Source organism: Vibrio genomosp. F6, from assembly GCF_005146325.1.
GTDB lineage: Bacteria > Pseudomonadota > Gammaproteobacteria > Enterobacterales > Vibrionaceae > Vibrio > Vibrio cortegadensis.
In genome coordinates, this window is sequence record NZ_SYUT01000022.1 from 1 (window position 1) to 115,343 (window position 115,343).

The 115,343-nt window shown below is 42.5% G+C and carries 95 protein-coding genes, 3 pseudogenes and 1 riboswitch (1 of these 99 running past the window's edge); of the genes and pseudogenes, 52 read left to right on the forward strand and 46 right to left on the reverse strand.

Going from position 1 to position 115,343, the window contains the following annotated elements; genetic code table 11:
- The first annotated feature begins 68 nt into the window (after window positions 1-68).
- Together FCV43_RS07945 and FCV43_RS07950 are read left to right on the forward strand one after the other, a co-directional pair.
- Entirely contained in the window at window positions 69-500 is a 432-nt protein-coding gene (locus FCV43_RS07945) for a c-type cytochrome (RefSeq protein ID WP_136994745.1), read from the forward strand.
- A 10-nt stretch (window positions 501-510) separates the two neighbouring features.
- Window positions 511-996 (forward strand): enoyl-CoA hydratase, encoded by a 486-nt coding sequence (locus FCV43_RS07950; protein ID WP_136994747.1) that lies wholly within the window; start codon window positions 511-513, stop codon window positions 994-996.
- Between the two features lie 79 nt (window positions 997-1,075).
- Here the strand turns inward: FCV43_RS07950 and FCV43_RS07955 are convergent, their stop codons facing one another.
- On the reverse strand, window positions 1,076-2,176 hold the full coding sequence (locus FCV43_RS07955) for a hypothetical protein (RefSeq protein WP_136994749.1): 1,101 nt from the start codon (window positions 2,174-2,176) through the stop codon (window positions 1,076-1,078).
- 278 nt (window positions 2,177-2,454) lie between these two features.
- On the opposite strand from FCV43_RS07955, the gene FCV43_RS07960 reads away from it, so the two are divergent.
- Both FCV43_RS07960 and FCV43_RS07965 read left to right on the forward strand, forming a co-directional pair.
- A complete protein-coding gene (locus tag FCV43_RS07960) occupies window positions 2,455-3,558 on the forward strand; it encodes a DUF3541 domain-containing protein (RefSeq protein ID WP_136994751.1) in 1,104 nt (367 codons plus the stop codon).
- A gap of 77 nt (window positions 3,559-3,635) precedes the next feature.
- On the forward strand, window positions 3,636-4,172 hold the full coding sequence (locus FCV43_RS07965; RefSeq protein WP_136994752.1) for a GNAT family N-acetyltransferase: 537 nt from the start codon (window positions 3,636-3,638) through the stop codon (window positions 4,170-4,172).
- 27 nt (window positions 4,173-4,199) lie between these two features.
- Here FCV43_RS07965 and FCV43_RS07970 read toward each other — a convergent pair whose 3' ends face one another.
- The 8 genes and pseudogenes from FCV43_RS07970 to thiD all read right to left on the reverse strand — a co-directional run bounded on the left by FCV43_RS07970 (window position 4,200) and on the right by thiD (window position 11,621).
- A complete protein-coding gene (locus FCV43_RS07970) occupies window positions 4,200-5,639 on the reverse strand; it encodes a coniferyl aldehyde dehydrogenase (RefSeq protein WP_136994754.1) in 1,440 nt (479 codons plus the stop codon).
- Window positions 5,640-5,762: 123 nt separating this feature from the next.
- On the reverse strand, window positions 5,763-6,380 hold the full coding sequence (gene thiE / locus FCV43_RS07975) for a thiamine phosphate synthase (protein WP_136994756.1): 618 nt from the start codon (window positions 6,378-6,380) through the stop codon (window positions 5,763-5,765).
- A 103-nt stretch (window positions 6,381-6,483) separates the two neighbouring features.
- Window positions 6,484-7,269: a hydroxyethylthiazole kinase gene (thiM, locus tag FCV43_RS07980; protein WP_136994758.1), complete on the reverse strand. Its 786-nt coding sequence runs from the start codon at window positions 7,267-7,269 to the stop codon at window positions 6,484-6,486.
- A complete protein-coding gene (gene tenA, locus FCV43_RS07985) occupies window positions 7,266-7,970 on the reverse strand; it encodes a thiaminase II (protein ID WP_136994760.1) in 705 nt (234 codons plus the stop codon). Before tenA ends, thiM begins: the two co-directional genes overlap by 4 nt.
- Before the next feature lie 50 nt (window positions 7,971-8,020).
- On the reverse strand, window positions 8,021-9,007 hold the full coding sequence (locus FCV43_RS07990; RefSeq protein ID WP_431188285.1) for an ABC transporter substrate-binding protein: 987 nt from the start codon (window positions 9,005-9,007) through the stop codon (window positions 8,021-8,023).
- A gap of 122 nt (window positions 9,008-9,129) precedes the next feature.
- A pseudogene (locus tag FCV43_RS07995) lies at window positions 9,130-9,840 on the reverse strand (ABC transporter permease); the annotation flags it as partial.
- A 79-nt stretch (window positions 9,841-9,919) separates the two neighbouring features.
- On the reverse strand, window positions 9,920-10,768 hold the full coding sequence (locus FCV43_RS08000) for an ABC transporter ATP-binding protein (RefSeq protein ID WP_136994763.1): 849 nt from the start codon (window positions 10,766-10,768) through the stop codon (window positions 9,920-9,922).
- On the reverse strand, window positions 10,755-11,621 hold the full coding sequence (gene thiD / locus FCV43_RS08005; RefSeq protein WP_136994765.1) for a bifunctional hydroxymethylpyrimidine kinase/phosphomethylpyrimidine kinase: 867 nt from the start codon (window positions 11,619-11,621) through the stop codon (window positions 10,755-10,757). Before thiD ends, FCV43_RS08000 begins: the two co-directional genes overlap by 14 nt.
- Window positions 11,622-11,689: 68 nt before the next feature.
- A riboswitch (TPP riboswitch) is annotated at window positions 11,690-11,788 on the reverse strand.
- A 172-nt stretch (window positions 11,789-11,960) separates the two neighbouring features.
- On the opposite strand from thiD, the gene FCV43_RS08010 reads away from it, so the two are divergent.
- From FCV43_RS08010 to FCV43_RS08035, 6 genes are all read left to right on the forward strand, one after another.
- Window positions 11,961-12,704 carry a sulfite exporter TauE/SafE family protein gene (locus FCV43_RS08010; RefSeq protein WP_113800088.1) on the forward strand — a complete coding sequence of 248 codons (744 nt, stop codon included), beginning with the start codon at window positions 11,961-11,963 and terminating at the stop codon, window positions 12,702-12,704.
- A 135-nt stretch (window positions 12,705-12,839) separates the two neighbouring features.
- A complete protein-coding gene (locus tag FCV43_RS08015; protein WP_136994767.1) occupies window positions 12,840-13,511 on the forward strand; it encodes a DUF2057 family protein in 672 nt (223 codons plus the stop codon).
- A gap of 121 nt (window positions 13,512-13,632) precedes the next feature.
- On the forward strand, window positions 13,633-14,184 hold the full coding sequence (locus tag FCV43_RS08020) for a GNAT family N-acetyltransferase (RefSeq protein ID WP_136994769.1): 552 nt from the start codon (window positions 13,633-13,635) through the stop codon (window positions 14,182-14,184).
- A 249-nt stretch (window positions 14,185-14,433) separates the two neighbouring features.
- A complete protein-coding gene (locus FCV43_RS08025; RefSeq protein WP_136994771.1) occupies window positions 14,434-14,805 on the forward strand; it encodes a GntR family transcriptional regulator in 372 nt (123 codons plus the stop codon).
- Window positions 14,802-15,725 carry an ABC transporter ATP-binding protein gene (locus tag FCV43_RS08030; RefSeq protein WP_136994773.1) on the forward strand — a complete coding sequence of 308 codons (924 nt, stop codon included), beginning with the start codon at window positions 14,802-14,804 and terminating at the stop codon, window positions 15,723-15,725. Before FCV43_RS08025 ends, FCV43_RS08030 begins: the two co-directional genes overlap by 4 nt.
- On the forward strand, window positions 15,725-16,582 hold the full coding sequence (locus FCV43_RS08035) for a hypothetical protein (protein ID WP_136994775.1): 858 nt from the start codon (window positions 15,725-15,727) through the stop codon (window positions 16,580-16,582). The genes FCV43_RS08030 and FCV43_RS08035 overlap by 1 nt, the downstream gene beginning before the upstream one ends.
- A 105-nt stretch (window positions 16,583-16,687) precedes the next feature.
- Here FCV43_RS08035 and FCV43_RS08040 read toward each other — a convergent pair whose 3' ends face one another.
- Entirely contained in the window at window positions 16,688-17,584 is an 897-nt protein-coding gene (locus tag FCV43_RS08040) for a LysR family transcriptional regulator (protein WP_136994777.1), read from the reverse strand.
- A gap of 156 nt (window positions 17,585-17,740) precedes the next feature.
- On the opposite strand from FCV43_RS08040, the gene FCV43_RS08045 reads away from it, so the two are divergent.
- The 6 genes from FCV43_RS08045 (at window position 17,741) to FCV43_RS08070 (ending at window position 25,214) form a co-directional block, all read left to right on the forward strand.
- The gene (locus FCV43_RS08045) at window positions 17,741-18,139 is read left to right on the forward strand and encodes a RidA family protein (RefSeq protein ID WP_136994779.1); all 399 of its coding nucleotides are present in this window, start codon (window positions 17,741-17,743) and stop codon (window positions 18,137-18,139) included.
- Between the two features lie 63 nt (window positions 18,140-18,202).
- Window positions 18,203-19,663 carry an aldehyde dehydrogenase family protein gene (locus tag FCV43_RS08050; RefSeq protein WP_136994781.1) on the forward strand — a complete coding sequence of 487 codons (1,461 nt, stop codon included), beginning with the start codon at window positions 18,203-18,205 and terminating at the stop codon, window positions 19,661-19,663.
- An 87-nt stretch (window positions 19,664-19,750) separates the two neighbouring features.
- Window positions 19,751-20,749 (forward strand): membrane dipeptidase, encoded by a 999-nt coding sequence (locus FCV43_RS08055; protein WP_136994783.1) that lies wholly within the window; start codon window positions 19,751-19,753, stop codon window positions 20,747-20,749.
- Window positions 20,750-20,885: 136 nt separating this feature from the next.
- Window positions 20,886-22,520 (forward strand): BCCT family transporter, encoded by a 1,635-nt coding sequence (locus tag FCV43_RS08060; RefSeq protein ID WP_136994786.1) that lies wholly within the window; start codon window positions 20,886-20,888, stop codon window positions 22,518-22,520.
- Between the two features lie 178 nt (window positions 22,521-22,698).
- Window positions 22,699-24,486: a hypothetical protein gene (locus FCV43_RS08065; RefSeq protein WP_240697139.1), complete on the forward strand. Its 1,788-nt coding sequence runs from the start codon at window positions 22,699-22,701 to the stop codon at window positions 24,484-24,486.
- Window positions 24,483-25,214, forward strand: coding sequence for a DUF3726 domain-containing protein (locus tag FCV43_RS08070; protein ID WP_136994790.1), 732 nt, complete (start codon window positions 24,483-24,485; stop codon window positions 25,212-25,214). Before FCV43_RS08065 ends, FCV43_RS08070 begins: the two co-directional genes overlap by 4 nt.
- 117 nt (window positions 25,215-25,331) lie before the next feature.
- Here FCV43_RS08070 and FCV43_RS08075 read toward each other — a convergent pair whose 3' ends face one another.
- Window positions 25,332-27,425 carry a methyl-accepting chemotaxis protein gene (locus FCV43_RS08075; RefSeq protein WP_136994792.1) on the reverse strand — a complete coding sequence of 698 codons (2,094 nt, stop codon included), beginning with the start codon at window positions 27,423-27,425 and terminating at the stop codon, window positions 25,332-25,334.
- A 606-nt stretch (window positions 27,426-28,031) separates the two neighbouring features.
- On the opposite strand from FCV43_RS08075, the gene FCV43_RS08080 reads away from it, so the two are divergent.
- The 3 genes from FCV43_RS08080 to FCV43_RS08090 all read left to right on the forward strand — a co-directional run bounded on the left by FCV43_RS08080 (window position 28,032) and on the right by FCV43_RS08090 (window position 32,152).
- Window positions 28,032-29,918 (forward strand): methyl-accepting chemotaxis protein, encoded by a 1,887-nt coding sequence (locus tag FCV43_RS08080; protein WP_136994794.1) that lies wholly within the window; start codon window positions 28,032-28,034, stop codon window positions 29,916-29,918.
- Between the two features lie 213 nt (window positions 29,919-30,131).
- Window positions 30,132-30,632, forward strand: coding sequence for a hypothetical protein (locus FCV43_RS08085; protein ID WP_017051358.1), 501 nt, complete (start codon window positions 30,132-30,134; stop codon window positions 30,630-30,632).
- A gap of 14 nt (window positions 30,633-30,646) precedes the next feature.
- Window positions 30,647-32,152: a GGDEF domain-containing protein gene (locus FCV43_RS08090; protein ID WP_136994796.1), complete on the forward strand. Its 1,506-nt coding sequence runs from the start codon at window positions 30,647-30,649 to the stop codon at window positions 32,150-32,152.
- A 9-nt stretch (window positions 32,153-32,161) separates the two neighbouring features.
- Here the strand turns inward: FCV43_RS08090 and FCV43_RS08095 are convergent, their stop codons facing one another.
- Window positions 32,162-33,727, reverse strand: coding sequence for a DHA2 family efflux MFS transporter permease subunit (locus tag FCV43_RS08095; protein ID WP_170961628.1), 1,566 nt, complete (start codon window positions 33,725-33,727; stop codon window positions 32,162-32,164).
- A gap of 12 nt (window positions 33,728-33,739) precedes the next feature.
- Window positions 33,740-34,906: an HlyD family secretion protein gene (locus FCV43_RS08100; RefSeq protein WP_017051361.1), complete on the reverse strand. Its 1,167-nt coding sequence runs from the start codon at window positions 34,904-34,906 to the stop codon at window positions 33,740-33,742.
- Window positions 34,907-35,077: 171 nt separating this feature from the next.
- Here FCV43_RS08100 and FCV43_RS08105 point away from each other — a divergent pair, with 171 nt between their 5' ends.
- From FCV43_RS08105 to FCV43_RS08120, 4 genes are all read left to right on the forward strand, one after another.
- Window positions 35,078-35,983: a LysR family transcriptional regulator gene (locus tag FCV43_RS08105; RefSeq protein WP_017051362.1), complete on the forward strand. Its 906-nt coding sequence runs from the start codon at window positions 35,078-35,080 to the stop codon at window positions 35,981-35,983.
- Window positions 35,984-36,099: 116 nt separating this feature from the next.
- Complete coding sequence (gene norR / locus FCV43_RS08110) at window positions 36,100-37,635, forward strand: nitric oxide reductase transcriptional regulator NorR (protein ID WP_136994800.1); 1,536 nt, start codon at window positions 36,100-36,102, stop codon at window positions 37,633-37,635.
- 195 nt (window positions 37,636-37,830) lie between these two features.
- Window positions 37,831-39,495 carry a hydroxylamine reductase gene (gene hcp / locus FCV43_RS08115; RefSeq protein ID WP_017051364.1) on the forward strand — a complete coding sequence of 555 codons (1,665 nt, stop codon included), beginning with the start codon at window positions 37,831-37,833 and terminating at the stop codon, window positions 39,493-39,495.
- A 223-nt stretch (window positions 39,496-39,718) separates the two neighbouring features.
- Window positions 39,719-40,804, forward strand: coding sequence for a hybrid-cluster NAD(P)-dependent oxidoreductase (locus FCV43_RS08120; RefSeq protein WP_136994802.1), 1,086 nt, complete (start codon window positions 39,719-39,721; stop codon window positions 40,802-40,804).
- Between the two features lie 137 nt (window positions 40,805-40,941).
- Here FCV43_RS08120 and FCV43_RS08125 read toward each other — a convergent pair whose 3' ends face one another.
- Window positions 40,942-41,910, reverse strand: coding sequence for a LysR family transcriptional regulator (locus FCV43_RS08125; protein WP_017051367.1), 969 nt, complete (start codon window positions 41,908-41,910; stop codon window positions 40,942-40,944).
- A 171-nt stretch (window positions 41,911-42,081) separates the two neighbouring features.
- Here FCV43_RS08125 and FCV43_RS08130 point away from each other — a divergent pair, with 171 nt between their 5' ends.
- The 3 genes and pseudogenes from FCV43_RS08130 to FCV43_RS20615 all read left to right on the forward strand — a co-directional run bounded on the left by FCV43_RS08130 (window position 42,082) and on the right by FCV43_RS20615 (window position 44,132).
- Window positions 42,082-43,032, forward strand: a complete 951-nt coding sequence (locus FCV43_RS08130) for a universal stress protein (RefSeq protein ID WP_113800036.1) — start codon at window positions 42,082-42,084, stop codon at window positions 43,030-43,032.
- Window positions 43,033-43,046: 14 nt separating this feature from the next.
- A complete protein-coding gene (locus tag FCV43_RS08135; RefSeq protein WP_017051369.1) occupies window positions 43,047-43,490 on the forward strand; it encodes a phosphate-starvation-inducible PsiE family protein in 444 nt (147 codons plus the stop codon).
- A gap of 349 nt (window positions 43,491-43,839) precedes the next feature.
- Window positions 43,840-44,132, forward strand: a pseudogene (locus FCV43_RS20615) (regulator).
- 58 nt (window positions 44,133-44,190) lie between these two features.
- On the opposite strand, the gene FCV43_RS08145 reads toward FCV43_RS20615, so the two are convergent.
- The 5 genes from FCV43_RS08145 to FCV43_RS08165 form a co-directional block, all read right to left on the reverse strand.
- Entirely contained in the window at window positions 44,191-45,039 is an 849-nt protein-coding gene (locus tag FCV43_RS08145) for a DUF3037 domain-containing protein (protein ID WP_017054749.1), read from the reverse strand.
- The gene (locus FCV43_RS08150; RefSeq protein ID WP_240697140.1) at window positions 45,036-45,740 is read right to left on the reverse strand and encodes a HipA family kinase; all 705 of its coding nucleotides are present in this window, start codon (window positions 45,738-45,740) and stop codon (window positions 45,036-45,038) included. Before FCV43_RS08150 ends, FCV43_RS08145 begins: the two co-directional genes overlap by 4 nt.
- Window positions 45,741-46,037: 297 nt before the next feature.
- Window positions 46,038-46,403 carry a hypothetical protein gene (locus FCV43_RS08155; protein ID WP_017054751.1) on the reverse strand — a complete coding sequence of 122 codons (366 nt, stop codon included), beginning with the start codon at window positions 46,401-46,403 and terminating at the stop codon, window positions 46,038-46,040.
- 176 nt (window positions 46,404-46,579) lie between these two features.
- Complete coding sequence (locus tag FCV43_RS08160; RefSeq protein ID WP_017054752.1) at window positions 46,580-47,080, reverse strand: RDD family protein; 501 nt, start codon at window positions 47,078-47,080, stop codon at window positions 46,580-46,582.
- Between the two features lie 16 nt (window positions 47,081-47,096).
- The gene (locus FCV43_RS08165; RefSeq protein WP_017054753.1) at window positions 47,097-47,351 is read right to left on the reverse strand and encodes a hypothetical protein; all 255 of its coding nucleotides are present in this window, start codon (window positions 47,349-47,351) and stop codon (window positions 47,097-47,099) included.
- Window positions 47,352-47,566: 215 nt separating this feature from the next.
- Between FCV43_RS08165 and FCV43_RS08170 the strand changes: the two genes are divergently transcribed.
- From FCV43_RS08170 to FCV43_RS08180, 3 genes are all read left to right on the forward strand, one after another.
- Window positions 47,567-48,754 carry an alpha/beta hydrolase gene (locus FCV43_RS08170; protein ID WP_113797042.1) on the forward strand — a complete coding sequence of 396 codons (1,188 nt, stop codon included), beginning with the start codon at window positions 47,567-47,569 and terminating at the stop codon, window positions 48,752-48,754.
- Window positions 48,755-48,966: 212 nt separating this feature from the next.
- Window positions 48,967-50,316, forward strand: a complete 1,350-nt coding sequence (locus tag FCV43_RS08175) for an MFS transporter (RefSeq protein ID WP_136994804.1) — start codon at window positions 48,967-48,969, stop codon at window positions 50,314-50,316.
- Window positions 50,317-50,512: 196 nt separating this feature from the next.
- The gene (locus tag FCV43_RS08180) at window positions 50,513-51,301 is read left to right on the forward strand and encodes a phytanoyl-CoA dioxygenase family protein (RefSeq protein WP_136994806.1); all 789 of its coding nucleotides are present in this window, start codon (window positions 50,513-50,515) and stop codon (window positions 51,299-51,301) included.
- A 125-nt stretch (window positions 51,302-51,426) separates the two neighbouring features.
- On the opposite strand, the gene FCV43_RS08185 is transcribed toward FCV43_RS08180, so the two are convergent.
- The gene (locus tag FCV43_RS08185; RefSeq protein ID WP_136994808.1) at window positions 51,427-52,323 is read right to left on the reverse strand and encodes a LysR family transcriptional regulator; all 897 of its coding nucleotides are present in this window, start codon (window positions 52,321-52,323) and stop codon (window positions 51,427-51,429) included.
- Between the two features lie 103 nt (window positions 52,324-52,426).
- Between FCV43_RS08185 and FCV43_RS08190 the strand changes: the two genes are divergently transcribed.
- The 3 genes from FCV43_RS08190 to pepE all read left to right on the forward strand — a co-directional run bounded on the left by FCV43_RS08190 (window position 52,427) and on the right by pepE (window position 56,167).
- Window positions 52,427-52,795 carry a DoxX family protein gene (locus FCV43_RS08190; RefSeq protein ID WP_113797050.1) on the forward strand — a complete coding sequence of 123 codons (369 nt, stop codon included), beginning with the start codon at window positions 52,427-52,429 and terminating at the stop codon, window positions 52,793-52,795.
- Between the two features lie 425 nt (window positions 52,796-53,220).
- A complete protein-coding gene (locus FCV43_RS08195) occupies window positions 53,221-55,020 on the forward strand; it encodes a hypothetical protein (protein WP_136994810.1) in 1,800 nt (599 codons plus the stop codon).
- 415 nt (window positions 55,021-55,435) lie between these two features.
- Window positions 55,436-56,167 carry a dipeptidase PepE gene (gene pepE, locus FCV43_RS08200; protein WP_017054760.1) on the forward strand — a complete coding sequence of 244 codons (732 nt, stop codon included), beginning with the start codon at window positions 55,436-55,438 and terminating at the stop codon, window positions 56,165-56,167.
- A 71-nt stretch (window positions 56,168-56,238) separates the two neighbouring features.
- On the opposite strand, the gene FCV43_RS08205 is transcribed toward pepE, so the two are convergent.
- Entirely contained in the window at window positions 56,239-57,162 is a 924-nt protein-coding gene (locus tag FCV43_RS08205; protein ID WP_136994812.1) for a LysR family transcriptional regulator, read from the reverse strand.
- Between the two features lie 96 nt (window positions 57,163-57,258).
- Window positions 57,259-57,771, reverse strand: coding sequence for a cysteine hydrolase family protein (locus FCV43_RS08210; RefSeq protein ID WP_136994814.1), 513 nt, complete (start codon window positions 57,769-57,771; stop codon window positions 57,259-57,261).
- Between the two features lie 140 nt (window positions 57,772-57,911).
- Here FCV43_RS08210 and FCV43_RS08215 point away from each other — a divergent pair, with 140 nt between their 5' ends.
- A complete protein-coding gene (locus tag FCV43_RS08215; RefSeq protein ID WP_206380324.1) occupies window positions 57,912-58,871 on the forward strand; it encodes a GlxA family transcriptional regulator in 960 nt (319 codons plus the stop codon).
- On the opposite strand, the gene FCV43_RS08220 is transcribed toward FCV43_RS08215, so the two are convergent.
- Complete coding sequence (locus FCV43_RS08220; RefSeq protein WP_136994818.1) at window positions 58,860-60,785, reverse strand: sensor domain-containing phosphodiesterase; 1,926 nt, start codon at window positions 60,783-60,785, stop codon at window positions 58,860-58,862. The two genes, FCV43_RS08215 and FCV43_RS08220, sit on opposite strands and share 12 nt — an antisense overlap.
- Before the next feature lie 129 nt (window positions 60,786-60,914).
- Entirely contained in the window at window positions 60,915-61,475 is a 561-nt protein-coding gene (locus FCV43_RS08225; protein ID WP_136994820.1) for a DUF2301 domain-containing membrane protein, read from the reverse strand.
- Between the two features lie 455 nt (window positions 61,476-61,930).
- On the opposite strand from FCV43_RS08225, the gene pdhA reads away from it, so the two are divergent.
- From pdhA to FCV43_RS08240, 3 genes are read left to right on the forward strand one after another with little or no spacing between them, the layout of a single operon-like run.
- On the forward strand, window positions 61,931-63,040 hold the full coding sequence (pdhA, locus tag FCV43_RS08230; RefSeq protein WP_136994891.1) for a pyruvate dehydrogenase (acetyl-transferring) E1 component subunit alpha: 1,110 nt from the start codon (window positions 61,931-61,933) through the stop codon (window positions 63,038-63,040).
- Complete coding sequence (locus tag FCV43_RS08235; protein WP_136994822.1) at window positions 63,033-64,016, forward strand: alpha-ketoacid dehydrogenase subunit beta; 984 nt, start codon at window positions 63,033-63,035, stop codon at window positions 64,014-64,016. Before pdhA ends, FCV43_RS08235 begins: the two co-directional genes overlap by 8 nt.
- A complete protein-coding gene (locus FCV43_RS08240) occupies window positions 64,013-65,257 on the forward strand; it encodes a dihydrolipoamide acetyltransferase family protein (protein WP_170961626.1) in 1,245 nt (414 codons plus the stop codon). Before FCV43_RS08235 ends, FCV43_RS08240 begins: the two co-directional genes overlap by 4 nt.
- Window positions 65,258-65,372: 115 nt before the next feature.
- Here the strand turns inward: FCV43_RS08240 and FCV43_RS08245 are convergent, their stop codons facing one another.
- The gene (locus FCV43_RS08245) at window positions 65,373-66,359 is read right to left on the reverse strand and encodes an electron transfer flavoprotein subunit alpha/FixB family protein (RefSeq protein WP_136994826.1); all 987 of its coding nucleotides are present in this window, start codon (window positions 66,357-66,359) and stop codon (window positions 65,373-65,375) included.
- 50 nt (window positions 66,360-66,409) lie between these two features.
- A complete protein-coding gene (locus tag FCV43_RS08250; RefSeq protein ID WP_136994828.1) occupies window positions 66,410-67,189 on the reverse strand; it encodes an electron transfer flavoprotein subunit beta/FixA family protein in 780 nt (259 codons plus the stop codon).
- Between the two features lie 138 nt (window positions 67,190-67,327).
- Between FCV43_RS08250 and FCV43_RS08255 the strand changes: the two genes are divergently transcribed.
- The 7 genes from FCV43_RS08255 (at window position 67,328) to FCV43_RS20750 (ending at window position 74,949) form a co-directional block, all read left to right on the forward strand.
- Window positions 67,328-68,995, forward strand: coding sequence for an electron transfer flavoprotein-ubiquinone oxidoreductase (locus FCV43_RS08255; RefSeq protein ID WP_136994893.1), 1,668 nt, complete (start codon window positions 67,328-67,330; stop codon window positions 68,993-68,995).
- Window positions 68,996-69,321: 326 nt separating this feature from the next.
- Entirely contained in the window at window positions 69,322-70,122 is an 801-nt protein-coding gene (locus tag FCV43_RS08260; RefSeq protein WP_136994830.1) for a class I SAM-dependent methyltransferase, read from the forward strand.
- Between the two features lie 700 nt (window positions 70,123-70,822).
- Window positions 70,823-71,545 carry a response regulator gene (locus FCV43_RS08270; protein WP_136994834.1) on the forward strand — a complete coding sequence of 241 codons (723 nt, stop codon included), beginning with the start codon at window positions 70,823-70,825 and terminating at the stop codon, window positions 71,543-71,545.
- A complete protein-coding gene (gene creC, locus FCV43_RS08275) occupies window positions 71,545-72,987 on the forward strand; it encodes a two-component system sensor histidine kinase CreC (protein WP_136994836.1) in 1,443 nt (480 codons plus the stop codon). Before FCV43_RS08270 ends, creC begins: the two co-directional genes overlap by 1 nt.
- 75 nt (window positions 72,988-73,062) lie before the next feature.
- Entirely contained in the window at window positions 73,063-74,403 is a 1,341-nt protein-coding gene (creD, locus tag FCV43_RS08280; RefSeq protein ID WP_136994838.1) for a cell envelope integrity protein CreD, read from the forward strand.
- A complete protein-coding gene (locus FCV43_RS08285; protein WP_136994840.1) occupies window positions 74,390-74,818 on the forward strand; it encodes a DUF2809 domain-containing protein in 429 nt (142 codons plus the stop codon). The genes creD and FCV43_RS08285 overlap by 14 nt, the downstream gene beginning before the upstream one ends.
- Entirely contained in the window at window positions 74,815-74,949 is a 135-nt protein-coding gene (locus tag FCV43_RS20750; RefSeq protein WP_276607066.1) for a hypothetical protein, read from the forward strand. Before FCV43_RS08285 ends, FCV43_RS20750 begins: the two co-directional genes overlap by 4 nt.
- A 121-nt stretch (window positions 74,950-75,070) precedes the next feature.
- On the opposite strand, the gene FCV43_RS08290 is transcribed toward FCV43_RS20750, so the two are convergent.
- Complete coding sequence (locus FCV43_RS08290) at window positions 75,071-75,736, reverse strand: Crp/Fnr family transcriptional regulator (protein ID WP_136994842.1); 666 nt, start codon at window positions 75,734-75,736, stop codon at window positions 75,071-75,073.
- A gap of 120 nt (window positions 75,737-75,856) precedes the next feature.
- On the opposite strand from FCV43_RS08290, the gene deoD reads away from it, so the two are divergent.
- Window positions 75,857-76,564, forward strand: coding sequence for a purine-nucleoside phosphorylase (deoD, locus tag FCV43_RS08295; RefSeq protein ID WP_017054777.1), 708 nt, complete (start codon window positions 75,857-75,859; stop codon window positions 76,562-76,564).
- Window positions 76,565-76,570: 6 nt separating this feature from the next.
- A complete protein-coding gene (locus tag FCV43_RS08300; RefSeq protein ID WP_017054778.1) occupies window positions 76,571-76,807 on the forward strand; it encodes a YgjV family protein in 237 nt (78 codons plus the stop codon).
- A 231-nt stretch (window positions 76,808-77,038) separates the two neighbouring features.
- On the opposite strand, the gene FCV43_RS08305 is transcribed toward FCV43_RS08300, so the two are convergent.
- Genes FCV43_RS08305 through FCV43_RS08325 form a run of 5 tightly spaced genes read right to left on the reverse strand, consistent with a single transcriptional unit; the run spans window position 77,039 to window position 85,496 of the window.
- Window positions 77,039-77,611: a DUF1566 domain-containing protein gene (locus tag FCV43_RS08305; protein WP_136994846.1), complete on the reverse strand. Its 573-nt coding sequence runs from the start codon at window positions 77,609-77,611 to the stop codon at window positions 77,039-77,041.
- A 1-nt stretch (window position 77,612) separates the two neighbouring features.
- Complete coding sequence (locus FCV43_RS08310) at window positions 77,613-79,046, reverse strand: DUF1566 domain-containing protein (protein WP_136994848.1); 1,434 nt, start codon at window positions 79,044-79,046, stop codon at window positions 77,613-77,615.
- A 33-nt stretch (window positions 79,047-79,079) separates the two neighbouring features.
- Complete coding sequence (locus tag FCV43_RS08315; RefSeq protein WP_136994850.1) at window positions 79,080-81,332, reverse strand: proprotein convertase P-domain-containing protein; 2,253 nt, start codon at window positions 81,330-81,332, stop codon at window positions 79,080-79,082.
- A gap of 9 nt (window positions 81,333-81,341) precedes the next feature.
- Window positions 81,342-83,483, reverse strand: a complete 2,142-nt coding sequence (locus FCV43_RS08320) for a TonB-dependent hemoglobin/transferrin/lactoferrin family receptor (RefSeq protein WP_136994852.1) — start codon at window positions 83,481-83,483, stop codon at window positions 81,342-81,344.
- Complete coding sequence (locus FCV43_RS08325) at window positions 83,484-85,496, reverse strand: prolyl oligopeptidase family serine peptidase (RefSeq protein ID WP_136994855.1); 2,013 nt, start codon at window positions 85,494-85,496, stop codon at window positions 83,484-83,486.
- 307 nt (window positions 85,497-85,803) lie between these two features.
- On the opposite strand from FCV43_RS08325, the pseudogene FCV43_RS20475 reads away from it, so the two are divergent.
- Window positions 85,804-86,418, forward strand: a pseudogene (locus tag FCV43_RS20475) (GNAT family N-acetyltransferase); the annotation flags it as partial.
- Here FCV43_RS20475 and FCV43_RS08335 read toward each other — a convergent pair.
- Window positions 86,411-87,289 carry a LysR family transcriptional regulator gene (locus FCV43_RS08335; protein ID WP_136994857.1) on the reverse strand — a complete coding sequence of 293 codons (879 nt, stop codon included), beginning with the start codon at window positions 87,287-87,289 and terminating at the stop codon, window positions 86,411-86,413. The pseudogene FCV43_RS20475 and the gene FCV43_RS08335 overlap by 8 nt on opposite strands.
- A gap of 111 nt (window positions 87,290-87,400) precedes the next feature.
- On the opposite strand from FCV43_RS08335, the gene FCV43_RS08340 reads away from it, so the two are divergent.
- A complete protein-coding gene (locus FCV43_RS08340) occupies window positions 87,401-88,072 on the forward strand; it encodes a type 1 glutamine amidotransferase domain-containing protein (protein WP_136994859.1) in 672 nt (223 codons plus the stop codon).
- A gap of 96 nt (window positions 88,073-88,168) precedes the next feature.
- Here the strand turns inward: FCV43_RS08340 and yghU are convergent, their stop codons facing one another.
- Window positions 88,169-89,026, reverse strand: a complete 858-nt coding sequence (gene yghU / locus FCV43_RS08345; RefSeq protein WP_136994861.1) for a glutathione-dependent disulfide-bond oxidoreductase — start codon at window positions 89,024-89,026, stop codon at window positions 88,169-88,171.
- A 288-nt stretch (window positions 89,027-89,314) separates the two neighbouring features.
- Here yghU and FCV43_RS08350 point away from each other — a divergent pair, with 288 nt between their 5' ends.
- The gene (locus FCV43_RS08350; protein ID WP_136994863.1) at window positions 89,315-90,118 is read left to right on the forward strand and encodes a Cof-type HAD-IIB family hydrolase; all 804 of its coding nucleotides are present in this window, start codon (window positions 89,315-89,317) and stop codon (window positions 90,116-90,118) included.
- Between the two features lie 339 nt (window positions 90,119-90,457).
- Here the strand turns inward: FCV43_RS08350 and FCV43_RS08355 are convergent, their stop codons facing one another.
- Complete coding sequence (locus FCV43_RS08355; RefSeq protein ID WP_017054791.1) at window positions 90,458-91,753, reverse strand: carbohydrate porin; 1,296 nt, start codon at window positions 91,751-91,753, stop codon at window positions 90,458-90,460.
- 796 nt (window positions 91,754-92,549) lie between these two features.
- Between FCV43_RS08355 and FCV43_RS08360 the strand changes: the two genes are divergently transcribed.
- On the forward strand, window positions 92,550-93,452 hold the full coding sequence (locus FCV43_RS08360; RefSeq protein WP_136994865.1) for a MalM family protein: 903 nt from the start codon (window positions 92,550-92,552) through the stop codon (window positions 93,450-93,452).
- Between the two features lie 94 nt (window positions 93,453-93,546).
- Here FCV43_RS08360 and FCV43_RS08365 read toward each other — a convergent pair whose 3' ends face one another.
- The 4 genes from FCV43_RS08365 to FCV43_RS08380 form a co-directional block, all read right to left on the reverse strand.
- Complete coding sequence (locus FCV43_RS08365) at window positions 93,547-95,151, reverse strand: glycoside hydrolase family 16 protein (protein WP_136994867.1); 1,605 nt, start codon at window positions 95,149-95,151, stop codon at window positions 93,547-93,549.
- A 291-nt stretch (window positions 95,152-95,442) separates the two neighbouring features.
- Window positions 95,443-96,465, reverse strand: a complete 1,023-nt coding sequence (locus FCV43_RS08370; protein ID WP_240697141.1) for a glycoside hydrolase family 16 protein — start codon at window positions 96,463-96,465, stop codon at window positions 95,443-95,445.
- An 82-nt stretch (window positions 96,466-96,547) separates the two neighbouring features.
- Window positions 96,548-98,398, reverse strand: a complete 1,851-nt coding sequence (locus FCV43_RS08375) for a hypothetical protein (protein WP_136994871.1) — start codon at window positions 98,396-98,398, stop codon at window positions 96,548-96,550.
- A gap of 113 nt (window positions 98,399-98,511) precedes the next feature.
- A complete protein-coding gene (locus tag FCV43_RS08380) occupies window positions 98,512-100,269 on the reverse strand; it encodes a hypothetical protein (RefSeq protein ID WP_136994873.1) in 1,758 nt (585 codons plus the stop codon).
- A gap of 411 nt (window positions 100,270-100,680) precedes the next feature.
- Between FCV43_RS08380 and FCV43_RS08385 the strand changes: the two genes are divergently transcribed.
- A complete protein-coding gene (locus tag FCV43_RS08385) occupies window positions 100,681-101,676 on the forward strand; it encodes a LacI family DNA-binding transcriptional regulator (RefSeq protein ID WP_113797119.1) in 996 nt (331 codons plus the stop codon).
- Window positions 101,677-101,831: 155 nt separating this feature from the next.
- Here the strand turns inward: FCV43_RS08385 and FCV43_RS08390 are convergent, their stop codons facing one another.
- The 6 genes from FCV43_RS08390 to FCV43_RS08415 form a co-directional block, all read right to left on the reverse strand.
- Window positions 101,832-105,281 carry a hypothetical protein gene (locus FCV43_RS08390; protein WP_136994874.1) on the reverse strand — a complete coding sequence of 1,150 codons (3,450 nt, stop codon included), beginning with the start codon at window positions 105,279-105,281 and terminating at the stop codon, window positions 101,832-101,834.
- Window positions 105,282-105,424: 143 nt separating this feature from the next.
- Entirely contained in the window at window positions 105,425-106,423 is a 999-nt protein-coding gene (locus FCV43_RS08395) for an ABC transporter ATP-binding protein (protein ID WP_017052034.1), read from the reverse strand.
- Between the two features lie 10 nt (window positions 106,424-106,433).
- Window positions 106,434-107,387, reverse strand: a complete 954-nt coding sequence (locus tag FCV43_RS08400; protein WP_017052033.1) for an ABC transporter ATP-binding protein — start codon at window positions 107,385-107,387, stop codon at window positions 106,434-106,436.
- Window positions 107,384-108,331: an ABC transporter permease gene (locus tag FCV43_RS08405; RefSeq protein ID WP_431188286.1), complete on the reverse strand. Its 948-nt coding sequence runs from the start codon at window positions 108,329-108,331 to the stop codon at window positions 107,384-107,386. Before FCV43_RS08405 ends, FCV43_RS08400 begins: the two co-directional genes overlap by 4 nt.
- A gap of 53 nt (window positions 108,332-108,384) precedes the next feature.
- Window positions 108,385-109,359, reverse strand: a complete 975-nt coding sequence (locus FCV43_RS08410) for an ABC transporter permease (protein WP_017052031.1) — start codon at window positions 109,357-109,359, stop codon at window positions 108,385-108,387.
- A gap of 57 nt (window positions 109,360-109,416) precedes the next feature.
- Window positions 109,417-111,051 carry an ABC transporter substrate-binding protein gene (locus FCV43_RS08415; RefSeq protein ID WP_136994878.1) on the reverse strand — a complete coding sequence of 545 codons (1,635 nt, stop codon included), beginning with the start codon at window positions 111,049-111,051 and terminating at the stop codon, window positions 109,417-109,419.
- A 431-nt stretch (window positions 111,052-111,482) separates the two neighbouring features.
- On the opposite strand from FCV43_RS08415, the gene FCV43_RS08420 reads away from it, so the two are divergent.
- On the forward strand, window positions 111,483-112,256 hold the full coding sequence (locus FCV43_RS08420) for an amino acid ABC transporter substrate-binding protein (protein WP_136994880.1): 774 nt from the start codon (window positions 111,483-111,485) through the stop codon (window positions 112,254-112,256).
- Window positions 112,257-112,337: 81 nt separating this feature from the next.
- Here the strand turns inward: FCV43_RS08420 and FCV43_RS08425 are convergent, their stop codons facing one another.
- Complete coding sequence (locus FCV43_RS08425; protein WP_206380323.1) at window positions 112,338-113,528, reverse strand: RICIN domain-containing protein; 1,191 nt, start codon at window positions 113,526-113,528, stop codon at window positions 112,338-112,340.
- Window positions 113,529-113,944: 416 nt separating this feature from the next.
- On the opposite strand from FCV43_RS08425, the gene FCV43_RS08430 reads away from it, so the two are divergent.
- Window positions 113,945-115,343, forward strand: partial view of an ATP-binding cassette domain-containing protein gene (locus FCV43_RS08430; RefSeq protein WP_136994883.1) — the 5' portion only. The gene runs 173 nt beyond the window's last position; 1,399 of the gene's 1,572 nt are visible here — the first part of the coding sequence; its start codon is at window positions 113,945-113,947; the stop codon falls past the right edge of the window.

A 115,343-nucleotide genomic window follows, 5' to 3' on the forward strand; every position in this document is an offset into this window, starting at 1 on the left:
AACTATTGTTGTGTAAATTACTTTCGTCGACAGAGGTCATCAACGAAAAAAACATAATGGGAATACATATGAAAAAACTCACTATTGCATTACTTGTCACTCTACCTGCTTTTGCAAACGCTCAAAGTAGCCAAAATATTATTGATACGAGACAGCACTCTTTTTCTTCAATTGAAAATAAAACAGAACAACTTGAAGAAGTATTAGACAAAGACAAGCCTGATTGGACTGAAGTGGTAACCATAAGTGAAGAATTAACCCACCATAGCACTCAACTACGGGCTCTCTTTCCTGAAGGAAGCAGTGAAGGCAGCAAAGCAAAAGGGACAATTTGGGAAAAACCTGAAAAATTTAATAAGCTGATGATGGAAATGGACCAAGGATTCAAAGACTTATATCAAGCCAGCAAGAATCAAGATCTCAACTCAGCACAAAACGGGTTAGAACAAGCACAAGACACATGTAATAGCTGTCATCGTAGCTACCGTTCACGCTGGTAAGGAGTGGATCATGCAGATAACCAAACACAAAGCGATTGAACTCATATTTCTTGTTGGGATCATTATGTATGTTGGAGGCATATTGTCTCATATCGTCATAGCAAATGTTTTAGACCACAACAACTTACATGCCATCTATTATACGGCGCTTTATAAAGAGAAAAGTGCCTATATTCTTATCCTTCCGGGGCTATTGCTGAAGATTGCAGCCACCGTACTGGAATCAAAAAACTATGATCCCAAACCTCTGTGGTTAAAAGTTCAATACGGTTGCATGGCATTTTTAACCATCAATGCTATCTTTTTCCTCTTTCCTATGATGCCAACAATGACCACATTAGCGGCGCAGAATTTGGATGTTGGAAAGATAACGGCAGCATACCAAGATGAAGCGGCTAAAGAGATGATAATTGGTATTTCAAACGCCCTGCCTCTCCTTATCATGGTGGTACTCAGCGCACTCGGCAGTAAACCCTCACAAGCGTTACCGCGATAATTTTTTATGTCCTATGAATATAAAAAAGGCTAACACATATCCTGTGTTAGCCTTCGTTCAATATTTTGACATCGTTAAATCATAAAAACTCTGTCACAAATTGATAGGTATCCATCTCTTTTCGAGTCATATAATGCGCACCACTCGCTGGCGCAGAATCAAGAGTGTAAATATAGAAACTCACGCCCTTATCGCCAAGCATTTTAGTAAAATATGTCGCTTGTTTACGATGACTCACATTCGTATAAGGAAAATCCTTTGCTGTCTTCGATCCTTCTCCCCAACTGTGTACACCAATCTGTTGATTTTTTTCTAGCTGATTTGATGAGTCACGGATCTCAAGAGTTCGCTCAACACCCGCACTAAATAGATCTGTTCCACCCGAAAATACAGAGCCAATTGAACTAACTTTGGTTTTCATTTTGCTATCGCGAATCAATAAACCTGTGTACATATTAATTTCATCATCACCAGAACCACCGATATTGTTGTTAAACACAAGGGTCACAGAATCCGGAAGACCGCTATTTACAATCCCTTGTAGATTAAAATAAGTGGTAGCACCTAAAGTTGAAAACCGTTTTTCTGCGCAAACGCCACCACACACAATTTGACGAGTGTAATCTTCAAAGGCAAATGACGTTCGAATTTCCATTCCAGCAGCGGTTACCAAGGGAGTCAATACTGTCGACCCGATGCTTTCCCAATACTCTATCGATTCTGTTGCATACTCTAATTGCACTTTCTTTTTCGCGCCCGATTCAGCCATAGGAAATAGCGTCATATCGCCAGACTCTGTCTTTAAGGAGTTATCGCACTTAAATGCATCAATATCGCTACCACTCTTATAAATCACACAAATGGCATTGGGATTATCAGAATCTGCGATAAAAAGAGTCACCTTCTCGCCATCATTACTTTCCAACTGAAGTAACTTGCCACCTGAGGCTTCATCGGCATAATTGAGCTTATTATATTCACGATCATCCACACTCAGTACGACCGACTCTAATATTTCATTTCGCTCGACCAAAAGTTTCTGTTTATCTGCTGTGCTAAATACGTAATCCGCCTTGGGTAACGCGGCAGTACCAGTGTTATTACTGCTCGAGCTACTATTACAGCCATAAAGACCAAAAAGAAGAGGCAAAATAGCCACTTTTAAACAACGAGAAAACATACTGCACCATAAGATTAATGAATGATTGATGCAGCTAACTATATAGATTAGCAGATAGAATAACTGTCGCTAAAGTGTATTCAATTGTCTCGCTTTGTAAGTACAATATTGAATATTAACTAGCGGATCGCAACAAAGGGATAACTCCTTCTCCTTTGCATTTGTCATTTAAATATCTCAATTTTAGCTATAAACCTCACCTATCCTTGACCTAGTTTTTACATATATTCATCAATGAACTGATATAGTTAGCCTCCCGTAATGGCAGGACTCATCAAATGACACTTTCCAAAATCACACTCTGTATTTTACTCAGTACTTCTACTTTTTTTAGTGCCTATAGCAGCGCAGCTGAATCATCACGTATTACCGATATTGAGTTTGAACAATCCGCCCAAATTATTCGTGACACTTACGAACCTGAGCTTTTTACTCTGCCGGCCTTCAAAGAAGGACACTACGGTTTACGTATGTTTCGTCAAACCTTAGATGACAAATATTCTGCGGCGATTTGGAGTGACCTCGCGCGTGTTGCAAGCCGACTCAACCATTTTTCAACGGAAGTACATACGCCTGAACAGATCATCCTATATTCAGAAAAACGTCTTTCTGGTTACGTAGGGGATGATGATGAGCGCAGCATGCGCCGTTATACCGCAACCAAGCATATGCCTGAATATCTGTATTTAGGGGTCGACCTATTAGGTTCAATGGCTCGGGCAAATGAATATGGTTTACAGCACCGCGACGATAAAAAACTGCGCCAAGTGATTCGTCGATATGATTTCAGCCACTATGCGACCAATGAAGAGATGATTAAAGCGTGGGCTGCTCAACTGGCGAACCAAGTCTATTGGCTACGTCAACTTGGCGAACAAGATGTCGTTGAAGCATTCACGGATTCCTTTAAGAAAGCCTACCCTGATGCCAATGATAAAAAATTATCAAAACAGCAATATGGCAATAAACTGTACGGCATGACTCATATTATTTTCGGTGACTCAGAGTATTACCAGCACCAAGTAAATGAACAAGACCACCAATGGATATACGACTATTTCCGAGCGCACATTGACACTATTTTGTTGCGAGCAAAAGAAGATGTCATAGCCGAAGTGGGGATCACATTCTTACTTGCGGGATTAGAAGATGATCCAGTGGTATACAAAACCCGCAAAGCCATTCAAGCTTCAATCGATAAAGAGAAAGGTATGATTCCATCGGTCACGGGTGACTTTGATCTGAGCTATGGTGAGCACCGTAATGTTCTCGCCATTATGCTGCTCGACTGGCAAAAAACCAATGAAGCGCCAACCTTCCTCAAGCAACCCCAAGTCTTTAAACGCTTGCCTTTTGGATTAGAACAAGACATAACTCACTAATAAGCTAGAATAAATAGACGCCCTGAATGATTAAAAAACTCAGGGCGCACCAATTATCAGTCAGAGTTAGAACCATTATGAGCCAAAATCACTCACAAATTGCCCTCCGCCTTCTGGACAAACACGATGTTAAAAACTTACTGGCATTTGAGTTAGATAATAGAGATTGGTTTGAACAATTTATCGATTCCAGAGGGGACGAGTTTTATACACGAAGGGGACTCGAAGAGCATATAAGGCACTGCTTATCCCAATATGAGCAGAACTTGATGTATCCAACATTGATCATTGACCAACATGGAAAGATTTGTGGACGAGCCAACATTCACTTTATCGAACACGTCACTAAGCGTGGCGCAATAGGCTATCGCATCGGGCAGAATTTTTGTCATCAAGGTATTGCCAGTCAAGCGACTCGTTTACTCATTGAACATGCAACAAATCACCTTCAACTTAAACAGTTGGCTGCTTTTGCATCCGTTGAAAACCTTGCCTCACAACGCGTGCTGGAAAAAAACGGCTTTGTGAAAGCGGGAATCAAAGAAGAATTTACTTTAGTTCAAGACCAAGTATTAGATTGCTTTGACTACCGCCTATCACTGACAAGCTCTTAATCACCTGCCATCAAAACCGAACCTTACTTATCGCAAAAACAGGGTCTTAATTAATTTAGACAATAACTTTTTCTGAGTCAGCATCCAGTGGCTTCTCGGTAACCAAGCTGGCGTTTTCAGTACTGTTTTTGCATTTGAGAAAGCATGGAAACCTTCAATTCCGTGATAACTCCCAATACCCGACTCACCAATACCACCGAATGGAGCGTCGTCTGCCGCAACTTGTAAAATAGTATCGTTAATCGCTACGCCACCACTGTGCGTACTATTCAGCACTCGGCTTTGAAGTTCCTTATCGCTGCTCATTAGATACAGAGCAAGGGGTCGTTGATGGCTGTTAATGTATGTAATGCACTCATCCACATTTTTATAGGTCATAATTGGCAATATTGGCCCAAAAATTTCGTCTTGCATCAGTTGCATTGAATCATCGACATCCGTAACAAAGTGCGGCCACATTTGGCGAGCTTCACTCAATTCACCTTCTATCGTCGTGATCGTCGCGCCTCTGTCTTTTGCATCGTCAAGGTAGGAGTTCAATCGTGCAAATTGTGCCTGATTGATAATATTCGTTATCTCTCTGCGCCCTTTTTTCTCTTTAAACGCCTTTAAGAAACGTTGTTTGTAGATCTCAATAAACTCATTCTGCTTTCCATCAGGCACAAAGACATAATCAGGGGCGACACAAATCTGACCTGCATTACTCGATTTACCAAACATAATCGCATCAACGGCACTTTTTAAATCAGCATCTTCACCGATAATAGTTGGCGATTTCCCACCTAACTCTAAAGTAATCGGCGTTAAGTTTTCTGCCGCGGCTTTTGCCACTAATCTCCCAACCGCTGTCGAACCCGTAAACAGCAAATGGTTGAACGGCAAACGACTGAATTCAGCGGCAATAGCGCCATCCCCTTCAATCAAAACCACTTGATCAGGAAAAGATTTAAAGATTGAACGCAACACTTGATTGGTTGAAGGTGTGAATTCACTTAATTTCACCATCACTCGGTTGCCCGCCGCTAACGCCGTAACTATAGGCGCAATACTTAGCACAATTGGGAAATTCCACGGAACAATAACGCCAACTACACCCAATGGCTGATAGTGAACACTTACTGTTGATGGAGTAAGTAGTAATCCAGCATGACGACGAGAAGGTTTCATCCACTTTGGTAATTTCTTAATGGTGTAATTGATATGTTGAATGGCAGGCATAAGATCGCACACCATAGAATCAAAGGAGCTACGGAACCCATAATCCTCAGATAAAGCCTCTATCAACGCGGGACGGCTTTTTAGCACATTCGCCTTTAGTTGCTGTAGTGTTTCGATTCTCACCTGCTTATCTGGGTAGCAATTGCCTTGATAAGCTTGGGTAAGATCAGAAAAGTGACGCTCAAGCGAAGACACCTCTAGCGAACCATCACTCACCTGTACATTATCAATCTGTGCTTGCGCGTTCATTCCAAATTCACCTTATTATGTTTTCCTGTATTCAAGTAATAATGCCTGATCCGATGAGTTGCAAGTTATGAGCTCACAATTGCAGTAATATTGACCTGAAAAACACAATCTTGCTCGCTTAGGCTAGATTCCAATTTGTGCTAATAACTCTTGAGCAGATTGTTTGGGAGAGTCAGCATGACAAATAGCAGAAACTAGCGCGATACCGGCAACCTTGGTCGCCACGACCGCATCAAGGTTGTCTGAATTAAGCCCACCAATCGCAACAATCGGTAATGCACTTTTGCTCACGGCCTGAGCTAATCCACTAATTCCCCACTCTTTATTGATATTGGTTTTGGTCGGTGTGGCAAAAATGGCACTTAAACCAATGTAATCAATAGGCAATGATTGTGACTCTTGTAACTGCTGCTCATTTTCAACCGACAACCCTAGTATCTTATCCTTTCCTATTAGTTGCCTTGCGATCTTAACGGGCATATCAGATTGCCCGAGGTGAACCCCATCAGCATCCACAGCAAGTGCCACATCAACCCGGTCATTAATAATAAGAGGGACATTTGTTCCTTCGAGCACAGTTTTTACTGCTTGAACCCGTTGAATAAATGACTGTATATCTCCATGTTTTTCACGCACTTGGATCATGGTTACGCCACCAGCAACCGCCTGTTCAACGACATGCTTCAATGTGTCGATATCTTGTTGATCATCGGTGACTAAATATAAACGGTAGGGATTCATTGTTATTTCGCCTTGTTTTTAAGATCAGCTTCCACTTATTTTAAACTCAATCAAAAAGCCAGAATCGCTTGATACTGACTTTTATTATCACTGAACATTCTGATTAAGACATTTTCAAGCGTTCGATCAGCGTTGCGCTATCCATCTGATACAAATTATCGAGCAAATTAACCTGTAAACTTCCTGGGCCTTTCGACTGCTCTGCGGCTATTTCACCTGCTACACCTAATATCGCAGCAGCGGCAACGCCAGACTCATCACCAACAGCAGCAAAAGCGCCAGTCAGCGCGGTTAGCGTGCATCCCATTCCCGTCACATACGGCATCATTGCGTCGCCATTATTTAGTTGCGTTTGACCTTTTGGAGTGATGATATAATCTGTCGCACCAGAAACCACAACACTGCACTGGTAGGTTTCAACGAGATAATGCGCCGCCCCTAATGCCGCATCACTGCTGTCTAGCGCATCGACACCTTTACTTTGTCCCTCTTCACCCGCCAACGCGATGATTTCAGAAGCATTACCACGAATGATCAACTTCTTAGCCTTTTTTGCTATTTGACGAGAAACCTCTGTGCGTAACCCACTCGCGCCACAGCCAACCGGATCAAGAACCACCACTTTTTGGTATGTATTAGCTTGCTCAACAGCAAATAACATTCGTTCAATCCAAACGCTGTCTAACGTACCGATATTAATGACTAACGCCCCTGAGAACGACATCATCTCTGTCATTTCTTGGCGTGAATGAGCCATAATAGGCGAAGCTCCAATAGCCAAAAGTGCATTAGCCGTATTATTCATCACCACGTAATTGGTAATGTTCAGCACTAGCGGTTTATGCTCACGCAGTGCATCAAGCGCCTTTACAATTTGTTCTGCATTCATAGGTTCACCTCAGCGGTTTTGTCTTGTATCTGCTCACATGTTTTTGCGTCTAAGCCTTGTTGCCAAAAAGCAATTTCCATTCGGGTGGCGGTTTTAAATACATCGATTAAACGACGTCCACGCTCGCTGTTAATATCAATATCAGCCAGTAACTCATCAATATGCAATGCACCTTTAGCGACACCTTGTTGAAATTCATCTCCGCTATAAAGCTCTATCCAACTGGCATAAGGGTTACCTTCTAATACCGTTTTCTCACTAGCCATCAATTGTCGACCAATGAGTGCATAACCGAGTGAGCACGGTGCCAAAGCCGCATAAAGATCGACAATATCACCCGACATTCCTGCATCGAGTACGTAGCGGGTATAAGCCACAGTTGCAACATCTTCCGGTTCCGCTTCTAAATCCGTTTCCGTCAATCCCCAATTGGCGCAATAACTGACATGGTGAGCAATTTCTGAATCAAGCAGCGCATGAACACTAGGCAGAGCTTTGCGCATATCCGCTAAAGTTCGAGCCTTATAAATCGCCAATGCGTATGCACGAGCGTACTGCTTCAAAAATAGAAAATCTTGCTTTAGATAATGCAGGTAACAGTCTGCATGTAAGGAACCACGTCCTAACTGTTGAACAAACGAATGCTTGGTATAAGCGTCCCAATCCTCTTGGCATGCCTTGATTAGATCTTGATGATTCATCGAGATTTCTCACTCTTTTTAATGATGATTGATTGCGAAAAAAAATAGGATTACTCAAAAGTGGGTACGTAATCTTTCGCTTTAGGCTGAGATTGGATGATATTTTGCGAATACATAAACTGCGCATAATCGTCGTAACGCTTCAAATCAACAGCCGATGGTCGCAGTGCAAAGCGATTCAACGTATCGTTCCACGCGCGCTTATTCAGTTCATTATTGAGCGTATCTGGCGCATAAGCGACGAACTGCGTCCAAGACTCTTGAGGATGATTGACGATATAAACCGTGGCTTGCTCTAAGGCTTTATTGAATGCTTTTATTGCTTCTTTATCGTAAGTGTTTGCATTCGCAACAAATACCAATTCATCATAAGTCGGCACGCCATGTTCTTCTGGGAAAAACGCTTTCGATTGATAACCTTCTAATGCCAACTGATTGGTTTCAAAGTTGCGTAAACCGCCCCAAATCGCATCCACTTTTCCTGCGGCTAATGACGAAGACAATGCCCACCCAACGTTGATGATCTCAACATCTTTATAGTTCACACCACTGGTTTGCAGCATGGTGCCAATCGTCGCCTCTTCATTGCCCGCTATCGCGATGCCTATTTTCTTCCCTTTTAGATCTGACATGTCACCAATCTTGTTATTGTCGAGCACCATCAGCGTATTCAATGGCGTAGCGATCAACGTTGAGGCGCGAATAAGTGGCAAGCCCGCTGCGACATCAATGGTTAAATTAGGCTGATATGAAATCGCTAAATCCACTTTATTAGCTGCAACGAGCTTAGGTGGTGTGCTTGGATCAGCAGGCTCCTGTATCTCGACTTTTAAGCCTTGCTGTGCAAAATATCCTCGCTCTTTCGCAATCACAATCGGGCCGTGGTTTGGGTTCACAAACCAATCAAGCATCAATGTCAGCGGCTTAACTTCAACGTTCTCGTCAGCTTGAACGTTCACAGAAAGTAATGTAGTCGCAAGCGCAATAGCACTCATAATCGTTTTCTTTTTCACTGTTTTTCCTTCTTGTATTTCCATATTGGTAATCTATTCATGAGCGGCTTAGCTCATTCATTTTCGTTGTAATAAGGCTTCAAAACTGCAACCTGAGCGATTCATATTCCGATGATGCACGCTCCTTGAATCGCACATAATGGGGATCACGCTTCCCACGGGATCAGTTTCTTCAAAATGAAATCGGCACAGAAATAGAGTGAGACAGACAACGCTGAAAGCACAAACAGTGCAGCAAACATGTCATCTATCATCATCCGAGCATTGGTCTGTAACATCAGATAACCCAAACCTTCACTTGATCCCACCCACTCTCCCGCAACCGCGCCAATCGGGGCAATCACCACAGCTACTCGAATGCCGGAACCTAAAGTAGGCAGCGAAGCAGGCAATTGAATATGGCGTAGCATTTGCCATTTGGTTGCGCCCATGGTTTTAGCCAAATCAAGATAGCCAACAGGAGTGTTACGTAATCCGTCATAGCAGCATGTCGTCACAGGGAAAAAAATGATCAACGCCGCCATGACGATTTTTGATGCAATGCCATAGCCAAGCCACAGCATAAGTACGGGAGCAATCGCGAATACTGGAATGGCTTGGCTAGCAATGAGAATTGGGAGTAACCAACGTTTTACCGGTTTAAATAACAACATCTGTAACGCAAATAACAACCCCATAGAAAGCCCTAAAAGCAGGCCTAAAATGATCTCTTGCGCTGTTACGAAGGTATGTTTAGCCAATACGTCAGAGCGTTGAATTAAGCTATTAAAAACATCTAACGGGGCTGGAAGAATAAAAGGAGGGGTCTCAAAGATCACCACTATCGCTTGCCAAAGCCCAACGATAACCACTCCAGAAAGCAGCATTCGAAACAGTAGATGAGGGAGATGCAGGTTATCAAGAAGACGTCTGGAGACCAATCGTAGTTGAGCCGAACTATTCATAGTCACTCTCCAACTGATCTATAATGCACTGCTGTAACTGAGCACAATTGGAATCAAACTTTCTTGGCATTTCAGAGTCTGGAACAGACAAAATATCGGCAATGTTCAATGATTGCGCGAAAGCAGGTGTGCCTTGAATAATGTATAGCTGATGCGCTAATCGAATCGCTTCTTGTGGATCATGAGTGATCAATACCACTGTTTTATCGGAGAGCAGCTCATATGCAAGATTTTGTAATCGATAACGAGTGACGGCATCCAACGCTGAGAAAGGTTCATCCATTAACACAATCGGTTTGTCTTGCATTAAAGTTCGAGCTAAAGCAACTCTCTGGCGCATACCACCCGATAGCTGCTGAGGCAGAAGTTGAGCCTTGCCTGCTAATCCCACTCGGTTCAGTAGATCTAGAGCTTTAGCTTGCTGATGTTCAAAGGCTGAAGATCCAAATTTATCACTCAGCAGCACATTATCTAATACCGACAGCCAAGGCATCAGCAGATCTTGCTGAGCCATATACGCAATATGACCATCAATTGCGATAGCTTGAGAGGCTTTATCGTTACCGCAGAGTTTAAGCTCACCACGCCACTCAGCTTTACCTTCTAACAGCCCCGCAAGGTAGCGAAGTAAAGAACTTTTCCCACAACCACTGCGCCCTAAAATACACGTCCACTGTTTTATTGGCATACGCATATTCAGCCGAGAGATTATCGGCTGTTCACTATCTCGGTAACGTAAATAGCCCGATATAATGTCTAACCATTCCCCAGGTTCAACACTGAGAACCGAGCGATTAAGCGATGCTTGAGCTGGCGCGTCCTGCATATTAACGGACATCATTATGACCATCAAAGAAGTGGTGAACGGGACCATGTCCTTGGCCAATATCCAACTCATCGGCATGAGCGATGGCTAAAGATATATATTGCTTAGCCAACTTAACCGCACTGAGTAGATCATTACCTTGTGCTAAATATGAGGCGATTGCCGATGATAAAGTACATCCCGTGCCATGAGTATTATGGGTATCTACTCTTTTTGCACTCAAACGCTCAACGCGATCGGAAAAGATCAGCAAATCATTACTATTCTCATCGCACTCTAGATGACCACCTTTGAGCAGCACTGAGTTCGCACCCAACTGTCGTAGATCAGCAATCATCAAGTTCATTGCATTTTCATTGGTTGGAATAGAACTACCAATCAGAGCGGCACCTTCAGGAAGGTTTGGAGTGATCACATCAGCCAGTGGGAGCAGTTCTGCTTTTAGCGTACTGATCGCTGAGTTCTCTAACAGCAAGTCTCCACTGGTCGCGACCATTACAGGGTCAACCACGACAAATTGTGGTCGATACTGCTTAATCTTTGCGGCAACGGTTTTAATGATTTCAGAATCAGCCAGCATCCCGACTTTAACGGCGACAACATTTAAATCGGTGAAAACCGCATCTAACTGAGTTTCAATATGATCAATTGGAATGGGGAAAATGGCCGAAACGCCGAGTGTATTTTGAGAAGTAATGGCCGTTATTACCGAACAGGAATAGCTGCCTGTGGCCGACATCGCTTTAATATCAGCTTGAATTCCCGCGCCACCGCCGCTATCAGAGCCTGCAATAGTCAACACAATCGGAGTGGTAGAATCAGGTAATATTTGGGAAGAGAAATGTGATGGTATATGAGAATGTGACATAAAAGCTCCAAGACTGATGCAAGGAACTCTCTGGCTAAAAAACAGACGAATGTTGGGATCGATTCATCATTAGCAAGACTATAGTTCCCTACGCCAGTGTTAACTGAATCAGGTTCAACGGGTCTCGCAATTGCGATCTCAGCCTAATGGCCCCCCGACTATGTAAGCCGCGATAATAACAATTTTTCTAAAAAGGGCAATGTTTATAGCGACGAGTATCGATATAAAAGTAAAACTGACAACAACTTAACTTGTGAATAGTTGCAACTCGTCGCACAATCCAGCTTCATCTCAACCACTATTTGCTCTCTGTTATAGAGGCTATTTTAGAGCTCACTTATGGATCTTATTCTCAGTCCCACTTTTTTTGCTTTAATCCTTGTTTTTATCTTTGCGGCGATTGTCCGCGGCTTCTCTGGCTTCGGTTTCACGCTTATCGCTCTGCCCTTGAGTGCTCTGTTTGTGCCTGTCATAAAACTGGTTCCGGTATTTATGCTTATCGACTGCCTAGGTAATATTCAACTGCTTCCGAAAGTCAGAAGGTCGGTGGATTGGTCTTGGGTCGCACACGTTTTTATTCCTTGCCTTGTGTTTACTCCGGTAGGGCTATTGCTGCTCACTTCGGTTGATCAGCAAACCATCATCCTAATCATCAGCGGTTTCATTTTTGCTTCTGCTTTCATGATCCAGCGCGGTTTTCAGTACTCGAAAAAGAGTCGAGTTGCTCCTCTCATTTTAGGCAGTTTAGCCGGAATCATGAATGGTGCGGCTTCCATGTCTGGCCCACCAATTGGCACTCACGCATTAGCCAGTCCATTCTCACCTATCGTGGCAAGAGCCTGTTTAATCGCTTTCTTTGTGCTAGCTGATTCGACTGCTTTTATCTCTGCGAGTGTCGCTGGCTTAGTCGATTGGAATACCGTCATTCTTACCCTTGCTCTATTACCAAGCAGCATGTTTGGCGGAGCCGTTGGAACGAAATTATTTGATAAATATGGCGCAGCAAAGTTCAAACCCGTCACTATTGGTTTATTGGTGGTCATTGCGAGTTTCAGCGTGTTACGGGTGGTGTTTAATTCTTAGTCAGGCTCTCTTGGTCAGCCTTGTGTAAATTTTTCACTTATTCGCGGCAATTTCCAAGCCTGATCATTGCATTCACTCATTTTACGAGGCAGGCTGAGAGCGATCATAAGTTATTGAAACGGAATAATATTGGATATGAACATTCTTAAGCCTATCTCAGCTGCACTTCTTATCGCCACTAGCCATTTTGCACTAGCCGACGTAACCTTAAATCTTCCTTCTGACGTCACTCTCTTAGCCGTCAATATGGAAAAGCCACAAACCTCAGGAAGTTTCTTCTCTTCGGTGACCAGTGCAACTTTAGAAGATGGACAAAACCAGATCGTTTTCCGCTTTGAGCCCTATTTTGACAAAGGGAATGAACGCAATAGTGTGAGCAGCGATGTTTATATCGTCACTTTTGATGAAGCGAATACAAAATTAGACTTTGTCCTCCCAAAATACCGAACTGAACGTGAAGCAGAACGTGAAATCGGAAACATGGAGTGGTCGTTGATCGACGAGAAAGGCGAAACCATTTCAATTAAAACCGACAAGCTGAAAAAAGACGGCATGCAACTTGGTCGTAACTATGTTCGTGAATCAGAGGATTATAACCGTGCCGGAGGCATTGCTTCTATCGGTGTTGTCACCACTGTCGTGACGCTTCCAAAAGCAAAGACAGAAACCGCGACAAAACCAGTCGTTGTAACACAAGCGGAGCAACCACAAATTGACAGTACTGCTGAAGAAATGCTGCATTTTTGGTACAGCAAAGCTGATGCTGACACTCAAGCACGCTTCAAAGATTTCATCAATAAGAAGTAACGTTAGCACTCAGTAAAATACCATCAACTGTCTGTTTAATTTAAATTTTATCAAGATAGTAGAAAAACAACTGGCTTCCTGTTAGCTTGAATTATTCAATAATGAATAGTTAAGGGAAGCCATGTTTAGCCTAAAAATTGATGATGAATTAGAATTAGTACTCGTACAAGAATCCTTCGCTTCACACTATTCTGATATTGCTTGCAGCCAGAAAGAGTATTTATCTCAGTGGCTCGCTTGGCCTCCTCACTGCCAAAGTGAACAAGACTTTCGTATTTTCATTCAACGATCTCTCCACGATTACGCTGAAGGAAAATCCATGACTTGTGCCATTTGGTATCAAGGACGTTTAGTTGGAAATACCAGCTTTAATAGCATTGATCATAGCCTGCAAAAAGTGACCATTGGTTACTGGTTGTCTCAAGATGAGCAAGGCAAGGGGATCATGAGTCGCGTGGTCAAAAAGCTAATTAGTATCGCTTTCGATGAGCTTGATATGCAAAAAGTCGAGATTTCCGCTGCTGAAGGTAACAAACCGAGCCGAGCTCTGTGCGAACGTCTTGGCTTTAAGTTAGAAGGGATCATCAGTCACAATGAAAACCTCAATGGTCGCATTGTTGATCACGCCATCTATGGGCTCAGCCGCGACCAACAACCTTCGGCTAACTACTAACTACTAACTACTAACTACTAACCACTGAATCGCAATATTCCAGACAATAAAAGCAGAAGCCTCAAGCTTTAGGGTTCTGCTTCTTACTACTCTAAAAACTGATCAAGTTATCATCTCGCCTACACCACAGCGTTGACCCACTAACTATCTTTTTTCAAAAAATAGCTTGCAATTAGGCGTTACAAGTATAGTGTTATACTTATATATAACACCAACCAAGTTAATCACGCGATTACGCAGAGGTAAGAAATGACGGACTGGCATGATAATCAGCCAATCTTTCGTCAGTTAAGTGAAAGGATTACTGAACAAATTCTGCAAGGTATTTGGTTAGAGGGGCAACCGCTTCCATCAGTAAGAACCGTGGCAGCCGATTTAAAGATCAATCACTTAACCGTAATGAAAGGCTATCAACTCCTTGTCGATGAAGGGTTGGTCGAAAAAAGACGTGGGCAAGGGATGTTTGTCGCTTTGGGGGCATTAAAGACTTTAAAAGAGAGACAAAAATCAGATTTTTTTGAACAACAGATCCCGACGATTGCGGCAACGTTAAAACAAATTGATATGCCCTTAGATGAATTCGTACAACAGCTAAAACAGCACATGACAGGTGAAAAATGAATCCTTTAGTAAGTGTACAGCACGTTTCTAAAAGCTATGTTTCTAAAAGCTATGTTTCTAATAGCTATATTTCCAAGAAACCTGTATCTAAAAGCAATGCTTCTAAGAGCAGCAACAATGCACTGCACGATGTAAGCTTTGAACTGCATGCAGGACAAGTATTAGGCCTACTCGGTCACAATGGCGCAGGAAAATCGACATTAATTAATGCACTGCTTGGCGCTCACCGTTACCAAGGTGAGATCTCTGTTAATGGTTGCCATCCCATTGATCAACACGCAAAGCTTATGGAGCATCTTGCCTATATTTCTGATGTGAATGTACTGCCAGACTGGATGAGTGTGGCACAGCTACTGAAATATACATCAGGCGTGCATCCAAGCTTTGATATTAAAAAAGCCAAAGCAACATTAGCCAAAACAGAGATCAAACCCTCTAGCAAAATCAAAAGCTTATCAAAAGGGATGAAGGTTCAATTGCATCTGGCAGTTGTGATTGCGACTGACACCAAAGTGCTCATTCTCGATGAACCGACTCTTGGCCTTGACCTTCTCTACCGCGATACTTTTTACCGTCATTTGCTTGAATGGTTTCACGATGGAGAACGCACACTGATCATCGCAAGTCATGAAGTTTCTGAAATAGAACATCTGCTTACCGATGTTTTGATCCTAAAAAATGGAAACGTTGTGCTGCAAGATAGTATGGAAAATGTCGATGAGAACTACTTCATTCTTGAAGCAAATAGTACCCATAATGATGAAATCCGTAAGCTAAATCCTATTTCGAGCCAAGCCGGATTAGGTTCAATGAAATGGTTACTGAAAGCAGAATACAAAACCCAAGTGGCTAATTTAGGTGATATTCATACTGCCAATTTAGCGGATTTATTTATTGCTCTGCAAAGAGAGGAAGCGTAATGCATTCAAGTTTTTATATGATCGAAAAAGAGCTGATTGAGCATAAGATGATCACGCGCGTTCCTCTGTTTATTTTGGCATGTGGTTTTCTGATTTTTATCAGCTTATTAATGAACACTAACATCCAAAGCAACTTATTCTACGAAATGCAAGTTAGTGGCGACATCAGTGACATTCACCAAGGTTTTGCTTCAAATATAAACCTCTTCATCGCTTCTGCTGCTGGGCTAGTCTCTCTCGTATTGTCGTCTTTATACCTACCTAAAACGCTGAGAAAAGAGCGCCAAGAAGGTAGCTCCATGTTCTGGCGTAGCATGCCCGTTTCGCACTTAACCACCCATATCGTTAAGCTCGTATTTGGACTATTGGTCATCCCCGTTATCTGTTCAACACTCGTGCTTGCGGCAGATCTATCACTGTGGGTTATCAACCAAGTCAGTGATCAGCAACTCTCGCTTCTTATAAATCAAGAATCCGTATTTTATGTGTTGTTTAATTGGTTAGGTTTCTTAGCCAGAATGGTCGTTGTTGCATTAGCGCTTCTACCTTTAGCTTGCATAACCCTAATGATTTCACAAGTTGTCGGCTCCCCTGTCCTAGTCATGGTCGTAGGTGGTTATGCCCTCAAATGGCTATCGGTTTATCTGTTTGGTTTTCATGGAATCAGTGAGTTTTTCAATGCTGTTCTGTCTATTCCTTTGAAAGCGCTCTCGCCAAATCCTTTTAGCGGTTTCACGGAGGCAGGAATCGTTAACTTAGTGGTTTACTACGCACTCGGTGCTGGAGGATTAGCGGTCAGTTTAATGCTGAGTAAAACTAATGAGCCATCTCTTAAAGGCTTATTCTCAGGTCACTAATCGCCTGTTCTCATCTAGATATAAATAAAGATCAGCCAGTGTTCATCGCATTGGCTGATTTTTCATTTCAGGAGGCTGATTAACCAAACTGTCTCCGATTCAAAGCTAATTGAGTTCAGCATCATCCGTATAATTTAAATATTGCAGACATAGGTCATGAAAAGCTTGCGCTTGGGGGGAGATGGTTCGATCCGCTAACCGAAATATTCCAATTTGACGTTTAAGTGGCGGATCAATTAATGGGATCCACACTAACCTTGTTTCATTGGTTGGGAAAGCTAACTTAGGTAGAGTGGTCACTCCAATCCCAAGCTCTAATACAGAGAACAGAGAGGTAATATTCTCTACGGAATAGAGTGCTTGCTCACTTAACGCCCGAGCTGGTGTAGGGTCAAGAAGTGTGCACGTACCATTGCGGATAAACGGCTGTTTCAACAATGTATGCCATTCAATTCCATCACTTTGAGCAGCGATAGGGTTATCTCTCAAACACACCACCCCAATGGGATCGGATATCAAAGGTGTGAAATCAATCGCACCATCATCTAAATGAGAGCTATTGCCGAGTGCGACATCAACCTCTCCTGACAATAACCTTGCTTCTACTCCAGCCGCATTATCGTCGACAAGGCTCACCTCCACATTAGGATACTTTTCACAAAAAGCCCCAAGCACACTCGGAATCAGTTTCGCTGCGACCGAAGGCACGCTGGCGATCCTAACTCGCCCTTGTTGCCCTGCTGCGGCGGCACGCAAATCATTATCTAACGCGCTATACACATTCAAAAATTGGGTGATTTTGGGTACGCATATTGCTCCAAAAGGCGTCAACGTTGATTTATTTCCCGATTCAAAAAGTGATTGTCCCAAAATTTTTTCAAGCTCTTTGATTGAAGTGGAAAGTGCCGCTTGAGATCGATTTGCACGTTTAGAAGCGGCGCGGAACCCTCCTTCTTCGACAACTAAAGAAAAATGTTTTAATTGTTGTAGCTTAATACTCATCTGCCCATCTCCCTACAGCCCTTTATATTCCTCACTCCAAGCAAGGTGATAAGTTTTATTTATCAAATGCACAAAATTTACCGTTAGATTTATCAAGTGTCAACGGGCAATATTTAACCACATTGAAACATAGTTGTTACAAAGTTGGATAAAACCGTGAGCACTCAAAATAAAAAGCACCCAGTTAAGACCTCTCTTTTTGCATCAAAAGCACCACTAGAATGGGCTGTAGTTAATAACGGCACACTTTATACCGCACAAATTCCTATCGACGATACAGGAGCGGTAGTGGAAGGAGGTATTGAAGCTCAAACCCGTCAAACCTTTAACAACCTTATTCACACATTGGAATGCGCAGGCGAATCATTAGATTCCGTTCTGCAAGTGCTGATTTACGTTACTGATCGTGAATACCTTCAAACCGTTAATCGTATTTATGCTGAGCATTTTAATGCCCCCTATCCAAACCGCGCTGCGATTGTCGTTGCAGGGTTAGCTCGTGAAGAAATGCTGGTTGAATTTGTCGTTTATGCCGCCGCTTCTCAACCAGAATAACCACTCAATTGATTGTTCGGCTGCCAGACTCAAACACAGCCTCACCGTTACAAGGACAGAATGATGACTCAAATACAAAATCTACCAACAGAAAATGCTCTCTATATTGCTGGAGAATGGCAATCAGGGGTTAGCACCGTTGCGAATATCAACCCGTCTGATATTTCAGAAAACTTAGGCAATTTTGCTCAAGCAAGTGAAGAGCAAGTTCAACACGCGATTTCAGCCGCAAAACAAGCACAGCCTGAATGGGAAAAAACACCAATTGAACGTAAGCAAGCGGTACTACAAGCGATTGGCGATGAACTGATTGCCCGTTGTGATGAACTTGGCACCCTACTTTCTCGTGAAGAAGGAAAACCGTTTGCTGAGGGTCGTGGAGAGATTTACCGTGCAGGCCAATTCTTCCAATACTTTGCTGCGGAAGTGCTTCGTCAAATCGGGGACAGTGCCGATTCAGTAAGACCTGGCGTTTCAGTTGAAGTCACTCGCGAAGCCGTTGGCGTCATTGCCATCATCTCTCCTTGGAACTTCCCGACTGCGACTGCCGCTTGGAAGATCGCCCCTGCTCTCGCCTTTGGTAACAGCGTTATTTGGAAACCCGCTAATTTAACCCCTGCCAGTGCGGTCGCATTGACTGAGATTATCCATCGCCAAGGGATCCCAGCAGGTACATTTAACCTTGTGCTAGGTAGCGGCTCTAAGGTTGGAGATGCACTCATCAACTCAACCGAAATCAATGGTGTCAGCTTCACCGGCTCTGTCGGCACAGGCCGTAAAGTCGCCGCTGCAACTGCACCCAACTTTGTCCGTTGTCAGCTAGAGATGGGCAGTAAGAATGCGCTGGTTATTGCCGATGATGCCGACATTCAAACCGCTGTCGACGCAACAATTGCAGGCTCATTTTCAGGTGCAGGACAAAAATGTACCGCTTCTTCTCGCCTAGTGGTAATGGATGCTATTCACGATCAATACGTTGAAGCTCTCATCAAACGCATGAGCGAATTAAAAGTGGGTCACGCATTAGAAGATGGCGTCTTCATGGGGCCAGTTGTGGACGGTAATCAGTTAGAAGCAAACTTCGGTTGGATCGAAAAAGCACGTCAAAGCGGCGGAGAACTCGCATTTGGTGGCGAACGTTTACATCTAGAGCATGAGGGACACTACATGTCTCCAACGCTGTTCCTGAATACCAAAAATAGCTGGGAAGTGAACCAAGAAGAGGTCTTCGCTCCAATGGCAAGTGTCATCCGCGTATCAGATCTCGACGAAGCTATTGCCACCACCAACGATACTCGATTCGGCTTAACTGGCGGCATTATCACTCAAAGCTTACGCAGTAGCGCTATGTTCAAGCAACAAGCTCAAACCGGCTGTGTCATGGTTAACCTACCGACAGCAGGAACGGATTATCACGTCCCATTTGGCGGACGTAAAGAATCAAGCTTTGGACCTCGCGAACAAGGCCAATACGCAAAAGAGTTCTACACCGTGGTGAAAACCGCCTATCAACGCCCTTACTAATTACGGCTCGGTGAAATTCTAGCTCGGTGGTATCTCGGTATACCACCATCACCCAACGCAATTAAGACTGTTTATTGAGGAGTGGTTATGTACCAGCAACGGATTGTTATAGACGGATTACAATACTGCAATTGGAATCGCGAGTATTTCCAAACCCTAAAAGCCAGTGGCATTACTGCGGTTCATGCCACCATGGTGTATCACGAAAATGCCCGTGAAACACTCACCCGCTTCGCTGAGTGGAACTTAAGGTTCGAGCAAAATTCCGATCTCATCCTGCCTATCCATTCAATGGCTGATGTAGAAACAGCAAAACAGCAAGGTAAAGTTGGCGTTTTTCTTGGGGCACAAAACTGCTCTCCTATTGAAGACGAAATTGGCCTCATCGAAGTGATGCGTAAGCAAGGGTTGTTAATCATGCAGCTCACTTACAACAACCAAAGTCTATTAGCGACGGGTTGCTACGAACAGAATGACACTGGCATTACTCGCTTTGGGAAACAGGCCATACAAGAGATGAACCGAGTGGGGATGATTGTGGATATGTCTCACAGTGCTCAACGTTCCACTCTTGAGGCGATTGATCTCTCATCTCGCCCAATTTGTATCAGCCACGCCAACCCTACTTTTGCTCATGAAGCACTGCGTAACAAATCAAACGATGTAATTAAAGCACTGACAGCACGTGGCGGCCTTATTGGCTTCAGTTTATACCCATTCCATTTACCAAATGGCAGCCAGTGTACTTTAGAAGATTTTTGCCAAATGGTCGCGACAACAGCCGACATGGTTGGTGTTGAACATTTGGGTATCGGCAGCGATTTATGCCTGAACCAACCACAAGCAGTACTTGAGTGGATGCGCAATGGGCGTTGGTCGAAAACAATGGATTATGGAGAAGGTTCAGCAAGTAATTCAGGCTGGCCAGACTCACTACCTTGGTTCTGCGGTAGCGCAGGAATGGAGAATATTTATAACGGATTAATACGTCACGGATTCAGTGAAACCGAGGCGGGACAAGTACTGGGTGAGAATTGGTTTAACTTCCTCAAACATGGGCTAGAGCCTATGTCACAAGGGAAATAGCCTATTTCGTCATAGCCGTAACCCAAACATGGAACAGCCTGTCTCACACAAAAATAATAGGACAGGTGTTAAGTAAACACACATCTTGTCGCCCTCAACTATAGGGTGGCGACAAAGAAACCTCTGGAGTCAGAGTATGTCTGATTTAACCAATAGCGTGAAAACTTCGAACTTAGAAGCGGCGACTCTTAATGCTTCGCTATCTGCGGGGAAAAAGAGCCAGTCAAATGCATCAGCCACATCAAGTATAGGAAATGAATCCACATCAGATAAGTTAGGCCTGAATAACCCAGCCTTTTGGTACAGCGGCGGTTTCATTGCCCTATTCGTTGCCATCGCTTTATTTGATGGGGAGTTACTATCAAGTCTGGTGAATTCCGGCTTTGCGTGGTCAGTGAAAGTCTTTGGCCCATATTGGCAAATATTGCTACTTCTAACCTTTTTAATTGGCATTGGCTTGGCAGCAGGACGAACGGGCAAGGTTGTTCTGGGCGGTATCGCGAAACCAGAAATGGACGCATTCCGCTGGATGGCAATCATCTTCTGTACCCTGCTTGCTGGCGGTGGCGTATTTTGGGCAGCCGCAGAGCCTATTGCGCATTACGTCAGTCCTCCTCCACTTTATGGCGCGCAAGAAGATGCACAACAAGGTGCCGTTAACGCGCTGTCGCAATCTTTCATGCACTGGGGATTTCTCGCTTGGGCAATTGTAGGCAGCTTAACGTCGATTGTGGTCATGCACCTACATTATGACAAAGGCTTACCGCTGAAACCTCGCATTTTACTTTATCCCGTTCTCGGTGAGCGAGCTCTAAAAGGTCAAACAGGCGCATTGATCGATGCATGTTGTATCGTCGCGGTAGCGGCTGGAACCATTGGTCCCATAGGGTTCTTAGGTTTGCAAGTGAGTTACGCATTAAACGCACTGTTTGATATTCCTGATGGATTCACCACTCAGCTGATCATCATTCTTTTCGCCATTGTTTTATACACTTTATCAGCACTGAGTGGCTTGAACCGAGGCATGCAAATGCTAAGTCGCTACAACGTGATCCTTGCGATGGCTCTGATGATCTACATTCTGATTTTTGGCCCGACGAACTTTATCTTTAACGGCTATATCCAGGGCGTTGGCAGTATGGTGGATAATTTCATTCCGATGGCGACTTACCGTGGAAACGAAGGTTGGTTGAGTTGGTGGACAGTATTCTTCTGGGGTTGGTTCCTAGGTTATGGCCCGATGATGGCGATCTTCATTGCTCGAATCTCACGTGGTCGCAGTATTCGCCAGTTGGTGACGACCATTAGCATCATTGCTCCACTTGTAACCTGCTTCTGGTTCACGATTGTGGGTGGCTCTGGCTTAGCATTTGAAATTGCAGAACCGGGTAGCGTGAGCAAAGCATTTGAAGGGTTTAACTTACCGGGCGCACTACTGGCGGTGACTCAGCAGCTCCCATTCCCAATGCTTATTTCCATTCTGTTTTTGATTTTGACCACCATTTTCATTGTGACAACAGGTGACTCAATGACCTACACCATCAGTGTTGTGATCAGTGGTGAAACAGAGCCCAACGCAATCATCCGAACCTTTTGGGGCGTAATGATGGGGGTAACAGCACTGATATTGATCTCCCTAGGATCTGGCGGAATATCGGCACTGCAATCCTTCATTGTTATCACCGCAGTACCAGTCTCATTGATCTTATTGCCCTCACTTTGGAATGCGCCGCAAATCGCTATCAAAATGGCAAAAGAGCAAGGCTTATAACAAAGAAAAATAAGAAGAAGCGAAGGTTGGGATGAAATACCGAAGGCGGGATCACTCGCCTTCGTACTCAACTAACAGCAATAGAAAACACGCTGAATAGTGAACAAATTAGTACTCCTAATCTTGTGACTAACACTCGTATAAATTGACATCTAATAACTAAAAAGTGGTGAGCAACATGGATGCACATCGTTCTACCTACACTGAAGCACAACTGCGAAATGCAGACATCGTTATGGCACCTGAAAGGCTAGGCGCTATGCACCAAACTCGAATCAGTTTTGTCAGAACTATGATTCGTAAAATGGCGAAACAGCAATGGCAAGTCACCAAACACCAATGGCAACTCTGCCCACGAGGTTTTGGTCATGTAGTTTACAAACTGGAGACCCCAAACCATGTCTATCACTTGGTTGTTTTCTGCGATGAAATTGCCGATGAAGAACGTAATGACCGAGTCATAGCAGAGAAATGGGATGTGACTTTTGCGCTAGTCTATGGCGAAGTGGATGTCACGTTATTAGAGCAACTAAGAGCCAATGTTCCACTGCAAGAAGCGGGACGAAACCCAAATAACGTCCTTGTTCTCGCGCGAGCAAACAAAAGTGTTCGAGTGTTTGAACACATTGTCGGCCACCTAGCGAAAGGTGAGCAACCCACCTCACAAGAGTTGGCTGAAGTCGGTTACATTTTACGCACCACTGCGGTTTACGGTAATGGTAAGTTTGGTATTGCTGATTTTAAGATCTTAGAAAATAACCCTGATTTTAATCAATCGTTCAGCGCCCAGATGTGTGCGGTCTATATTCTGCGTGAATTCAGTCTAGATTGGGTTCATTACCTTGCGAAACAGCAAGGCGGCGAGCAAGCCGTTAACTTACATAGAGGCTTGCAGCGCTATCTTGGGGTCGGAAATGCCACTGGCTTAGGCATGGCTCCCTACTTGATTAACCACCCAAGCATTGTCGATCAGTGGATGACTACGCGAGAAACAGCACTCGCTTCGGTACTTGAAAGCAAAACGGATCCTAACAAATCGAGTGAGCTTCAAGCATTGATCCAAAAAGGGATCCTTCACCTTAAACAGGTCATCACCATTAACGAAACACAGCAGAAATTAAATGCAACCGCCGTTGATGATTTAACGCATTTCAATGCTTCAGTCGACGCTTCAATTACTCAATACCAAACGTGGAGCGAACTCGTTAACCACTCACAACAAATGAGTTTAGAAGCTCAAGAAGTACTCATTTCATGCTTGATGGAGATCTACCCTGATCTCGTCGATGACTATCAAGATCTAATGAACTGCAATGAAACCTTATCTTTGCCGAATGGAAAGAAAATACAGGATCTGTTGGCGGTATTAGAAAAGAACTATCGCTGGGCAATTACCACTGACTTTACACAGCCAGAGAATAACTATTGGTTTTGGTATCGCTCTCAAGATAAAGAAGAGCCGAGGCTTGGAATTCGTGGACAAGAACCAGGTGAGGAGCGAGAACTACCATTAGATATTGGTCGTCAGGCGTACCGTCTTTATCATGCATTACTGCAACACGCACCTGAATTGTCTTTAGCAGAGTTTCTTGTTCGACAACCTCAATTTCGAGCGATCTCACGCAGGGTGTGGACTTTAGGACATAAAGCGATGGGTGATATTCAGATGAACGTCCTGCATCAGTCGTCCCTACCAATGCATTTGCTACGCTGTAAATTAGCGGTCTTCGGAGCGACGAAGTTTGATCCAAGATCAGATCGATGGGTACGAGTCACCTTTTACCAAGGTGCGCCATTACTGGATGAAATTCACGATCAAACTCAACAAGACAACTGGATATTTCCGCTACTCCCAAGTGAGCCTCTCGTGAATGAGTCTCTAATAGAGGAAAAGATAGCGACTGACGATTTATCCAGCCCCAGCGCACAGTCTGCTGATCAACAGCATGGAGGAAAAAGCTTATGATCGTCTCTCACAATGAACTCGTCGCGGCGGTCAATAAAGCATTCCTAGGTATGCGTCGCACATGCGGCGAAGCGGACGTTATCGCCAACATGGTTGCTGATTTACAAATGGTCGGGTTACACGGTGTTCGCCATTTCAACAACGCTAGCGATTACATGACGGTGGAGAAAGACTGTCCGGTGGATATTCAAACCATCCCGGAAAGTATCATTAAGGTTAATCTGCATAACTGTAGCCTAGCTTGCCACTTACCCGTGATTATTGATTACGCGATTGAGCAAATGGTTGGCTCTAAAAAGATGACCATAGAGCTAACAAACTGCCATAACCGCTGGTTAGCTTATAGTGAATTAGTCAAACTGGCCGCAAAAGGCATTGCTTGTACTGCAAAATGGAACAATGGTACTAGCCCGAAACACACTCTGTATATTCTTAATCGAGGTTGTGTAACGCCCGAGTTATTTTTGTCCGACTTGATTAAAGGATCGGAAGAGCAGTTCCACGATATGACGATCGAGCTTTCCATTCAGGATTTCGATGTGGCTTACCTTTCAAAGGATTACAGTATCCACATTGACTCCAATGAACTGGCTCAAACTCAAGAGAATGCATGGCAAACGGGTATTTTCGTTGATGACAGCGAGTGGAGCACCTTAAAACAGACGGCCACAGCCATTCTTGTCGAAAATAGTGACCAATCAGTAAAAGGAGCCGGAGAAGTTATCTAAAGCAAATCTATCGGTGGCTGATTTTATCTAAATCGAAATCCGCCGCCGCTTTTTATGATAAAAAACCGCATCAATTTCGATGCGGTTTTTTTGTAACGATGAATTCAATATTCAGATTTAAATCTTAAATTTATTGAGCTCATCATGAAGATCCGTTGCCTTCTCGGTTAACTCACCACTAATTGATACTGATGAGGACATGCTATCCATCACATCGACCGCAGTATCGTTAATAACGACAACATTACGGTTAATCTCTTCTGCTACTAAGCTTTGCTCTTCCGCTGCTGAAGCAATTTGATTATTCATATCATTAATCACATCAATCGCTTGGTTAATTTCAGCCAAAGCTTGTTGTGCCGCTTGTGTCTCTTCTTTTGTATCGACCGCTTGTTGTTGGCTTTGCTGCATCAGCACTACGATTGACTGTGTTTCTTGCTCTAACCTCGCCAACATCGAACGAATTTCTTCTGTCGAAGACTGCGTGCGAGTCGCAAGATTACGCACTTCATCTGCCACAACCGCAAATCCACGTCCCGCTTCACCTGCTCGTGCCGCTTCAATTGCTGCATTCAAGGCTAATAAGTTAGTCTGCTCTGCAATGCCACCAATTTCAGTTAAAATACCTTGAATAGCCGCGCTTGATTCCGCCAAGCTTTGCGTTTGGTGCTGTGCATTATTAACCTGAAGCGCTAAGTCGTCTACCGCTGATGCTGCGTTGTCCATTCGACCCATGCCATTCAAACTGTTACTTTGAACCTGACTTGCTGCTGCCGCTGCTTGAACAGCAGAACTTGCGACTTCTTGTGCTGTTGCACTCATTTCATTAATAGCCGTCGCTAAAGAGTTCACTTCATTAACTTGGATATTCAGTTGATCTTTTGAAGTAGCTGCGCGTTCTTGACCTGCAGTTGCACTTCTGTCCACTTGCTCCGCGGTATCCATCACGGTTCTTAACATACCTTGCATTCGTTCTAGGAAAGTATTGAACCAGAAAGCCAGTTGCGCGGTTTCATCTTTACCTTTCACTTCAATACGGTAAGTTAAATCGCCATCACCTTGAGCCACATCTTTAAAACGCTCGACAAGATTGATCAAGATTTTACCTAATGAGTTAGCAATCACACCCATCACGGTGATACCAACAATAGCTGCAATTAAACCCGCAATAACTCCTTGCTCAATCGCACCTGAATTCTGTTCACTGCTCCAATTCTCAAAAGTCGCAACACTTTGTGTCAGTTTATTGGTCGGCACTGACACCATAACAATCCATGCAGCCCCAGAAGTATCTACTGAAGTAATCGCGTACTCTTGATCGCCAATGGTCAACATGCCAATGTCATTTTGAGTCGCAAGAGACTGGATTTTTGACCAACGAGAATAGAGTTCGCTTGGCACTTTTTTACCGACGTTCACACTATCTCGGCTATTAGCAAGCATTGCCCCTTTCCAAGATGAGATGATAATGCTGCCTTCGCCATCAAATAGGTTTTCAGCCAGTGCTTCACTTTGACCTTGCAGCTCGATCAGCGAGAGATCAAATCCGAGTGAACCAATGATTTTATTATCCAATTTTAAAGGTTGGCTAATGGTCGTGATCAACTCTTTTTTGCCACGAACCGGGTACATGTATGGTTCCATCACAAAAGTATTGCCCGTTTCATAAGGCATTAAGTGCCAATCATCGGTACGTTCGCCATTACTATTCAGCGCGGTGTTGGAGAAGCTTTCCATTGCAACAGCATCAAAACTATTGTTTGAATTGGGAGAAAAGAATGGCGCTAAGTAACCTTTACTATTCATTGCATCGCTTGCGTCTACTTCGGTTTCTAGCGGCCACGTTTTCTCTTCCCACACCATGTAGCCAGCAAAAACTGCTTTATCTTGCGCTTCTAGTGCTGCGGTAAACTGTTTAACGATGGTATCAGCGCCCAATTGAGACTCAGCACTCAATTCAATAATTGAACGAACTTGAGATAGGTTAGCAAGTACAGGGAAAAGTTGGTTGGAAATGATTTTGCCTTGCTCTGATGCCGTTGCCTGCAAATTTGCGATAGTTGCTTCTGTTAGCTGAGTCTTAACCTTTTCTGTTATCTCTTGGTTTACTTTGGTGAATGCATTGGTTGTCATTCCCATCGCAATCAGCAATGTAAATGCCATCGCTAATCCCGCGCTTAGCGCAATACGTGTACGAATACTTTTAAACATGCCGATTGCTTACCCTCTTTTATTGAAACATAACATTGTATTAATGATGTAAAGCCTAAAAATCAGCAGTATATAGAAGATAGATGAACACAATATCTAGAAATATGAACAGAAGATTAACAAGATAGCATTCGTTATGAACAACCGATTCAACTAAGCGAATTCCATCAAAACCAGACACAAAACAAAGCCAAATCGAACAATCAAAACAAGACAGTTAACTCACTGAAACAAAACACTAAAAATAAAATTTACATTTACCCATTGATAGTAATCTTACCTACTAAACGTTATTCATAGCGGTACCATCTCTTCTGTTTTGTCTATCGACCTAACTAAAAAGTATTATGCTATCTGTCAATTACTTGAGTTCTATCAATTTTAAAAACCTGCAAACCACTTCAAAAATAACTGCCGTGTACCTCTTCAGCATTTGAACTAGTTCCTTTATAAATCGCACTTAATTACAGAAACTTAATTCGCATCTATTTAAATGTCGAATATAAGATCTTCATCATTATTTATTTTGAGCTGTGAAATTATAATAATTCAGATTCATGAGCCATAGCATGCTGCTAACTAATACAATTAAAAATAAGAATTATTATGTTTAAAAAACTATCTCTAAAAAACAAGCTAGCCATATCCGCAAGCGCCGCCATCATTTTAGGGGGCGTGTTGGTAGAAGCGTTATCATTTAATGCATCATTAGATCGACTAGATATTGAAGTAGAACAGCGACTAGAAAGTACAACTGCTTCGTACAATCAGTATGTTGCTGACTGGCTGGTGTCAAAAGAGCGAGCACTCAAGTCGCTCACTTCAGAAGCAGACAAAGCCGCGATTGTGGTGCATTTAAAGCAAGTTCGAGATTCTGCTAAGTTTGATAATGTTTTCTTAGCTTACCCTGATGGCTCACAAGCAAACGCCAATGCGGTCGTATTACCACCTGGTAATGATGACCCACGTAAATGGGGCTGGTACACCAATGCCGTCGCAAACCCTTCAAAAGTGTTCATGGATAACCCAACGGTTGCCGCTGCGACAGGGGCTAATGTTGTTTCTCTTGGTAAAGCGCTTGATTTACATGGTCAGCAAGTAGTACTTGGTGCAGATGTAGAGATCACCGATATCCTAAATAGCATGGAAAAGGTCATTCTCCCGGGTGAAGGCTACATGTTCATTGCCAATGATAAAGGCAATATTTTCACTCACCCCAATACTAAATTGCTAAACAAGCCCGTTTCTGAGCTAGGACTTAATTTCCCAACACTTCAACAAGCCGCAAACAGCAATTCAGATATGCAGGTTGAATTGAATGGCGAGCAGTATGTTATCTACGCAAAAAGTATCGAAGGCACGAGCTTGATGACCGTGAGTGTCATTAATTACAACTCTCTCGTTGCTCCACTATTTGATGCGGTATACGGTCAAATTTTAGTGACGGGTATTGTCGTGATCATCTGTACACTACTATTCAACTTGTTATGTAACATTCTATTCCGCCCACTGAACTATGTATCGGAAGCGCTCGCACAGATCGCAAATGGTAGTGGTGATTTGACTCAGCGCATCCATGTTGAAAACGAAGATGAAGTTGGCGAACTGGCACACAATTTCAATACTTTCGTCGCGAGTTTACAAAACCTGATTGGTCACATTCGTCAGCAATCTCACCAATTAACCGATCAGTCAGACCAAAGTGCTAAGCGTGCGAATAGCTCAGTGAATGAGCTTAACCTCCAGCAACAAGAGATCACTATGGTTGCAACCGCCGTTACCGAAATGGCATCTGCTACTCGTGAAATTGCCTCTCATGCTGAACAAACCGCTCAAGCTGCACAAAACTCATCAACGAGTACTAACGAAGGCCACACATTAGTGCTTCACACTAAAGGCTCAATCAATAACCTCGCTAATGAAGTCAGCGAAGCTAGTTCTGTGATCAGCGAGTTACAGCAACATGCACAAGAGATCAATACGGTTCTTTCAACGATTCAAGGCATTGCAGAGCAAACCAACTTACTTGCACTTAATGCTGCGATTGAAGCCGCTCGCGCTGGCGAACAAGGCCGTGGTTTTGCCGTTGTTGCTGATGAAGTTAGAGTGCTTTCTCAACGAACTCACACTTCAACGGAAGAGATCAAATCAACCATCGACACTCTTCAACACACCACAAATCGCGCAGTTTCGTTAATGGAAAGCAGCTCGACTTTAGCAACAAGCTCGGTTGAAGATGCCGATCGTGCGACCCTTGCTCTAGAGGAGATCAGCTCTGCGGTAACATTAATCAGTGACATGGCAACTCAGATCGCTACGGCGGCAGAAGAGCAGACTCATGTAACGGGAGAAATCACGCAGAATGTGACGTCGATTAAAGATGTGACCGATCAGCTTGTTATTGGCTCTGAGGACAGTTTATCGCAGTCAAATGAACTCAAACAACAAGCCATTGAATTGAGTGAAAAAGTAGCAACCTTTAAGCTCTCTTAACGGACGCTTTCATATACATTTATAATGGCGCTCAATGCGCCATTTTTTATGCCGTCATAACACTTTAATGCCCTCGTTCATGCCATATCATGCGTGAGCTCTAGTTGTGGCCGATAAACGTAAGTAAAAAGTGAATTTTTCCTCAAAATTCCCAGCTATTGTCTAGACTTAACTTTATAGCACCCGTTTAGATTGAAAAGCTAAGAGAGCATTATGGCGAGATTTTATCTAATTTTAGCGTTACTCATGTCTGGACATTCCAACGCTACCTCTATCGCTTCATTTCCCGATGATATTGATAGTATGATCTTAGTAAAACAGAGTGTGCTCCCTGGCAACGATGTCGTTCTACCTCCAAACACTGCCCTTTTCGTTCAAGAAACCGTAAAAATGTATAACTGGATTAATAACGGTCAGGGCACCAAGCTCAATATTTTTGTTCCCAAGGAGAGAGTTAAAGCTTACAAGAATCATGGTCCATACCCTGATGGGATCACTGCGGTTGCCATATATGAAGATCAGGACATTGTCTTTGTCACTGAACATCTCGCAGGAGAGGCGATGTATGGGACCTATGATAGAAATGGCAATGACATCAGTTCGCAACATCCATCTTTTGCGACGGAGGTTTGCTACGCTTGCCATCTTGGTCATCAAGACATCTGTATCAATGGCACCTGTGCGGTTCCAATTATCGAAATATTCGATAAATAGCTCTGAGATACACTATGAAAATTGCCATATTTCACTCTATCCGCACCAAAATATTTGCTTCTCATCTGTTGTTGATACTAGTGATCATCGCGAGTTTGACCTATCAGCACCACAAAAATGAGATCAACAATACCGTTAGTATGACAACTGCATTTCATCAAGAGGCAGCCATTCCTCTGATCTCTGACATCAGTACCGCTATTTCCGGCGGCAACTATTCCAATCTACTATTGCCTAAGTTCAAAACACAATTAATGAATACGCCAGATCTGTTGTACCTCAAAATTGTTGGCCGTTCAGATAATAGGAGCATCCCTATCGAGGTACAATTCGATCGCGAAGTGTGCCAAGTATGGCGTTCTCATTTTCCGCTGAACTTCCAACAAAACACTAAAGACAGAATTGAGAGGATTCAAGCACGCTTAGCCACTAACGAAGGGGATAACGTTAAACTCAACTATCTGCTCAATAGAGCTAAAGAAGCGCTCAATACGTTCGAGCTCTCCAACCAACTCGAAGCAAAATACCACTTCGATTTTGATAACAATAACGAGTTCAACACGTCCTATTTTGATAGAGAAAAGAACATTCTATTTCTCTCTCTACCCACAACAAATAGCGCTGGTGGACGAGTTGACATGGTCTACGATATAAGTTCGATTAAGAAAGTGGAGCACGTCATATTATTCGATGCTCTGTCCGAGTTATTCGTCGCTTTAGCCATTGCTTTACCTGCTCTTGGTTTGCTCTCCTTTCACATCTCCGCACCATTGAAATCACTCTCAAAATGTATGAAGCGTGATATTAAAGATATCGATACAACAAAAATCCCAGAACAGAATCGACATGATGAGATCGGTGAACTCTCTACCGAATTCACGCACCTGATTAAGAAAATGGCCATTCACACCAAAGAGCTTGAATACCTGACTCGTAATGACCCATTAACAGGATTACTGAATCGACGTTCATTCAATTCACTACTGGCTGAGATTCAAGTTAAAAATCGATCAAAGTACATCGCTATTATGTATGTCGATATCGATCACTTTAAAAAGTACAACGACACTTATGGGCACAACCTAGGCGATATTGCACTACAAAAAGTGGCCCAAGTATTAAGTGACAATACGGTCGATGAGAACGAAAAGGCATTTAGAGTCGGAGGCGAAGAGTTTGTGGTGACGCTCAATATTAGCAATCTTGAGCAAGCGATTACTCGAAGCGAAAAGATCCGCAAAATGGTGCACGAATTAGAGATTGAACATAAAACGAGCCCAACAGAAAAGGTCATCACCATTTCTGCTGGGGTTTGCATCTATACAAAACAAGATTTGCTCAACACAACAATAGAAGATGTGGTTGATTACGTTGACCATGTTCAATATCAAGCAAAACACAACGGTCGAAACCAGATCATCATTTGTGATAAATACATATCAAACCAAACTAACCGTTCTAACTTCGCTCAACTAGAAAACAATTATCACGACGATGGACTGCCTCCAACACACCCATAATTTTTTGATTTAATTCTCTTTCCTGACAAGTAACATCACCGCGGCAAGAGACAAGAATGCCGTCATCACCACAAAAATATCGTTGTACGCCATGATCCGACCATTTTGATACATGGTCGACATCAGCATTGAGTTTGCTTGCAAGTTCGCCGTCACAGGGTCACTTCCTGAACCAATAAAAAATTGAGCTTGTTGCTGTAAGTAATACCATGCATCAGAACTAACACTCGGCAGGCTGCTCTGAACGTGTGCTAAATGTTCTCTAGCCTTGTTATCAAGTAACGTTGCGATGATCGCAATACCAAACGCACCACCCAAATTACGCATGATATTCGTTAGCGTCGAAGCGTCCGGTACGCTAGGTTTCGGAACGCCTTGCATCGCCACCATTGACAAAGACACCATCATAAATGGGCTACCAACCGCTCTAATGAGCATTGATACGACCAATTGGTCATGCCCAAAATCAGCCGTCATGTGGGTATTCATCCAACAGCTTAACGCAAACATGCCAAAACCGAACGCCGCTAAATATTTGGGTTTTATGAACTTCAACACTTTAGGCACAAAGGGGAAAATCAATAACTGAGGAAACCCCATCCACATCAGTACTTCACCAATCTCAAGCGCGTTGTAATGCTGGATTTCCGTCAAATACAGTGGGATCACATAAATCGATCCCATCAATCCCATCCCCAAAATCAAATAGGTAAAGCATGCCATTGCAAAACGTTGATTCCCCAACAAACGCAGGTTCACTAATGGATCTTTTCGATACAATTCATTAATGATGAAATAGGTAATACAGACGACCGCAATAACTGAAAGCGCAGTGATGAAGGTTGAACTGAACCACTCTTCTCGGCTTCCCTCTTCTAGAACGACTTCGAGACAGCCAAGTCCTACTCCCATCAACAAAATACCAGCCCAATCAGCATTGCGAAGAGATTCGATATTAATTTTTTCATCATCTAGACCAAACCTCACCATCGCAATCACCGCAATAGCAGGGATCAAGTTGATATAGAAGATGAAGTGCCATGAGAAGTTTTCGGTTAACCAACCACCAAGCGTCGGCCCAATGGAAGGCGCAAACGTCGCGGTAATACCGAACAAGGTCATACCAAGCGCACGTTTATGCAATGGTAGTAATTGCACCACCAGCGAAAACGCGAGCGGTATTAGTGCTCCACCACTGAACCCTTGTATAGCTCGAAATGCGATCATTGAGGGCATATTCCAAGCAAAAGAACAGAGCAGTGAAGACAAACCAAAGATCACGGTTGTACCTGTAAGGTAGCGGCGTTTGCCTAAGGTTTTAGACAACCAACCACTAAGCGGAATCGCCACCATTTCGGCAACTAAATAAGAAGTCGCAATCCACGAACTTTCATCGAGTGTTGCAGACAGTGCGCCTTGAATATCTTTGAGCGATGAGTTGGTGATCTGGATATCCAAAATCGCCATGAATGAACCTAGCATACCGCCCATCAGTGCAATCCAGCTACGTAAAGAAACTTCAGAGCTTGTTTCTTTCGGCTTTACTGATTCGACTTGTGTATTTGAAGCAACCATTTCAGCCATGATTTAGCCTCTTGGCTCTAATGCAATATCACTACTTTCTGCCGCCAACTCACTCTCATTTTCGTTGCGGATATCATGCGTATCGACCGTAACGACGGCTGATAAACCTGGAATAATTTGCTGCGCAGCCAGTGTTTGATCATCAAAGTGGATTTTCACCGGAACGCGTTGAACTATTTTTGTAAAATTACCCGTCGCATTCTCAGGAGGTAGCAGTGCAAATTGAGCCCCAGTAGCAGGAGAAAAGCTTTCTAATGTGCCTGTTATCTCGCGATTTGGAAACGCATCTAGCTCGATATTCACTTTTTGTCCCGGCTGCATTTTAGCCAGCTGAGTCTCTTTGAAGTTCGCTTCCACCCAAACATCCGACGTTGGCACTAAACTTATTAGCGGCATACCAGGTTGAATGAATAACCCTTCCCTTACGCTACGTCTACCCACAATGCCATCGACTGGCGCTACGATTTTGGTATAGCTTAAATTCAGCTCCGCTTGATCCAATTCCGTTTGAGCTTCTGCCACTGATGCTTGTGCTTGCACAATTTGGCTATCAATGACATTCAGCTTTTCTTGTTCAGCAATATAGTGTGACTGCGCTTCTTCTAATTGTGCTTTGGAGACTTTCAAATGAGCAAAAGCATTATCCACTTCATCTTGTGACGAATACTGTTTCTTGAGCAGGCTTTGACTACGTTGAAGCAGTTGCTGTGAGCGTTCTAAATCTGCTTGAGCTGAATCAACTTCACTTTTAGTTTGAATAATGACTCGTTGCTGCAATCGATGCTGCGCTTGAGAATATTCAACCGATGCAAGTTGGACTTGTAAGTTGGCTAAAGACTGAGATTTTTTAACCTGAAACTCACGATCATCAATCTTTGCCAGTAGCGTTCCCGATGTCACGAACTGATTGTCATCGACCAAAGTTTCGACGACGTAGCCTGAAACCTTGGCACTGATATTAGTGATATTGGCTTTTACGTAAGCATTATCTGTCGATTGGAAATATTGCCCATATCCGAACCAATAACCTGATGCAAGTAAACCTAAAGATACGAATATCATCGTCGCAATGATAGCCGCTTTAGGCTTCTTTCTAGGGGTAAGTTCAAGTGATGGTGCGGTTTGTAACGGTTGAGATGTTGCCTGATTAGTGGGATGTTCTGTGGCCAATGTTGTGTACCTTGTATTATAGAGCGATGAAATGTTGACTCAATAATGAAGCGGCTGAAAGTGATGAGCAGCCATTTCTATGAGAAGCCCTATTTTATACAAAAAACATTATTTGATTAGATAGGATAAAAAGGAAATACTGTCCTAATAATCTTACTAATAGAATGTATTATGGACTTAAATGCCGTCGCTATTTTTGCGAAAGTCGTTGAATCTGGAAGTTTTACCCTTGCGTCAGAGAGCCTAAAACTCACCAAATCTACCGTAAGCCGCAAGGTTTTAGAGCTAGAGAATCAACTGGGGGTGAAATTATTAGTCCGTACCACTCGCCATTTAGCGACAACCGCAGAGGGGCAAACCTTTTATCAGTCTTGCTCTGAGATGTTGTCGATCATGGAAAGTGCAGAGCAAGAGATCTGCGAAAGCCAATCCACGATTCGCGGGCATATCAACATCGCCATGCCCATTGAACTCGGCCACCAAATGCTGATGCCTTATATAGACGCTTTCTTGTTACGCTACCCAGAAGTGACCATTAATCTTGATCTGACCAATCGCCATATTGATTTAATCGCAGATGGTGTAGACCTGCATTGTCAGATAGGTGAACCCAAGCTCTCCAATAATGTGGCTCGGCTTTTTTACTCTTCAAATCAACAACTGGTGGCTAGCCCGAATTACTTAAAACAACACCCTAAGATCCATCACCCACACGATTTACGCACCAACCACAAGCGGGTGAAACTATCACGCCCTCAGTTAGAATCATTGTGGATGTTTAGCAATGGTGAGCAGCAAATTACAGTAGAACTCCCTCATCAACTCAGTGTGAACACCATTACGTCATCGCTCACCGCAACCATTGATGGGCTCGGTGTGTCGGTTCTACCTGAATACCTCTGCCGACCGCATATTCAAAGTGGAAAATTGACGCGACTGCTTCCAGAGTGGTCTATCCCGACGGTTGGGATCAGCTTTGTCTATCCAGAAAGAAAACTCATGCCTAAGCGATTAAGAGTGCTGCTCGATTTCTTACTCAGTGAGTTATCACAGCGAGATATTCATCCTAAAGATTGATCCCGCAGTGGGCGTGTTTAGGTAAAAAGTACATCAAGCAAGCTAGATCAAATCAAAACGTTTGATGTGTTTTTTACAACGAACTGATATTGTGTGCGTTCAATACGGAGCGCACCATGAAACTTTCTACTGAAAACGTCTTACTTCAAATCGCTTTAGACCTAAGCTCAAATCTGGCGAGCGATAAACATTACCAACGCTTAATTGACTCACTTCATCAAGTATTTCCTTGCGATGCCAGTGCTCTTTTCGTTTTAGACCAAGAAGATTTTCTTAAGCCCGTGGCCGTAAAGGGGCTCTCTCAAACCGTGCTTGGTCGACGCTTCTTCCCCAAAGCGCACCCACGTTTAGCGGCGATTATTGACAGCCAACATCCAGTCCGATTTGCTGCCAATAGCGACCTACCCGATCCTTTCGACGGCTTGCTCCTCAATGAATCGACTCACATTGATGTGCATGACTGTTTAGGGTGCAGTTTATATGTCGAAAACAAGCTTGTCGGTGTGCTCACTCTCGATGCTTTGGAAGTGGGCGCGTTCGATAAAATTGACAATATTACCATTGAAACTTTCGCGGCTTTGGCTGCGGCAACGCTCAGAAATCGAGCTCAATTTGATGCGCTAAAAGCCAAGAATAAACAGCAAAAATCAATCACGACAGCCTTGATTCAGCAAGCTCGTAGCATACAAGGTGAAATGGTTGGGATCAGCCCACAAATCCAAAAATTACGAAGCAATATTTCGATGGTCGCCCACTCCGATTACGCGGTGTTAATCAGTGGCGAAACAGGGGTGGGTAAAGAGCTCGTAGCCCATGCAGTCCATGAGCAGTCACAGCGAAATGACAAACCAATGATCTACGTAAACTGTGCAGCGCTACCCGAAACATTGGCGGAAAGCGAGCTATTTGGTCATGTAAAAGGCGCGTATACCGGGGCCAATTCACAGCGAGCGGGTAAGTTTGAGCTTGCTGATGGCGGCACGATTTTTCTTGATGAAATTGGAGAACTACCACTATTGATTCAAGCCAAATTACTGCGAGTGATCCAACAAGGTGAAGTACAGCGCGTAGGTAGCGATAAAAATGTTCTCGTCGACGTTCGTTTGATTGCTGCAACGAACAGGAATCTTGAATATGAAGTCGATCAAGGTAACTTCAGAGCCGACCTTTTCCATCGTCTGAATGTATTTCCTATTCATATCCCACCACTGCGTGAGCGCGACGGAGATATTCCCGTATTAGCGGGGCATTTACTGGATAAGGTTCGCAGTCAATTTAATGTTCCAAACCTACACATTCATCCTAAAACACTCATGCATTTAGAACAGGTTGCTTGGCCCGGAAATGTACGAGAGTTAGAGCATACTTTAATGCGAGCGGCGCTAAGAACCATTCAGCACAACGAACACATCATTACTTTGCAGCACTTTGTTGATGAACTAGAAATCAAGCCGAGTGTAGAAATGACATCAAACATATTCCCTGCTGAGAGCCAGCCAATGCGGGAATTAGTCGAATCGTACCAAAAACAATTGATTGAGCACGCTTTAGCCGAATCGAACGGGGTCTGGGCAAAAGCAGCAGAGTTCCTGCAAATGGATCGTGGAAATTTATATCGAATGGGTAAAAAGCTCGATATAACAAAAACATAGGAACAATTTAAATTGATGTGTTTTTTACAACAGATGCGATGTAAAAAACACATCAACCCTCTTAAGATAAAAATACAAAACCCTTCAAAAACAACAGGTTAACTTCTGGCACAGTCTGTGCAATAACGCTCGGTAATTATATTCGATTTCAGCAACGAACTGAGATCGCAACACTACTCAATGGAGCGACAATACATGTTCTGTATTCAATGTGAACAAACAATCCAAACGCCTGCTGTAAAAGGCTGTTCTTTCACACAAGGTATGTGTGGCAAAACTTCTGAAGTTTCTGACTTACAAGACGTACTCGTTTACTCTTTACAAGGTGTTTCATTTTGGGCTGAACAAGGTCGCAAATTTGACATCATCGTAGATGAAATTGATCAGTGGGCACCAAAAGCTTTCTTCGCAACATTGACTAACGTTAACTTCGACCCTGCTCGTATCGTTGAATTCGTACAACAAGCTAACCAATACAAGCAGCAACTAGAGCAAGCAGTTCGCGCAGCCGCAACACTTTCAAACGTAGAGCTTCCAGAGCTTTCTGCGGCAGCGAAATTCGAACTACCTACAGACGCAGAGCAGTTCCTTGCAATTGCACCTCAAGCAGCGGTTAACCGTGGCCATGATTCACAACACGAAGACGTTATCGGCCTTCGCTTACTTTGTCTTTACGGCCTAAAAGGTGCTGCAGCTTACCTAGAGCATGCACGCGTTCTTGGTCAAACTGACGAGAAAGTATTCGCTGAATACCACGAAATTATGGCATGGCTAGGTACTGATCCAACAGACCTAGGCGAGCTACTAGATTGCTCAATGAAAATTGGCCTAGTGAACTACCGCATCATGGAAATGCTTGATACTGGCGAAACGGCGACATTCGGTCACCCAGAACCTACTCAAGTGAACGTAAAAACTATTGCGGGTAAATGTATCCTTGTTTCTGGTCACGATCTTCACGATCTTGAGAAGATTCTTCAGCAAACTGAAGGCAAAGGCATCAACGTTTACACTAACGGTGAAATGCTTCCAGCACACTCTTACCCTGAGCTGAAAAAATACCCTCACCTAGTAGGTAACTACGGTAGTGCATGGCAGAACCAACAAAAAGAATTCGCAAACTTCCCTGGCGCTGTAGTGATGACTTCTAACTGTCTGTTGAACCCAAATGTAGGTCAATACTCAGATCGTCTATTCACTCGTAGCATCGTAGGCTGGCCTGGTGTTGCTCACATTGAAGGTGATGATTTCAGCCAAGTAATCGACTGTGCACTTGCACAAGAAGGTTTCAAACAGAACGAAATCGAACAGATGATCACGATTGGTTTTGGTCGCAATGCTCTTATGGCAGCGGCTCCAGCAGTTGTTGAACAAGTTAAAGAAGGCAACATCAGCCACTTCTTCCTTGTTGGTGGTTGTGACGGTGACAAATCTGAGCGTAGCTACTACACAGACTTCACAGCTCAAGCTCCTGAAGACAGCGTGATCCTAACGCTTGCATGTGGTAAATACCGCTTCAACAAGAACCAATTCGGTGACATCAACGGCATCCCACGTCTATTAGATGTAGGTCAATGTAACGATGCTTACTCTGCAATTCAACTTGCGCTTGCTCTAGGCAAAGAGTTCGATTGCGACATCAACGATCTACCACTAACACTGGTTCTATCTTGGTTCGAGCAAAAAGCGATTGTTATCCTACTGACTCTATTCGCTCTTGGCGTTAAAGGCATCTACACTGGCCCAACCGCTCCAGCATTCTTGACTGATAATCTACTTGCTATCATCCAAGACAAGTTCGACATGCGCAGCATTGGTAACGTTGAAGACGACCTTAAGACTATCTTAAAAGCATCATAAGTCTCCGCTATCGCTAAGCAGTTAAGCAATTGAGCAATTGAGCAGTTGAGCAGTTAAGCTTGATTAAAGCGCTAAACAGCGAATGACGTAGACCAAGTTCGATGCCTGATTACTTTTATATATGACTTTCATATTAAAGTGGCAGGCATCGAATTTTTCATAATGAAAGACACAAGATACACCTTCCATAATTTCTCATTTCTCGATTAAAAAAGTGACAATAATGATGACATTCGAATGGCCAAATACCACACCTGTAACTATGGTGTGTCTCAAAAAATGGTTTGAAACCGACGATACTGTTAGCCTACAAATCGCGCCAAAAAACAACGATGCTAGCTTTGACTTCAAACCCGGACAATTCATTTCCCTTGGGCTTCCAATCGAGAAAAGTAACCCTAGTAAAATTGATTACCGCGCATATTCAATCAGCTCAATCCCAGGGCAAGTGTACCTTCAACTGACCATTAAACGCGTTGAAAATGGTGCCGTATCTAACTACATCGTAGATTCTCTCAAAGAAGGCGATGAAGTTCAGGTTCTTAAACCTGCGGGCATATTTAACACTGTCGATCACGCGCCAAAGCGCAATACTGAACGCCAAAAAGTGGTATTGATCAGTGCAGGTTGTGGTATTACACCAGTGATGTCGATGGCTAAAACATGGTTATCAGATGAGCAGGCTTCAACTGTCGATATCGATTTTGTGCATATGGCAAAAAGCCCACTGCAAACCATCTACTTCAGTGAACTTGAACAGATGGATGAAGAGCACGCTAACTTCAACCTCAAGCTATTACTTAAAGACAGTCAAACGACTCGTCACCCACAAGGTCGTCTTGATGCACAATGGTTGCAACAACTATGTAGCGATATTTTAGAGCGCACGGTTTACCTATGTGGTCCCGTGAGCTTTATGCAGGATATGGAAAACAACTTGAAAGAGATGGGCTTTGATATGGCACATTTCCATCAAGAGAGTTTTACGCCAACAGCAGAAGAATCAAACCAAGAGAAAGCGGTTGTTGAACAGCAGGCTTCTGGTGCGGTTAGTATTCATGTTCCAGATTTCGGTGCAAGCCTTGAAGCAGAGCACGGCACTCCACTGATCGATGCATTAGAAGGTGCAGGTTTGCCAATCATAGCAGCATGTCGCAGCGGTATTTGTGGCTCTTGCAAATGTAAAGTAAACAAAGGCGAAGTACGCTCTACCAGCCAAGAAACTTTGACTCCGGAAGAGATTGAGCAAGGGTACGTATTAGCTTGTTCAAGCCAAGTGCATTCCGATGTGGAAGTTAGCCTTAACTAAACACATGTAGTATTTCAGTCATCTAGGTTGTCGGTATGCATGCCGACAACCTGAATAAGTTCCAAGCCCCTCAATAAATCCCCCACCACCGTATCAAGCTGCGGTTAAATAAATGGTACTCATTACGCATCTTTTGTTTAAGTTGAAATGTTATGCAATCTAAAAAATTGAGATATTTCTTTTTTGATCAAACTGTCTTTCAGTATTTTTTTATAGTCAATAAGATGCGCCATGAATGCTTGGCTGAGTGGACTTTGTTGCTTGGTACTCGGAAAGACAAGATTCCAGTGCGTTTCAATAGGGAACGTGTCGACTGACAATATAGCGATGTTATCTGGATTCTCTTGGGTTAAGGCATATTCAGAGAGGATAGAAAGCCCCATACCAGCCATAACACAATGTTTAATTGCTTCATTGCTCTCCATTACAAATTTGGGCTTTATATTTAAATCGTGCCGCTCAAGGTGTTTTTCTATTGCTTGGCGAGTGCCTGAGCCCTGCTCTCGTAAGATCCAAGAAAAACCTGCCAGTGACCGTAAAGTAACGCGTTCTTTAAGAGCAAGAGGATGACTTTTGTTCGCAATGGCATATAAATTATTGGGAAAAAGAGGGACAACATCGCCTTTCATATCACTATCAATATGACTGAATAAGTACAAGTCATCTCGACCATTTATATACCTTTCTTTTATGCTGTCTCGATTGTCTACTTTCAAAACGATGTCCACCATAGGATGTTTATCTAAGAAGCTTCCTATTAAATGTGGAACAAAATACTCACAAGATGTCACGGCTGCTACTTTTAACGTTCCCGATTTTAATTGTGTCAAATTGGCAATTTCAATCTCTAAATCGTCGACGTTTTGCACGATTTGCATGCAGTACCGAGCGGTAATATGGCCCGCTTCGGTGAACACCAGTTTTTTTCCTTGCAAGTAGTAAAGCTCGACAGAAAGAAGCTCCGAAAACTGCTTAAGCTGTATTGAAACCGTTGGTTGAGTCAGGTTTAAAACTTTAGCAGCCTTCGAAACTGAACCTTCTTCATAGACGGTAAGAAATACTCGAAAACTCCGAAAATTGGACAACCGATTTCTCAATAATTGCATATATCGTCCTCTGTGTTCTATGCCTAATTTCTAAGAGCTTAGCCAGTTAAGCTGAATTTAAGTATAGATAAATATCTATGATCATCATTGTTATTATTAATTATTATTAATACATACGGTGACGTATTGTTTTTGTAAAGCACAACGAATCACAGTTAAATTGGAGGCAACATGTTATTTAAACAATTACTAGTCCCAGTAGCACCTGAACAAAAGATAACGTCATCTCTCAACAATATACTTAATATCGCAGATGAATGTGAATCAAAAATTACGTTATTAATGGTTATCGAGGATATGGATGAGCTAAAAGAAATTAGTCAATATTCTGTAAAAACGTTAGATATTCTCGATAAAGTCACCAAAATATACTATTCACAATTAAGAACACTTGTAAGTGAATTAAAAGGTAAATATAAAAATATCGATTTTAATGTTCAAGTAAGAATCGGTATCCCGTTCATAGAGATAATTCAGTGTGCCAGATCTGAAGGTTCTGATTTTATAGTGATTGATAGCCATCGAAAAAGTAAGTCTCATGCCTGTCAAAGAGGGAGCACAACACTTCATCTAATGCGTAAATCTGAGATTCCTATTTGGTCTACCACTCGCGAATTGCATTCGTCCAAAAAAATCTTAGCGGCAATAGACCTTGATGAACAAGTAAGTGCTGATCTGTGTAAGAGAATACTCAATTCTGCATACGATTTATGCAAAGCAACAAATTCTGAGTTAGTTTTGTGCCACATATGGGAGCTAGAGTCTGAAGGCTTCTTGCGAAAATGGAGCGGCTATAACGATACTGATATCGCGATTCTTAAAGAGAAAATGAAGATTGAACGTGCGAGAAAAATGAGAGCTCTCATAGATAACCTTGTAGATAATAACAATACCGTTAATGTTCATATCGAGCTAATACAAGGCCATGCCAAAGAGCTACTCCCAACATTTATTGAACAAAACTCAATTGATGTCACTTTCCTAGGATCCATGTCGCGAACCGGTATTGCCGGATATTTAATGGGGAACAAGGCTGAATATTGGCTAAATAAATTAAATGCAACCGTTGTTACCTTAAAACCAAGTGAGTTTATTTCTCCCATTGTGTCCACGACGCGGTAAATGGAGTTAACGATATGAAAATTGACAATAATGATAGATTCTCAAGTAGCCTACAAGTCGTTATTCACTGGTCGGTAAGAGTACTATCTATTCTTATGGTATTTGTAATTATTATGGGTGTCGTTGATGTGTCATGGATTCTATATAAGAAGCTGACATCGCCGCCATTCTTTATTTTGACAATATCAGACATGCTAGCCACTTTTGGTGCATTTATGGCAGTACTAATCGCGATAGAAATTTTCATCAATATCACCGTTTACCTTAGAGATAATGTCATTCATGTCAAAATAGTAATGGCTACAGCTTTAATGGCTATCGCTCGAAAGGTGATTATTATTGACATTGAATCAACGAGTGCAAATTATCTTTTTGCAATCGCATCCGTCGTGTTAGCTATGAGCGTAGGCTATTGGATGATACATAAACTACCTCGAAAAAGTCATATAGAGGATTAATTTTAAATTCAATAAGCCACTTTTTTCGGTGGCTTTGTAATACGCCGGTATTGCGCGTTCTGCTGCGCAAACTCGGAATCGCTTGGTGATCACACACTCTTTTTTGTGTTCTGACTCGTTTCTGGACATAAATGTGCCAGTAGTTATTCTAAATTAGCAATCTATTAATAACTTATTGTAGTGTAAAACGACTCAGCTGGTTTGCTTCTCTACAGTGCTTACTCTGCGCTCTTATGTCTGATTATGTTTGATTATGTTTGATTATGTTTGATTATGTTTAATAGTGCATATCTTACAAACGTAGTACAACCTCTTGTATTTAGGGGATTTATTCTTAAAGCATCGCGAAATGAGTAGGAATTGCATTTTTCGAGACTTAGAGTGCCAATGGCCAATGAAGAAGTCGCTGAACTGCACTTAAAAACGTGAGGAACATCGCAAATTGGAACAAGGGAAAGCCTATACCACCTGAATGCAAAAGACTTATGAGAATGGCAAAAGGCCGTGAACAAAGTATTTACGAAAAGTGGGGACACAACAAATATTGGCAGGGATTGCACTATTAGGTATTCAATCTGAGTTAGAGCTAAAACATCAACAAAACTACTTAAACTTGCCAGAGAAATTGCCAAAATGAAATGATAAAAACGTTCACTCGCAGGTAAAAAAGGCTACTCTAAGTAGCCTTTTCTTATTTATATTAGTTCGTTACTAATTTAAAATCATCAACTAAGTAATCTAAATCAAACTCAGCAAATTTCAATATCTCATTACTGTTCTGATATGGAATAACTTTTACACCTAGTTCTTTCATTCCTTTTTCCACAGTATCAAAAGCAGCTACAAACTCTTCTTTTTTATTCCTAGGTCTTTCAATCGTAAATAAGAAGTTATCTTCGTTCAAAGCGTTAGCTTGTAGTAAGTGCTTAACACGAGATATCCAACGATCCCCGTGGTCAACGAGTGCTAAAGGAGTCGCTTGATCAAATGCTAACGGCTTGATCGCTTTAGTTATATTTGCTTCTTTAGCTACTAGTGGAATCTTAAATTGACTGAAGCCAGTATCAAGACTTTGCTCTTTGTACCGAATGGTTAAAGTTTTCAGCTCTTGTCTAAGAGCTTTAACCATCTGTTGCTCTCGGTATTCCTTTGTATCTTTAAAGTCTCTTCCGATATAGCGATCAAAGAGTTGTTCAAGTGCAAGCTGACAATCATCTGTGATCATTGCACCAGTTTCGCCAAACGTCATCAAACCTTCTCTAGTTCGAGTCACTTCGTTCATTAACACAACAAGCTCTTTACCGCTAATATTCTTTGCAAAGTTTTGGATGTAATTTAATTCATCTTCAAAGTTTGCTATAGCTTGCTTGTAAAGTTGCCCTTCAAGATCATCGAAGAAATCAGATACTCTTTTAAATCTGGCAGGGGCTAATTTATAGCTTACAAATCCAGTTTTTGGAGCAAACGCAAGTATACCAACGTTGGCAAACTCTGATGTTTCTGCGAATGGCATAAAGCGAACAATCGCGAATTGTAAAGCTACTTTCATGATATGTCCTCCCAAAACGGTTCATCTAAGAATTTCTGCAATACTAACGTAATTTCTGTTCGAATAGTATCGATTGGATACATTTCTAACCACTCTTCTGGTATCTCACTGATGATATTGTCAATATCTTGCAGGGCATTTTGAAATTTTTCTGTATAAACTTCTTTATCGACTAGTTCTAAGCCATTCCAAGAGCCTGAACTTACATGTTGTTCTTTATGTTCATCAATTTTAAAGTCATCTGCAAAAGCTAGGTTATGATCAACAACACACGTTTCTTTGGTCTTTTGTTCTAAGAAAAAGTTAGGGTTTCCACCTTTATCAGTGAGGTTTCTATCATTATTCTGAATCCAATAATCAAAAATAAACAGATCACGAAGTAGCTGCTGTGGAACTTTCTGTATTTGATTATAGGTTATTTCTTGAATGTTAGGTTTATATGACGAAGCAAAACAATAACCAGCCTCTAAGTCAAAAGAGCTGTATTCAACTAGTAAATCATCAACCCAAGCGATTTTAAAATCCGGAATAGGTAAACCAAAGCTTTTCGCTAGATGAGCTACTATCCATTCTTTTACAAGCCCTCGACAAGTAGCACTGCTGCCTTTTACGACATACTGTTTGCCATCATCACCTTCACAGAGATACGGGTTCGTTCTGCCTTGCGCCATCATTCTTGTAATTTTTAAGATTTCTATCACGAAGTATTACCATATACAGCAAGCTTATTAGTGTCTGATTGGATATTACCATAAGTAACTTACTGAATTAATTGGTTATGCTAATAGAGTGATCAATAGTTGATAGTTTGATCGAAAATAAAGACTGAGCAGCCTCACACAGGACCGAGCGCCTTACTGATTGTTTACTATTCCACATACACTTTCAGTCCAGAACGCCACGTCCTCTTCTGGTGTCAGTTTATACGCCCACAACCTGAATATTTTACTAAACCTGCACTATCTATTTGGACAAGCACTTGATCTCATCAAAACAGATCAGAAGGCTGACTTCAGATAGACACCAACCTCTCTTAGTTGAGCTTTTAGATCCAAAATCTGAATATGAGCCAGTACAATATTAACTAAATTAAATATAGCTACCGAAAACATCATTCCAGCAACATAACCTGACCATGTTTGTTGCTCTGGGTGGTACATGGTATTAAATGACATCACAAAAAATATAAGGCTAGATAAACCCAACATATATTCATTGCAGTTGTAATGGTATGAATTAGTTGCGTAGTCATACTTGATCGTCACCTTCCCACCAGCTCGACCCAGCTTTAGGTTGATAGCACTTCCAACTATTTCATAATCAATATCATTCTTAGCAATGACGTCTTCCACTCTCTCAAGCATAATTTTATTCCTTTCATATCCCGTAAAGGGTCTGCTTTTGTTTACCCAAATGATCTGACCGTAAATTTCTAATACACAATTAGCCTTTCACACCAATACCATCGCTTTAAGCTTTGCCGCAATCACTAAATTTGCTCACAACCAGTAGCTGTTTACGATTGATACAGAAAGACTTACTACACTTTTACGATCACAGATCTCGCTATAAAATCATGAATAGCGCGTTGTTTTGCGTTGGAAAGCATCGATAGTATTTCTATAACTCCCCATGTGAGTGTTACAAGACCAACGAAGTGTGGTAATGGTTGAGTTCCTAGGCTCTCTGGGCTTTGCCCGTTGAAGGCGATTTGAGTATAAAAATAAAAAGAGAATGGCAACATTATGAGAGGTGCAATATCTCTCATCAGTGATTGTCGAAAAGTTAATATTCTGTCCTCTGAAAGATCGAGAACTTTTATTTTCAAAATCCACTTCCCAACCGTTTGTCCAAATAGAGCGTGCAGTATGACGTAATAAGCGACCCCAAGAGTCGAATAAAATATCCCCCAAAATAGAACCCCAAATGGATTAGCGCCTGACGAGAGAATGTAATCACCAATCCATTCAAACGGTAGAAGTACAAGCCCATCGATAAAAAATGCAAATGTTCTTCGCCAAAAATTCGAATATCTGTCCATGATCTCAGCTTAACTTTTACTTTCGATTATTGAAGCTACTCTCAAGAGCTTCTGCTTTGGTTTTCTGCGAGTCTTGATACGCCTCAAATACATCGCCGTTATTACGGCCACTAAAATGAAGAAAGCCGTGGACTAACATCGTAAAAAAGGCAATCACAATGACAAAAATAGGGGCTAAACCTAATTGGTTAACATTGAGCGAAAGTAGCCCAAGAACAAAAATGACAGCGGAAACAATCGCAATAGATTTGCTACGTGATGAGGACTTCATAAGTAACCTGATGTATAAAAAATTAAGCTACCAAGGGTACTTACCATCACTTACGCATTCTATGAAATGGACCACAAAAAAGAAAAGCAAGCGCAACATATAGATCTCACTTATATCTTGCTGCACTTACATTGACGTGGCTCGACATTTTTTCGACATCGATGGAAATACTCTATTTGTACTGAATTTATCTGTTTTCATGAGAAGAGTATTGTATGAATAAAAAAATGATATCCCTAAGTGTATTACTTGGCCTAACCTCATTTGGTGCAACAGCAAACAACATCGACGCACATGAAAAATTCCGTGGTGAACAATCACTAGAGGCAGATCAGTCTAAGTGGTTCCGCGAGCTAAGAATGGATAATTGGAACACAATCGTACCTGAGCAAGAAATTCGGAGCATTCTCGATAAAATCGACTCTGGTGAAACACTGCGCGATTTTAAAAACACCAACGAAGCTGGTCACTGGACTTATGAGTTCACTCAAGCAGCAGACGTTTTTGCAAAATCAGCAAACGACTATGACTCATACCGCAAAGCATCAATGATGTATTTGATTGCATCATACCCAAACCATCTAACTGACCACGAGCACAACGCAATTGAACGCTCTCTAGACATGTACCTTAAAGCAGAGTCATTGAGTAAAACTATTGATATCGAGCGTGTAGAAATGCCACTTGCTGACGGTGGTACTATCACAGGTCTTTTACATGTTCCAAAGGGTGCGAAAAAACCTGGCGTCATTCTTTACACTGGTGGCGTGGATAAAATCCTAACAGAACATCGCGAATCAATTGACGGCTTGCTAAAACAAGGCTTTGCTGTTCTAACTTTTGATATTCCTGGTGGCGGTTTAAATAACAACATCATTATTGAACTTGGTAAAGAAGATCAAGCTCACCAAGCCGCTCTAGCCTATGTGAAATCAAACTCAAAGCTAGACAGCAGTAATGTTGGTGCTCTAAGTTCATCTGGTGGCGGTGTTCCACTACTGACATTCATTCTTAATACACCAGAGCTAAAAGCAGGCGTGGCACGTTGTGCAGTGGTAACGGACGTTCTTACTGATACACAAGTATTCCACCATGCTCCATTAATGTCATCGATGTCTTACGGTTACCGAGTTGGAGTTAAAGATGTGAGCAATCTTGACTCTTATGGAGAATGGACGATTCCGCTAGCTCTTAAGACGAAAGGCTTCAAAGCCAATGAAACGGATGTTCCTGTATTGGCAATCAACACCAAAGATGACATGGTCAACCCGCCAGAAGAAATGAAATATACTGCGGGGCTTTCAACAAAAGGCGAAGTGGCATACTACGGTAACTCTGGACACTGTCCTGATGGCCCAGAAGCAGAGCAAGCTATCATTAGCTTCTTTGACAAATACATGTAATTAATTCACACGTATAACGCTAGCTAGCAAAAGCCCAAAGACTTAACTCTTTGGGCTTCTTTCTATGTCACATAAATAACAGGAAAACATAGATATATAAGCCAAGTTAATGTCGAGCGGGTTTATGAGAGGTGATTTGTGAGGGTTAACCTTTACCTTCAAGGCTAAAAGGGTATATACCTAACATTATATTATTAAAAAATGGACATTTCATGACGGTCAAAGAAGTCCTTCAAATCGGCAATGTCCGCTACTTCCTCATGTTTCGATGCAGCTACTTTGCGCGTTTTTACTATCCTGTATTCACCCTACTCTATTTAGATTACGGGCTAACCCTATCTCAATTTGCGATGCTTAATGTAGTTTGGGCTGCCACCATCGTACTTGCTGAGGTGCCATCAGGGGCATTTGCCGATACTTTAGGGCGCAAAAAGCTCGTGGTTCTATCTTCGATTGTCATGTTTATCGAAATCGCGATGATTGCCTTTGTGCCTACTGGAAACCCCAACTTGGTATTCATTGTATTTTTAGTCAACCGAGTATTAAGTGGCTTAGCAATGGCGCTGGCAAGCGGTGCCGATGAAGCACTAGCTTACGACACATTAAAAGAGCAAGGTAAAGAGGAGGCGTGGCCGCAAGTCTTACAGATCCAAATTCGCATCGCTTCGACTGTCGGCATTTTTGTCACCTTATTGGGAGCAGCAATGTATGACGTGAACTTTATGGCGACCGTCTATTCGTTCCTTGGATTAAACGAGCCAGAAAAGACTCAAGACATCATGCGTATACCTGTTTACGCCACCCTCTTTGTTGCAATGCTCGCCTTTTATGCTGCGATCAATATGAAAGAAGACAACAAAACACTGCCAATACATCACAGCAAATTAGCGACCACCATCGCCAGCCTTAAATTAACGCTAAATACGGGGAAATGGGTACTTTCCACACCGTATGTGCTGTTCATATTGCTCTACTACAGTTTATTCGAACACACATCGCGGATGTTTTTAACCATGAACAGCCAATACTATCGCGCCATTGATATACCCATTATCTATTTCGGTCTTATTGGAGCAGGGATCAGTGTGCTACAAATAGTACTAGCAGGGCAAAGCCGTAAGTTAGCTGAGCGAATGGATCCAAAAATGTTCATCTTTGTCATGGGTTTAGCAACGATGGTAACCTATTATTGCATAAGTTTAGGGTGGTCGATTTACGGGGTAATACCTGCATTAGTGCTAATTTTTATCATCATGACAATGAACATTTTTATTAGTTACCATCTTAATAAAAAGACCGAGTCAAACAACAGAGCAACCGTTCTAAGCTTCAAAGGGTTAATGTTTAATCTTGGATACGGTTCTATAGGTATTTTGTACGCCTACTACTACAAATTGCTGTCTCAGAACTACACCGAACAAGAGATGGAACAAAACCTTGATTTCTTAGCTTCACTGTCTTCGTTCTTCTACTACTTCACCTTTTTGTTTGTTTCGATCAGCACTCTGTTCTATTTCAAAAACAAGAAAGAACCGATATTTCAAGAATCTAGCGATAAGTAATCAGAATTTAAAGCGAGCATCTTTGACACTGAAAGATATAAACCGGAAAACGCATAGAACTAATAAACACATATTCTTATTACTCCACTACATCTATTAATTATCCCATTAGTGACTTGGTTGAACGACGACAGTCTGGCATTATGCCCAAGAAATCTGTGGTTATTACACGGTACAAAATGAACGAAGGTAGTCAGTGGTAGAAAACAGCCAACAATTAAGTCACCGTTACGATGAACACGGTTACTTTGTTATCAGAAATTATTTCGATGAAGCTCAAATTGCATCGCTTAGAGATGTTGTACTGAAATTTCATGAAGCATGGAAAGCAGACAACGAAGAGTTCTATCAAGAAGAAGCATTTAACTCCTCTTTAATTACAGGTAGCGAATACTTACCCACCGACGATAGAACCGTATTGTTTGACTTCATCAGCTCAAAAAAAGTGATGGACATAGTCGATGCGGTGTTACCAAACAACCCTGCTTTTATGAACACTCAACTGTTCTTCAACCCTATGAACCCACAACAAAAAGACTTCTGGCATCGTGACTGTCAGTACGACTACGACATTGATGACCAAATGAACGTCATCATGGAAACCCAAGTATTGCACCTTCGTGTGCCCTTATTTGATGAACTCGGTATGGAGCTTATCCCTGGTACGCACAAACGCTGGGACAACGAAGAAGAGTTTAATGTTCGCCAAGAAGTGAATGGTAAAGTGAGCAGCGACAGCATCTCTAGCGGTAAGCAGATACCGTTAGCCGCAGGAGACTTGCTGGTATTTTCAGCGGATATGATCCACCGAGGTCGATATGGGTTAGATCGATTGGCATTGGATATTTTAATCTTTGATTCGGCGGCAGACTATGCCGACTACGTTGATGATGATTGCTTACCAACTCCAGCAATCCTGAGCAATATTGCCGACCCAAGACTGTTTATGAACACCTTACACCTGAAATCGACAAGCACTACCTGATGCTGACGGCAAACATGGGTAGCTCCATCATATTTCGCTGAATTTTTGATCGAATAAACTCAACCAAATATGAATAATCTCAAAAATGGAATACCCTTACGTTTTTCGATTTACTTGGTGCTGTTCTATCTTTTTTCATTTCGAAAGAAGTAATCGGATAGAAAATCTATAAAGGAACGAATACTTTGTGGTTGGTGATCTACATCTTTATAAAGTAGATACATAGGCAATTTAAAAGGCTGATACTGATCCAATATTATTTTTAGCTCATTTGATTTTAGTTCCTTTTCTATCATCCACTTAGGCATTCCTGTCACACCCTGGCCAAGTTTTGCCATCTTCACTAACATTTCGGGATTGTCACTTCTAATTCGCTCATGCACTTTTATTCTTAGCTCTTCTTTTCCATCATAAAATCGCCACAAGTTTGATGGGTTAGATAGGGCATAGGTAAGGCACTTATGCTGCTCCAAATCCCTTGCTTTCATAATTGGCGGATGGCTCGCTAAATAATCGACTGACGCAAAATAGACAAGCTCATTGTCCATCAGCCACTTGGCTTTTAACCCCGAATCTTTGAGATAACTTGCTCGAATTGCAATATCAATCTCATCTTCAACCAAATTAACTAACTTATCTGATACCGACACATCAACGGTTAAATTAGGGTTCAAGTTCATAAACTCGTTGAGTGGTGAAGAAAGCAAACGCACGCTAAATGCACTAGGTACTGATAGTTTCAATTTACCCGATACAATAGTTTGTTCTTGCCTTAGCTGAGATTCAAATGTACTCAACTCTTCAGTCAGCTTTATCGCTAACTTCAAATATTGTTTCCCACCGTTTGTAAGGCTGATTGCACGAGAATGACGGTGGAATAATGTGATACCAATCTCTTTCTCTAACCAAGCTATCTTCTTGCTCACAGCGCTTTGAGTGATATTTAGTTCATTTGCAGCAGCCGTAAATGTTCCATGAAAAGCAACGCGGGTAAAAACAGTTAAGCATTGAATTTTGTCCATATGCATTCCTATTTAGAATCATAATAAGTCAAATAGTAGTCTACTTATGATGATTTAGGAATGCTTAAATAGCTATATCAAATTAATAAGGAGATAAACTTATATGTCGATTATTCAAGGGTTGCTGATTACATTTTTTTTGTTTGCAAGTTCCATTAAAATATTTGGATGGATCAAGCCCGTATTTGAACCTCAATTAGCCTTCTTTCATAAGTATGGCCTTAACCGAGCTTTAATGGTTGCCGTTGGGGTAATTGAAGCTATCGGTGCAATAGGAATGCTCGTAGGAATGATTACGGAAGAGTCGTTGCTAAATTCTCTAGGTGCAGGGTTAATTGCGTTAACTTCTGTGGGAGCAATGTACTTCCATTTCAAATTTGATACTTGGAAAGAAGCCATTCCTTCAATGTTAACACTACTACTTTCTCTGCTGCTGCTTTCGTCGTTACTAGAAATGCTGATTAGCCGTTAGTGAAAAAAATTAAATATCAGGCAACAAGACGCCTAACTTTATCCTACTAATAAACCCTGTGATTGATGAATGGATCCTTCTTACATCCTCAACCAGGGTAAGATCTCTCGCCGCCATAGGCTCAATGGTCAATCTACGTTCTTTCTCAAGGTTACTAGGGAAAATATAAATAGCTTACAACCCTATCGACCCCAAAAATTAATTAATTCTTGCTCTCTCAATTTAAGATTTTTAATTCACCAATCGCTCCATTCTCGACTCAATACATTAGCACTTCCTTAAAAATCAACGAATTGATTATTTTTCATACCAGAATCACACATTCATTCATTTTATAAAATCAATAATATAAAACAGAGTAATATCCTCGTGACAATCAATCCAATAGGTTGATTTATATCTACTTTTAAACAAAAGGATATAACATGAGCAACATTTCTAGTTCCTTCCTCGGCTTAAGTTTATTGATGGCTTCCAGTTCAATATGCTATGCATCGAACCTTGATCAAACCGATCCAATTGCAGATTTATTTCAGTCCTCGACACCATACTTTCAACCACAATGTCATTTATACGGCGTTGAAAAAAGTGTTCCCACTGGCTGTAATTACTACCTCTTAAACTTGAGTGACATTGTCAAGGAAGAGAGAAAAACATTCACGTCTGAGTTATTAGGGCTTGGTGTTGATAGCCAGTACGTATTGGTGACTAAACCAAGTGAGATTGAAAAAAGGGGTATATATCTTCTTGATGATCTTGATCCTGAATATCTCGCATCTAACTTAATGACTGAACTCAATAAGCGAAGCCGTAGTAAGAGGTCTGCATCCCAAGATAGTGGCAATGTGATGGAATTTATTGTTCACCGTCGCTTCAATGTTGAAAGAAAAGGCAAAGGGAATGTCACGTTAAAATACAAAGTTCGCTACTACAGCAAGTCCCCATTTTATGCTCGTTCTGGCGACAAAGATAAGTATGTAGAAATCGTATTGGCGGAAGGCTCTGGTGTTGATATGGGGATGGCAGATAGCTGGTCTGATATTTACCGTCGCTGGAATCATAATAGTAATACAAACTATGTCTACAACGAATATCTTGATGCTATTGATGTCAATATTAAGATTAATGACCCTACCAAGCTGTCATCAGGTCAGATTTATCTCAACGATCTCTACCCACGAATGCAAGATCAAGTGGAGTCAAAAATCGAGAAAGAAACAAGTACTAGCATTAAAGTTGGTTTAGGGTTCTCTCCTAAAATACCAATCAAAGATATTGAATATAAGTTTACGGATAAATACAGCATCACCAATAAAAAACAGTTTGGCCTAGTGACTAAAACCAATAAAGACGGCTACAACATTAAATATGTAAATAATAAATATGGGTCGTCATTGGATCCTGAACATGGTTTCTGCAATTTAGGCACCGCAGATGGCTGGTGCTGGGACTACGATGAACGTCGAGGTAACCCTTGGAATTTTTATAAGCTAAGAGAAAATAACTCTTTGGCTATTAGCGGATTACGTCCTGATTTTGTAGCAAAAGTGGCAGCGAAAGAAGACACAAATGGCTCATCTGACATTGTTGTCAAAACCACTGTAGATAGCCTCGCTCTATTTGGTCATAACCGTTGGATTATTGGTCGTCGTTACGCATCGGGTAGCCAATTATGGAATAGTAATACCGGAAGTGACTCTGACTGGGATACTGGTCGTGACTTTGAAAAGCTGACTTATTCAGATCAATTTTCTGTAACCGTTGATTGGAATAGTCCGTGGTTCTTAGGGGCTGACGCCGTAACCATTAAATCCACTTACTTAAGCCAAGAGAACGCGCAATGTTTGACGGTGGTAACCAATAAGTCGTTACAGTTTAAAGATTGTATCGATGGATCTAAATCTCAATCCTTTATTTATGATCAAGAGAAAAGATACCGTAGCGTCGCCAATATCGACCAATGCTTAGAAACGGCAGATGGCCAATTAACGCTGAGTTCCGATTGCCAAGATGACTTTGCTCGAAATACTCAGATCTGGTACTGGCAAGAGCCTAACGGGTTTGCTAATGATGTTCTGTACACAGTGAATAATAACAGGACGATCAATTCAATCGATGCTTCAACAGAAGTACCTAGCGTTATTACGCTCGACGACACAGAGAATATGCCAGAAAGCGTACTTTACACCAGTCGTTTCACGGATTTTAGTTCTATTAAGCCATAATATTTTTTAGATTATTAAACCAAATAAAACCGCTCACTTATTATATGCGTGAGCGGTTTATAGTAGTTATCTAGGTAGCATCTCAGGTTTGACAGTATTACTTTCTAACATCAAATCGCCACACACATCGGTGTATTTGAAATAGGGTCACGGAACACTCGAGCGTTGTTCCTAAAGCGTCTCCCAATGCTAATCCCAGTAATGTCAGAAATAGGAAAAGTTGTCCAAATATCCTCACTGGCGCACATCATTTCTGCTCAATTTATGAATACTACCCCTATCAGCAAACTAGATAACAAAATGCAAATTTCGCTCATTGTTTATTAAACGTCCAATGACCCATTTGCTTATAGTTTGATACCGAGATTCTGGCAAAATTGCCGATAATTAACAGAAATGAACAGGAGCTTAACCAATGAACATGATGCTATTTAGCAACGGTAAAATTCCGGGTGACCAACAGATTTTACAATACGGCCTAGAATGGATTCGCGCTGCCGTCGAGCGCACTCAAGCTAAAAAGTTACTCTTCATTCCATACGCAATGATTCGCGGAAATTACGATGATCGTGTAACGGCACTACAAGACATTTTAGGCCCAATGGGATGCGAAGTGACTGGGATCCATCAAGCGGATGATCCTGTGAAAGCGATAGAAGAAGCCGATGGTATCGTCGTGAGTGGCGGCAATACTTGGGTACTAAACAAAATGCTTCATGACTTGGGTTTAGTTCGTCCAATTCGTCAAGCCGTTCTTAACCACAACAAGCTCTACATTGGCTGGAGTGCTGGTACTAACATAGCGACTCCTACCATTCGCACAACGAACGATATGCCTATCGTCAGCGCTGCCATTCTGCCTTCATTAAACCTCGTTCCTTTCCAGATCAATCCGCATTACATTGAAGCTAATATTTCTGGTCACATGGGCGAAACTCGTGATGAGCGAATTGAAGAATTTTTAGCGATCAATCAACATGAGATTGTAGTGGGTATTCCTGAAGGCACAATGCTACAAGTGATTGGCGATAAACTGACATATCACAGCGCAACCGACGCGCCACTAAAACTGTTCAAGCATCAACAAGAAGCAGAGTACTACCATGAACATGATGAATTTGAATTCTTAATGTCCCATGGCTGCTAACCTGCCTCTCTAGCATAAACATATACGTATTGGCATAGCGAAACACGCTATGCCTTTTTAAATAGTGGCACCTATTTACTCGCGTCTTCTTTCTTCCTTTCACGCTGTAAACTTTGCTTAAAAACCTCTTTAATCATCACGTATCGTTCAGGCAGTTGACGATTACGTTTTTGTACCAAATACAGAGTCTCCAATACGGTTTCAGACGGGGTATGCACATGCAGGAAGTGTCTTTCTGCAAACATTTCAACCGCACTCTGTGGCAGTACAGTAAATCCAATCCCTTGAGAAATGGGCAGTAATATTTGGCCAATTTGGTTGATATAACTCACTACAGGAAAGCTATCACTATTAAGCGCAGCCAATTTCTTATCACCACAAAGATCAAAATAGAGGGATAAATAGTGCTCTGCATCAGGATGTTTCACTAGACCTAATTGAACCAAAAGCTCTGGGGTAATGGGCAAATCTTGATATTGACGAGGTAGGATTAAGCATAATGGCTCACTCGCGAATTTTTTAGATTGAAATAGGCTCGGAGTGGGAATATGCGTGACAACACCTAAATCAATACTGCCACTTTGAATGTCATCCAAGATCTTATGGTTGGGTGCCGCTTCGATATGTGCCGTCAACTCAGGGTACTGTTTTTGTAACGATATCAGCTGTGGGTACATCAATAGCGCCAAAGCACCAGAACAGGCCAAACGACACTCTCCTGATTGAGGGTCATCAAAGCTCAGACTTTCAAGAAGTTCCAGCTCGCGCAGAGACTGAGTCAGTGCGTAGTCATACACCTGTTGCCCTTGCTCGGTCAGCTCAAAACTCTTCCCTTCTCGCTTTAAAAGTTCATGTCCACATGCCAGCTCTAACTTTTTGATATGTTGGCTTACTCCGGGCTGAGTCATATACAATTTTTCAGCTGTCTGAGTAAAATGCCCCACTTCAACCAGAACCTTAAACGTTTCCAACCATTGTGGATTTAATGCTGCCATGCTTTTCTCTCCCAACCGTGATCTTTCGAGCATTCAATATCAGGAGAGATAATAACAAAAAATTATCATTAGATGGCAGGTTGATAAATTAGGGTTTTAATAAAATACTTGAGCCGTCGTTACCAATGACACTCTTACTGAGAGAGCGTTAAGTGCAAGGTTATGAAGCATCTCATCCACAGTTGTACAGCAATCAGTCACAACAGAGACTTCATACTTTTCTGCTGCTTTTGAAATGGCAGTATGCGTTACACAATTGTGCGTCATCATTCCACATATTAACAATGTCGTTATCTTATATTTATCAAGAACCTCTTCCAAATCAGTCTGCTCAAAACTATCAGCAAATGATTTGTTAACAACATCGCTATTCGGTGCCGCGGCCAAAATTTCTGGGTGTATCTTTACGCCTTCTGTACCAGGGCTAAAAAAAGGAGCGCTTACGGAAGCGATATGCTGAACATGAATAACAGGTATATTTTTTTTATGTGCGCATTTAATCGCTAATATCGTATTTCGTAAGGTTTCTTGGGTATCCCAAAGTGGATAATTTCCTTTGGGGAAGTAATCATTTTGAACGTCGATAACAACTAAAGCTTTCTGATCCATATTTTATTCCTATTTGTAGGTTGATTTGATAACACTTACTTTCGTAGCGCTATTATCGCTTCTACCTAAACCCACAAATAAGTGGCACAACTGACATAATAAAGGTTATAACTGACAACTGTTGTGTCACATTGAGAACTATTATGGCCATCCAGATCGCAATCATTGATTATCCAGAAAGCTTGAAAACAGCAACGTATGGTTTTATTGAGATGTTTCAATTGGCTAACCGAATCATTATTGATCAACATTTATCGTATCATTTCGAATCAACAATAATTCAAGTACCAGCACCGGACATCAACCCAGCCCTGAACCTTCAATTCGATATCATATTATTACCACCAAGTAACCAAAGTTCGTATTACCTACAGCCCGACCTGAATCTCATTGGATGGCTAAGCAATCAACATAAAAATGGTGCCATAATAAGCGCAGCTTGTGCTGGTGTTTTTATCCTAGCTGAAACTCAACTATTAAAAAAACGCTCAGTCACAACTCATTGGGCTTTATCGCAATTATTTAAACAGCACCACCCTGACATACCATTAGATTCAGATAAGATCTTGATCAACCACAGAGATGTTATTACTGCCGGAGGAATGATGTCTTGGCTTGATTTAGGATTTGAGATCGTGTCTCAATACTCTCATCCTCATGTAATGAGACAACTAGGAAAGATGATGGTCGTAGATACCGGGCAAAGAGAACAACGCTATTATCAACAATTCTCACCCATATTTAATCATGGCGACAGCGATATATTATCCATTCAAAAGATGCTTCAAACTGACTTTTCACAGCGATTCACAATAAGAAACCTAGCAAACCAATGCTGTTTAACTGAGCGAACGTTCTTGCGTCGTTTTATTAAAGCAACCCAACTGAAGCCAACCCAATATATTCAACGATTACGCATTCAGCACGCATGTCATTTGTTAGAAACATCGACTCAATCATTCGACTGGGTAGCCCACAGTGTTGGATACGAAGATGTCAGTGCGTGTCGAAAAGTATTTATAAATATTATGGGATTAACACCGAGTGAGTTTAGACAACGCTTTCACATTAACCACTCAGTGAATGCATCATTTAAATAAATAACTCTTTTCAAATAAATCAGCAGTAACAGGCTTGCCGTAAAGGTAGCCTTGTCCATAATCGCACTCTTCAAATTTAATGAAATCATCTTGGGCTTGTGTTTCTACCCCTTCGGCGATGACGTGCATATCCAACTTTTTACCAATGGCGATGATCGCTTTAGAAAGCTCTCTATCTTGCTCATTTTTTTCTATATTAGTGATAAAGCAACGGTCAATTTTAAGGGTATTAAAAGAGTATTTTTGTAAGTAACTTAAGGATGAATACCCCGTCCCAAAATCATCCAAAGACACTCTAACACCCAGTTGCTGTAGCTTCTTGATCGTACGCTGCGCAATATGCTCATCTTGCAATAAAATGCCTTCAGTAATCTCAAGCTCCAACGCCGATGCGGGTAATTGGTACAAAGTTAAAAGATCGGCAATATGTTCAGCAAAGCTCGAGTATCTAAATTGAACCGGAGAGATATTAATCGCGATTCGAAAGTCGCCCGGTTGTAGGACATACCATTTTGCAGCTTGGGAAATCGCAGTATGTAAGACAAAGTTACCGATCTCATTGATCTGTCCATTGTGCTCGGCAAGGCTGATAAATTGATCCGGCGGTACATTTCCTAAAATTGGGCTATTCCAACGCAATAGGGCTTCCGCACCGATCACTTTGTTATCCTTGAGGCAGAAGAAAGGCTGGTAGTTAAGGCTCAACTCTCGATTTTTAAGTGCATCGACTAAATTAGATTCAAGGTGATATCGCTGCTCAATATTTAACTGAGTTTGCTTCGTAAAGAATGTGTATTGAGAACCATCAACCTTACTGATATCCATCGCCGCTCCCGCTTTCTGTATCAATTCAGCTGCGTTATCAGAATCTGACGGTGACTGCGCTATCCCCATACAGCAAGGAATCGTGATGGTAAATTCGTCGATCGTAAACGGGTGATTACTGCTAGTTATGATTTGATTAATCAACTGCATTTCATCTGTTGTATCACTCTTAGGTTGCGCGATAACAAATTCCGCTCCCGCGACTCTGGCAAATAGAGTATCGCTGCTTAGAAAGCGCTGTACACGTTGGCTAAAAAGCTGCAGTAATTTATCGCCAATCACATAACCGTAACTATTATTAATCGACTTAAAATTGCGCAATCCAAAATAGATAATGGTTGTATGTGGTGATATTGAAGCATTTAACTGTTGGGTCAATGAACTCATAAAGCTTAAGCGATTAGGTAAGCCAGTGAGAGCATCGTAGCTTTTATAGTAGTCTACGGAATCTTCAATGACTCTACGGCTCTCAATTTCTTGAATCAACTTTTCACTCAATTTTGCCAGTTCTGAGGTTCTCTGTTGAACATTATTTTCAAGGATTTGATTCAGATATTGCAACTCGGAATGTTGATATAAGCTCGCCAAGTTAGCGTTGATTCCATTTTGAAACCGTTCCAATAACTGTCGGTAAAGTGGGCTGTATTCTCGTTCTTGACTATCTAACATACAAATAGTGCCAAATGGTGTCTTATCTGGCCAAGTTAACGGCAACCCACAGTAAGCGATCATTCCTAGCTTGATGTCAGGGTTATGATCCCAATCCTTATCCTTAAGTGCGTTAGGTATATTCAATTCACTCTGATTCTGAATCACCGTTTCACAGTAAAGGCCATTACCTAGCACCTCACTATCATGCCGGTGGTAAGGGTTACCTTGAGTTCGGCTCGCTGTAAATACTGAAATATCAGTCGCTGTGACTCTCATAATCAGCACCGCAGGACTATCGACAATCTCCGCTAAGAGATCGAGTGTTTGCTGCCAACCATTAAACATCTCATCAGGTACATCTATTTGAGAGGTATTAATATTCAGGTGACCAAATAGGTGCTCATATTGCAGTTTTTTAAGCTCGCTTTTATAGGGCATCGCATAGTGTCCTTGCTATGAATTCGACTCATATTCAAATAATAATAGCTCTTGTTTGCAAACATCGTTATGTCTTCGAGATGAAATTAAAGAGAATAATCTCCTCAACAATTCCGGTTCATTTACCCTTTACACTTGGTAATTAGACTTATCACCAATATCGAAATGAAGCGGCATTCGCCATTTTTCATAGGATAAATAAGCCAGCACTAAACCTGAAACGAATAACATCACAGCGGCCAACATCCAACTTTCAAACATCATCAAAAATGTGCTTAAAGCCAGTAACAGTGGTACCAATTTTAAACCTAGCACTTTAAAACAGAAGGACTCTTTTAACGCAATTCCGGAGAAGGTAATAAAAATAAAACCAAGAGATAGCCATGAATAAAACAGATTGGGATCACTCAACATCAAAAGAATACCAACCCAACTCGACCATGAGATCACCGCTCTCACAAGCTTATCGTAAACGTGTATATTAGCCGCGCTCATAGCCGTTGAGATACTCATGATCAGCAAGCACACTCTCTCCATATCGGCAGGTATCACCATCCACTCGGCTTTTCCTGCCAGTATTGCGGAATACATAATCGCCACTACCGAAAACAAGCTAATACCACTCCGATACAAACACACGCTTAATTTATCAAAGCGATCTAACGTCTCTTTATGCTCTGGATTTGCCACGATTTAACTCCCCAACTCTGACTTGTCATGCAGTATATACTGAAACTCAAACCACGTTCATAACCGCATTCACAGCTTCAAATTGATTGAAGTTTCAAGGTGCAATAACATCGCTCATCCTACAGCACAATAATCTTATGAAATTCCCTTTAATAGCAGTGAATTTTTTCAAATAACGTCACTCTAGGTTTTTAATTTCTGGGCTTTTAAATTCCATATTTTCATCTGTTTTACTCACTGTACATCTCAATTTACTCCGTCTCGCTTTTAGATTTCAAGCACAATTTAACATTTTGGTTACACTTAATGTATTCGCAATACCAATGTTAATGACAATTAAAAGTGATGTTCCTAGAGTAATGCATCAACTTATTGGTATTGGTTACAAGCAGTTAGGCATAACTCGTCATCATCGACAGTGGATTTGTCGAACTGAGCTACCAAAGGAGCTTGAGATGAATGTTCAGGCGTTACCTATGCATCGGTTTATCGACCATCAAGGCAATCTTGTTTGCCCACTCCCATCATGGGCCGACAAAGCAACACTAAAAGGGTTTTACTGCGACATGGTATTAACCCGCACCTACGATAAAAAAGCCGTCGCGCTTCAGAGGACCGGGAAATTAGGAACTTACCCTTCACACCTTGGTGCAGAAGCCATTGGAATTGCCATCGGACGCGCGCTCAATTCTGATGATGTTTTCATTCCATATTATCGAGATTTTCCTGCGATGTGGGCTCGTGGAATACCAATGGAGAAAAACCTCCAATACTGGGGAGGTGATGAGCGAGGCAGCGACTTCAGTTCAAGCAGCACCTCGCCAAACCACCCATCTCAACAAAGTTATGATTTGCCCTTTTGCGTTCCTATCGCGACCCAATGTACCCATGCCGTTGGGGTTGCTTCTGCATTGAAAATCGAAGGAAAACATAAAGCCGCATTGGTCACATGTGGTGATGGCGCGACTTCTAAGGGGGATTTTCTAGAGTCTTTGAATTGTGCGGGCACATGGAACATCCCATTAATTTTTGTCGTCAATAACAACCAGTGGGCCATCTCTGTTCCCCGCAGCCTGCAATGCGCAGCAGAGTTTCTTTCCGAAAAATCAGCAGGCGCTGGCATCTCTGGCATCACTGTTGATGGAAACGACATTGTCGCCATGTTTGATGCCATATTATCCGCGCTTGATCATGCACGAAAAGGGAAAGGAGCAACGCTCATAGAAGCAATAAGTTATCGCTTAAGCGACCACACCACGGCTGATGATGCCACTCGCTATCGAAGCGATGAAGAGCTTCATGAGGCATGGGAATTTGAACCGATCAGCCGACTAAAAACCTTCCTTATTCAGAAAGGCTACTGGTCAGAAAAAGAAGATCAGCAGTGGTTAGAACATTGCCAAAAAGTGATAGAGCAAGCCGTAGACAACTACCTAAATACTCCTGGTCAAGCCCCTGAAAGCGCCTTTGATTTTCTCTACGAATCTCTCAGCCCAGATTTGCACCACCAGCGAGATGAAATCATCAACAAAGCAATGCGTTTGCAAGGAGGCAAGCATGGCTGAAATAACATTGGTAGAAGCGGTCAACCTTGCTCTGCATTATGAGATGGCATCCGACTCTAACGTGGTACTTTTAGGGGAGGACGTGGGTGACAACGGAGGAGTATTTCGTGCCACTGTCGGTCTCAAAGAGAAATTCGGTTTAAAGCGCGTCATTGATTCCCCACTCGCTGAGGCGTTAATTGCAGGCGTGGCAATTGGTATGGCCTCGCAAGGGCTACGCCCCATTGCAGAGTTCCAATTTCAAGGTTTCATCTTTCCGGCCATGGAACATTTAATGTGCCATGCCGCCAGAATCCGTAATCGAACTCGTGGGCGTCTCACCTGCCCTGCAGTTTTTCGAGCGCCATTTGGTGGAGGCATCCATGCGCCCGAACATCACTCCGAGAGCATTGAAACCTTATTCGCCCATATTCCAGGTTTAAAAGTGGTCATCCCATCCTCGCCACAGCGCGCCTACGGTTTACTGCTGGCCTCCATTCGCAGTAACGACCCTGTGATGTTCTTCGAACCAAAACGGATTTATCGCACCGTCAAGTCCGATGTTGTCGATAACGGAAAAGCGTTACCTCTCGACAGTTGCTTCACGCTTCGCAAAGGGCGAGATTTAACTTTAGTCACTTGGGGAGCGTGTGTTGTCGAATCCCTACAAGCGGCGAATACGCTTTCTGCTCAAGGCATTGAAGTGGAAGTGATTGATCTCGCGAGTATCAAACCTATCGATATGGCGACGATTCTACACTCGCTAGAGAAAACAGGTCGCCTGTTAGTGGTTCACGAAGCGAGTAAAACCTGTGGCGTAGGCGCTGAAATTCTGGCTCGAACAGCAGAACAGGCGATGTGCTTATTAAAAGCCCCACCTAAGCGAGTAACAGGGATGGATACCATTATGCCTTATTACCGAAACGAAGATTTTTTCTTGATAAAAGAGCAGGATATTGTCCTAGCCGCACAAGAGTTAGTGGAGGGATGGAAATGAAATCTTTTATGCTACCAGACTTAGGCGAAGGCCTTGCCGAATCAGAAATCGTGCAATGGCACATCAACATTGGAGATCTCGTCAAGGTTGACCAGATTGTGGTGACGATTGAAACAGCAAAAGCGATCGTAGAAGTGCCCGCCCCCTACAGTGGTAAAATCGTCCGTCGATATGGTGAAGAGGGGGATGTCATTAACATCGGCTCCCTTTTACTTGAGATTGAAGAAGAGGGAGAACTGACGAAAGTAAACTCTGAACCGTCTCTATCCGAATCCACGCTATCTGGCTCTGAACAATCCGGCTCTAAGCGATCTAGTTCTAAACAATCTAACTCCGCTCAAAATGATTCAACCATCAGCAAGAAGCAAGATGCCGCAACCGTAGTTGGCAATGTATCGCAGCAAAACCATCACGTTAATATCGATGATTTTTGGATCGGTGGTGATCCTAATACGAGCACCGACAATCTCATTACCGCCATGCCTTCTGCTCGGCTATTAGCGCAGCAGTTAGGCGTAGACTTACACGAAATCGTAGGCAGTGGCGCTGATGGCTTGATCACCGATGATGATATTTACCAACAGTGTGACAAACAACTCCCTGGCACTGAAGTACTCAAAGGGTCTAGACGTGCGATGGCAAATGCGATGACGCACTCGCATCACAATGTCGCAGCAGTAACCATCACAGAAGAAGCCTTACTGATGAATTGGGCCGAAAATGAAGATATCTCCATTCGACTGATTCAAGCGGTACTCCAAGCCTGCCAACAGGAGCCAGCACTCAATGCATGGTTTGATGCTGAAACCATGACTCGATGCATTCATACCTCGGTCAATGTAGGCGTGGCAGTAGACAGTTCGCACGGTCTGTATGTGCCAGTATTGCGTCACGCTGATGAGTACAGTGCCAAAGGGATTCGTCTGTGGCTTGATAAAACGGTGGATGGTATCCGAGAGCGCAAGATCGGCAGAGAACAGTTACAACATGCCACCATCACACTATCCAACTTTGGTGCCATCGCTGGGATTTATGCCACACCTGTCGTGTCTCCCCCACAGGTCGCTATCGTGGGAGCAGGACGAATCATCCGCAAAGTAATCGTAGAAAACGATAAAGCGGTAGAGGTCAAAGCGATGCCATTATCGATGACCTTTGATCATCGAGCGTGTACAGGAGGGGAAGCGGCGCGATTTATTAAAGCCTTAGTAACACATTTACAGCATGCTAAAGTGCAATAACGCTCATCTGCCATAGCACTTGTATACAATAGTACTTATCTACAATAGCATTCATCGATGCGAATACTCGTGGTAGAGCATCAGTTTAGAAGAGAATAATTCGCTCACAACCCATTTACACTGAGCGAATCAATTCAGGCATGATTTCAAAGAGATCGCCGACGATTCCATAATCGGCGACCTGAAAAATCGGCGCATCTGGGTCACTATTGATCGCGACGATCACCTTAGACTCTTTCATGCCTGCTAGATGCTGGATCGCCCCTGAAATGCCCACTGCGATATACAACTCTGGAGCCACTATCTTACCCGTCTGCCCAACTTGAAGATCGTTAGATACAAACCCTGCATCTACCGCCGCCCGAGATGCACCAATCGCACCACCGAGCTTATCGGCAAGTTGCTCAATTAAACCGAAATGCTCTTGGCTACCCAAGCCTCGTCCACCTGAAATAACGACCCGAGCTTCGGGTAACTCAGGACGCTCACTTTCAACTTTCAGCTGCGACACAAATTCTGTCGATTGTGCTTTGATACTCTTGTCCCATCTCTCTATCTTTGCCTTTTTGTCTTCACTAGAAACAAGTTCCTCACTCTCTATGGCATCAAACGCTGAGCTTCGAATTGTGATCACTTTAATTGAGTCGAGAGATTTCACTTTTGCGAGCGCGTTGCCTGCATAAATCGGGCGAATCACGATATCTGGAGTTTGAATCTCAACCACATCTGAAAGCTGCCCCACTTCCAATAGAGCCGCAACACGAGGCATCAGATCTTTCCCAAACGTTGTCGCAGGGGCGAGTAGATGCGAATAATCTTGTCCGATTTCAGCAATCAACTCCGCCATATTTTCTGCCAGCCTATATTGATGATCACTTGAATCAGCGACAATCACTTTATCAACGCCACTGATTGCCGTTATTGAGTCGACCACCGTTTCACAACTATGCCCTGCGACAAATACCGATACGGCGCCTTTATCGTGCTGCTCACTACTCATTATTAGCAAGCTTGCGGCTTTGATAGTTCGCAATGTTTCCATCGAGACTTGTGAGTTATCGTGCTGTGCAACAACTAAAACGCTTAACGGTTGATCGTCCATGTGTTTGCTCCTCATCCCTACCCGAACAATGCGTACCTCTTACCACTACGCTAAATGACTTTGGCTTCACTCTTCAGTTTATCCACCAGCTCTGTCACGTTTTGCACTATGACTCCGGCTTTTCGCTCTGCTGGCGGCATCACTTCAAGTATCTCTTGGTGTTTCACCTCTTCAACCCCTAGCGCACTTGCCGTTAACACTTCTAATGGCTTTCGTTTGGCTTTCATTATATTTGGTAAGGAGGCATAACGAGGTTCATTAAGGCGCAAATCGGTACTGATAATCGCAGGTAGCGCCAACTTCAACGTTTCCAGACCACCATCAATTTCACGAGTGACTTCTACGCTGCTCTTATTACCATTCTCATCAGCAACGATTTTCAACTGCGAAGCAAATGTTCCTTGCGGACGCTGAGTCAGAGCCGCCAACATTTGTGCCACTTGATTGTTGTCAGTATCAATCGATTGCTTACCAAGTAGCACCAACCCTGCCTCGTCGAGCATTGATTCCTGCTGCATCACCGCTTTCAAAAGTTTGGCAACGGTAAGAGGCTCAGGAGGTGTGATGAAATCAATATGAATAGCGCGATCGGCCCCTAAAGCCAGCGCCGTACGCAACTGCTCCTGACAACCATGATCACCCGCAGACACCACAATGACTTCATCCGCATATCCCGTTTCTTTCAACCTCACAGCCTCTTCAACCGCGATTTCACAAAACGGATTCATCGTCATTTTTACGTTATTGTTTTCAACGGATGAACCATCACTTTTAACCCTAATTTTGACATAGGGATCGATCACTCGTTTGATTGCGACTAATACTTTCACAATGCCATCCTTATCAATGAACGCTACTCATGTCTGCCTTACTTTTGAGCTTAGTAAAGTTTACGTTTACGTCAACTGGACTATATTTAATGGTAAGTCAGCGTAATACAGCAGGGCTATCGTATGGGCAGTGAGCGTATGGACAAAGAGTGCATGGAATTTGACGTAGTAATTGTCGGTGCAGGCCCATCAGGCTTAGCGGCCGCTTGCAAACTCGCGCAATTAACCCAATTGGAAAACCGCTCTCCAATATCCATCTGCGTAGTGGAAAAAGGGGCGGAAGTTGGTGCTCACATCCTCTCTGGAGCTCTGTTTGAAACGAGCGCGCTAGATGAGCTATTCCCTGAATGGCAGAGCATGGATACTCCTATCTCAACCCCCGTAAATAACGATAAGTTTGTCTACCTCACCACTCAACATAACCACCTAACAGTACCTCGGGTGCTGACCCCAAACCCCATGCACAACAATGACGAAAACTACGTGATCAGTTTATCGAACTTATGCCGTTGGTTAGCACAACAAGCTGAAACACTCGGTGTCGAAATCTTCCCCGGCTTCGCGGCCACTTCCATCAATTACGATGACAATGGCACAGTGACAGGCATCAATACCTCAGAAATGGGACGAGACAGACATGGTGAACCTAAAGCTAATTTTGAAGCGGGAATTGAGCTAAAAGCCAAATACACTATTTTTGCTGAAGGGGCGCGTGGTCACTTGGGCAAACAGCTCATGAGTAAGTATCGACTTGATGCAGATAAACAACCGCAGCATTATGCGCTTGGGCTCAAAGAGATATGGGAAGTGCCTAGTTCCGAAACTAAAGCAGGAGATGTCATCCATAGTATTGGTTGGCCATTAAGCGAATCAGACAGCTCTGGTGGCGGATTTCTTTACCATTTAGAAAACAACAAAGTCGCGGTGGGGTTGATTGTCGACCTCAATTACAGCAATCCATACTTAGACCCTTTCGAGGAGTTTCAAAGACTTAAACACCACCCTGTTTTTAGTCAACATCTCAGAGGCGGTAGTCGTATTTCTTATGGCGCGAGAGCGATTGCAAAAGGTGGGTTTTCTTCCCTCCCGAAACAGCAATTTCCTGGTGGTTTATTGATTGGATGTGATGCTGGCACACTCAATGTGGCCAAAATCAAAGGGTGCCATACCGCCATGAAATCTGGAATGTTGGCGGCAGAAGCGATTTTTAACGCTTTAGAAAATGTGAATGATCAACCACTTGAGCCTGATTACGATACTCAGTTTAAAGCTTCTTGGCTCTATCAAGAACTCGAAGATACTCGCAGCTTCAGCGCCGCGATTCACAAGTACGGCAACCTACTCGGTGGAGCGTTGATTACTCTTGAGCACAATGTATGGATCCCTCTATTTAACCAACCTGAACCTTGGGTGATTCATGACAGAAAGGCGGATCACCTTCATCTAAAAGAACTTAGCCAGTGCCCGCCAATCACTTACCCGAAACCTGATGGAGTATTAAGCTTTGATCGAAATTCATCCGTCTACCTCTCCTCGACTCAACATGAAGAAAATCAACCTTGCCACCTCTTGTTGAACGACTCGACCATTCCTATTCAAAACCATTTATCTCGCTTTGATGAACCTAGCCAGCGTTATTGCCCTGCCGGGGTATATGAAGTGGTCATTACGGATAATGAAAAGCGATTTCAAATCAACCCTGCCAACTGTTTACACTGTAAAACTTGCGATATAAAAGACCCATCGCAAAACATTAGCTGGCAACCTCCAGAAGGCGGAGGCGGGCCTAATTATCGGGATATGTAGAGAATAGGATAGCCCACGATCACGTGTATCTATCACTTATCAAGCCCTTACTCTCCTGATATGGTCGATGGCTTGAGTTCCTCTTCATTAGCTCCCAATCACGATGCTATCTATCGCGGCCGCTTTGTTTTATGTACTCCCCCGCATCTTAGACCGTTTGTTCAAGTCTTAGCTAATTTCTTGCACAGTAACTCCATGCTAAAGTGGTTGCGTAGCCCCGCTAACCTGTTAACTTATTATTTTCCAAGAAATTAGCATTCAAACTAGGTACATTCTTAGTATACGGAACTCTTGGCAATACACTTCAAACTGCATGGGAGATAACAGTGCAAGAGGAATATATGGATTACTATGCGAATTTTGATGAAGAGCAGCGTCTCGTTTGTCAAAACATTACTCGCATTGAATTTGATACCACCATCAACCAACTTGAATTATTTACTCACTCAGCCGAAACGCTTACCGAGTTTGGTGCAGCAACGGGTCGTTATTCCATTTTTTATGCCCAAAAAGGCTTGGATGTAACCGCTGTTGAGCTCGTTCCGGAATTGGTTGCACAACTAAAACAAAATGCCGTTGATCAAAATGTTGAGCTAAACGTATATGAAGCAAATGCAACGGATGTTTCTTTTGTTCCAGACAGCTCTCAAGATATGGTGTTAATTCTTGGGCCCCTGTACCACATACAAGAAGAAAGCGAACGACAAGCTGTAATAAGAGAAGCTCATAGAATTCTTAAGCCAAATGGTGTTGTCGCAGTCGCTTATATCAGCCGTTTCTTTGTAGCCGGACTGCTTGCTAAAATGTCGAGTACTTTGATTTCACCACAAATACTTAGTGAATTGAACGAAACGGGATTAGTTACATCGAAAGAAGTCGATGCATTCTTTAGAACAGGATATTTTGCAAAACCTTCTGAAATTGAAAATTTAACTAAATCCGAAGGGTTCCGTATAGAAAAGCATGTGGCTACAGATGGCTTTGGACGTTACATCGGTTCTGAAATCAATTCATTATCAGAGCAACAATACCAAGCTTGGTTGCAGCATCATCTATTGGTGTGTTCTGAGCCATCACTTCTAGGTTCGAGTAACCACGGTTTGGTTATCGCACGCAAGTACAGTTAACAAATAACCATAAGTGTCGTTTAGTATTAAAAATAATGGAAACTTGTCGTATGAATAATCTTTTTACGTATATTGCCGCGATAAAAGGTGAAATGACGGGATTAAAACTGGTAAGTCATGAATCAATCGACAAATCTTATAAAGATCAGGACATAGCCGTTGATTGTGTTGAGTCGCTATTTCATTTTTCAAACGGAGTCATAATAAAGCATTGCACTGAGTCAGAGCTCTTTGAAACGACGGAACAAACATGTCCGGAGTGTTGGATTTCATATGAGGTAATTTCAGACTCAAAAAGCACTAAGGTACGCCCCATAAGAAAGACCTTCACAAACCATTGCCAAGAGATTTTTTGGCTAAAAATCAATAAGCAACAGATAAGCCCATAACAAGAGGCCGTTGCTAGCCTCTTGTTGTTGCATACTCTGGTGTTGTTCAACGAGAACTTGTATTGGGATTATTACCAGATCCAAATACAGTTAATAACTGAGTTGGCGAATGTTTCCAATTGAATGCATTATCGATCATTGAGCTAGTCGATTAATATAAGAGCCGCAGCTCTGGTTCTGAGTTGATTTTTGCAACAACCACCTAAGATCACTCTCGAACTTTGTCTTTTCAGTATCAATCCGATAGCCTTTGCGCCAAAGTAGTGGGTAACCACAGCATCGGAATAAACATCGTCAACGAGGTTCAAACATTGAACGACCAATCGCCAGTCATCATTATTGAAGATGAATCTGCCATTGCAGACAACTTGATTCATGTTTTAGAGATGGATGGCTACCACGTGGAGTGGTTTACAACGGCAGGAGAAGGCTTGGCATTTTTGCAAAAACACTCAGCACTTCTGCTCGTGTTAGATGTCGGATTACCTGATGGTAACGGCTTTGAACTGTGCAAAACCATCCGAGAATTTTCTGACATTCCGATTATCTTTCTAACCGCTAGGAGTGATGAAATTGACCGTGTCGTTGGCTTGGAAATTGGAGCTGACGACTACGTGACTAAGCCATTTAGCCCTCGCGAAATGCTGGCTCGCATCAAACTTCGAATCAAAGCTAAAGCGCCTATGGCTGAGTTAAGCCCAGAGTCAAAACCAGAACGAAGTCCAGCCTTTATGCAACTTCAACCAACCCATGATTTAGTCGCACACAACTTTGATTACGGTGTTGGAGGCAAAATGCTTGGTCTTACTGCCGTTGAGTTTAAGATCCTTGATAAGCTTATTTCCATATCTTCTAATGTATTGAGCCGAGAGCAGTTAATGATTGCCGCAGATATGACGCCAGAGGCAGCGTACGAACGAAATATCGATACTCACATCAAAGCCATTCGCCATAAGCTGAAGCCGTTTGAGATGTCTGAACGAATTTGTACCAAACGTGGCTTTGGTTACTTCTACAGTATTAAGGGAGAATGATGAATCGCTGGCCAAGGATCCCGCTTGGGTTAAGGCTGTTTTTGCTCTACTTTATCTTAGTAGGAATGACGGCTTATATGGTGAGTAAAACCGTTGTTCAAGAGCTTAAACCGACAGTACGTCAAACCACCGAAGAAACACTAGTTGATATGGCGAACTTGCTTGCAGTATTGGCAGAAGAGGACGTTGCCAATAGCAAATTATCAGAGAGTCGTTTTTCCCAACTTTTAGCGGCTTATGGCCAACGAAAACCACACGCACGCATTTGGGAAATTGGGAAAAAAGCGATTAACCATCGAATTTATATTACGGATAAACAAGGCACTGTAATTGCGGATTCTTGGCAGCAAGACATCGGCAAAGACTACTCACAATGGAACGATGTATATCTCACGCTTCGCGGTCAATATGGTGCGCGTAGTACCATTGAAGATCCGAATGACCCGCTCTCAACCGTGATGCATGTCGCTGCGCCGATTTACCACAACGGCGAAATCATTGGTAGTGTGACAGTGGCAAAGTCCAATCGCTCAGTTCAACCATTTATCGACCTCTCTAAACGTAACGTGCTGTTTTGGATGGTGTGGATGAGCGGCTTAGTGCTACTTGCAGGTGCCTTGTTTGCTTGGCGAATTCACTCAGCATTGAATAAATTGGAAGTTTACGCGACCAAAATGGGCGAAGGAGAAAAAGTATCTAAACCAAAATTTCGCATTTTTTACGAATATGGAACGCTCAGTGATGCGCTAGAGAAAATGCGCAATCAACTTGACGGAAAACAGTATGTCGAAGAGTACGTTCAGACCCTGACTCATGAGTTAAAAAGCCCGCTATCTGCGATCAAAGGGGCAAGCGAAATATTGCAGATGCCGTTACCTGAAGAAAAGATCGCTCGGTTCGCTGGCAACATCGAACGAGAAAGTGATCGCATGCAATCACTGATTGATAAGTTACTTGAACTGGCTCGCCTTGAGAAACGTCCAGAGCTTGAACAAGTCGAACAGATTCTAGTACACCAAATGGTGAGTGAAGTGGTTGACTCTGCGGACGCGCGTTTGAGTGGTAAGGCGGTCACTGCGGAAATCAAGATTGATGAAAGTCTCGTGGTGCTTGGCGATACCTTTTTACTTAAGCAAGCTACCTTTAACTTGATGGATAATGCGCTGGATTTCGCTTACTCCGGAGGACATATTGAGTGGAAAGCAGAAATGGCTAAGGGCAATATACGACTCTCTATTTTCAACTCAGGCCCTCACATTCCAGACTATGCAATGCCTCGATTAACTGAGCGTTTTTATTCTCTCGCTCGTGAAAATGGCGTTAAGAGCACTGGATTGGGACTCAACTTTGTAGAGCAAGTAGCTAAGCTGCATAAAGGTGAACTACGAGTAGAAAACATTGAATCCGGCGTGAAAGTGACTCTGATTTTACCAACTCCATAGAAACTCCACATTAGCTCCATTCGTTCTCCAAACTGCTGATTTAGATTATCTACATCAGCAAATGGAGAATAAAACATGAAAAAGATCCTCAATAACCAGCTCGGCATGAAGTTCACCTTCGTGCTGTTTTTGTTTGTCTTACTGCAAATCCCTCTTTCAATGGTCACTGGGCTGATCTCAGAACGTTCGTATCGCCAAGATGAAGTAAGGAATGACATAGCACGCAGCAGCAGTGGCGAACAACGCATCATTGGTCCTTTCATCATGGTGAACTACACCGAGACCAGCTATCGAGATGAAAAAGTCCAGATTAAAGAACGCCGTAAATTCCTCTTACCTAATACCTTCGATATGAGCGCTGATCTGGACAGTTTTGAAAAATATCGCGGTATTTACCGTGCGCGTTTATACAAAGCGCAAGTGGCGCTTAACGGTGTTTTTGATGCAGACGACTTAGCGGCACTGCATGATCTTGATATTAAAAACATCAGCCTTGTGGTTGGCATTGAAGACAGTCGCGGACTGATTCGCCTTGATGACATGACGCTCGCAAGCTCAGATATTGAAGTGATACCAGGAACCGGATTAGATCAGCTACCACAAGGTTTCCATAGTGAACTAAAACTGGATGACCTGAAAACAGAACAACCTTTGGCATTCGATCTTAACTTCTTACTCCAAGGGATGGGACAACTGCAAGTAACGCCAATTGGCAGCGAAACTACGGTGGAATTGTCTTCTCCTTGGGCTCACCCTAGCTTTATCGGTGACTACTTACCAGTGGCGTCAGATATATCTGAAGATGGATTTAAAGCGCAGTGGGTAAGTAATAACTTCTCTACCAATATCGCGCAATTATTCCAAAGCTGCCTGTCATCAAACAGCGCTTGCTATGAGCTTGAGCAACGACAAATGGGCGTGGATTTGATTGATCCCGTTGATCACTATCTGAAATCTCATCGCGCTGTGAATTACTCACTATTAGTGATAACGCTAGTGTTCGCGAGCTTCTTTCTGTTGGAACTGTTTCAAGCGCGTCCAGTCCACCCTGTGCAATATGGGTTTATTGGCTTAGCTCTGGCGCTTTTCTATTTGCTGCTGATTTCGATGAGTGAGCACCTAGGTTTCAACTGGGCATATGTCGTGTCAGCGGTGGCATCGACGGGTCTATTGAGCGTGTACGTCAGTGGTATGTTGAATAACCTAAAGCATGGCACGGTATTTGGTGTGTTATTGCTTACGATCTACGGCTTATTGTTTGGGTTGCTTCAAGCAGAAAGTTACGCGTTAGTCATGGGCGCATTACTGTGCTTCGCGATTTTGAGCTTCACTATGGTGATCACACGCAACATTGACTGGTATGCCCGCCATATAAAAGTGGAAGACGAAGTAAAGGCTGCAAATGAAGATGCTTAAACAGAATATTTTTGCCCGTCAGCAAAGCGAAATGAATGACCATAATACCGGTATTTACTTTCGTTTTTCTACAATAAACGGGCTTAAAAGCTTCATCTGTTTCATCGCTCTGGTGGTCATCGCGCTTTACGTTCGAGACAGCTTTATTCGCCCGACATTCGGTGATGTGTTGGTTGTTGTTTGGCTTTACTACTTGTTGGCGAGCATCCTCTCAATGCCCGTCAAATGGCTCGCTGCGTTGGTGGTATTAATCGCGTTTGTTGTCGAATTTGGACAGCTATTACAGGTGGCGACTTGGCTTGGTATCGAATCACCCTCAATTCTAGCCATAATTTTAGGCGCGACATTTGATTGGAAAGATCTGTTTGCTTACGGCGTAGGAGGTGCATTGTGTTGGTGGATGGAGGCGAAATGAAATCGAAATTAAAATTGAAAGTAGGTTCAACAAAAACTCTTTTTGTTCAGCCAAAGCGACGCTTTCGTAAAAGAATCAGCTTGCTCAAGCAGGTCTATCTTTGGTCATTAACCAACAAAGAGCAGCCTTAGAGTAAATTGGATGAGTTTTTCTTTTAGGCTCTCGCATTCTCGAATAACCCAAGTGAATCTTAAGCTCACTGTTACTCATGGTGAGCTTAGATTAATTTTATAGCTCTTCGTTAATGATCATTTAAGCCAGATTTTGGGTCTCAATAAAAGCTGACAATTTTTCAATATTCTTAACTTTTAATTGGTTACCAATCTTTTCGACAAACCCCAAGTCAAGCAATTGATGAACCACACGGCTATAGGTTCGCTCTGAACAACCAAAACGTTCAGCTTCTTTATATGCCTGAGCAAAATTAATTTTAGGTTTAGCTTCGAGGTAGCGTTGCTCAATATCCCAAGCGACGTTGTAAATTAAAGGATATAAAATTCGGTTCATTGCCACCGACATAGTATCCTGGTATTTCTCTGACAATGACTGGCTTAGCCAAATAGCCAGCATGGGCTCTTGCTGCATAAATTCAGAAATAAGGCTTACAGGTACAACTTTAGCCTCAAGTATATCACTGGCACGGATATCAAACTGGCACTTGGTATCTGTAAGAAATTCGACTTCTCCAAACAAGCGATTGTCGGCAAAAAAGAGACCTAAACTCAAGCCACGTCCATTCTTAGCGGTATGATCAATACTGTACTCGCCCATTCCAACCCAATACAGCTCGCAGATCTCTTGTCCTTGTTTTAGTAAATAGTCACCAGGCTGAAAATGTTTGGTTTTTAGTTTTTGTTTTTCCAAAAGCTGACAGAATAACGCATGACCATGCTTCGATAATTCTTTGATTTTATTCACTTCGATGACCTGCGATTATTTTTGTGAACAGAACAACTCCGATCCAGACAAGTGTCCTGATGCTTTTAAGTAAGTAGGAATAACATAGCAATAAATCTGTTAACTGTTAAGGGTATCAATATGACTCCACATATTAACGCACCTCAAGGTGCATTTGCTGAAACTGTATTATTTCCAGGTGATCCACTGCGAGCAAAGTACATTGCCGAACATTATCTAGAGAGTGCTAAGCAAGTTTGTGATGTACGAAATATGTTTGGTTATACCGGCTATTACAAAGGTAAAAAAATATCAGTAATGGGGCATGGTATGGGTATTCCATCTGTCTCTATTTATGCCCATGAGCTAATCAACGAATACAATGTAAAAAAGTTGATCCGTGTAGGTAGTTGTGGCGGTGTTTCCGACGATATTTTTGTTCGGGATATTATTGTCGCAACAGGTGCAAGTACGGCTTCTACAACAAATAGAACACGCCTTGCCGGTTACGATTATGCAGCGGTACCAGATTTTGAATTACTGAAAGCTTGTTGGGAAACTGCTGATAGCCATAAAATTCCTGCTCGTTTCGGTAGTATTTTCACGAACGATCTATTCTATGGAAAAGACCCAAATCTAATGCCAGCTCTGCTGAAAATGAACATTCTTGCTTGTGAAATGGAAACTTCGGCATTGTTTGCTATTGCTGCAGAAAGCCATGTTCAAGCTCTGAGTATTCTGACTGTTTCTGACCATATCATTAGTGGAGAAGAGACAACTGCAGAAGAGCGTGAAACCACCTTTAACCAAATGATGGAGCTGGCTTTAGAGACAGCTCTTAAGGATTAAGGATTAATGATGTTAACTCCGGATATGCTGGGTTACCTGGCTTCATTATTCGTCGGCATATCGCTTTTAATGAGCGATATAAAAAAGCTTCGTTATATTAACTTTGTTGGCTGTATCGGGTTTGTGGTGTATGGCTTAGCTATCGGAGCCTGGCCGGTAGTCTTTATGAATGGCTTTTGCGCTTTAATTAATGTTTATCACATCGTAAGGATATATAAATCCAGCCAAAAAATAGCCGTTTAATTCCCGCGATTTATTATCAAAGGGGGATAACATACATCCAATAGTGCTTTTTAATATTCTTGAATGAATATAGAAAGAGAGTGTGTGTTTTTCTATTAACAATAAAATATAGAGCGCCTCAAAGCCCAATTCACTTGAGGCACTCTATTGTTAATTCTCTAATACGTGAAACATTCTATAGGATAACTTGACTCGAAAAATGGCATCCTTTGAACAAAGGTATGATGGCAGTTACTCTTCGTCTGTCACCAGTAACAGAGAAAAAGTGTTCGTCGGTTCTAGTGGGTTCCAGTTGTATACTTCGCCATTCACTGAGTCAAACACCATTACGTTTGAACCATCACCGTTCGGAGTGTTACTCCAGATATAGCCTGCATAGTCACCAACTTCTAGTGTGTAACCACTTGCGAATGCAGTGCCGTTCATCGCAGGGCTATGGCAAGCACGTTCAGTCAACGCGACCAACTCTTTAATATTAGGTAAGCGCCAGTTCTTTTTGCCAGCGAAGTCATACAAAGCATGGTTGCCTGATTCATTTCGAATTTGCTCTGCGGTTGATAGAGCTAACTGCCATGACATCTTAGTCGCGGCGCCAGAACATGCCTTATTCGCTGTATCCCATAATTGTCCTACAGGACAACGCATCCACGTCAGGCTCGTTTTTAAGTCAGTTATCGTCCCAGCATCAGAGTAAGTGTAACGAGAATTTGGTGCTGTCTTGCCAAAGTCTGTGGAACATTCTTGTGCCGCCATGGCAACTTGAGAAGCCAGAACAAGAGATAGCGCGGTCATTAATTTCTTCATTTTATTGGCCCTTAACAGCTACTAGACGGATTGGGAATTGGTATGACGTACCAGTGTCACGCTCCACTTTGTCAGAATAAATCTCAACAAAGCTAACGTAACCTCGGTCTGCACCTTTCGCAGCCACTACTGCAAATTGAAGCGCACCTTCATAGTTATAAGTAGAGTAGTTGTTAAATGTGAAATCACTTAACCAAATTGCACCCGATTCAATATCTGGACTGCCCTTACCCTGCTGGGGGAAGTAGGCCATCGTCATACCATAAACATTACCGTCAGTATCTTTCTCTGTCTCACCTAAGTCCAGAACATCATAGAACTCTTGGTATGTTGGTAGACGCCAGTCCGCGATGCCACATAGCGACTGCTTGTTTATGTGTTCAACATATTGACTTGTTGAACACATGCCATCAGCGGCATCCACACAACCAACCACTTCGAGATCTTCGTAATACGGTTTGAATGTTGCTGATTCAAAAACGAATGTACGATCTTTAAATTGAACAGAACTCGCGTCCGCACTCTTGTTTTCCCACACTAGACCAGTGCGCTCATCCATTGTACAAGCCCACTCGGTTGCGTCCGCAGCCAATGTTGCGCCTTGTGAATCTAGCTTAACGAACTTAAAGCCAGCACCTGTTGATGCCTGCTTGTCATCTTTATCAAAACCGTATTCCGCATCTTGACCAGGGTAAGAAGTTTGAACTTCTGCTACGTCTGCAGCGCCATCAGCAAAGTGAAGAACTACGCCAGTATCGTTACTGCCAACGGTCTGCTCTGCCACCGCTGAAATTTCCTCTGCAAACGCTTTTGCCTCTGCTTGAGTCAGTAATTCTGAAGCTAACGATTTACTTTGATAACTCAGGCTTTGAGCAAGCAGGGCAACCCCTTTCGTCATTTGATCAGGCTGCATTTCTGCCAACAGTGCTACCGCGTTTTGCTCTAGGTTATCGAACTCACTAGCACTTGCATTAGACATGACCGAACCAGACAGTGAAACGCCTGCATCGGTGAGTTGAGCTTTTACAATTTCTTCAGCTTGAGCGACGGTTTTACCATCCACAACCAAACCTGCCATCAGCGTCGTAACACCGTTAATTGTATTTCCAGTCGCTAGATTTTGGCCCGGAGTAGCGAGGCTAAGTGTCTGACTTGAACCTTGGTCAACTTGAGCCAGAATCGTGCTAGTCAAAATGTTTTTGTTGCTCGAGTTCAGCGCAAATTTACCTGAATTATCACTCTTTGTATTTGGCTCAGTCGAGTCACAAGCAAAGTTTTGGTTTAAGTCGACACATACTGGTGTATCAAGAAGTGTGCCTTGTGAAACAATGGTGCCCGCTACATCATAAGTCGGCGCTGTCGTGTCACCACCAGAACCGCCGCCACAGCCAACTAGGGCTAATGATGCAGCAATGAAAGAATATTGAAACTTCATAGATTTATCTTCTTTTGATTAATAGTATGTGGTTTATCGAGAGCGAATAACTCTCACCATTGAAAGCAATAACAGTCCAAATAAGGCAAAAGGCGAACCACTACCACCCGCGCCACCGCTATCACTTTCATTAGTGGTATCAGCACTGCACTGATACTGAGCAAAGTGACTCACACCCCACTCTTTCAACACCCCAGAGTTTCCTGACACACGGTCAGATACTTCGAGACGCCAAGTACCCCAACTCGGTTGACCGACAAGTGCTTGTAGCTCCTCGTCGAACTGAGCTGTGAAGTAACCTTTAAATCCATTGGTATTGCTTGATTGATGGCTGAGTAACACAACCGATTTACCTTGAGGTGACACCAGCGTCACTTGTAGATCTTGTAGTGAGTCATGCTCGATATTCAGGTAAACCGCGAAGGAATCGTCAATCGTGCGAGATTTGTCTGATAGCGTTTGAGAGAATAGTCTGTCGCCCTGTTCAGGCAACGAAGAGTTCACTGCTTGAGGTTGTATTTCTAATTTTGGTGTCCCATTCACTAATGCAACGCTCTCTGCCCATTGATGTGTCTTCAAGCTGTCGCCAAATTGGTAGTCCAATGACACTGTAGAATCAAACTGCATACCACAGGTTAGATTGCTTGGAAGCGCCACTTTCATTGCGCTTGCATCTGACAACGTTTCATCAATATCAAACACCGATGCATTGTTCAGCAGCCATTGACCTTTGATGTTGGCTTCTCGGCCCATTTGACTGAGGTTTAGCCCAACATTCTGACTTTGCGCGATGTATCGAGCATCATAACGAACGCGAAATGGTGCTTTAAGTAAGTTATGTTTATTAAAGCTGTCCGTTAGTAACTGGGCATACTCTTTGTCCGGGAACAAACCGCTTGCGGCAAATACCGTCGATTCCGCAAGATCATGCATTTTTACTCCACGCCCAATTCCGAACATGCCCTCTAGAATGATGGTATCAAACTCGCGAAAAACGCCGTCAGATCCATCACCATAACGCTCAACCGAAGCTTTTAACGCTTGGAACAACGGCGTAGACCATAACTCGTCACCCAATTCGCCACCGACACTGACGTGCGCGGGGTATTCTGAGTTTTCAAAGTAACGAGCGTGCTGATTCCATAAACTGCGAGTCGTTTTACGTGTACCGAACACGCCATCCCAGTTGAAGACCGTATCCAGATCGAACTCTTGACCACGACGTGACGTATCAAGGTATTGAATCTTGTAGCTTGCGCTGCCTGCCCAGTAATCAGCAAAACCTTCTGCAATAGCGCCGGTATGACCATAAGCCCAGTCCGGTACGATTTGATAATGAATACCATGACCAAACTCATGCAGAACCACATCCCCATCGACCGCATCAGGAGAAACGCCACCCACACCAAGCATCAATGCTTTCGGTCCGTAATAGTAAGTAGAGTTGTCTTTTGATAACCCTCGTGCGTCAAAACGCAGCGGCTCATCAAACAAATCGTAGGCTAAGCTCGTCAAATATTGCATCGAGCTATCAAGGTGGTAAAACGCCATTAATTGTGGAAACGCATTGTCTACAAACTCCGTGTTTTGCATCTCCGCCAGGCTATCAAACGTTTGAACGCCTTCTGTGGTGAGAAAATTAGACGTATCGAGTACAGGCGCTTCACCAGGTGCTGGCACCGCAAACAATCCGGTTGCGTCTACTTGCTTCAATCGCGGATTAGACAGATAGAACTTACCGCCCGACTGTAAAACCTCAATAGATTTGGTCACGTACTCAATCGGCTGAGGGTAATCCGCTAAGGATGCCCAAGTAGAATCAGGTGCGGCTTGCTGCTGCATCGTACGTAAGTCAGGGTTGAATAGAGAAACCTCAATATCAATCAGATTACCCGAGCTAAGTGCTGGAGGCTCTTGCGCCTGTAGCTCACGCGGCGATTCTAACTCTGCTGCGATCATCGGTTCACCATTACGGATGATCGTATCTTCAAAGCTTTTAAACACACGAACGACATGATGTTCTTTGTCGGTTGTGACAACAACAGTACGCTGCGCTTGATACTCCCCCTTCACCCAAACGTCAAAATTGTAATGTGCACCAAGTTGAGATTGTGTTTTGTAGCGATACTTAAACTCTCCGGCATTGGCATAATTCGTGTCGAGGTACGTTTTCGCTTCTGCTTCATTATTCACACTGGCACTGGCTGCTGGATAATCCCACTCAGCGGCCTGTACCGTCGTGGCACAGGTAATAAGGAGTGAAAGCGCTAATGGTTTTAACTTCATGATTTCATCCTAGAATTCGTATTTAGCATTCACTGTGATGTAACGGCCTGGCTCAGTTGAGTAGCGTTTGCTCTCTTCTGCGATCCCTGCAACGTCTTGGTAGCGGATGTACTCTTTATCGAACAAGTTCACGACGGTCGCACTCACACGAAGATCTTTGGACACGTGGTAAGTCGCACCAATATCAACCGTGTTCCAAGCACTGGTTTGTGCACATTCGGTTGCTAAGCCGAGGGAAGTTTGACACGTTGGAACGCGATCCATCGCAGCGGCCCAATTCCATAATGCGTAAGCACTAAAGTCTTGATTGGTGTAGTTCACTTCGACATTACCTTCGAAAGGTGTGATGCTTCGAATGTAGTCACCGTCGGCTTCTTTTCCGTCTACATAGCCAAACTTGGTACCTACATTCCACTCTTTGGTTAATGCATAAGCGGCAGAAAGCTCAGCACCGTATGTCTCTACGCCATCGAGGTTTTGGTACTGCTTGATGTAATTACCGGTGCTTGAATCAAAGCCTGTCGTCACAACATCGATGAAGTTTTCAAACTTGTTGTAAAAGGCAGAGACGTAAAGATGTGCGCGACCGTTATCGAACTTATGACCAATTTCGAATGAGTCTGACGTTTCGGCTTCTAGATCTAAGTTAGGTGCGATAACAAAAGGCGTTAACGGAACAAAATCATGGTTTACGAAACCATACGCTTTGTCGTATTCCGGAGCGCGATAACCATGGTTGTAAGAAACATAAACAATGTTATTGGTGAACACTTCTCGAGAAACCGACAAACTTGGAGAGACTTCCGAGCTATCAATGTCTTTCAGTGGGAAGCCGCCAACGTCACCTTTTCCATCAGGCGTAAGACGGTGTGCATCAAAGCGTAAGCCGCCAGTAATAGTCCACTTATCCAGTTCCACCATGTCTCTTACATACAAGCCGATGTTGTAAGCACGAGCGGGAGCAAAAGGTTGCTTGGTAGAAGGCGTAACGCCATTCCAGTCAATTTTAGAGTCGCTATCCGTACGTTCGTAGTAATCGGTAGCCAGCTCAACACCGTAAGCTAATTGATGATCAGTGTTTGCGGCATAGAGGGTATGAGTAAAGTCGCCTCGAAAGCCAATCGTTTCATCAATGAACGTCTTATGCTCTAGCTCGCGACGCTTGGTCAGCAAGCCATTATGATCGACTTGTCGCATTAGACGGTTTGTGTCTTCAGCCACTTCGGTATGACGCCAGTAAATCTTAGTGTCTAACTCTTCGAACCAAGTCGGTTCCAGCGGCGTGACTTCGGCACCGATATACGCACTGTACTCTTCTGATTTTTCATCTTCGGCAAAGTTTTCAATATGCCAAATGCCGTCTGGCTGAACGGAAGGCGACCCTTCTAAGCGCTCTTGATTCTGAGTGTAAAGCTCAGCGTGTGCTGTCAGCATCAATTCATCACTGTAAAAATGGTTGATGGTGTAAGCACCACTGTAACCATCAAGATCACGGTTGTATAAATCTTCATCAAAGTTACGCGTCTCTTGCCCTTGCCAATAAGAAACATTGAACAGACTCTCTGTATCACCAGAGCGGAACGCTAGATTACTCGTCGCTTTGTATTTGTTGCTGATGTCGGTGTAGGTACCAGAAACGTCTGTATAGAAATCCTTATCTTTAAGAAAATCGCCCGGTTGTTTAGATTTCAAAATCACGACACCACCAATGGCACCAGAACCATGTACAGAAGAACTCGCGCCTTTGATGATCTGAAGAGATTGAAAATTGGATAAATCGAAAGTATCTCGACCAACCGCATCATTAATATCATTCGCACCAAAGCCGTCTGCTGAACGAATACCGTCACGGACAATCATGATTCGGTTGCCCGTCATACCACGGATGGTAATGTTTTGAGGACGCCCAGCACCACCTGTAACGCTTACACCCGGCTCATTACGTAGTGCATCGTAAAGCTCCGTCTCACCTCTCGCTTCAATTTCTTCTTCCGTAATCACCGCAACACTGCCAGCCACTTTTGATAGGGGCTGATCAATTTTGTTAGCGGTAACGACCACCTCTTCCATAAAGTAAACGTTAGATTCTGCGTGCACTTGGCTGGCAGCAAGTACCGAAAGTACTGCCACTGACACTGGGGTAAGCTTCATTTACTGCTCCGCTTTAGATGTTTTAATTAGTGATAATAGAAATGCATATTCCTTTGCTTGTTGCTCTCTTGCCTGTCTTGGATCCATGCGATGGCCAGAGTTAAAATCCGTTTGCAACAAATAAGGTCCTGTCGATTCACTGATCGACGAAATGGTGGCGAGATATTTCGCGCCTTCCCAGTAAGGCACACGTTGGTCGTTCAATCCGACTTGAACCAACATGGGCGGGTAAGCGTCTTTGCGGATATTAAGAATAGGATCATAGGCCTGCATAATACTGCGTTGCTCTGTGAGGGTCGGATTCCCCCACTCACCATATTGCTGCGCCGTCAAAGGCAAAGAAGTGTCAGACATACTTGCAACAACATCGACGAACGGCACTTTTAATACCGCTCCAGCAAACAAGTCAGGAGCTTGGTTAATGGCACCCGCAACTAAGGTGCCACCCGCACTTGAGCCCAATGCGTAAACATCACGTTCACTATGCTTAAAGTGCTTCAGTGCTTGTGCTACCGCTGTAAAGTCATTGATGGAATTGGCTTTTAGAATCCCACGCCCTTGTTCATGCCAATCGTTACCAAAGTAACCACCGCCACGAACGTGTGCAATCGCATAGATCACGCCTTGGTCAAGTAAACTCACCGTCTGAGGCATGAAGTAAGGTTTCATGGTAAAGCCGTATGCGCCATAGCCATAGAGTATTACTGGGGCGTTTTCATTCAGCTTGTCTTTACGATAAGCGAGAGATACGGGTACCTCAACACCGTTCGCTTTCACCGTAATACGTTGGGAAACATAATCTTGGCTTGAGAAGTCACGATAATCATCTTGGGAGAAGTCCGATTTTTCCAGAGCCTTAACATCAAACTCTTCCCACAATGGCGGTGTCGTCATAGACATACTACGAATGTGGAGCTTATTGGAAGCATAGTCACCGAGCCTACTCAACCACGCGACACGACCTTCTGTTTCTAGTGATAACGATTTCTTAACGTTACCAGCGTATGAATACACGGTGAGTATGGTTGCGGTCTTTTGCTTGGTTAATGCCACAAGTCCAGCATCATACAGATAGAACTGTTCAACATTGTTCTTAGAAGATGCAAAAGGTGTCCATTTGATGTTCTTACCATGCCCAATAACATCGGCAAGCTTCACCTCAAACAATCCAAAATATCCACCCAAATTGCTGTTAATGAATACCCTTCCTTGAGCAACATCTGCGTAGTATTCAATACTTGCTTCTGGTTTGCGCAGTGACGAAGTCAACGATCCAGAATCTAATTCAAGTAGCTTTTGCTCGGTAGTTGACTCATTGTTACTTTGGACTAGAGCGTAATGTGAATCTGCCGCGGGATAGAAGGACATCAACCAATCGGTTTTGTCCTCTTGCCAAATCACTCGTTTCTCAAGTGTTTGAATATCGATTCGTAAAATTTGATGTGGACGCTGCGTATGTGATTCTTTCGCAACGACGTAAGCAGATTTGCCGTTAGCGGATAACAAAACACCGTTATCAACATTGTCCGTTAGCTCTACTGCCTTTCCTTTTTCAAGATCGACGAAAACGGCACGGTATTGTTCGCTACCATTGGTGTCTTCAGTAAACAACAAAGCATTATTCTGAATGCGCCACTGACCGATTTGAAAGTATTGATACTCAGCTTGGCGAGACGAGAAATCGTAAACAATGTTCTCTTCAGCATTGCTATCCGAGCGAGACAGCAAAACGTAACGCCCCTTTCGGCGAGTGAGATTCCATTCCTCACCATTTTGAATGACCCACGGTGCCTTACCTTTCTCCGCGGCCATCGAATCCCATTGAGTTAGCAAACTCTGTGTGATGTTGTCGTATCCATTCTGAAACTGTGCTGTTTTTTGGTTTTGTCTTTCGAGGTAAGAAAGCACACGCTGGTCTTGTCGAGAATCATCTCTCAACCAATCAAAATCTTCCGCAGCAAAACTGGGCAAAGAGGTGACTAAAAGCCCCAAAAAAACATAAGTAAATTTCATATAAATGGCACAACTATTTATAGGTTTGATATTATTTTGCGCATCATACATCTCAAACGATAATGAGATCAATTATCATTTGTGTTTTATATGGCGTTTTTATCTATTTTTCTTATGCCAAACGTTTAAATGACCAATGAATGTAAATTGGGGACCTGTTGATAATTGATCTACTTTGTCATGCGACAACAAATGAAGTGATTACCCATATCAACAGTTATGCATAAGGTGATAGATGCCTTTTTAGCGACGGTATTCATCAAAAAGTAAGGTTTGGAATTCTAATTTCTACTGGTAGGCCAGAGAACTGTTTACTTTGATTGCAGAGCAAAACAGCGCAGTGGTCGGTTCCATTAAAGGTGCATTTGTGAGTGCCGCCGAACCTCACTATTTATCGCTTTGCTTAGATAACTCATCTTCATTTAAAGTAAATGCGCTAATGTATCAGCAAGTTGCGCCATTGGTTTCTGAAGGATCAGCAGGTTTAGAGTTAACTCTTGCAAGTCAGGATCAACTATCTGAGTTCGATGAATTTGCCGTTAGTAATATTGGTGCTCCTGCGCAATGGTTGTCTGAGTACTTCAGTAATCTAATCACACGAGAAGAGCTTTGGGGGTATTGAAAGGATGGTCGGTTATTAGCAACGGGTGAATGTCGTCTATTTGATGAACACCAGACTCAATATGCTGACTTGGGGATGATTGTAGCTGAGTTAGAACGAGGTCAGGGAATTGCCACTCGCGTGCTTTACCAACGCGATTCTGATGACATCGATTGGGTCGAAATTGCATTTCGGTTTGGTTTCAGCGATCAACCTCACCTCATCCGCTACTTAAAGAAACAAATTGGCTTAACGCCTAAAACCTACGAAAAAGAGCGTAGCTTAACTATTGATGTTTATGGCGGTGTTCGATCTACGTAATCTGTCGGAAATGATTAATCAAGTAATCTATTGCCAAGCGAGCACGCACTGGAAGAAAACGTTGATTTTGATACACGATCCAACTGCTGCTTCCTTTGCCCCAAAAGTCTTGAAGTATTGGAACAAGCGAACCTGACTCCAACCCTTTCGCTAGGCTGCTTTTCGGCATATACGCAATTCCTAGCCCTCGCTCACAAGCAGAGACCACTGCGTTAGAGTTATTACTTTTCCAGCGACCATGGACACGCATGTTAATAGTGTTGCCATCGTTTTCAAAAAGCCAGTGATCGTTATTGGCAATAATGCAGCTATGTTGTTTCAGTTGGCTAGGGTGAGTAGGTTCACCATAATGAGTTAGATATTCTTGACTCGCGACCGCGGCCATCGGGCGATCCACCAGCTTTCTAGCAACTAAACCTGAATCTTTTAGGGCACCATAACGAATAGCGAAATCAATACCATCTTCAATGAAGTTAACCATTCGAGAATTAAAATCCATTTCGATGGTGAGCTCTGGATACGACTTAGCAAACTCCATTAAAGCAGGGGCGACATGATCTTCTGCAAATGCACCCGCAGCGCTGACACGCAAAGTACCACTTAACGTCACTTGCTGTGAGTTTAAGCCTTCATTCGCTTGTTGTAGCCCTGTTACCAGTTCTCTGCATTGTTGGTAATACAATTGACCTGCTTCGGTTAAATTCACTAACCGAGTTGAGCGAGCGAGTAAAACGGTTCCGAGCCTTTCTTCTAACCGAGACACTTGTCGGCTAACGTGACTGGTACTGCAACCTAGCTGTTTCGCAGCCGCTGAGAAGCCATGACTTTCAGCCACCGCGACGAATTCAATAATCCCATCAAAATTGTTCATTCTACTCATCTTTGCTATATAGCAATAATATTTTGCCAATTATCGGTATTATCAGCCAGATGGTTTTGAATTAATATCTTTTTCGAACTCAAAGCATTCAAGGAAGCCATAATGAAAAAGATTCTAATTCCAGTAACGAACCATGCCACTCTAGGCGAAACAGACCAAGCTAACGGTACTTATTCACCTGAGATCACTCACGTCATTCACGAGCTGACCGCTGCTGGCTTTGAATACGATATAGCATCAATTGAAGGTGGAAAAGCGCCACTCTACGGTACTGATATCGAAGGCGATCAGATAAACAGCAATGTATTATCGGATGATGATTTCCAGAATCGAATCAATAACAGCATTCCAGTATCGCAAATCAATATTGATGACTATGACGCTGTTTTCTACCCTGGTGGTTTTGGGCTGCTATCTGACCTTTCAACGAATGTGAGTTTTGCTCAACTGGCAGCGAAACATTACGAGAGTGGTGGCATTATCGCTGCTGTATGTCATGGCCCAGCAGCATTACTTCCAATTACATTGAGTAATGGTGACAGCCTACTTGCTTCTAAATCGGTAACGGGATTCACACGTGAAGAAGAGATCGACTTTGGTACGATTGATGACATCCCATTCCTGCTTGAAGAGTCACTTTCTCGTAAAGCGGTTCGCTTCAGTAAAGTACAACCTTGGCATGAGCTAGTGATCGTTGATGAGCGAGTAATTACGGGCCAAAATCCAACTAGTGCTCATGGTGTTGGTAAAGCGTTAGTCACTGCACTATCGTAAACATATTGTCGATGAGAGTTTAAAAGCATTTTAAAGTGAAGATGTGCTTCCAATTCGGTAGCACATCTTTTCATTACTCTTTTACCAGCCGTCAGTTTAAGAGCGCAGGGCTAGTACTTTATCTATATCTTCAGCACTATGACGCTCTGGCACTTGCTCCCACTCTTCGCCCCAAGAGCGATTAATGGTACGTCCGCGCTGTAAGCCTTCTCTCTTCTCAAGCATTTTCGCCCAACGAACAACGTTAGTATAAGAGTCTACTTGTAAGAACTCAGCCGCATCATAAATATTGCCCAATACCAAGTTGCCATACCACGGCCAAATGCCCATATCAGCAATACTGTACTCTTCACCCGCAACATAAGTAGTTTTAGCCAGTTGTTTGTCTAACACATCTAATTGACGCTTCACTTCCATTGAAAAACGATTGATTGGGTACTCTAACTTTTCATCGGCGTAAGAATAAAAATGACCAAAACCACCACCTAATAGCGGGGCTGAACCTTGAACCCAAAACAACCAATTAAACACTTGGGTTCTCGCACTGCCCTCTTTTGGCAAGAAATGGCCAAACTTCTCAGCCAGATGAACAAGGATAGATGCAGATTCAAATACATTAACGTCTTCATCGCCTGATTTATCCAGTAGTGCTGGGATTTTTGAGTTAGGATTAACACCAACAAAGCCCGATGAGAACTGATCGCCCTCGCCAATATTAATCAGATAGGCATCGTATTCCGCCTCAGTAATTCCGAGTGCTAACAACTCTTCTAATAGAATCGTAACTTTTTGACCATTAGGTGTGCCAAGAGAGTAAAGCTGCAAAGCGTGCTTCCCTACAGGTAAATCTTGTTCATGCCTTGCACCTGATACTGGGCTGTTTATGTTCGCCCATTTATTACCGCCACTTGAATCATTTACCCAGATTTTAGGTGGTGTGTATTCATTAGCCATTCTATTTTCCTTTTCTATTTTGGGGCTGACATACCAAGATATTGGGTCAGGTTTTTAAGTTCAAAGGTTAGCTCTTGTTTTTAGTTAGAATCTTTGGTTATTAAATGGACTCAGGGGATATAAGTGAGCTATTTATGATGAAAATTACAGCGACAAACGCTAAGATACGCGCACTTTAGCAATATGCTCGCCTATATCATTAGTTCAACTATAGACGAGAGATCGAATGTTTTTAAATTCCTCCATCGACATCAATTGCCAACCAAATTTAGCCTTATGAGAATCTCAATGCCACAGACTACGATTAAATTCATTGCTGCCGATATGGACGGCACTTTACTTGATGAAAATAGCCAATTAAATCCGGACTTTTTCCCGCTTTATCAGCAATTAGAGCAAAATAATATTATCTTTGCCGCTGCATCTGGTCGTCAGTATTACAGCCTAATGGAAACGTTCGCACCGCTTAAAGATCGCATGATGTTTATTGCTGAAAATGGCACATTAGTGATGCATCAGGGTAAGGAACTTTATAGCTGCACCATCGAGAAAGAGATCATTCACGAGATCCTCAAACAAGCTCGACTCGTTGAAGGTGCCCACATTGTACTTTGTGGTAAGAAGTCCGCTTATATTGAAACACAAGACACGAAAGCACGCGCTGAAATCTGTAAGTATTACCATCGCTGTGAAATCGTTGATGACCTTCTATCTATCGAAGATGAATTTGTTAAAGTGGCAATTTGTCATTTTGATGGTTCAGCTGAACACGTTCATCCTCTGATCAATGAGAAGTTTGGTGACAGCCAACAAGTCGTGATCAGTGCAAAAATTTGGCTGGATGTGATGAATCCAGCAGCATCAAAAGGCGCTGCAATTAAACACCTACAAAACGAGTTAGGTTTTAGTTATGAAGAGACGATGAGCTTTGGCGACTACTTCAACGATGTTGAAATGCTGCAAGCAAGTTACCACTCTTATGCGATGGCAAATGCACATGAAGGCGTAAAAAAACACGCACGATTCAGCGCACCAAGTAACCGTGAAGCGGGTGTGCTTCAAGTACTGAATGCATTAATAGATAAGCAGTAAGAGATAAGCATTAATGTAGCTGAAAACAGCAGATCTTAGGTTTGTTATTCATTACACAATACGAACAAAAAAGCCGCTTCAACTGAAGCGGCTTATGAGTATTTCAAGAGACTTTGTCGGCTATAACCTGAGGCTAGACAGGCTAAATAAATTGTATCTCTTTAAATCTCACTGCAATATAAATAAGCCTTATGCCACGGCACTGTTAAGTGCTTACCTATTGCAAATTAGAATACCAAACTTATAAGTCGTCCGATTTACATGTTTGGCTAAGCATGCCATCGCCCCCGACAGGCATGCTTAAAGGCAATCTCTCCCATTACCTTACTACACAGGTGCTTACCACCACATGTCAGCTTGAATACCAACAAGTAGGTCAGCCTTATCACGATCCGAACCATCTAGGTAAGTGGCTAAGAAACGAATCTCTGGAGCAGGTCCCATCCCTGTAGGAACGATAACCGTTGGTGCAATCGTTAACTTGTAGTTAGTTTGATCATCACCAACACCGTTTGAATCTTCCCACTTGTTGTATTGGTAACCCGCTTCAGTCGCAATAAAGAAATTCTTAGCAACAGGAAATGAAGGACGGATCATCGCTGATGCCCAGCTATCTTTGCCGCCATTATCCATGTCGTTATATTGACCTTGAATCGAGTGGAAGATACTCACACCATTTTCGAAGAAGTAGCCACCCCATACAAGTGCACGGGCTGATACATCACCACTTTCTACTTTTTTCATTTTGGCTGGACTTTCTAGCGCTCCATTACCTGGTTTCCACGCGTTGTACGTTGTTAACGTACCACCAAGCAGTTGACCTGAACCTAGACCTTGACCAGCTTGTGCAATATATTTAGTAAAACCTTTGTCTGATAAGCCAAATACTGAATCTGAATGCACGATAGCCGTCATTTCAAAACCGTTACTCGCATATTTTGTTGCGGTGCCACCATTATCAACGTAGTTATCTGGTAAATATTTACCCATGGCATGTAATTCTACGCCGTCAAAATCTACGCCAACATGGATGGCATGCATTACATTGTTATCATCTGTGCCCCAGAAACCGCCTTCTGCATTATCTGATGCTACGTACGCAAAATCCCACTTATTGCCGCCAAGTTCCATACCTTCGATACCCACACCTGTACCAGACATATCAGTGTAGAAAAAGTCAGTCATAAAGATGTAGTTGTCTTTACCGTAAAAACGCTTACCACCCCATAACGTGCCAGTGTCAGTCACGCCATCAAGCTCAACAAATGTTTCCACTAAACCAATATCACCAAACGCAGCGTCAGCACTGGTGCTAAGCTGGTTTTTACCTGCTGATCCCGCATTGTCGGCACCTACGCGTGTTTTAATGCGGATCTTTTGGCCATCATCATTTTCAAAGTTTTTTTGTAGAGCAAGTTCAAAGTGATTATCTGATTCAAGACCTAAACGACCTAGACGCTCTTTTGATGCAGGGAATTTTGCACGTTTGTAATCATCGTTTTTGCTGTAAAGCGCACCTGCACGGAAATAACCGTGAAATTCAAATCCATCTGATTTTTCAGCATAAACAGCAGGGGCAGCAGATAAACCAGCTGTGGCGACCAAACAAGCAAGGGTAAGCTTAGAAAGTTTCATATTAACTCCATGTCCAAATTTTGCCTTCAAAAGAAAGCGCTTTCTTTTATATTTATAAAAAAACCAATCTCTCTGATTAGCTAAAAGTGAGGAAAGAAGTTTTCACTGCCCTGCACTTACTAAAATTGTTGGTATTGGCTGTTTAATTAGTACAAACGAAGTATAAATCGATCAAAGGATAGAAAACTGTGATCCTTCACACCAAAGAAAGCGCTTTCATGGTTATGGGTCACATTTTAAACTTTAACTATAAAATCAAGTCGGTATTTACCTTGTCATTCACTTAGGTTGTGAAACTTAAAAGGGCATATTCTCTATAAAAATACTTTAAACTCGCTTACCTCGAATTTAAAGACTCACTGAATAAGTGGAAGGCTGACCATAAGAACCACTGACCATCTTTTACTATCTAACTCCTTAACTATCGACTTTTGTACACAGAAAAATTTAATCCTATCAACAAAAAATAAATTAACTCACTGTTATGAAAGGCAATTATTTAATTGTATTTTTCACCCACCTAATGTTCAACGCCATGCCAACATTAACGTTACAATACAAAAAGCCGAGTAAACAGCTCTAAAACACAGGAGAACCACTCATAATCCGTAAAAATGATGGACACGACTAGGCTACGTTTAGATTTTACATCAACTCCTAATCACTGGAGTAGAGCAAACCAGAGCCACTATAGATAAGTTAATCATAATTAGCCTTTCGTCACTTAAATTGAAAGCGCTTTCTTATATTATCTATTAATAACGACATACAGTTGCGACAATAAACGTGAGGACTCATGAAAAATGTAATCATAGTACCAGCAATACTTGCGCTTTCCGCTTGTACAACAACCACAAATTCACCAGCGAGCTTTTACGTCACCGCTCCCGGTGTAGAAGAACTAAAAAGTGATGAACATTGCTGCTCTCAATTAAATACCATTCATTACCAACCCGTCACACAAAATGGTGAACACCGACTCAGCATTGCACTCACGAGTCCTAAAGTGGTGTTCAAATCTGGTCGTTCATTTGTCGAAGGCATTCAACTGCCTGCATCGCTTACCCCTATCTCCTTTTCTGTTCATTCCAATATAACGACCTCAGCTTTTGTGCCTTCAATACTCATTCTTGACGATCAATACCAACCTTTAGATGTCATTGACGAACAATCAATTCACTATCAAGCGCAAGGTCTATTAAACAGTGCACGATACACAGGCGACATTGAATTAAACCAGCGTTACAAAAATGGAAAATCACCCGCTTACTTAGTGGTGTTTACAACAAAAGAAGCAATAGAGACTGAGTCTCCAGTTGGTGAACCAAGTGATATGGCTATGCGTTCAGGAGATATACAAGCCAATATCGCGCACAACACCGAGTACTCAATTCCGCACTCAGCCATTGGCAATGTTTCTTTTACTTTCAACTTCGAAGCGCTTGCTACCCCTGCGTCTGAAGAGTTAAGAGAAGAACGAATAAATGACACCGTCACGAAGAAAGACGCCTTAGCGACACCCCATCAAACCGCAGAAAGTGAGGAGAATGTTTATACTGAACTCGTGGAAAACGCGGTGAAATCAGGAAACTTCTCAACGGCCCTTGCTTATGTTGAAGAGTCTGAACGACTAGCCATTTCGGGTGTGAGAGCAACTTTCATTCAAGCAATGAAGCAGTATGAAGAGGCCGATAACTAAGAAACCAGACAAAATTCAGTCCATTAATAATCATAAAAAATGCCGCTTTTCGCGGCATTTTTTATTCGTTAATCTAAACGTTTCAACCTATGCTTTACGGTTTTTCAAAACGAATATTATCCAGCTTAAACGTCATCGCACCTTGTGGCTCTAGCACCAATAAGTTGCTAATAGCAGCAGGATCGGCTTGATTACCACCAGCAAAACGATTATCGCTATCTAGAATATCAGCTATAGCAATACGCACTTCACCCCATTGGCCAACAGCGGGTAATGGGACAGTGACATCACTCGTTTTCGGCCAGCCACTGTCCATTTTAACCAGTAGCTCAGTACCTTCACCCATGTTTTCGACTTTCAAATCAAAAACTAAAACGCCTGTTGCTTTCCAGTGTGTAACATCCGTGACTGGCGAGCGGAAATAGACATTACCACCACCATTTTTCTTAGTGATCTCAAGTACAGTCCCTCTATCGGCCTCTTCTACTTCTTGGTGCTCGACAATATCAAGAGGATCATAACTTGCGTAAGCTAAGCTGCTATTTAAGCTATCTGAAAAAATATTTAGCACAGGACCATCAGCGTAACTATCATCCATTGCTAAAATTTCAGGCGCTTGATGGCCTTTCACGAGTGCAGCTTGATCAGAACGTCCTGCACAGCCTTTCCCTTTCCAACGGTCATTTTTACAACGATATACTTTTACGGAATCAACAAGCATGGTTTTTGGAAATGAATCCGGATCAATACCTTTGCTGTTTGCATTAGCTGACCACGAGCCACCTACTGCTAGGTTAAGTAATAAATGGAATTTCTCATCGAACGGAGCGGCACCTTTTGCATTGGAGAGTACGCCCTCTTCTGCCTCATATTGACTGTACCAACCTTCTTGGGTTTGAGTGGCGTAATGAATATTATCGACATACCACCGAATCTCTCCCTCTTCCCACTCTATAGCATAAGTATGGAAATCATCGGCAGGGTTAATCCCATTAGGTAACGATGCTCCTTGACCGCTATACACATTGTCTGGCCATTTTTTTCCATAGTGCAAACTGCCATAAACGCGGTTTTCTAAATCACCCGATTTTGCTCCTGGTGCATCAGACTGCGTTTTTAAATTCACCGCTTCCATGATATCGATTTCACCAGATGCGGCCCAAGTGCCATATTTATTTTCTGTGGGTAGCATCCAAATCGCAGGCCATGTTCCTTGACCAGATGGCAGCTTCGCTCTTATTTCAAAACGACCATATTTACTGTCTCGTTTATTCAGTGTGCGTAACCTTGCCGAGGTATAAGGGAGGGTTTTGGTCGCCCCACCCGCTTTACCTTCCGGGTTATCAGGCCCAGTAAAACTCTGTTTCTTAGCGACAATATGAAGGAATCCATCTTGTACGAATGCGTTATCAGCTCTTTTGGTGTAACACTGCTGCTCGTTGTTGCCCCCACCCCAACAATTTTCTTCTAATGACCAGTTTCGTTTATTGATCGTGTCACCTTCAAACTCATCCTGCCAAACTAATTGCCAATCACTGCTTGGTACAACAGGCATTTCAACTAAACTGACGGGCTTTTGAGTTTGGACAAGATCGGTATTTCCATCCACAGCATCGTCGGTACTAGCACAACCTGAAAGCAACACTAATGTGGCAATGGAACTTAGAACAGCGGTGGATTGATTGGGTAAATATCGCATTACAACTCCTTGTTATTATTCTCTTTAGCGCTCTTTTATCTATAAACCAAAAAGAAAGCGCTATCTTATATTTCAGAAAATCTAATTGTAAAAATCCATGTAAGGGCAAGATATAAACCTTCAGCCCTTGAATAAAGGTAGTTAAGCTTATATAAACATATTCAATGAAAAAGCGATGACGATCATAAAAAGAAAGCGCTTTCTTTTTATGGTTCACATATTCAAAAAAATAATACGCACTCACATGAATTGGAAAATGCGCTACAGAAAGTAACACTCATCGATTCATGTCTAACCTTTACGTCCAGAAAAGCCGTCTCGTCTTCGCCAAGTATTCATCAATAACAAGCTGACAATCATCCATATCGAACTGCTCCCAGCCGAACTTCCTGCATTACTAGGTGGCGTATCACCTCCTGTGTCATCACTGCTATCATCGGCAACACTCGTAGATTCATTGCAGTATTGTTCGTCATTTATGGACGTCATTTTGCAGTGCGCAATATAATCCACTTCCATAGTCACCTGTTGTAAATTGGGATCGATCACTCCTCCTAGCATCCCGCCCATTGCGACATTAAGCAGTGCAAACATCGGCTCTTGATACTGAGTACAACTCCTTAAATCTTGGCTAACAACCAAATGATCATCGATAAAGAAATCGATCTTATTAACGCTCCACTCCATGGCGTAGCTATGCCAATCAAGCACATCCTGAGCACCATTTAGGTATGTGTAGCGATATTCACTGCCACAGCCGGATGTATTAAAAAAGTTGGTGATGTAAGAACTAGGCTGATTCGAAAACCACTCCCATACATCAATCTCTCCCGCGCCTGCGCTTGGCCAATGTGAAAAATCGTTATCACCTTTGTTTGGCTGCTGCGCAATTCGATTTTCCAGCAACCAAAATGCAGGCCAAGATCCCGCTTCTAAATTATGAAAACGGATCCTTGATTCAATTCGACCATATTGAAATTCTTGCTTATCTTTTGAATTTAAACGACCAGACGTCCACGTTTTTTGTTGCCCACCAAGCGTGGCGCAATTCTGGGTTTTCTTACGAGCAATAATTTTTAGTGTGCCATCCGATACATCGTAATTCCGAGCATCTGAATAATCATCATCGGTATAACATTGTACTTCATTGTTATAATTGGCTTTTGTTTGTGCGGTCCAGTTGTCCCAGTTCACCCCGTCGCCATCAAATTTATCGATCCATTGCACTTCCCAGCCAGCAAAGGCTGGAGCGGTAAATAGAAAGGAAGTACTGACTATAAGCCAAATTTTTTTTGAACATAAAATAGAGAGCATTGGCATCATCCACTGATTCAGTTTTTTATGCAGATATAGATAATGGCAGTGAGAGCCACTGCCATTGATTTAGTGACATTGATTACTTTTGATAAACCACATTACGAACGTCTACGATACCGCCATCAATATCGGTAGTTCCGCTGAAATAGAGTAAAGAAGTCACATCGGTAAAGTCAGGGCTTCCATTCATCAGCTCTGACACCGGAATAGAATGACTTACCCACTCGTTAGTGATTAAGCGGTCATCTTGATTAAACGTTACGCCATTATTGGTTTGTGGACGCGCATCGTTTCCATATAAACCGGTTTGGAATCCAATCACAACCTTTGAAGATGTGGTTCCTTTAATATCAAAATTGAGAGTTCCATTTTCAAACCCAACGAGGTTATCACCCGCTTGGCCTGATAAGACTAAACCAGCCCCCCAGCCCCAACCTTTAGCCACACCTGCCGTAGGTGGTGTTGTTAATGTCAATACACCATCCACTTCTCCAAGGAAGGCGGTATCTTCCCAAGCAACAGCTTCTAAGCCCGCTCGTAAGTTCCCATCGACGAATACAGTAAAGTCATTTCCAACAGGTGGCTCACCAGCAACGGGTTTAGGATTTGGAGCGTGAACACGGTCTAGCACCGTTTGCTCTATACCGCCTTGGCTTTTCACTATCTCTAGCCCAGCACGAGTTAAACCATTAAATGCTCCCGCATCCACTTGATCCCAAATCGCAAATTTTGCATTGCCGTTAATATCAATTAAACCGAAGTGTTTTTCAGAATCACCCGTGTTGTTTGCATCACCTTTCCACGGCTCATCAAACGCTTGGAAGAAGAATAGCGATGCGCCAAATTCATCAGACCATGTTCGCATTAAATCATTAAACGCTTTTTGCTTATATTCATCTGCGGCCTTAGAACCTTCATCACCATACATAACGTTAGTTTCTGACGCCCAACCCGTCTCACCAATGTGAATTTGCTTTACTACACCTTGGCTGGCTAAATAATCTTGAGCGGGTTTTATTTGTGACAACAGGTTCTCTTTGGCACGTAGCATCGCGGCGTCAACTTGCTCAAGAATACTTAAGTCTTGTTCACTTTCAGGCACCAACCAAAAAGCGTTAGCGTAGTGAGTATCGTGGAAAGGGTAAGAGTGGAGAGACACGTAATCAACGGCTTGAACTAAAGCCGCGAGATCCGGATGATCGTAATCCCCTTGTCCTGACCATGATGCAAAATTATCTGAACTTGTTACCCATACATCTGCTGGAATTTCACCTTGAGCTTTTTTCTCTTGCAGTGTGTTCACATGTTCGAGAATGATTGTTGGTGTTACGTGATAACCCGCCCAATGCACCATCGCTTCATTACCGACAGCAAGCACTTTAATAATCTCTGGGTAATCATTTACCATCTCCACAGCTTTGGCAACTTCAAGATAGTTCGCAGGGTTATTCTGGGTTGGATCTGGTGCTTGATCTGTCCACGAATTCAATGCATCAATCCAAATACCAAGCATTACGTACATTTCAAACGTTTCGTCTTCAGCCATTAACTCATCAATCGCAATAAGTAAATTGGCGGTATCACTAAAACCTTGAGTGTTATACGTGCGTAGTAATTTGAAGCCCATCGCTTCCATAAGAAGTAGATCTTCTTTTATTTCAGCGACAGTTGGAACATTCGCTTCAGTACGCTCTGTTGTTCTAAATGCGCCGTATGAAATGGCTGGGTAGTCTGAGTTACCCAACAATACATCACCATTTTTCGCTGTTGGAAAGTTTCCTGTTGGTGCAGGCTGAGCGGAGAGTACTGTGTTTCCATCAGAACCATTTTGTCCATCACTATCATTGCTATTGCTATCACTTCCGCACGCAACGAGTAACATCGAAAGTCCAGCTAAAAAGATGGCCTTTAAAGAGAATTTATTCATCATAATTTCATCATCATTTTTTAATGGATTGCTGCATCAACCAAGTTTGGTCGATGTACAGCGAGATAAGTAAGCACTAACATTTACGCCAGCGCTCATTTTCTATGTACTCGTGATTACTTGCCGCTAAAAACGACATTATCGAAATACATCACAGTATCTGCGTCTCTTTCATTGAAATCAGGGAAGATCACTACCTCGGAGATCGCTTCCGGTACATAGTCAAACTCTGGATGTTTGCTAAAGTCAAAAGTAAGCTCTTCCCACTCCCCAACTTTGGTGTTGGTCACATGAATCTCAGCTCCCCACTGTGAAACTGTCGCTAACTTTAATGCGACAGGGCTAATTTTATCTTTGTAAACCATCACCTTAATCAAGTGATTAGTAGTATCTAATGAGAATGAATCCACTGACTTCGTCACACTACCTGCCCATGGAGCACCATCAGCACGCGCTGTAATTTTAGCCACCGTATTCGATACATTTAGTCCATTAGTGTCTGGGTTATCGACAAATACCAACGCCGGATTATCTGCATTTTCAAAGACTTCCCATGTCAGCGTCTTATCTTCGAAGTTAATCCCTTCTGCAATCGTCGTCGTCGCACCATCACCACTGATTGGAGAGCCAGGCTCTACTGGAGGGTCGACAGGATCGACAGGTGGGTCAACAGGATCTATCGGAGGGGTTATGTCTGAAAGTTCCACAAAGGTAACATCATCCCAATAGAACTCTTGGTCTTCGCTAGGTGATGTACCAAAATCAAAAAAGACCGACTTTTTATCGTAGGTAAAATTTGGATTTAAATCTGGCGTTCCACCTGTATGCTTGGTGAAATCAAACGTTATCTTCTCCCATTTTTGAACGGCTTTAGTCTGAGTCAGCGCTTCAACAAAATGCTCCTGATTGTTTGAATCTTCTACTTTAAAGAGTACGGGAACGCCTGCTTTTGGCGAGTAAACCCATAGTGACACTTTACTTCTCGTCTCGGTAAGCGAGAGTACAGCAGTATCCCCTAATGTCGTCCCTGCCCATGTTTCAGCCCCTGCAAGTTTGGTCGTTTTTACTACGGTATCTTTAGTGCTTACGATTTGCTGGTTGAGAGATTGCTGACTAACCGCTTGCACACTAGGGTTAGTCGCATTCAACTCGGTCGTAGTTCCACCAAAATCTGTCATTGCGAGATCTAAAGACAATTTATCACCAAGGTCTGGCGTAGGAACAGTTGGCACTACAGGTGCATCACTTTCCACAAACTTAACATTATCAACACGATAAACAGCACCTTCTCCAGCCCCCCATGCTGGATAAATCAGTACATTATCAATACTTGATAGGTCTAAACCTTGATTAGCTAAATCGACCAAATCAAACGAAACATGCTGCCAAGTATTTAATACAGGTTGTGTAATAGCTAATTCAACCTCTTCTCCTGTTGCTCCATTTTGTACTCCACCATTACTCTCCAGTTTTACACTCCAATTCACTTGACCAGGGCTACTCATCATCTTGAAATCAAACGTTAACTTACCGTTCACCGACATAGCGCTCACATCAAGTGGGCCGGCATCAGAACTTCGAGTAAAACCAAGAACTGTTGGTTGAGCATGAACTGAAAACTCAGTAACAATGCCATAACTATCGTTTTCTACTGGGTTGGTAGGTGTTGTTCCACCGCAGCAATCCCAGGCAGGCCAGTTAACATTCACACTATCGTTAAAAATGACGAAATCGGTGCCCACAGTAGGAGTATCTGGAGTCGACGGGTCCGTTGGGGATGAGCCTTCCACAGTGTCATCACTGCAGCCTGAAATTGCGATTGCTAACGCCGTCATGACTAACGTTTTGTTAAGCTTCCATTTTTTTACTCTCATGTAGATATGTCCTTCATCATATTTTTATATATTTTGTTGAATCCAACAAAAGAAAGCGCTTTCTTTAATTTGTTAGATATGCATTTATAAATAATGAAAAAACTGATACAAAATAAGCACGAATATTAAACTAGTGTTTAAATACCAGTAAGTTATCATTAGCAATTATTCTATAGCGACGATTTAGAGCAAAATGTGACCAAACACGACAAGCAAGCGCTTTCTTTATGTGCAGATCACATTTCACTCAGTCAAATAGGTTTACTTTAGGTTACCGAAGAGGACAATCATCGTTAAGCGTTACCCAGTTCAGAATTTTCGTAGAATGATCATCAGATCACTATGCTCTTTCTCGTCTCGAAGGTAACATAGGCTTAGTTTCACTCCTTGCAGGATATAAGGGCATTCCCATTGATCACCATTAAAGAAGTCTCTGAACTGGCTCAAGTTTCTCAGTCCACCGTCTCCAGAGCGTTAAATGAGCATCCAACAGTAAAAGAAGCCAATCGAAAAAAAGTATTCGATGCGATCGAACAGCTTGGCTATAAACCTAATGCGTTTGCACAAGCGTTGGCTTCAAGTCGCTCAAATAGCGTTGGTATGCTTGTGGGATCTTTGGATGGCCCTTTCTATGGCCCTTTAATGCACATGGCTGAAGATACGGTTCGAAAAAGCAATATTCATTTGATAGTGACAAGTGGACAAGAATCAAAAACGAAAGAGTTAGATTCAATTCGATTCCTACAGTCAAAACAAGTGGATGGATTGATCATTCACTCCGACCAACTCACCGATGATGAACTGATCCAAATTGCTCAAAAAAGTGAAAGTACGATTATCCTCAACCGCTATATACCTGAAATTTCAGATCGCTGTATTTACATTGATAATGAACTGGGTGGATATTTGGCAACGAAACATCTACTTGAACATGGCCACACCAAAGTTGCCTGTATTACTGGTCAAATGAGCAAAGTAGATAGCCGAGATCGCCTACAGGGTTATAGAAATGCCTTGTCTGAATTTTCTATCCGTTATGATGCAAGCTTAATTGTTGAAGGTCGTTTTGATCATCAAGGGAACCATGAAGCTGCTCGTCGTTTATTAGATAGAGATCCGGAGATCAGCGCCATCTTTTGCCAGAACGATAATATAGCGCTAGCGGTTTATGACGTTGCGTCCGAGCGCCACTTAAAAATTGGAGAGGACATCGCGGTGGTTGGGTTTGATAACGACACCCATAGCCAACATATTCGCCCACGCCTAACAACGGTTAACTTCCCTGTCCATGAAATGGGAGTAGAAGCGGCTAAAGGTGTTCTTTCTCTTATCAATAAGCAGACTTACCCACTGAAGCACAAACTAACACCTGAACTGGTCATTCGAGATTCCGTTAATCAAAAATAATCCACAACTCGATCATTGCCATCAAAATCATATTAGTGGATTGAAAAAATAAGACGAAAGCAAAGACAAAAATGAACAAATAAAAAGGGTCCTAAGTATTATCTTAGGACCCTTTTTTAACTCAAAGTGTTAAGTAAGGATAAGTTTACCTCACTCTATTTTTGACGGAGCATCGTATTTGGAATAGACACAACTACTTTACTGATTTTATCTGAACGCTCAAATAACTCAGAACTCAGTTCAGCAGGAATCAATAAAGAGTCCAGTTTTTGCTGAGATCCATCTGCAAAATGCACCTCTATCTCTTCGGCATTTTGTTCATTCACTTGGTAGATAAATGGCACTTGGCAATAAGTGAAGGCTAATTCATCCGCTTTCACAACAAAACTTTGTGCATCACCAGCCAGTGTCTGACAATTAAATGTAAACGGCTTGTCCAAAAACTCACGACGAGCGAGAAGCGATGGTTTAATCGCGATTGAGCCATTTATCACTTCAATACCCAACTCACCAAAACGAGTCATCACTTCTTCTTTCACTTGTCCTGTCATACCTGGCTGCTGAGCACCAGAATGTTTTGGAGTATGTGAATACGGGTCTGTTGGGAATGCGCCATAATTTTGTGGCGTTTTGTTAAAACCAATACCAGCTCGTACTTTATAGTAATAATCAGCAAGCTTAGCAGTAACCATGCTATTCGGATCTAACTCCCACGCTTGTTGGTAATTCTCTTGTACTGCAAGCAGAAGTTTTGACACCATATGCCAGTAAATACATCCTAATCCTTCATAGCCAAACATGGTTCCAGAGCGACCTGTAAATGCCTTGTGGTTGAAGACTTGTTCATACAACTCTTCAATGTTCGTCCACTCATCAGCATTTATGGTAGGGAAATCGAGTTTGACTTCATTTAGCGCGGCTTTCAAATAACTACTATTTTCGAAACTCGCATTGAAGTGATAATTACCTTGGCTATCTTGAGCTAAGATGCGCTTATCACTTGTGCGAGTCATCATGCGAAGAAGTTTACTTTGCTCAATCGCCTCTTTCGGCACTCTATTTTTCTGCATGAATGAAGATAGGTCACGATCTGGATAGAGCATGAAACTATTCTGATCCGAGCGGTACATATCGCTAGCAAACAGTTTGTCTAACAGATCAACCGCTTGATTTGGAGATAATACGCCCGAACTTAGAACAGCAACCTGTCCTTCAAGCATCGGGTACAACTCTTCAACGGTCAGACTTTCAGCCGAGCAGCTTAAAATGTTATAAGCATTGTACAGACCATCTTGGCGTAAGTTATTTTGAGTACTTGAATCAAGCACCTGTAAACTCACTGTCATTAGTTTCTCAATCGCAGATCGTTCTACTTTTGTTTTTCCTGAAAACCCGTTCATTCGGTAGACTTTTTGACGATATTCATCCGCCGATTTTTCTAGCAGAGTAAGCATCGCTTTACGCGTTTGGCGAGTGACCGTGTCTTGGCGGATCTCTTTCGCGGCATCAGACAAAGTATTCGTTACTGCTAGCATCCACTCAAACACTTCTTTTGAGATAGAGAATGATTTAGGTGCCTGCTCAAGTAGTTTTTGCATAAATGCCACGTAACGACGCATGTAATATAGCGTCACCATCGATAAACCGTTACCGACAATTGCGTTGTTCGCATCATTCCACTCTGGGCGCTGAGTATTAAGCCAAATACCGCCATCAAGCACCAAATTGCTCAATTTTGCCAGCAGTGGAACCAGCACTTTTTCCATCAAGTTAACCATGTAGACTTCGTTATCGCCACTCATGATCAAGCGACCATCACTACCAATCTCTTCTACTCGCTTCTCGGTCAGTTCTTGTCTCTCTTGATTGAAATCAACGGTATCTTTTGGATTTTCAAACAACGCCTGAACACCACACAGTTCATACGGCACGTTAGCGTAGCTGAAAATGTCACTATCAAGTAATTCCAGAAGATCCTTTTGCTCGAACTTGTCTGCCAATTCTAAGAACTTGAGTAAGTAGATGATCTGGTGATCACCCCAATACCCGATATTGCTCCATGGGTCATCGGCTTCTAGTAATTCCCAATCCACACCGTCTTTGGTAATGCGGTATGGGTTATACCCATCCAGTGTCGAGGCATTTACGAACTTAGAAATAAACGATTTAATAAACCCAGGATAACTTAGAGCCATCGCTTCCCAGTTTTGGAATATGTCGCGCCAGTTACCTTGGTAAGAGAGTAAACGCTCACCAAATTCATCTTTAAGTTTAATTTCGTAATGGTTCCAAGGGCGGCTTGGATCACCATGACGACGACCAAAAGTAAGAGGTAAATATTCGTAGCTCAAACGGACTAGCTGTTCATCTCCAATTGCTTTTGCATGGGACACTAATTCGGCATGAGTAAACGTTTCAGATAACTGTGCGAAGAAGTCTTGATGACGACTGAACACTTGCTGATTTGCACGACGCATTGTTTTGATTACATCGGCTTTTTCAAGCATGTAACCATTTTCAAACACGCCACCACGCATATTATTAAAGAGTACATTTGCGTAATGATGAACACTGGTATTTTCATCTGCGGTTAACTGCCACGCATCAGCACCAGACATCAAGTTAACTAACTCTTGTTGGTTCCCTGCGATACTCTGTTCTAGCTCGATTGCTAACGTTGCCGGTGCTAATAGCGCTTTTTGTAAATCACAAACATCCGCGTGATTTTTATCAATATCCGCGACAATCGACCACGTGTTGTTTTGATTGGCTTTTAGGTTGATTGATTTATGGATAAGGTAGCTGCCACGAATTCCTTTCGTTAGCGGTTCGTTACGGATCTCCCCACCTCTACGGAATGTATTTAACTGCGTACTGGTCAAAAGAATTTGGCTACAATCATGATCTAAGCTAAAGACCGTTGTTGCTAGCAGTGACTCAGCAGGGTCGGCACGATCACTTAATTTCGCGTACATACTGAACAGCGCTAATGAGCTACCTTCTACCTGCTCATTCCATTTGTATGCATCCACTAATGCGCTACGAGTTTGTAATGCACTAAGCGGAGCTCCCGATGGTAAAAGGTTCTGTAGACCATCAAGAACATCCACTTTTCGTGACGCCCCAGACAAATCTGTCAGCTCAGAGCGACGAACAAAACCAAACTTCTCACTGGTGTTCCAGCTGTATTGAAACTTCAACTGTAAACTATGATTGAGTTCTTCAAATACAAGCTTATCGCCAATCGCATTTTTATACAGGTGGCGCTCTACCTCATATAAACCATCATGGTGAACATTAAACGGTTCCCACAGTGCAACTTTGTTTCCATCTTGAATACGGAAGATAGTTTTTGAGCCCGTGTTTTCAGAACTCTCATGAATGTGATCGACTGACTTATATGGAAAGAGTGCATTCTCCGGACGAATACGTCCCGCAGACAAGCTGCCTGTTGAAGAGATAAATAACCAGTGATCGCTCGAAGAAACAACGCTAATAAAAAACGGTGCCATTTGATCAACATTAGATATTTTGTAGTAACGTTCGCCTAGCAGATCAACAAACTGACCTTCCACTTCAGGCTGTAAAGGGTAATCGTGTTTCATTATTCAGATTCCGATATCTGAATATTCAAATTACCACGGCTTAACGTGTTTTTATAAACCGACTGATAATTCAAATATTCTAAAAGTTTAAATTTATTATGAAAGCGCTTTCTTTTTTGCTTTTTTAAATAAGACCACCAGCGTTATAGGTGATGACAACGCGCGTAGTGATCATCTGCAATTTTTGTTGGCTCTGGAATAGTTTGGGTACACTGCTCCGTCGCTTTAGGACAACGCGTTGCAAAAGGGCAACCAATACTGCTTGGCTTCCACATCGGTATATCACCTTTTTTCACATTCAATTCGCGCTTACCTGCATTCCCAACTTCAGGAACAGCGGCTAACAATAGTTGCGAATAAGGGTGTTGCGGATTTTGCGTCACATTGTCGCTGCTTCCCCACTCCACCATATGTCCGACATACATAACGGCCGTTTTTTCAGCAAAATATCGTGCCGTTGCAATATCGTGAGTGATATACATAAAAGAGATGCCATGCTTATCTTTCAAATCTGACATCAGATTCAAAATACCTAAACGCACTGACACATCAAGCATCGAAATAGGCTCATCCGCTAGAATGACTTCAGGGCTCACCGCGATCGCACGGGCAATTGCGACGCGTTGACGTTGACCCCCACTGAGCTCAAACGGATATTTTTCGGCCGTCTCTTTTACTGGTGAAAGCCCAACCATATCGAGTAGCTCATACACTAATTGCGGAATCGCCTCTTTCTTTGCTCGCTTATGAATCAGCAGTGGACGAGCAATATGATGATAAATCGTGTGTACAGGATTAAGAGAACCGAACGGGTCTTGGAAGATCATCTGTACTTGACGTGCGTACTCAAGCTCACCATTCTCGTCAATGTAATCAGCAAGAGGTTGGCCTTTAAAGTGGATATCGCCAGCGGTCTTATCGTAGATTCGCGTTAAAATCCGTGCGCCAGTACTTTTTCCTGAACCTGACTCCCCAACGATAGCCAGAGCTTCACCTTTACGTAGATCAAATGACACATCATTGACCGCTCGCATCAGGTTACTTTTCACTGATTGACCAAGAGGAAAATCTTTAACCAAGTTTTTTACAGACAAAATCACATCTTTATTGTTGGTATTGTCTACTGTTTTGGTGGTGTCCATTTTCATTCCCTCACACTAAATGACAAGATACGTGGTGACCGCTTGCAATCTCACCCAAGCTTGGTTCGCTCTTGCTACACAGTTGAACACATTCCGTGCAACGCTCTTGGAAGTTACACCCTTCCGGTATATTAAGTAGATTCACAGGGTTTCCAGGAATACCAAATAACCGCTCTTTTGGACCATGAATGGTAGGAAACGAAGAGATCAACCCTTTAGTGTAAGGGTGTTTAGGTTCGCTGAAGACGGTCTTCGCATCACCTAACTCAATCAAGTTACCGGCATACATCACACCAATTCGATCGGCGATTTCACCCATCAAACTTAAGTCATGGCTAATGAACAGAATGGAGAAACCAAATTTTTCTTTCAGCTCATACAGCTCATTCAAAATTTCACGCTCAACAACCACATCTAAAGCCGTTGTTGGTTCATCCATAATGATCAGCTTTGGCTCTAATGCGAGTGCAATGGCAATCACCACACGTTGGCGCATACCACCACTCAATTGGTGCGGAAAGCTCGACATACGATCGCCATGAATACCGACAACATTGAGTAACTCAACACCACGATCATGTGCTTCTTTGTATGGAATTTTACGGTGAGCTAAAATCACATCCGTTAACTGTTCACCAATCGTAATCACTGGGTTAAGTGAGTTCATGGCACTTTGAAATACCACAGAGACATCATTCCAACGGAAGTCACGTAACTGTTTGTCACTCATCTTTAAGATGTCTTTCCCTTTATAAAGAATTTCACCTTCTGAGATTAAAGCTGGTGCTTTGTGTAAACGTGCAATCGCAAATGCTAGGGTACTTTTGCCACAGCCAGATTCCCCTGCAATACCCAGAGTTTCACCGGGAGCAATAGAAATACTGACGTTGTTCACCGCACGCGCGACACCATTTGGCGATACATAATCAACGCAAAGGTTGTTAATTTCTAATACGTTACTCATCTTAAACCTCGACGAATGTCAGCTTCTTTTTTCAGTTTGTGCCACAGTTTGATGTGTGGGCCGGTACGTAGTTTAGGGTTACTGACTTGGTCGATTGACATATTAATCAATGCCAAAGCACCGCCTGTCATCGCAAGTGCGAGTGCCGGAACCAGCATTTCCCACCATGCGCCAGTGTAAAGAGATGACGATGTTTGCGCCCAGTACAGCATCGAGCCCCAACTTACTTCTGTTGCGTCGCCTAAGCCTAAAATACCTAAACCTGCTTCTGAGCCCATGGCATAAATCACGGTACCTAAGAAGCCACCAAATACGATTGACACAAGGTTTGGTAAAATTTCGACCAAGATAATACGAATCTTTGATTCACCCATTACTTCCGCAGAGATGATGAACTCTTTACTACGAATCGCCATGGTTTGTGAACGTATTACCCTTGCCCCCCAAGGCCAGGAGGTTATCCCGAGCAACACGGTTATCACCAGCGACCCGACTTGCCCTAAGAAAGCAGCAAGGACTATCAATAATGGCAATTGAGGAAACACTAAGAATACGTTTGTAATGAAGTTCAAACGATCATCAATTTTCCCACCTAAATAGCCTGATGTAACGCCAACCAGCACGGCGATAGTCATTGCGATCACACCCGCCGATATTGCGACAGTAAGTGACTTTCTTGCTCCATATAACACTTGGCTATAAACATCACGTCCGCTACGGGTACTTCCTAGAAAGTGCTCCGAACTTGGCGCGATATGAGGTCTTGCCACACGCTTTTCCGGGTTATGTGTCGCTAAAACAGGTGCAAATACGGCTCCTATTAGGACAATGGTGAGTAACAATCCACCAATAATCGCGGGTGGGTTACCGTAGAAAAATGCGTACGCTTTACCAAATATTTGCTTAATGTTTTTCCATGAGAACTTAGGTTCACGAACAGGCATATGAGGCTGATTCGAACATTTTTGAGCGTCAATTAAATTATCCATGATGCACCTTAGTTAGAAATTCGTGGATCGAGCCAAACATACAATAGGTCGGCGATGAAGTTAGCAGTCAAAACCGCAGAAACTAAAATGAGAAGAATAGCTTGAATCAGTGGGTAATCTCGGGCCACGATACCTTTCAGCAAAATGTTTCCCAACCCCTGATAGTTAAATACGACTTCGGTCATAATGGAGCCTGCGAATGAGAAACCAATCGCCATCGCAATAGCAGTTGCAACAGGCAATATGGCATTACGACCTGCATAACGATACATGACTCGGAAACTACTCAGGCCCTTTGCTTCAGCCATGGTGACGTAATCTTCCCCTAGTACGTTAATCATCGCATTTCGCATGTTGAACACCCAAGTCGAAATACCCACCACCACCATTGATCCCACAGGTAGGATGGCGTGCTTAGCAACACTGGCAATAAATTCAAAAGTAAACCCTGGCTCTAGCGCAGGATCATACGTATATGCCAACGGTAGTAGTTCCAGTTTTAAGCCAAAGAAATAGAACAGTAAAAGAGCCGTTACTATGTAAGGGAAGTTACTGATAAAGGCCAATACTGGCGGTACCACTTGGCCAAAAAAGCCTTCACGTCGATATGATGCGTAAGTACCGATACTTACCCCAATAATCAATGCCACAATTAACGAGCCTAACGCGAGAAACATTGTCCAAGGCAGTGCCATGGCTAATACATCGGTAACGCTTACAGGAAACATTAAAATTGAAGGGCCAAGATCAAGAGTAAACACACTTTTGATATAAGCGATGTACTGTTCAAAAACATTCCCATCGACGAATCCGTACATTTCTCGCACTGCATCCATTTGAGCTGGATCCATACGACCTTGTGCAGCAGCGAAAAGAGCATCCACAGGATCGCCAGGCATTAAACGTGGCAACATAAAGTTGAAAGAGATAGCGATAAGGAAAGCTGTAAAATAAAAACCAAAACGGCGAACTAAAAACGACATAATAAATCTTTTAACCTAGGAGCTATAATTCATGATTATAGCTCCACTACATATTATTTACTTAAGGTGCAAGTTATTAAGAATAATGACTCGCTTACCACCGTCATACCATACTGGTTGAACATATGGATTTTTTTCACTTGGCCAGCCGACGATCTTCTGCGTGCTGTATTGGAACCACGTTGGGTTAGAGAACAATGGAATAAACGGTAAGTTTTCTGCCGTAAATTCTTGTAGTTCACTTAGGATCTCTTCTTGTTTCTGAACATCACCTGTTTTACCAAAGCTTTCAATCAGCGCATCGATTTTTGGTGAGTTTACACCGTGACCAGCGTGCCAAGTTTTACCAATACGAGATGTTGTGAAGTACTCTTGATATGCAAGAATCGGGTTAGTCGCAACCATTGACCAGTTGATCGACATTTTGTATTTACTGTCTTTCAAGTTGCTGTCATACACAGACCAATCTACGGTTTTAATGTTCGCTTTCACGCCCACTTCTTCATAGTACTCTGTCACCATTTGAACCACTTGGATCCAATCAGTCCAGCCACTGACTACTTCGATATCAAACTCTAGCGCTGAACCATCTTTTTGATCTCGGAAACCATCTCCATCTTTATCAACAAGACCTGCGTCATCTAATAGTGACTTCGCTTTCTTTGCATCATATTGAGTTAAGTACGCGTACTTATTGCTTACTTTTTTATCAATATGAGTTTCATATAATTCGCCAATACCACCGGCATTAAAGTTCGGTGTTGGGTAGCCGTAAGCAGCAATATCAACGATCGCTTCACGATCTAGTGCCATTGAAAGGGCTTGGCGAACACGTAGGTCATCAAATGGTGCTTCTTTAGTATTCACATAAAGGTGAATTGCATCATTCGCTGGGTACCAGAAGTGGTTATTGGCTTTATCTTTTTCAACAAATGTTGATTCAACATCGGCGATAAAGTTTGAACCCCAATCGATCTCACCTTTGATCAAGGCTGGTTGGATTTGTGAGTTATCGTTATAAGAACGGAAGTTAACACAATCCAAGTATGGACGACCTTCAAGGTAGTAATTAGGGTTTCGACACAGTTCCATCTGTTGCGGCTTGATGTATTTAACTGCCGTCATAGGGCCGCTGCCAACAGGGTTAAGGTTCATGAACGTTGTTACGTCAGACACTTTCGACCAAACATGCTTAGGTACGATATGGTAGCGCTCAAGGTTCCATACAAAGGTAGAATCCGCTTCATTCAGATTAAAGACTACTGTGCGATCATCTGCAGCTTCAATGGTCTGAAGGTTCTTCGCTGACCAAATGCCTTTTTGGTCAAATGCAGGAGCATCCTTTGTTAGCATGAAACTAAACGCCACATCTTCAGCCGTTAGCTTAGTGCCGTCAGACCATTTAAGATCAGGGCGTAGAGTAAGTGTCAGCGTTTTTAGATCATCAGAATACACAGCAGACTCAGCCAAACGGTAATCGGTTTTACCTGTCATGTTGTTAAACACAAGTAACGGCTCAAACATTACACCGTGTAACAAATCCTTAGTCGTGTACGGGTTAAAGTTCTCAACAAAGCCTGTATTAATGATTGGAACTGTTAACGTTCCTCCCTGCTTAATATCAGCAGCTTGCACTGAAGTCGCGAGTAGAGCCCCAGCAGCGAGTGAAGCGAGTAAAGTTTTCTTGTGCATCACGTAGTCCTTAGAATGATTATTGGTTTCAAGAAAGCGCTTTCTTTTATGTTCATAATATAAGGTTTTTGCTATTCAGCAATGTTCAAAAGTAGGAAATGAACTATGGATCACAGATTATATATCGCGACAAAGCTTTCATTCAGTTATATCTGAAACCAATTACACTGAATAAACCCTCATTTAATTCAATAAAAACAATAGCATACGAGCGACTCTTCGTTTTATTATAACCCCAAGAAAGATACCAATTAAGTTCACCTCTTCAATGCTCAAGATACCGACTATCACTCTCAATAAAGCCATAACATCCACTGCAAAGACAATTAACCAGGATCAATCACTGAACCAAAAAAGAAAGCGCTTTCTTTTCTTGTTTTGTGAAGTAACATATCAGTGAGTGGTTAGTTAATGATAAAAAGAGGTTTTCCATGATCAAATTCTGGAACGGTAACAAGTCGAAATCTCGACAGCTATACGAGTTAGATATAATAGAAATGTTATTCAATAACAATAAGATAGGTTGTGACAATACCAATTATCCTAGCGCAGAAGATGAAGGTAATATATTCAATACAGGGACAGATGTATTAGTCACCGTAGCAGGAAACCAAAAGTTTATGCCAAACACGTTTCTAGAGTTAGCAGAGCCTCTGTGCAAAGGACTGCTTGGCTGCCGAATCCTTATCATTCGCGATCAAGATAGAGCAAAATTCCATGATATTGACGAGGAAACTCTCAAGGGTTTAATCGCGGGAATACCTAATACTTGGGCTGATGCTGATCTCTTCCGAGCCAATCACTATCAAGTTTTAGAAAAGGGAGAACTCGAAGATGTCTTTCGCTATTTAAAACAGGGGTTGTGTGACTATGTCTCATTAGGGGCAAATGAAGTAGAGCATGTTTTCGATCAGCACGCTCAACACTTAGGAGGGTTAACTATCGATAAAAAGGTGGCACTCTACTACCCAATGCCACTGGTTTTTTATATACACCTTCAACGTACTGACTTACTTGAAGCATTAACCGACAGGATAAAAATTACACAAAACAATGGCCAGTTTGATGCTATTTTTGATAAACACTACGGGAAGGTAATCGAGAATATGAATCTATCTAAACGAAGGTTCTTTCAGCTATCAAATCCATCCTTACCAGCGCACTTTCTTCCGCACATTACACCCACACCCGATACTTTCAGATAATCAGTTTTCAGCTAATCAAAGCAGCTAAGGAACACCATATTGAAAGTATCGAATATGAGTAACGTATTTATATAAAAGGCTCTACTTGGCTCTTAAAGAGAACTTCTCTGTCCCAGAGCCATCTGGAATCGCCATCTGCTGAAGTGTCAAATTATCAATTACTCTTGGGTAGCTAGAAAGTTCAATAGTGGAATAACCCCAATTTTTTGGTGAGTATATCTCGCCAAACTTATACGTCATTGCGTATGGAACCTTTGTATCGTGCGCATAGCCAATGACATGCGTGTATTCATGTGTAAGAGTTCCTACGGCTGTCTTCACATTCTCGTAATTGCTTTCAGCACCATCAATCAAAATTTGGTAACGACCTAAAGATAGGGAGATATACGTATTGTTTGCAGCACCTGTCGAACCATTTCGCACTACCCCTTTGATATACATAGGCTTACTCTGCCCCTGAATATCGCGCCATACCTCTATTGGTTTCACGAGCCCCTTATCGATGATCTGTTGATCAGAAAGCAAAAGTGTCTTAAATTCTGGCGTTCTCATGATTCGTTGAATGCGCGGTAATACCACTTCTAACGCATCTAATCTGTCTTGGTTCATTCCGCTATATGCTTGTAATGCAAAGTTGAAAGCATTGAACGCATAAATATCAGTTTGCCAATAAGGAACGGCCTCTGACACACCATCCAGATCGGTATCAATATCAAAAGTGAACTCGATAGGCAGCGTTGAAAAGTCTATTTTGGAAAGCAATTTCTCATCTTTTTGACTTAGCCACACTTGATCTTCACTACCATCACATCGCCATAGCTCGGCTCTTTCTGTCAGATGATTTTGTCGCCCTGAAGATAAGCAAAAATCGGGTTCATCTTTTATTTTGATTTGATGCTGAGCCGTATAGACAAAACTTTGCATAGGTTGGTTGCTCTCGCACTGTTGCAGCATTAAATCTGCACCCTGAGCAGTCGCATTAACACCTAAGCAAATATTGGCATCTTGTTGTAGTCTAATATTGCCAGTATCGGTATCAAACATGAAAACTTGGTTAGCCCCAGAGGTTTGATCTTCAGTATCACAGCTATTCAGTGATAATCTGGAAGCAACATTAAGTGATGAACGTGGCTGTAAACACTGACCATTTTGGTTTTCCTGTTGTAAGTAAAAGTGACTAGGAAGTGCAACTTCGCTAAATTCACTCGCACTGACTATTGAGCAAAAAGAAGAAAGAATCGAAATTGATAGTAGAGCATAATTTGAACGCATCATTGTCCCTTTGTTTTTATATTTGTTAAGGAGTATCGTACGCTATCTAATTTACAGAACTATCACTTGTATTGAAATATTTGAGACTGTACCCAATATAAAGATTTCAAGTACAGAGCCTTAATCTCTTTAATCCACAACCAACTTGTGACCAATGCCACTTGTTTGAAAACAGAAGCTAGCTATACTCTAAGCATCATTTCTTAAGGAGATTACGCCAAAATGAACAACTAAACCTGTCATCCATTTCTCATATATTTTTTTGGATACACAGGGTTAGTAGGCGTAGCTCACTTTCAACTATTTCTTTGCATCGTACTTTTTATACCTGACACTTTTGTGCTTTTTGCATCGATCTCATTTCTAAACTTTTCGTGTTGCTGCGGCTGTTGTCCCTGTTATACAGGAGGCAAATTATGCCAATTTTAAAAGCTAACAATATCAGCCATCAATTTAGTAACGGCGAACAACTCTTCCAACAAGTCTCATGCGTGATGAATAAACGTCATGTCGGTTTGGTCGGACGTAATGGTGTAGGAAAAACCATACTTGCATCGATACTATCAGGAGAAACAACGCCTTCGAGCGGGGCCGTCACAGTACCGAAGTCTTTTGCGATTTATCGTCAGCAACCATCAGAACTACTTTCTGGTGAGTGCTCAATTGCCCAATTTTTGGGTAAAGAGTTAGTACTTAATGCTCTCAAACAGATTGAGTCCGGGGATTGCTCAACGAAATGGTTTGATTTGGTTGGATCTGAATGGGAGGTAGAAGCTCGACTCAAGCAGCAGCTTGCAGCAATGGCGCTACCACAAAACCCAAACTTCCCTTGCTCTCAACTCAGTGGTGGCCAATTGGCTCGCTTACAGCTGTGGCAATTGTTTGAAGGAGATACCGAGCTGCTTATCCTCGATGAACCTTCTAACCATCTCGATACGCATGCAAAGCAATGGTTAATTGAATCTATAAAGGACTTTAATGGATCAATCCTACTCATTAGCCACGACCGTGAATTGCTTCGAGAAATGGAAGAAATCTGGGAACTCTCCAGCCTTGGGCTACTCGTGTTTGGAGGCAACTACGATTTTTATTCCCATCGAAAACATGTCGATCTACAAGCGGTTGAAAGGCAGTTAGCCACAGTCACTAAGCAGAAAAAGCAATTAGAGGCACAAACACAGCGAAACCGAGAAAAAGCACAACAAAGAGCCTCTCAAAGTAACAAGTTGCGCAGAGATGGCAGTCAGCCAAAGATGTTATTAGATGGTAAGAAAGAGAGCGCCGAGGATCGGTTTTCTAGTCGTAATAAAAATGATCAACTTCGAAAAGCACATTTGCAGCAAAAAGAGCAAGCGTTGAAGTCGAGACATGAAAAAATGAAACACCAAAAGCTATATTTAGCTGACAGCTCAAACCGCTCTCGCAAAGTCCTATCAATACATGAGGGTATGCTCATATTTGGTTGTACGGTGCCGATTACACTGCAAATTTTTGCTAATGATAAAGTACATCTCACCGGTAACAATGGTGGCGGTAAATCGACACTACTTAGAACGCTGCTAAGTGATCTTCCCTTACTCCAAGGAGATCTGCAAGTGAATACACCTCTGTATTACCTCGATCAGCACTTTGGAACCATTCGTCATAATTTATCAATGTTAGATAACCTAGTGCAGCATTGCGAAGGCATGAAAATGCATGAGGCTCGAACTCTATTAGCGGGTATTGGCTTTCGCCGCGACAGCGTGTTTCGTCTTGGTGAAATACTAAGTGGTGGCGAGAAGATGAAACTAGCGATGTTGATTGTCAGTCACC

Coding starts and splice junctions, on each gene's coding strand:
- FCV43_RS08025 (WP_136994771.1), top strand. CDS start 14,434: ATGACGGACTGGCATGATAATCAGCCAATCTTTCGTCAGTTAAGTGAA.
- FCV43_RS08020 (WP_136994769.1), top strand. CDS start 13,633: ATGTTTAGCCTAAAAATTGATGATGAATTAGAATTAGTACTCGTACAA.
- FCV43_RS08205 (WP_136994812.1), bottom strand. CDS start 57,162: ATGGCAGCATTAAATCCACAATGGTTGGAAACGTTTAAGGTTCTGGTT.
- FCV43_RS08035 (WP_136994775.1), top strand. CDS start 15,725: ATGCATTCAAGTTTTTATATGATCGAAAAAGAGCTGATTGAGCATAAG.
- FCV43_RS07970 (WP_136994754.1), bottom strand. CDS start 5,639: ATGAACGCGCAAGCACAGATTGATAATGTACAGGTGAGTGATGGTTCG.
- FCV43_RS08395 (WP_017052034.1), bottom strand. CDS start 106,423: ATGGACACCACCAAAACAGTAGACAATACCAACAATAAAGATGTGATT.
- FCV43_RS08310 (WP_136994848.1), bottom strand. CDS start 79,046: ATGAAGTTTCAATATTCTTTCATTGCTGCATCATTAGCCCTAGTTGGC.
- FCV43_RS08060 (WP_136994786.1), top strand. CDS start 20,886: ATGTCTGATTTAACCAATAGCGTGAAAACTTCGAACTTAGAAGCGGCG.
- FCV43_RS08055 (WP_136994783.1), top strand. CDS start 19,751: ATGTACCAGCAACGGATTGTTATAGACGGATTACAATACTGCAATTGG.
- FCV43_RS08335 (WP_136994857.1), bottom strand. CDS start 87,289: ATGAACAATTTTGATGGGATTATTGAATTCGTCGCGGTGGCTGAAAGT.
- FCV43_RS08350 (WP_136994863.1), top strand. CDS start 89,315: ATGCCACAGACTACGATTAAATTCATTGCTGCCGATATGGACGGCACT.
- FCV43_RS08300 (WP_017054778.1), top strand. CDS start 76,571: ATGATGTTAACTCCGGATATGCTGGGTTACCTGGCTTCATTATTCGTC.
- FCV43_RS08365 (WP_136994867.1), bottom strand. CDS start 95,151: ATGCGATATTTACCCAATCAATCCACCGCTGTTCTAAGTTCCATTGCC.
- tenA (WP_136994760.1), bottom strand. CDS start 7,970: ATGAATCATCAAGATCTAATCAAGGCATGCCAAGAGGATTGGGACGCT.
- FCV43_RS08375 (WP_136994871.1), bottom strand. CDS start 98,398: ATGATGAATAAATTCTCTTTAAAGGCCATCTTTTTAGCTGGACTTTCG.
- FCV43_RS08010 (WP_113800088.1), top strand. CDS start 11,961: ATGGATCTTATTCTCAGTCCCACTTTTTTTGCTTTAATCCTTGTTTTT.
- FCV43_RS08095 (WP_170961628.1), bottom strand. CDS start 33,727: ATGGTTGCTTCAAATACACAAGTCGAATCAGTAAAGCCGAAAGAAACA.
- FCV43_RS08220 (WP_136994818.1), bottom strand. CDS start 60,785: ATGCCCTATAAAAGCGAGCTTAAAAAACTGCAATATGAGCACCTATTT.
- FCV43_RS08240 (WP_170961626.1), top strand. CDS start 64,013: ATGAAATCTTTTATGCTACCAGACTTAGGCGAAGGCCTTGCCGAATCA.
- FCV43_RS07990 (WP_431188285.1), bottom strand. CDS start 9,007: ATGGAAATACAAGAAGGAAAAACAGTGAAAAAGAAAACGATTATGAGT.
- FCV43_RS08355 (WP_017054791.1), bottom strand. CDS start 91,753: ATGAAACTTTCTAAGCTTACCCTTGCTTGTTTGGTCGCCACAGCTGGT.
- pdhA (WP_136994891.1), top strand. CDS start 61,931: ATGAATGTTCAGGCGTTACCTATGCATCGGTTTATCGACCATCAAGGC.
- FCV43_RS08175 (WP_136994804.1), top strand. CDS start 48,967: ATGACGGTCAAAGAAGTCCTTCAAATCGGCAATGTCCGCTACTTCCTC.
- FCV43_RS08040 (WP_136994777.1), bottom strand. CDS start 17,584: ATGAGTATTAAGCTACAACAATTAAAACATTTTTCTTTAGTTGTCGAA.
- FCV43_RS08185 (WP_136994808.1), bottom strand. CDS start 52,323: ATGGACAAAATTCAATGCTTAACTGTTTTTACCCGCGTTGCTTTTCAT.
- FCV43_RS08070 (WP_136994790.1), top strand. CDS start 24,483: ATGATCGTCTCTCACAATGAACTCGTCGCGGCGGTCAATAAAGCATTC.
- creD (WP_136994838.1), top strand. CDS start 73,063: ATGAAAAAGATCCTCAATAACCAGCTCGGCATGAAGTTCACCTTCGTG.
- FCV43_RS08340 (WP_136994859.1), top strand. CDS start 87,401: ATGAAAAAGATTCTAATTCCAGTAACGAACCATGCCACTCTAGGCGAA.
- FCV43_RS08050 (WP_136994781.1), top strand. CDS start 18,203: ATGACTCAAATACAAAATCTACCAACAGAAAATGCTCTCTATATTGCT.
- FCV43_RS08075 (WP_136994792.1), bottom strand. CDS start 27,425: ATGTTTAAAAGTATTCGTACACGTATTGCGCTAAGCGCGGGATTAGCG.
- FCV43_RS08160 (WP_017054752.1), bottom strand. CDS start 47,080: ATGGACAGATATTCGAATTTTTGGCGAAGAACATTTGCATTTTTTATC.
- FCV43_RS08410 (WP_017052031.1), bottom strand. CDS start 109,359: ATGTCGTTTTTAGTTCGCCGTTTTGGTTTTTATTTTACAGCTTTCCTT.
- thiD (WP_136994765.1), bottom strand. CDS start 11,621: ATGTCACATTCTCATATACCATCACATTTCTCTTCCCAAATATTACCT.
- deoD (WP_017054777.1), top strand. CDS start 75,857: ATGACTCCACATATTAACGCACCTCAAGGTGCATTTGCTGAAACTGTA.
- FCV43_RS08370 (WP_240697141.1), bottom strand. CDS start 96,465: ATGCTCTCTATTTTATGTTCAAAAAAAATTTGGCTTATAGTCAGTACT.
- FCV43_RS08400 (WP_017052033.1), bottom strand. CDS start 107,387: ATGAGTAACGTATTAGAAATTAACAACCTTTGCGTTGATTATGTATCG.
- yghU (WP_136994861.1), bottom strand. CDS start 89,026: ATGGCTAATGAATACACACCACCTAAAATCTGGGTAAATGATTCAAGT.
- FCV43_RS07945 (WP_136994745.1), top strand. CDS start 69: ATGAAAAAACTCACTATTGCATTACTTGTCACTCTACCTGCTTTTGCA.
- FCV43_RS08030 (WP_136994773.1), top strand. CDS start 14,802: ATGAATCCTTTAGTAAGTGTACAGCACGTTTCTAAAAGCTATGTTTCT.
- pepE (WP_017054760.1), top strand. CDS start 55,436: ATGAACATGATGCTATTTAGCAACGGTAAAATTCCGGGTGACCAACAG.
- FCV43_RS07960 (WP_136994751.1), top strand. CDS start 2,455: ATGACACTTTCCAAAATCACACTCTGTATTTTACTCAGTACTTCTACT.
- FCV43_RS07955 (WP_136994749.1), bottom strand. CDS start 2,176: ATGTTTTCTCGTTGTTTAAAAGTGGCTATTTTGCCTCTTCTTTTTGGT.
- FCV43_RS08165 (WP_017054753.1), bottom strand. CDS start 47,351: ATGAAGTCCTCATCACGTAGCAAATCTATTGCGATTGTTTCCGCTGTC.
- FCV43_RS08285 (WP_136994840.1), top strand. CDS start 74,390: ATGAAGATGCTTAAACAGAATATTTTTGCCCGTCAGCAAAGCGAAATG.
- FCV43_RS08425 (WP_206380323.1), bottom strand. CDS start 113,528: ATGCGTTCAAATTATGCTCTACTATCAATTTCGATTCTTTCTTCTTTT.
- FCV43_RS08155 (WP_017054751.1), bottom strand. CDS start 46,403: ATGCTTGAGAGAGTGGAAGACGTCATTGCTAAGAATGATATTGATTAT.
- FCV43_RS08120 (WP_136994802.1), top strand. CDS start 39,719: ATGATGACATTCGAATGGCCAAATACCACACCTGTAACTATGGTGTGT.
- FCV43_RS08405 (WP_431188286.1), bottom strand. CDS start 108,331: ATGCCTGTTCGTGAACCTAAGTTCTCATGGAAAAACATTAAGCAAATA.
- FCV43_RS08170 (WP_113797042.1), top strand. CDS start 47,567: ATGAATAAAAAAATGATATCCCTAAGTGTATTACTTGGCCTAACCTCA.
- FCV43_RS08195 (WP_136994810.1), top strand. CDS start 53,221: ATGAGCAACATTTCTAGTTCCTTCCTCGGCTTAAGTTTATTGATGGCT.
- FCV43_RS08390 (WP_136994874.1), bottom strand. CDS start 105,281: ATGAAACACGATTACCCTTTACAGCCTGAAGTGGAAGGTCAGTTTGTT.
- FCV43_RS08190 (WP_113797050.1), top strand. CDS start 52,427: ATGTCGATTATTCAAGGGTTGCTGATTACATTTTTTTTGTTTGCAAGT.
- FCV43_RS08245 (WP_136994826.1), bottom strand. CDS start 66,359: ATGGACGATCAACCGTTAAGCGTTTTAGTTGTTGCACAGCACGATAAC.
- FCV43_RS08090 (WP_136994796.1), top strand. CDS start 30,647: ATGAAAATTGCCATATTTCACTCTATCCGCACCAAAATATTTGCTTCT.
- FCV43_RS08325 (WP_136994855.1), bottom strand. CDS start 85,496: ATGAAATTTACTTATGTTTTTTTGGGGCTTTTAGTCACCTCTTTGCCC.
- FCV43_RS08130 (WP_113800036.1), top strand. CDS start 42,082: ATGTTATTTAAACAATTACTAGTCCCAGTAGCACCTGAACAAAAGATA.
- FCV43_RS08135 (WP_017051369.1), top strand. CDS start 43,047: ATGAAAATTGACAATAATGATAGATTCTCAAGTAGCCTACAAGTCGTT.
- FCV43_RS08210 (WP_136994814.1), bottom strand. CDS start 57,771: ATGGATCAGAAAGCTTTAGTTGTTATCGACGTTCAAAATGATTACTTC.
- FCV43_RS08065 (WP_240697139.1), top strand. CDS start 22,699: ATGGATGCACATCGTTCTACCTACACTGAAGCACAACTGCGAAATGCA.
- FCV43_RS08415 (WP_136994878.1), bottom strand. CDS start 111,051: ATGCACAAGAAAACTTTACTCGCTTCACTCGCTGCTGGGGCTCTACTC.
- FCV43_RS08420 (WP_136994880.1), top strand. CDS start 111,483: ATGATCAAATTCTGGAACGGTAACAAGTCGAAATCTCGACAGCTATAC.
- hcp (WP_017051364.1), top strand. CDS start 37,831: ATGTTCTGTATTCAATGTGAACAAACAATCCAAACGCCTGCTGTAAAA.
- FCV43_RS08380 (WP_136994873.1), bottom strand. CDS start 100,269: ATGAGAGTAAAAAAATGGAAGCTTAACAAAACGTTAGTCATGACGGCG.
- thiE (WP_136994756.1), bottom strand. CDS start 6,380: ATGAATCCCTACCGTTTATATTTAGTCACCGATGATCAACAAGATATC.
- creC (WP_136994836.1), top strand. CDS start 71,545: ATGAATCGCTGGCCAAGGATCCCGCTTGGGTTAAGGCTGTTTTTGCTC.
- FCV43_RS08145 (WP_017054749.1), bottom strand. CDS start 45,039: ATGAAAGTAGCTTTACAATTCGCGATTGTTCGCTTTATGCCATTCGCA.
- FCV43_RS08255 (WP_136994893.1), top strand. CDS start 67,328: ATGGACAAAGAGTGCATGGAATTTGACGTAGTAATTGTCGGTGCAGGC.
- FCV43_RS08360 (WP_136994865.1), top strand. CDS start 92,550: ATGAAAAATGTAATCATAGTACCAGCAATACTTGCGCTTTCCGCTTGT.
- FCV43_RS08085 (WP_017051358.1), top strand. CDS start 30,132: ATGGCGAGATTTTATCTAATTTTAGCGTTACTCATGTCTGGACATTCC.
- FCV43_RS08305 (WP_136994846.1), bottom strand. CDS start 77,611: ATGAAGAAATTAATGACCGCGCTATCTCTTGTTCTGGCTTCTCAAGTT.
- FCV43_RS07965 (WP_136994752.1), top strand. CDS start 3,636: ATGAGCCAAAATCACTCACAAATTGCCCTCCGCCTTCTGGACAAACAC.
- FCV43_RS08235 (WP_136994822.1), top strand. CDS start 63,033: ATGGCTGAAATAACATTGGTAGAAGCGGTCAACCTTGCTCTGCATTAT.
- FCV43_RS08000 (WP_136994763.1), bottom strand. CDS start 10,768: ATGATGTCCGTTAATATGCAGGACGCGCCAGCTCAAGCATCGCTTAAT.
- FCV43_RS08320 (WP_136994852.1), bottom strand. CDS start 83,483: ATGAAGCTTACCCCAGTGTCAGTGGCAGTACTTTCGGTACTTGCTGCC.
- FCV43_RS20750 (WP_276607066.1), top strand. CDS start 74,815: ATGAAATCGAAATTAAAATTGAAAGTAGGTTCAACAAAAACTCTTTTT.
- norR (WP_136994800.1), top strand. CDS start 36,100: ATGAAACTTTCTACTGAAAACGTCTTACTTCAAATCGCTTTAGACCTA.
- FCV43_RS08015 (WP_136994767.1), top strand. CDS start 12,840: ATGAACATTCTTAAGCCTATCTCAGCTGCACTTCTTATCGCCACTAGC.
- FCV43_RS08125 (WP_017051367.1), bottom strand. CDS start 41,910: ATGCAATTATTGAGAAATCGGTTGTCCAATTTTCGGAGTTTTCGAGTA.
- FCV43_RS08315 (WP_136994850.1), bottom strand. CDS start 81,332: ATGAAGTTAAAACCATTAGCGCTTTCACTCCTTATTACCTGTGCCACG.
- FCV43_RS08105 (WP_017051362.1), top strand. CDS start 35,078: ATGGACTTAAATGCCGTCGCTATTTTTGCGAAAGTCGTTGAATCTGGA.
- thiM (WP_136994758.1), bottom strand. CDS start 7,269: ATGAATGCAGAACAAATTGTAAAGGCGCTTGATGCACTGCGTGAGCAT.
- FCV43_RS07950 (WP_136994747.1), top strand. CDS start 511: ATGCAGATAACCAAACACAAAGCGATTGAACTCATATTTCTTGTTGGG.
- FCV43_RS08080 (WP_136994794.1), top strand. CDS start 28,032: ATGTTTAAAAAACTATCTCTAAAAAACAAGCTAGCCATATCCGCAAGC.